This window comes from Helicobacter sp. TUL (assembly GCF_002287135.1).
Classification (GTDB): domain Bacteria; phylum Campylobacterota; class Campylobacteria; order Campylobacterales; family Helicobacteraceae; genus Helicobacter_F.
In genome coordinates this window covers 1-109,793 of record NZ_NESU01000005.1, presented here as the reverse complement: position 1 = coordinate 109,793, position 109,793 = coordinate 1, and the positions used below count along the sequence as shown (strand labels likewise).

Sequence of the window (109,793 nt, the reverse complement as noted above, 5' to 3'; positions counted from 1 at the left end):
TAGGTATATAGTTTTTGTAGATTCTGATGATTATATAGAGCTTGATGGGTTGCAAACATGTGCTGATATTTTTAGACAACATGATGTTGAACTTGTATCATTTAGTAAGATTATGGCAGTAAATCCTAGCGGTGGAGAACGAAAAGAGTATGGGTATCGAGTGTTTGCAAAAGAGCTTGTAGGCGTATATACACCGCTAGAGATTATTCGTGCTAAAACTCATATACCCATAGCTACAACTTGGGCGTTTATTGCAAAAAATAGCCTTATTTTTGATAATGATATTAGCTTTATTCCATATATTTTTTATGAAGACATAGCATTTTGCACCACTCTTACCATGAAATGTAAGCATATTTATATTAGTGATAAACCATATTATAATTATGTCCTCTCGCCAGATTCTACAATACGTGGAAGATTCACAAGAGCTAAACGCATCAAACAAGTCTATAGCTATTTTATGACACTTTGTTATTTTAGTGCCTTGCATGATACAGAAGAAAATCCAGAATTTAAAGAGTTTTACAGACAAAATTGTGCTTTCTATGCTAAAGATATGATGAAAAGTTTAGGATTTATTGGCTATGCAAAGGATCTTGGATTTAGCAAACAAGATATTGCACCAATGCGCAAATATATGTCCTCTAAACATAGAATCTTATGCTATCACTTTCCTAGAATCTATGGATTTCCAAAGAAATTGCGATTGTGGTTTATGCGATACTTTAGTGCCAAACAATAATCCTAAGAGCACTTCTAAAATCCATCAGGATTTCTTTGCTACAATCCACGCAAAGCTAAACATTGCCTAAAGTGGTTTTTGTGTTGGATCTTTATAAGATTGTATCCCTAATATCACATGGAATTCACATACTTTAAGAAACAATATGATGAAATCCACACAAAGAGCAATGTATGCAAGGAGAATAGATGTATCCAAGTTTGGAAATGATAGAGCAAATTTCAAAGACTGAATATGCGTATGTGCCGGTTGCAAGAGAGATTTACGCGGATTTTATCACGCCTATAGAAGTAGTGCGGATTCTCAAAAAACAATCTAAACATGTCTTTTTACTCGAAAGCGTAGAAGATAGGAAGCAATGGGGACGCTATAGTTTTATAGGGTTTGATCCCAAACTAGAGATTGTGTGCAATGCAGGCAAAACACACATTCGCAATTTATGCGATCGCTCTAGTGTGAGTTATGAAAACCACCAAGATGCCATTAGAGAGATTCTAAAAAACTACAAAAGCCCAAAAGTGGAGAATCTTCCTCCATTTACCGGGGGACTTGTGGGTTACTTTTCGTATGAATACATTGGCTATGTCGAGCCAAAACTCTCTTATTTATTTGGCAAAAGTGATAGTAATGATGTGGATTTGATGCTTTTTGATACGATCATTGCTTTTGATAATTTACAACAAAAGCTATTTCTCATCACCAATATCACACTAGAGAATCTCGCACATTCCTATGCCAAAGCCAATGAATATCTCAAAGATTTAGAAGTGCTTTTGCGTAGCGGGATAAAGGCAGAAATTCCGCCTTTTTGCTTACTTACTCCGCCACAAGCAAAATTTTCCCAAGAGGAGTTTTGTGCTATGGTGCAAAAAGCAAAAGAATATATTTATGAGGGTGATATATTCCAAGTCGTGCTTTCAAATCCACTGCGTGCGCGTGCAAGTGGTAGCTTATTTGATGTGTATAGAGTTTTGCGCACAAGCAATCCCTCGCCATATATGTTTTATTTTGCAAGTGATGATATAGAAATAGCTGGAGCCTCGCCAGAAACACTTGTGAGATTACTAAACCAAGAGCTTTGCACATATCCATTGGCAGGAAGTCGTCCTAGAGGCAAAAATGTAGATGAGGATATGGCACTACAAGAAGAATTATTGCAAGATGAAAAGGAATTAAGCGAACATAATATGCTTGTAGATTTGGGTCGCAATGACATAGGCAAGGTTGCAAAGATAGGCAGTGTGGAAGTGCGATCGTATATGGATGTGGTCAAATACTCTCACATTATGCACATAAGCTCCATAGTAAGCGGAATCCTTGATGAACGCAAAGAAGCCCTTGATGCAATACGCGCTGTTTTGCCAGCAGGGACATTATCGGGTGCGCCAAAGATTCGTGCGTGTGAGATTATCTATGAGTTAGAAAAAAGTCCTCGCGGAATCTATGGTGGAGCCATTGGGTATTTGGATTTTTCAGGCAATATGGATACATGTATTGCGATACGCCTCATATACAAAAAAGATGATGAGGTATGTATACGATCTGGAGCGGGGATTGTCATTGATAGCGATCCAAAAAGTGAATTTTTAGAAACGCTCAACAAAGCCAAAGCGATTGTAGAAGCAGCCAATAAGGCACAAGGTGGTGTTTTATGATTATACTTATTGATAATTATGATAGTTTTTCTTACAACCTCTATCAACTCTTGGGAAGTCTCTATGATAATGTGCGTGTGGTGCGAAACGATGAGTTAAGTGCAAATGCAATTAAGGATCTAAACCCTAAACTCCTTGTTATTTCTCCGGGTCCTGGTAAGCCTCAAGATGCAGGTGTGTGCGTTGAGGCAATCAAACTTTGTGCAGGGACTATACCTATTTTTGGCGTGTGTTTGGGACACCAAGCAATCACTCTCGCTTTTGGAGGTGAAGTGAGTTATGCCAAAAGCATTATGCACGGAAAATCTTCACTCATCAGCATTCACAAAGAAGATACTTTGTTTAAAGGATTGCCCTCACAAATCCAAGTGGCGCGATACCATTCCTTAGCAAGTGTGCGAGATTCACTCCCTGCATATTTGGAAGTATTGGCAAGTAGCGATGATGGCGAGATTATGGCATTAGCCCATAAAACATATCCTATCTATGGCGTGCAATTCCACCCAGAATCTGTCTTGACACCTTATGGAAAAACAATACTTAGCAATCTTTTAGAATCTTGCTAAAATAAAGTGAGGCAGCAATGACATATTTTTCAAGAATTGGTTTTATTTTAGCAGCAGCAGGAAGCGCCATAGGATTAGGCGGTGTTTGGAAGTTTCCTTATGTGGTGGGCGAAAGTGGCGGTGGCGCATTTGTCTTGGTATTTATTGTAGCATTTTTGGTATTTGGTCTTAGCGTATTTATTATAGAAATGATTTTGGGTAGAGCAAGTAGGCAAGATAGTTTTAGCACCTTTGAATCTCTAGCACCAAAAGGAAAAAAATACTATAAATATGGCGGCTTAATGGTCTTTTCTGGTTTGGTAATTTTTTCTTTTTATGTCGTTGTGTTAGGGTGGCTTATGCATTATATGGCATTAAGTCTCATAGGCTTACCAACAACACTTAAATCGACAAAAAATCTTTGGGAGCATTTTACCAATGATCAAATAGGACTTCAGCTATGGTGGCATTTTGTGATTGTGGTATTGTGTGCATATGTGTTGCAGCAAGGTGTCAAAAAGGGCATAGAGCGCCTAAACCTTATCCTTATGCCTTTGTTGCTTATCATTTTTTTGGGGCTTTTGGTATATTCGATGTATCAAGACTCTTTTTTGGCTTCTTGTAAATTTTTATTTACTCCAAATTTTGGCAAACTCACGCCTCAAGTGATTGTCGATGCAATAGGACAGGCATTTTTTTCCCTATCTCTAGGGGTTGGGGTGATTTTGACATATTCAGGATCTATGCCAAAAGAGGGGAATTTTATCAAATCTGCGCTCATTGTTGCACTTCTTAACTTTGTATTTTGTCTTGTAGCTGGTCTTGTAATTTTTACCTTTATCTTTGGATATGGCGCAACACCAGATGGTGGTCCTGGGCTTGTATTTATTTCGCTACCACTCATTTTTGCCAATATGGGTGTAAGTGGTCAGATTATCGCTTTTTTGTTTTTTGTCGCCCTTATTTTTGCTGGCATTACTTCAGCTGTCTCTATGCTAGAACCACTCAATACATGGCTTATTGATCGTTTTTACTTTTCTCGCACCAAAGCAAATATTCTTACTATCAGCGTTGCGTATGGCTTGGGTGTGTTATTGTTGCTTAGTAATACAGCAAACTATCATGAAACATTAAGCTTTTTTGGCAAGACACTTTTTAAGTGGTTTGGGTATATCAGTGCGTCATATATGTTACCATTGGCTGGTGTATTTTTGTGTGTCTTTGTAGGGTGGATACTTCCAAAATCACAAGTATATGCAATGTGTGAGGGATATCTACGCACGATAGCCTTTGAAATATGGTATTTTGTGATAAGATTTATTGCACCTATAGGAATTTTAGCCGCTATGATACAATCAGCCATAAAGGACATGTAACTACTGCGGATAGAAGCACACTGCGGATTCTAAAATCCGCGATGTGATACTAGATAAGTTTTGTGCTTTTGAGAATTGCTTGGAAGCTTTGTGTATCATTCATTGCCATATCAGCCAAAACTTTTCTATCAAGCTCGATATTAGCAAGTTTGAGTGCATGCATAAATTTAGAATAGCTTACGCCATTGCTTCTGCAAGCTGCGTTGATACGAGTAATCCATAAACGCCTAAAGTCTCGCTTTTTACGCTTTCTATCACGGAAAGCATAATACATACTGCGTTCTAGTTGCTCTTTTGCCTTTCTGAAATGTTTGCGACGACCACTATAAAAGCCTCGCGCTAGTTTTAGAATCTTTTTATGTCGTCTTCTTCTAACGACACCTGTCTTTACTCTCATAGTATTCTCCTTTACCTTATTATTTTAGGTGTGAGCCTTTGGCTCGCCTTGCCCTATTGCATACATATGCTTAGGGGAGCTACAGATTCTGTGTTATGCCATACAAAGTAGGTTTTTTACAGAATCAACATTGGTCTTATGCACATAGTGTGGTGCGTTGAGATTCGCCTTTCGTTTTGGGCTTTTTTTTGTCAAGATATGACTTTTAAAAGCACTACCACGCTTGATAGCATTTTTTTTGAGCTTAAAACGCTTGGCGGCACCACGATTTGTTTTCATCTTTGGCATTACATTCTCCTTTCATAAGATTAATTACTATTTTTTAGGGACATACAAAACATTGAGATAGCGTCCCTCAAGTTTTGGTTCTTTTTCTGCTATGGCAACCTCTTCAAGCATTGGTGCGATTTTATTGAGAGTTTCTTTACCTGCATCTGGGATACTTAACTCTCGTTGTTTCAAGAACACTTTAAAACGCACATGCTTACCAGATTCTAAAAATTGTATAGCGTGTTTTACCTTATAATTAATGTCATTTTGTGCAATCTGTGTAGAAAGCTTAATTTCTTTAATCTCAATTTGTTTTTGCTTCTTTTTGGCTTCTTTTTGGCGTTTTTCCTGATGATAGCGGAATTTACCATAATCCATAATCTTGCATACAGGAGGATTAGCATTGGGTGATATAAGCACAAGATCCAAATCCTCTCTTACAGCTATCTCTAATGCTTCTCTTGAGCTCATCACACCATACACATGACCATCATCACCCACACAACGCACTTCTTTGAGGTTTATCTCCTCATTTAGTAATACTTCTTCTTTGCTCAAATACGAACCTCACTTATTTTGGTATATAGCATTGCGATAAATTCTTCCTCGCTCAATGTGTATTGTTCTCGCGTAGTTCTATCTCTAATGGCTAGGATTTTACTCTCCACTTCTTTTTCACCCAAAACCACAATCAAAGGTGTATGCTGTTTTTCAGCGATTCTAATCTTTTTGCCTAATGTCTCATTTTTGTCCAAAATCTCGGCATATGCTCCGCTTTGTTGGATAATTTTCTCACGCAAAGCCTGTGCATATGGTATTTGTGAATCTCCAATAGGTATGAGGCACACTTGCGTAGGTGCGACAAAAAGCGGAAATTCTCCGGCAAAATGCTCTGTCAAAATGGCAATAAATCGCTCAAAACTTCCCAAAATTGCTCTATGAATCATCACAGGCATTTGTGCGCTGTTATGCTCATCAGTATAGCTCAATTCAAAGCGACTTGGAAGATTCATATCAATTTGTATGGTGCCACATTGCCATTTGCGTTTGAGTGCATCGGTGATTTTAATATCAATTTTTGGTCCATAAAATGCCCCACCACCTTCATCAATGCGATAATTTATGTGGTTTTGATCCAAAGATTGTTTCAGTGAATCTGTCGCGCTCTCCCAAACCTCATCGCTTCCGATAGATTTTTTAGGGCGTGTGGATAATTCCATTTCGTAGCTAAAACCAAAAAGCTCCATAATATTTTTTGTAAAGGCAATGATATTATGCACTTCATCTTTTATCTGTGCTGGTGTGCAAAATATATGCGCATCATCTTGTGTGAATTCCCGCACACGCAAAAGCCCGTGTAACACACCACTTTTTTCATGTCTATGCACGACACCATATTCATAAAATCGTAATGGCAACTCACGATAGCTTCTTGGGCTACTTTGATACACTTTGATATGCCCCACACAATTCATAGGTTTTATGCCATATTCTTGATCATCAATGGTCGTAAAATACATATTTTCTTTGTAGTTTTCATAATGACCGCTTTTTTTCCACACATCACTTTTGAGAATCTCTGGACCACGCACAGGCTCATATTCGCGCTCTATAAGGGCTTTGGTAAGTAGATTCTCGATATTGCGACGCAAACGCGCCCCCTTTGGCAACCACAAAGGCAAACCAGCACCTATTTCCTCATCAAAGCTAAAAAGACCCATTTCTTGACCTATTTTTCTATGGTCGCGTTTTTTTGCTTCTTGGATTTGGAAAAGATACTCTTTTAGGGCTTCTTTGGTGCTAAAGGCTATGCCATAGATTCTAGTAAGCATTTGAGCATTTTCATCTCCACCCAAATATGCCCCTGCAATTTTTGTCAGTTTAAAATGCTCCAAAAATTTAGTGTTTGGGAGATGTGGTCCTCGACATAAATCTTCAAAATCTCCCTGTGTATAGAAACTAAAGCTATCTCCCTCTATTTTACTCATCACTGCAAGCTTTAATTCATCATTGGCAAATTTTTCTTGTGCCAAAAGACGAGTAGTTGTGTATTTTTCTATAGGGTAGGCTTTTTGGGCTATTTCCCTCATTTTAGATTCTATAGCTGGGAGATCTTCCTCACCGATTTTATGCGCAACCTTAAAGTCATAATAAAACCCCTCTTCTACCACAGGACCGACAAAAAATTGTGCTTCTGGATAAATGGCTTTGATAGCTTGAGCCATAAGGTGTGCGCAAGAATGGCGTATAATCTCTAAAGAATCTTCGCTATTATCAAAATAAATAGGCTCTCCGCCACTAAGCGCATTTTGCTCGATTGTGCAAAGATCATAAATGTGATTATTGATTTTTTTACCTATTAGTGTTTTACTCATAAAGCCTATACCTTTAGGATTTCATGTTCTTTGTTTTTCAAAACTTCATCAATCTTTTTGACAAATTCATCGGTGAGTTTTTGGACATTATCTTGAGATTTTTTGCTCTCATCTTCTGTAATAGTTTTAGCTTTTTCAAGTTTTTTAAGATGATTGTTTGCGTCTTGTCGGATATTGCGTATTGCCACACGACTTTTTTCCGCCATAGCCTTCGCTTCTTTGGCAATTTCTAAGCGTTGCTCTTTTGTCATTGGAGGGAAATGCAAACGGATTGCTTCTCCGTCGTTATTTGGTGTAGCACCTACATTCGCTTCTTGCAACGCACGCTCAATGTCTTTTAAAAGTGTCTTATCCCAAGGAGTTACAAGAATTGTAGAAGCATCTTGCACCATAATTGATGCCATTTGGCTAATAGGCGTTGGTGTGCCATAATAATCTGCCTTGATAGAATCTATCATAGCGCTCGAAACTCTCCCACTGCGTAGCAAAGAAAAATCTTTCTTTAACACTTGCAGGGATTTTTCCATATTTTCTTGTGTATGTTGTAAAATCTTAGTAATCTCTTCGTTCATTACATTCCCTTAAAAATCTTATTTTGTTTGCGGTATGCTAGTTGGTGCATTTGGCGCACTAGGTGAAGCATTTTCAAAAGGATTATCTCCTTCTTGCACTTGCAATGTAGAGGCTTTAGAATCTGATGCATCTTGTGACTCATCAGTTGGTAATGGCGCGAGATTAGAAGTGCTTTTAGGGGAGATTCTATCAACAACACTTGTTTGACGATTATACATGTAACCAAGTGCGATTGTATTGATGAGAAACAAAAATCCCAAAAACATTGTCGCTTTTGCCAAAAACCCTGCAGGACCTTTCGCCCCAAACATACTTTCATTGCTTCCGCCGTATGCGCCAAGTCCGATACTTGAACTTTTTTGTAATAAAACTACGATAGTAATAAGTAATGTCAAAACAATTTGAATCACGAGTAAAGTAGTCGCCATTATCTCTCCAAAATGTGCAAATAAAGCGCGATTGTAGCAAAAAAAGCTTTAAATCTCATAAATTCTTACAACAAACATGCTCCCTCTTGAAGTCGTGCTCCGACAAGATAAGCATTAATAGGCATTTCTTTTTTGTTTGGTGGTTGCACACTAGCAATTTCTAAATACCCCTGCCTACACCCTATAAGTGCGCTATGTGCAAGGATTTTTATAATTTCTCCCTCTTTATAGAATCCCTGCGCTTCAAAGCCCACAATGTGTGTAAATTTCAAGCCAGATTCTACAAAAACACTAGGCCACCCATAATACGCAAGGTATTTATAATACACTTCTTGCGCATTTTTTAATGTGATTAATCCATCTTGGCGTGTGATTTTGGTGCAATAACTAGAATCTGCATTATTTTGCTCTAATGGCACAAGAGAATGTGTGCGCAAACGCTTTAATACCCCCCAAAGCACTTGTGCGCCTCTTTGGGCTAAGCGTGTGCTAAGAGTGTAGAGATTCTCTCCACAATTTTCTACATAGCCCACACCCAATATCGCACCACAATCTAACCCCAATTCCATTTGCATCACACTCACACCAAAAAATTTTGGTTGTGCAAGGATCATTTCTTGAATCGGACTTGCTCCGCGTAAATTTGGCAAAATAGATGCGTGGAGATTAAGACATGGCGCTATATCCAAAAATGCTTGTGGCAAGATTTGTCCAAAGGCAACGACAAGTATCATATCAGGCTGTAGGGCTTTGATAGATTCTATCGTGTGTGTGTCTATGCGTTGGGGTTGAAAAATAGGAATATCTGGAAACAATGAGCGCACAAATTCTTTAGTTTCAGGAGCTTTTAGCTCTTTTTTGCGCCCAAAGATTCGATCAGGTTGGGTAAGCAAACCAATAATTTCAAGTGTCAAAGACTCTGTATCTGTATGCGCACAATGCAAGAGATTTTCAAAAGCAATTTTGGCAAAGGCAGGTGTCCCAGCAAGTAAGATTCTCATAGTTCTTGTATGCTCCCTAATTATGTAAAGTCCATAACAATTATTTAGAATCTGTTATGCAAGGCAAAGTAGGCAATGTCCCAAAAAGCGTGCCGCTTGTTTGTTTGCCCTCTATCAAAAGTGCGCGAAGCACATCAAGCTTGTTGCCATTGGTAAGAAACATCGATTTTTGACGATCTAGCAAAAAATGCGCAGCCATAAGCTTAGTTACAATGCCACCGGTGGCAAATTTTGCATTTGGTGTGTGTGGTGCTTCTAGCTCTTGAGGTTGTATGTGCGTAACGCGTGGGAGGATTTTGGCATGAGGATCTAGCGTGGGATTTTTGTCAAAATACCCATCAATATCACTTAAAATTACTAAGAGTTGTGCATCAAAATAATGCGCTACATACGCACTCAAACGATCATTATCACCCACAAATTCTGTAAGCGCTGTTGAATCATTTTCGTTGATGATAGGCAGAATCTGATGTGCCAAAAGCGTATCTATGCAATCTTTAGCGCATTTAGTTTGTGTGCGTGAATCAAAGTTGTTTTTGGTAACCAAAATTTGTGCAACCTCTATGCCATAATGCTGAAATGTTGTGCGGTATGTTTGCATAAGCAGTGGCTGTCCGATACTTGCAAGAGCTTGTTTGTTTGATAAAAGCGATTTATCAATTTTTAGTCGCGTATAGCCACTTGCCACCGCACCAGAGCTTACAAGCAAAATATCATAATGTGTGCGTAATTCACAAATAAGTTTCGCAATAGCCTCAAGCTTATTTTCATCAATCATTTCGCCATTAGAAATGTTTGAACTTCCTACTTTTAGGACGATTCTTGGTTTCATTACTTAGCTCCATAGGTTTTGAGATAGTGCGCATAAACACTTGCTATGCCAGATTCTAAGTCAATTGTAGGTTGCCACCCTAATGTTTGTATCTTGCTTGAATCCATAAGTTTTTGGTATGTGCCATCAGGCTTAGAGGTATCAAATACAAGCTCCCCATTAAACCCTACGATATGTTGTATCATACGCGCAAGATCAGCGATACTTATATCGCTACCATAGCCTATGTTGATGTGTGTATTGCGCACCTCATCTTGATTGCCACGCACATCTTTAAAATCTATATGTTCCATCACATACACACACGCCTTTGCCATATCAATGGCATGTAAAAATTCTCTGCGTGGCTTTCCGCTACCCCAAATTTGCACACTTTGGGCGCTAATGCCAAAGCGTTTCAAAAACGCATCTAATTGCTCACCCGATAAATTAGTATCTTTTTGCACAGATTCTCTATCGCCTAGCCAAAGAAGCTTGGCAAGGTGAATCTTACGCAAAAGTGCGGGGAGGACATGGGAAGTGTGGAGATCAAAATTATCATTATTCCCATACAAATTAGTAGGCATTACGCTTAAAAAATTGCACCCATACTGCAGGGCAAAACTCTCACACATTTTTAACCCCGCAATTTTTGCGATAGCATAAGGCTCATTAGTATATTCTAATGCGCTTGTGAGAAGGGAAGATTCTGTAATGGGTTGTGGAGCATTTTTGGGATAAATACAAGAGCTTCCTAAAAAAAGTAGTTTTTTGGCATTGTGTTTGTATGCGTGAAAGATGACATTATTTTGTATAGCAAGATTCTCATAAATAAAATCCGCCCTGTATTCATTGTTGGCAGCTATGCCCCCAACTTTGGCAGCTGCCAAAATAATATACTCTGGCTTATGTATCTCAAAAAAATCCCCCACTGCTCTAAAATCACTCAAGTCTAATTCTTGGTGTGTGTGTGTGATGAGATTACTATAACCACGATCTTGCAAAACCTCCACAATACTAGAACCTACAAGCCCTCTATGCCCTGCGACAAAAATCTTAGAATCTTTTTGCATATACACCCTTTTGACATAATACATCATTGCAAAATGGGCGGTATTGTAGCTAAACTTTGAGTAAGGTTTGCTTATAGCTTTAGGGATTCTTAAAGCATTTTTGGGAAATATTCGCTTAGTTACTACGACAAGGGAATGTATGAAAATTTTAATCTGTATGCTTGGTATTGGCGGTGGTGGTGCAGAAAGAGTGCTAGTAGATTTTTTTCAAGCTTGGGAGGAGCATGCAAAAAATTGGCAAAAAAATTCAGCAACAGAGGGCTTTACGGAAGAATCAAGAATAATAAATCCTAAACAAGATATTGATTTATTTTTGATAGAGAAAAAACCACAAGATACATATCTTGGGTGGTGTGAGGAGCATTTGCACAAAGTCTTTAGTTTTCCTCATATTTTTGGCAAAATACGCTTTTTAAATAAGTTTTGGAAAAGGCGTGTGTTGCGAAATCCTCAATGGATTAACTATTTTATCAAAGAGCAATATGATGTCAATATTGGCTTTTTGGAGGGGATTAGCACCATATATATTTCTCAAAAACATGGGGGCAAAAAAATTGGCTATATCCATACTTCGCTTTCAGAAATACGCGATAATACGCGTGATGAAGCCGAACTTAAAGCCTATCTTGCACTAGATTCAATCATTTGTGTATCACATTATGTCAAAGATTCTCTTTTAAAACTTTATCCGGAATTGGCACATAAGCATATAGTTGTCATTCATAATCCTATCAATACACAAGCAATCACCCTAAAAGCACAAGAACACATACAGCAAATCGAGCAGATACAACGCAATCGCTTTAGCTTTTTGCAGGTAGAGAGACTCACATACCAAAAGGGCTTAGCAACGCTTTTAGAGGCTAATACAATCTTGCAACAAGAAGGCTTAGAATATGATTTATGGCTTGTTGGTGAGGGTGATCGCTACAAAAAAGAACTACTTGCATATATAGAATCTAGCGGCGTTAGAAATGTCAAATTTTTGGGCTTTAAGGAGAATCCTTACGCATACATTAAGGCTTGTGATGTTTTTGTGTTGGCGAGTTATTATGAGGGCTATGGACTTGTCTTGGCAGAATCTTGCGTGCTTGGCAAGGCGATTATAGCTAGTGATATTCCTACTAGCAGAGAAATGCTTATAGATTCCAAGCTTGGTGAGTGTGCAGAATTTTTTGTGTCCAAAGACGCAAGGAGTTTGGCAGATTCGATGCGTAGGCTTTATACAGATACGCGCTATAAGCAAGAATTAGAATCTAAGGCTTTGGCGATTGCCAAAAACTTTGATGTAACAAAAGCACGTAAAGCCTTTGAAGAGATTTTGTTTCAAAAATAAGCACCGATCGCAAGGAGCCAACTTATAGGAAGCGACAAGTTGCAAAAGGCGACAAAGTGCGCTCAAGGCTTTCTTATGGCTAAGCCCATTCTTGCTTTTATTTATTTTGCTCTAATTGCACCTTGCCATTTATCTTTCCCAATATCTCTATACATATTGCTATCATCAATATGTATAGCTTTACCAAAATGTATCACCTATGAAGTGGTCTATGTATCTTAAAATCGCATATTCTCACAATATTCACAAACACTAATGTAACCAATCACATTCAAAACCCATATCTGTAATCACTGCAACATAATATATAATCTTAAGGTTCTTTTTATTTTTGTTTAATTACAATAACCATTCTTATTTTTTATATTAAGGAGTAGAACATGAATCATTACACAAAAATCTCCATTATGCTAACAATGTGTCTTACAGCCCTGTATGCCCAAACAGATGATCAAAAAGTCAATCTTCGGTCTGTTGTTACAACTGCATCAGGAGAAGAAAAAAATCAAATTGCTGCACCCGCATCTGTAAGTGTCGTAAGCAAAGAAGAATTGGAGAAAAAGCCTTATCGCGATCTTGGAGAAGCGATAAAAGAAGTGCCAGGTGTTAGTCTTGATGAAACAAGTAATAAATTAGGGGCAAGTGCTATTTCTATTCGTGGCATGCCTGCAGGATATACATTATTTTTGGTAGATGGTTTGCGTCAAAATCCGAGCGGCGATGTTGCTACAGCCAATCTTGGTGTTGGTGTGTATAATACCTTTATACCACCATTATCAGCTATCGAAAGGATTGAAGTTATCAGAGGTCCTATGAGCACACTTTGGGGAAGTGATGCCATAGGTGGCGTGGTAAATGTCATCACAAAACCAGTCACAAAGACATGGACGGGTAGTTTCCAAACGCAAGTGATTATCCCAGAATCTAGTAAATTTGGCAACACATACCAAAATTCTCTCTATCTCACGGGTCCATTAACAGACAAATTAGGATTTACATTGCGTATGCGTCAAATTGATAGAGAAGCAAGCCAAAGACCAACAAACGATAGGGGTGATATTGTCAATAGTTTTTTTGGCACAAAATATCAGCTTTATAATATAGGTTCTAGGCTTACTTATATGCCAAACAAAAATAATCTCTATTACGCAGATATAGACTATACATATTCAAAATACGATAATAGAAACAATGAAGTAGGCACAGTCGGTGTAAACGATCAAGGAAGAGGCGGTTATGAAAAGTGGGTAGGTGTCAATAAACTTATCGTTTCTGCCGCACATCAAGGGACATATAATTTTGGGAATTGGAAAAACTCTATCCAATTCTTACGCACAGAAAACACAGGAAGGCTTGTTGCTGGTAAGACAGATTCTCCAAATCTTGGCAAAAATCGCGGCATTGCAAGTAATGATATTATTGTAGATTCTAGAGCACTTTTCTATCTAGGAGATCGCAATAATCTCAATATCGGTGCAGAATATAGAAACGAGCATTATCACGATCTAGCTGCCACTCCAGCTGACCACAATCGCAACACTCTTGCCTTGTTTGCTGAAGATGAGTGGAATATCCTTGATCCACTAACCTTTACTTTTGGAGCAAGATATAACTATAATGACAAGTTTGGATCAAATGTTAGCCCAAGAGCTTATCTTGTGTATATGCTTACCAACAATTGGTCGCTAAAAGGTGGGGTTTCTACAGGATACAAAGCCCCATACGCAAACCAACTTATCGATGCTGTGTATGGCTATGGATCACAGGGCACATTAGCCTTTTTGGGTAATCCAAACCTAAAGGCAGAAAGCTCCATAAACTATGAAATAGGCACGGTATTTGATAACCAATACCTTGATTTCTCGCTTACATTTTTTAGATCAAACTTCAAAGACAAGATAGATTCTAGAAGAGTGAGTCAAACTCCGAGTAATCCAAACTATAGCCAAACCTGTGCGCTTTATGGTGGAAGTAATAGGGATAATGTTTGCAACATCGCCTACAATGCCGATAGTGCCTACTCACAAGGGATTGAAGCAAACTTTGGAATTAAGCCAATCTATGGCGTAAGTTTTGATGTAAGCTACACTTTCATACAAACCAAAATCACTTCTGGTGAAGAAAAAGGAAATCCTTTATCTACCACACCAAAACATAATCTCTTTAGCAAAATTTCTTATCAATACAAACATTTTAGCACCTATGTACAAGGACAATATAAGGCAGGTATAGTCAATACAAATGCCTTAGGAAATAGCGCAAATGCACAGCTCATACGCGATAAGTTTGATGGGATTTATTATAAACCTTCGTTTGTGTTAAATTTGGGAGTTGGGTATAAGCTAACTGATAATCTACGCCTAAATGCTGGTGTGTATAACCTCCTTGATACAAACTTCGCAGACTTTAGGCATATCACAGGCACCACAAATATCAATTATTATGGTCCCGTAATCCAAGAAGGACGCAGATATTGGGCAACGCTCTCATACGACTTTTGATAAACCTTTGAGATTCTATGGAAATACATAGAATCTCAAAGTTCTTGTGTGTATAAACGCATTACAAAATTCCCCTTTATATTCTTTAAGGTTTCTATATCATCGCTATTGTTAGTGTGCAAAATTTTGCCAAGATACACAAGCCCATTAAATGGCGGTTGCTTGCCATAAAAAATCCCTATATTTCCCCAAGGAGAAAAATAAAATACATCACCAATTTGTGGATTATAATTTGGAGTATTTTTGACGCTTAGGGGTTTTGGTAAATGCGCTATCTTTTCTTTTTGTGCATAATCGCTAAATTCTAATTCCAAAGGCAATTGCGCGATTAATTCCCTTGAGGCAGGATTATCCTCTAATAGCACCGCAAACCTTGCTCCATTATATTTCATCTCTAATCTCATATTCTCTCCTGCAAACAAAAATTCTAGCAACATTGCAAATATCACTAATGCGCTTGCTACTTTCATAAATACCACCTTTTGTCATATCATATATTGCATTTTGCACTGTATACCCTCATCTTTAGAATCTATGAAGTCTTGGTTATTTCATCTAAGGCAAAAAGGGCATTAAGGCTTTTAGGGTAGCCAATATACGGCACAAGCGCCATAATCACACCTAGCAAGCTCTCTCTGGTTTGTCCCATATTTAGATTTCCTTGTATATGTGCTTTGACTTGAGAATCCACGCCACCAAGTGCAATAAGATACACAAGTGTTATAAGCTCTCTAGTTTTTATATCTACACCATTTCTTGTGTAATAATCACCAAAGCAATTTGCACTTAAAAAGTCATTGATAAAAGCTTTGTCTGTCGGTGTAGATTCTATCATTTTGGTGATATTTGCTTCCCCAAAAATCATATTTTGCACAGCCCTGCCTTTGTGTTGGCGATTTTCTTGTGTCGTTGTGCCTTGTGGTTGAAGGGGCATTGACACACCAAGTTTGCCAAAAGTCTCATTTGCAATTACCAAAAAATCATATACCTTCGCAAATCCGACATACGCAGTCGCTTGATAGATAATTTCTTTAATCTCAATGGCATTCACGCCATTATTTAACGCCCCCTTGATATATATCCTAAACTCTTCTCTGCCGCCAGCAGCAATCAATGAAGCCAACACGATCAAAAAATATTCTCGCTCGCCTATTTTTGAACGCACAAAGCTTTCACCAAAAGCAAAATTAATATAATTTGCAAAATACTCGCTATCACTTTGTGCAAGTGGTAATGTCTCTGGCTTTGTAAAAAACCTCTCAAAAATTTCTCTTGCTTTATGCGTTAGATTCATCATTGTATCCTTTATGCTTTGTGTATGTGCTACAAGAGCAGTAAAACTCACGCCAAAGAGCGCAATACCCTTGAGTAAAAAATGTATAAAATCCCTTCTATGTAGCATTTTAGCCCTTTTATAGATTGCCTTTGATACTTCCATAACTACGACCACTTCATATAAGCGCCCAATCACTCCCTAGCTTCTTTTAGTGCCTCTTTGTATTCTGTATCACTTACTTTTTGATGCCATTCTACATTTTTGCCATCAATCTCGCCTGTAAGTGCAATATGACTGCCGTGCATAGAATCTGTAGCACCATGGAAATGCTCCACGCCCACAGGGCAACTAATCACATCGCCCTTTTTGGCTATACTCGCCTTTTGCCCAGGCATTTTTGTGATGATTTCACCTTCTGTAACGATGAGAGTTTGCCCTTTTGGATGGGTATGCCAAGCACTTCTAGCACCTTTGGAAAACTCCACCAAAGCACCGCTAAAATCTCTAAAATCATTTGCCTTAAACATCATATGCACTTGCACATCGCCACTAAAAATCTTAGAATCTCCCTTAAAGCTTCCTAAACTTCCTACTTTCTCTATTACTTGCATTGTTTCTCCTTGATTTGCAAAACCCAAAACACTACTAACTAACACCACAAATATACACTTTTTCATAACATTCCCTTATCGCAAATTCGTTGTAAAAAATTCCGCGATTTTTGTAAAAGGAATCTTCTCCAAATTGTCATACAAATCCACATGATTAGCGCCTTGTATAATCAATAATTTCTTATTATCGCCCTCTAGTTTCTTATACGCATCTTCACTAAAATACCGACTATGCGCCTTTTCTCCATGGATCATAAGCACGGGAGCCTTAATCTCGTTGCTAAAGCTAAGCAATGGCGCATTGATAAAGCCAAGTGAAGAAGTAGCATTCCAAGCCCCATTTGAATTGATAGAGCGTTTATGGAATCCTCTTTTGGTTTTGTAATATTCCCAATACTCTTTGATAAATTGAGGTTCATTACCGCTTAGTGTTTGGGGCAATCCAGCAGCCTTGCTAAAGGTTTTGTTTGCAAAATCCTTTGTGCGCGTGGCATTTAATTCTTCTTTGAGTTTATATCTCGCCTCTTTGTCCATACTATCATTATATCCATAGGCATTAACCCTACTCATATCATACATTGTAGAGGTTACAATCGCTTTTATACGCGTATCCATAGAGCCTGCATTGAGAGCAAACCCACCAAAACCACAGATTCCCAAAATACCGATTTTTGTAGAATCCACTTGTGCAAAATTACTCAAAAAATCAACCGCTGCACTAAAATCCTCGGTATTCAAATCCGGACTCGCGACATTTCTAGGTTCTCCACCACTCTCTCCGGTAAATGATGGATCAAAAGCCAATGTAATAAAACCAGATTCTACCAAAGTCTGCGCATACAACCCTGAAGCCTGTTCTTTTACCGCGCCAAAAGGACCGCTAATTGCGATAGCAGGAAGTTTTTTAGAATCTGCGCCCTTAGGGATATACAAATCCCCAACTAGCGTAATCCCATAGCGATTTGTAAAATGCACCTTTTGTGTTTGCACCTTTTGGCTTTTTGCAAAAGTCTTATCCCAAGAATCCACACTCTGTGCCATAATCACACCTCCAAAAATACAAATATATGCTACAAATGCCTTTATAACATTCATACGATCTCCTTATATAAACAGCATAAAACCTTATTGCAGATTTTAAAAAGTGGATTCTAAAAGATGAGAGTTACTCTAAGTCAAGAGTAAAAAGACAAAAAGTGATAAAAAAGAAGCCTTTAACAAGTCTATCAACATTTTTGCTATACAATAACAAGAAACTAAAAGGGCAGTATTTGACTTACGCAAAGAGCTTATTTGAAACAAATGACAATTTTATTCGCTCTCCGCTTTTTTATGTAGGAGATAAACACAAGCTCATCTCACAACTCAAAAGTTATTTCCCAAATAATATAAAGACCTACATTGAGCCATTTTGTGGTGGTGGGAGTTCGTTTTTAAATATCAGTGCCAAAAAGTATCTACTTAATGATTTAGATTCCCATTTAATCAATCTGCATAGATTTTTGTGTTCACAAAGCAAGGATACAAAAACTTTTTTTACAACATTGTTTGAAATAATAGAATCTTACAATTTGTCCTGTTCTTTTTTACAAAAGATTCCACCAAAAGTATTAAGAGAAACATATAAAAAGACATATTTTGCTAAGTTTAATAAAGAAAATTATCACAAATTAAGATCGGATTTCAATAAGAACAAAGATGATATGAACAAGCTTTATGTGCTTTTAATTTATGGATTTAATCGCACCTTGCGCTTTAACTCTAAAGGAGAGTTTAATTTGCCTGTTGGCAATGTGGATTTTAATAGTAATGTTTTTAATGCTTTAAATAATTATTTTAATTTTATGCAAAAGCATACAAATATAGAGTTTTATAATTGTGATTTTGCCGTGTTTTTAAACACGCTAGAGCTAGGGCAAAATGACTTTATCTATCTTGATCCACCATATCTTATAAGTAGCAGTGAGTATAATAAGCTATGGAGCGAGAAAGAAGAGAGAAAGCTCTATAAGATTCTGAAAGAGCTAGATGTAAATGGTGTAAAATGGGGACTTAGCAATTTACTAACTCACAAAGGAAAGGAAAATAAAATTCTATCTGAATTTATGAAAAATTATAGAATCTATGAAATAAAGAGCAATTATATAAGCTTTAATGATAATTCTATCAAAAGAGATTCTAGAGAGGTGTACATAAGTAATGTCAAAAATTAAAGAAGTGGAATATAAAATCTTATCTTTTAGCACAACAATGAGAAATCCACAAAGGATAGTAGAATTTTTAAAAGTTTTGTTACCTTATGAAAATCATACTTTAAGTAATGAAGTTATTATGCAAATTATAGCTGGTGTGATAAAAAATAAGCTGTATATTACCAATTATGAGAGGGAAAATTTTAAAGAAATTTTATTGGATTCTGATAGGATTTTAAATTCAATGGAAGTGCAGAGTATTATAGAAAATTCGCCACAAAACCATAAAGAAGCAGGATTTGATAAAGGTTGGGAATCTCGCTTTGATACACTTTATAAACTTTCTATGGAATTTGGATTTTGTTTTTATGAGAAAGATAAACCACTTTTAATATCAAATACGGGTCATTTACTTATTGATGCTTTTAATGAAATACCAACCAATGATGCAAAAATCAATAATGTGTTTTTAAATGCTTTGATGAAATATCAAAGAAATAACCCATTTAGAAAAGTCAAAAACGATAATGTTCCACTTGTTTTGTTGCTTCAAACAATGAGTGAATTAAAAGAAAAAGTAGGACATTCTAAAATCTCTCGCAATGAAATCCCATTTTTATTGTGCTGGAGAGATTCTGATTATAAGAGCTTAGCAGCTTTTATAATTAATTTTAGAGCAATGTATAGCAATCCTAGCAATGAGATTGTTTATGAAAAGTGCCTAGAACTTTTGGAATCTACAAATACAACGCGTTTTAAAATTTCTCAAATTTGTGTCGAAAGCGTTGATGAATATATACGAAAGATGAGAATAACAGGTATTATTTCACTGCGTGGGGCTGGTAGATACATAGATTTTAACACATTTGAGAAAGACAAAATTGACTATATTTTAAAAAATTATTCAAAGCAAGCAAAGATTGCTAATAAAGAAGAATATTTTAAGTCAATGGGGCAAATTGATACTCATATTTTGGACTTAAAAGAAAATATCCCCATAGAAGATAAGATAGATTTAAAACTAAGTGCTCTACAAAAATTTGCCAACTCCTATACTAAAGAACAAATTTATAATGAACTAGAAAAATTAAAAGACAAAAATTCAAAAAGTAATGATTTGGTATTTAAATTTATCCCAGAACCTACAAGATTTGAATTTCTAACAGCCATTGCACTAAAGCAAAACTTAGATAATGTGGAGGTTTTGCCAAATTATAGTATTGATGATGAGGGGTTACCTAAAAATCATGCTAGTGGGAATATGACAGATATTATTTGTAAAGATAGCAAAAATAATGCTATTTTTGAAGTTAGCCTTATTGTAGGTAGAAAACAACTAGAATTAGAGCTTATACCCATTACAAGACACTTAAGGGAATCTATGTTGGATAATGTCAATAATTTTGCCGTATTTATTGCACCAAAAATTTTTGAAGACTCTAAGCTATATGTCGAATTTTTGGAAGACAAAAAACATTTGAATATTTATAATTTTGATATTCCAGAATTTATTCAAAAACTTAAAAATACAGATTCTCTAAGCGAAATTGCCAATGCTTAATCTCTCATCTCGCCGTTATACAGGCGCTAAAAGTAAACTTTTAGATTCTATAGATTTTGCACTAAAACAAGATTTTGATTACACAAAACATAATGAGTTAAGCCTTTTTGATGTGTTTGGTGGCACTGGAGTTGTGAGTGAATTTTTTACAAAAAAAAGAAATTTCACGAATATTGTTATCAATGATTTTTTACATTCTAATTATGCGATTTATCAAGGATTCTTCAATCAAGAATCTTTTAGTAAAGATAGGTTAGAGAATTTAGCATACGAGTTCAATGCGATAGATTGTGAAGAACAAAATTATTACTCGCTGAATTTTGGAGAAAAGTTTTTTAGTCTAAAAGATTCTATAAAAATAGGCACAATAAGAGAGAACATAGAGAATTTACAAAAGACAAAAGCAATAACTACTAAAGAATATTACATTTTGCTCTCTAGTCTTTTGTATAGCCTTGATAGAGTGGCAAATACTTGTGGTCATTATGATGCTTATCGTAAAAATGTAATCTTAAAAGATAAATTTGTTTTTAAGCTCATAAATCCAATTTTTACAGAATCTAAGATAGAGATTTTTAGAGAGGATTCGAATATCCTTGTAAAAGATTTTATAGAGCAAAAAAGAAGCATAGATGTAGCCTTTATCGACCCACCCTACAACTCAAGACAATATAGTAGATTCTACCACTTGCTAGAGACTATAACTCTCAATGACAAACCAAAACTTCATGGGATAGCGCTAAAAAGAGAGCCTGAGAATATGAGTGAGTATTGCAAAGTAGGAGCAGAATCTGTATTTACAGAGCTATGCAAGGATTTAAGTAAGATTGCTAAATTTTTGGTGGTTACCTATAATAATACATATACTTCAAAATCAAATTCAAGTGAAAACAAAATAAGCCTTGAAACCCTTAGAAAGATTTTAGAATCTTTTGGCAAAACTACTTTGCATAAAATTCCATACAAAGCTTTTAGTGCAGGAAAAACAGATTTCAAAAACCATGCAGAATATATCTTTGTGTGCAAAATAGACTAGCTCCTTAAGACACCTAAGCGCTTCAATATAAAGAACAAAATGAGAGTTACTCTAAGTCAAGAGCTATATGAATGATTTTGCAAATATTTATGGAATATATACCTAAAGCAATTTATAAAAGCTACAATAAAGGGTGAAAAATATGGGGCATTGCAAATAGGAGTAAGTGTGAATTTTTAGAATATGAAACTACAGAATCTTCTATATGGGAGATTCTGTAGCTGGGCTAGATTCTCACAAAGTTTATGATATGTCTTTAAGAAGAATCTTTTGTGTATCCATAATCCCAACGCCTCTATTTAGCACATTTGTAGCAATATCTTGAGCTTCTTTGAGAGAATGCATTGCATATGTGCCGCATTGATATTTGTTGGCTTCAGGGATTGTATCAACCTTGAGAATATCTCTCATACTTGCTTCCCACGCATCTTTGACGCTTTCATCACTAGGCGCACCTATGACGCTCATATAAAACCCTGTGCGACAACCCATAGGCGATATATCGATAATCTCTGTATTGGCGTCATTGAGGTGATCACGCATAAATCCTGCAAAAAGATGCTCAAGCGTATGAATCCCTTTTTCGCTCAAAATCTCTTCATTTGGCACACAAAAACGCAAATCAAAAACACTCACCTTATCGCCCTTTGGTGTTTGCATTGTCTTTGCCAAACGCACCGCTGGAGCCGGCATAATGGTATGATCAACTTTAAAACTATCTAATAATGGCATGGTATCTCCTTAAGAATTCTGTATATAAAATCGTATTGTAGCATTTTTTATAGTATTCTCTTTAGCTTTAAGCTAGAAAAGTTTATAATGCAAAACTTTAAGGGAGGCAAGTGTGCTGGTGTGCGCCTTGGGCTTCAAACCCAAAGAAGGGCTAGGTGTCTAGCTCTTGGGGAGTTCGATTCTCTCGCCTTCTCGCCAAAGATTTGCATACAATATTCTCTAGCAAGGAAGCCTATGGAATCTCAACTTATGAGTTTAGCAATACAAACATATAAAATCACACTTATTCTTTCATTGCCTATGCTTTTGGCTGGACTTATCGTAGGGCTTTTGGTAAGTATTTTTCAAGCCACTACCCAAATTAATGAGATGACTCTAAGCTTTGTCCCAAAAATCTTGGTAGTTGTGGCAGTCATTATCTTTACTATGCCGTGGATGATTGGCATGATTACGGATTATACGACTATGCTTTTTAATATGATTGCAGATATTAAGTTTTAATGCATACGCGCATTATTGATTTTTCTAAATATTCAAGTTTGCGTGTGGGCGCACCCATAGAGGTGCAAGTTTTAGAATCTCCGCACGAATGCTCGCAAGTATGTGGGCATATCATCGGCAAAGCAAATAATCTCCTTGTTTCTCCACACGCCTCAAATCTTTATATGCTAGATAAGCATTTTTCTTTTATCCATATAGAATCTACATGTGTGCATATCGGTGCTGCGATGAGTTCTGGGCAAATTTGTAGCTTTTTTAAAAAACACGACCTTGGTGGTATGGAATTTTTGCAAGGCTTGCCCGGATCGCTTGGTGGGATTATCAAGATGAATGCCGGATTAAAGGATAAGCGCGGTGGTATGCACGAAATAGATAAAAGACTTTTGGAAGTCAATATAAATGGCATATGGATACCAAGCGATACATTAGGCTTTGGGTATCGTAAAAGCGCCATTGAAGGTGTGATTTGTGCAGCAAAGATTCACAAAATCGAGGGCTTTAGGCATGAGCTCACACAGGATTTTTTGTCATTGCGTGCTCATCACCCCAAGAAACCAAGTTGCGGAAGCTGCTTTAAAAATCCCCTAGGAGATTATGCTGGGAGACTTTTAGAATCTGTAGGGCTTAGAGGCTTTAGGGTTGGTAATATGGGTTTTGCACAAGAACACGCAAATTTTTTAGTGAATCTAGGAAATGGGACATTTGAAGAAGCCATCAAACTTATTGGCATAGCTAAAAAACGCGTTTTTGAATCTAGTGGCATAGAATTAGAATGTGAGGTGCAAATTATCACATAAGTAAAGCTATAATGATTACTCTAGTTTAGGGTTATCTAAACTAGAGAGTATATTTTTAGAGGACTAACTCTTCTACGCGTTTGCCATATTGTGCATCGGCTTTTTTGAAGTGTTCGATTTGACGCTTTTTAATTTCTACAGGAACGCCATCCATTGCCTCTTTGATATTTTGACACAACACTTCTTTTTGTTCATCACTCATCAAACGATAGAGATCCCCAGCTTGACTAAAATGATCTTCCTCATATTTTCTATGATCGTATCTAGCCATAATCTCGCTTTCTGCAATATGCAAAGGTGGCTCATTTGCTTCAGCAGATTCTGTATAATCATTATAATAACTTGGATTATAGTTGCGATCCCCTCCAAAACTTCCCATTTGCATAAAACCATCACGATGTGTATTATTTACGGGATTTATTGGAGCATTAACTGGAAGTTGGGTGTGATTAATCCCCAAGCGATAGCGTTGCGTATCACCATAGCTAAAGAGTCGCCCTTGAAGCATTTTATCAGGACTATATCCAACACCTGGCACGATATTTGCGGGATTAAAAGCAGCTTGCTCTACTTCTGCAAAATAATTTTGTGGATTTTTGTTAAGTTCTAAAATTCCTACTTCAATAAGCGGATAATCTTTGTGACTCCATGTTTTTGTAAGGTCAAAAGGATTCACCTTGTAGTTTATGGCTTCAGCTTCTGGCATAATTTGCACACAGAAACGCCATTTAGGGAAATTCCCTTTTTCAATATTTTCAAACAAATCTCTTTGATGAGATTCTCTATCATTGGCTATGATGTTTGCGGCTTCTTTATTGGTTAAATTGGCAATTCCCTGCAATGATTTAAAGTGAAATTTCACCCAAAATCGCTCTCCTTTAGCATTAATAAAGCTATATGTGTGGCTACCAAATCCATGCATTTCACGATAGCTACGAGGGATACCCCTATCACTCATAAGGATTGTTACTTGGTGTAAAGATTCTGGATGCAAACTCCAAAAATCCCACGCTGCTACATTACTTCTAAGATTTGTTTTGGGATCTCGTTTTTGTGAATGAATAAAATCTGGAAACTTCATCGCATCTTTGATGAAAAACACTGGAGTATTATTGCCAACAATATCCCAATTCCCTTCTTGTGTATAAAGCTTAAGTGCAAAACCACGAACATCACGCTCTGCATCAGCTGCGCCTCGCTCTCCTGCCACAGTGGAAAAACGCAAAAACACTTTTGTTTTCTTGCCTACTTGTGAAAACAAATCTGCTTTAGAATATTGCGTAATATCATTTGTGATTGTTAATTCTCCATAAGCCGCACTGCCCTTAGCATGCACGACACGCTCTGGAATTCTCTCTCGATCAAAGTGTGCAAGTTTTTCTAAAAGCCAAGTATCTTGCAAGAGTGTAGGACCTCTTTTACCCGCTGTCATGGAATTTTGATTATCACCTATAGGTGTGCCCGTAGCAGTTGTTAAAGTTTTCATAATGTCTCCTTTAATAAATGTAAGTAGACATTAATAGTAGTATAAATTTGTAAATAATAATTTTTATTAAATAGTATTTTTTGATATTTTTGGAAATTTTCCTAGCAATTTCAAACCAATTTTTTGCCACAATGAAAGTTTTTTGCGAGAATGTGCCAACAAAAGTGTAAGAATCTCTTTACGACGAAACATTATGGCACAATTAATAGGCGTCAAGCCCAATCCATTATCTTCATCAGGGTTTGCACCATATGCGAGCAACAACTCTGCCATTTCTTTGTAACCCTTAAAACACACTCCAGCTAAAGGTGTTTGGGCTTTGTCATTTTTTTTATCGACTTCTGCCCCTCTTTGCAACAACATTTCTGCAACTTCAAAACTATTATTGTATGCGGCTAACATAAGCAAGGTATTTCCTTTATGGTTTGCTAGATTTACATTTAAGCCGGCATTTAACATTATTTCGAGTGAATGTTTGTCATTGTTGCGAGCAAAGTCAAAACTTTGAGCGATAAATTTTTCTAATTCTTCTTCTTGATGTATCAATTCTAAACTCCTTGTATTTTGTGCTGATTTTTAAATATCAAAAATTAGCACAAAATCACAAACCCTTGTTTAGAATCTCAACTACAATGACTTCATTGAGATTTAAGAGCATTTTCATAAGAAGCACATCACTTCACAAGCGCACTAATAGCTTTGAAATGTGGATCTTTAGAATCTAGCATACTACCAAAAAGCACAGATTCTGTATTGGTGATTTTTGCACCTTGAGTTGCCATTAGCGAGATTGCATTATGATGATTGGCATCACTGCGAGAGCTTAAGGCATCTTGGACAACCCACACATTAAAATTAAGCATACGCGCGTGCAAGACACTTTGCAAAATGCATACGTGACTCTCAATCCCAAAAATCACAAGATTTTTGCATGCAGTTTGTGCAATACACGAAGTGATTGCCTCATCACCAAAAATACTAAATGTGCTTTTTTCTTTTAGCACACATTGAGGAGTTTGGGATTGCATATCGCGCGAGTCAAAAGATTCTATGCGTGTAAAGACAATACTAGAATCCGTCGCACCCAATCCCTTTGGATACTGCTCGGTAACAAGAATCTTACTCCCTAGAATCTGCGCACCCTGCAAAAGAGTATTAGTATTTTTTACCACTTCAGACTTTCGTGCCATGACAGGCAAAAGTCGCTCCTGTATGTCAATGCATACAAAAAGCGAATCTACAGGATCTAAAAGCGCTTGTGTGAAAGGTTTCATCACACAATCCTAAAGCTGTGAGACAATAGCTTGTGTATCACGCGCAATTACAAGCTCCTCGTTAGTTGGTATCACGCATACTTTGACTTTAGAATCTGATGTAGAGATAATCGCCTCTTTTCCGCATACTTTGTTTGCTTCTGTATCAAGTTTCACACCCAAAAACTCCAAATGATCTACAATCATACCGCGTATGAAGTTGGCGTTTTCACCCACACCTGCGCAAAAACTAATAGCATCAACACCAATAAGCACCGCGCAATACGATCCGATGTATTTCACTACGCGATACGCAAAGGCTGCACGCGCAAGTTTTGCACGCTCATCGCCTTTGAGATCTGCATCAAGCAAATCCCTAAAATCACTTGAAAGTCCAGAGATTCCAAGCACACCGGATTTTTTGTTAAGAATATTCACAATAGCTTTGGTATTAAGCCCCTCTCTATCAGCGATATAATCCAAAATGGCAGGATCTAAGTCCCCACTTCTTGTCCCCATGATAAGTCCCTCAAGCGGTGTAAGTCCCATACTTGTATCGATACATTTACCATTTTTGATTGCAGCAATTGATGAGCCATTGCCAAGGTGACAAGTAATAATCTTTGAATCATGATAATCAAGCCCCAAAAACTCCGCGGTGCGTTGTGAAACAAACTTATGGCTAGTCCCATGAAACCCATATCGGCGAACTTTGTGCTTTTCATACCATTCATATGGCACACCATACATAAAGGCTTTGGCAGGCATAGTTTGGTGGAATGCTGTATCAAAAACTGCCACCATAGGCGTATTTGGCATAAGTTTTTGACATGCTCTAATACCTGTGATATTTGCTGGATTATGCAATGGTGCTAGTGCCGAGCAATCTTCAACATGCTTAATCACATTTTCATCAATCAGCACAGATTCTTTAAAATATTCTCCACCATGCACGGCTCTATGCCCAACAGCTGCTATTTCTTGAAGGGAGCTAATGACACCATGTTTTTTATCCGTGAGTGCTTCAAGCACCATAGATACTGCTTTTTGATGATTTGGTATCACCTCTTTTTTCTCTATTTTTTCACCATTTTTCTTGTAATTTAGCACACTACCATCAAGTCCGATTCTATCGCACATACCAGAAACAATCGTTTTTTCTGTCTGCATATCAATAAGCTGAAACTTGAGTGAAGAACTTCCGCAATTAATAACTAAAACCTTCATATTTTCTCCTTTATGTGTATTGTCGTATGTATCTAAGCTTGTGCTTGTAATGCCGTAAGTGCCACAACACCCACGATATCATCGCTACTGCAACCGCGTGACAAATCATTAACCGGCGCTGCCATTCCCTGTGAAATAGGACCATATGCCTCTGCTTTTGCAAGTCTTTGCACAAGCTTGTAGCCGATATTGCCTGAATCCAAATCCGGAAACACAAGCACATTTGCTTTTCCTGCCACTTTTGAACCCTTTGCTTTAGAGGCACCAATGCTTGGCACAATGGCTGCATCAAGTTGCAATTCTCCATCAATAGCAAGATCTGGTGCAAGGTTTTGAGCAATTTTAGTCGCTTCCCTTACTTTATCGATATGTGGGTGATTCGCACTACCATAGGTAGAATGGCTTAGCATTCCCACAAAAGGTTCGTTTTTTGTAAGCGCTCTAAATGTGCGTGCAGATGCTACGGCAATATTTGCAAGCTCCTCTGGTGTTGGATCTTGACAAAGTGCGCAATCCGCAAACACAAATGTCCCATCTAGTCCATATGCGCAATCTGGCACAATCATCACAAAACACGATGAAACAATCTTAGAATCTTTTGCAGTCCCAATAATTTGCAATGATGGACGCAAAACATCAGATGTAGCGTGCAAAGCTCCTGCTACCATACCATCAGCTTTTTTTGCTTTTACCAATGCCACACCAAAATATAGCCAATCTTTGGTGAGTAATTCTCTAGCTTTTTGTGCGTCCATACCTTTATGTCCACGAAGTTCGACAAAAAGCTCAACAAATTCCTCAAGTAGTGATGTGTTATTTGGATTGATGAATTGTGCCTTTTGCAGGTTAAGAGTAGAATCCACAGCCTTTATCTGCTCTTCATCACCAAGCAAAATAATATCAGCAAAGCCTTCTTCTAAAATCTTATGCGCTGCCTGTAAGGTGCGAATATCACTTGTCTCTGGTAAGACAATTGTTTTTTTATCAGCTTTTGCTTTTTGTTTAATGCCTTCAATAAAACTCATATCTAACCTCCCTTTATGTAGTTCTCATTTACATACTAAGACAGCTAAATTAATAACTTTCTTATTTACAAAAATAGAATCTATCAAAATGGAAATTTTTACTCATTTTGCAAAAGATATATTTTTTTAACATATGCAGAATCTACACAAGTAACGATCTTGTAAAGAAAAATAGAAAAAAAGTAACATAGAGAAAAATAATGTTTATAAAAAAGAATCGTATGAGATGTAATGGAAGATTACATTACCCTAATAAGTCCCAAGAGACTTATTAGGCATATAGTTATTGTGCACTTGCTTCTAACTCGATAGTAATAATTACTTTATCGCTTACAGAGCTATCAGCAGTATCTTCACCAACATTGAAATCTTTACGATTAATTTCACCTTTAAGTGATACAGAAATTATATCTTTGCCTGTTTTTGGGTGTTTAATCGGTCCACCTATTTCTGTATCAAATACGACATTTTTTACCACATCACGAATTTTTAGATCAGCATACACTTTACCTTTTTCAAACTTTGTCATACTCAAGGTTGCATCTGGAAACTTTTTAGAATCAAAAAAATCTGGTGCGTTGAGGTGTTTATCCCGCGTATTGTTATCGGTATTGATATCTGCAATCGCTACCTTACCATTGAGTTTAGTAAGGGCTTTGCCATCAAATTCAATCTCACCACTAAATTTTTTAAAATTCCCTTTAACCTTGCTCACCATCAAATGCTTTACTTCAAATCCCACTGATGAATGTGTAGAATCTATCATATAAGGTGCTGCACTCATACTCCCAAAAGCCACTGCCAAAGCTATCACAAAAGCCTTCATTGAAATCTCCTTCAAGTTTAATGAGAATCTATCTTAAGATTCACGCCTACATTATAACGCATTATTCCAAAAATCGCATAACGCCATACCACACCCACACACAAACCCAAAATGTGAGTGCCAAAAACTGCACAGCGCTACCCATATCTTTGGCTTTTTTGGCAAGTGGGTGAATCTCTATCCCAGTATAATCCACCGCATTTTCGATCGCAGAATTGATAAGTTCAGCCATAAGCGCAAAAAAACAAGGCAATAAAAGTAATACGCCCTCTTGCCAATCTCGCGCTATCCACAAAGCTAATGGGATAAAAATTACACACAATCCCACGATTTGACGAAATGCTGCCTCATCACTCCAAGCGGCTCTAAAGCCATCTAGTGAATACAAAAATGCATTCCAAATACGCTTTAGCCCCTTTTTGCCTTTTTTGGCATTGCGAGTATTTTGGGTACATGTATCATGCAAATAAGTCTCACGATGACTCTTTGATGTTTCATTATTTGTGTAGTGTTCTTGCATTAGCGCTTCCCAAAATCTAAACTAAAATGTGTCTGCATATCAACAGGGCTCATTTGAAGAATATCTTTCCATTTAAAAGATACTTGTGGGGTTTTGGTATGCATGTCATACCAAATTTCTTGAATTTTATCATCTATACACACATCACTAAGAATTCTTGCCATATTGGCTATAGCATTATCTAATTCTTTTGTTTGGGAGTTTTGTGTTTGTTGATAGCTAGATTCTATAATAGCAAACATCACACTATAAAACTGCATATCTTCTTCAGAAGCTCCATAAAAGGCGCGTAGAGATTCTTTGAGGCTTGGAGATTTGAGAGAAATATGATCTGAAATAGGCATTACTTCAAGATCTTGTAGCACTACATTACGCTGTTGTGTGTCTTTAAACATTTTGATAATTTCATGAAGGGTGCTTGATTTAAAACTAGGGTGAATAAAAGCAAGGTGCGTATCTGCTACAGATTGCATATCACCTGCTTGGGCATTGCATGTTATATTTGTATCAAGCATAGAATCTACAAAATTGATTGTATTCATACATTTTGCATGAAATTGCTTCCCAAGCACAGCTATGTCGGATTCTATCTCAATATTTGCTTGTGTTTTGCTACCGCCAAAACTCACTACAAGATCACTAAAATGTAGAATTTTAGGAGCGAATTGTTTATCCAAAGATTCTGTGCCTAGTATTTCAAGATTTTTATTTATAGTAAGTTGTGTTGTTTTACACACGATTGTCGTGCTTCCTTCACATACAAAAGGATCATATTCAAGTTGTATATCCTGTGTATTTTGGGATTGCAAAAATGCGTTAAGCTCGTGCTCCATCACACGACTCATTTGTGAGCTCAAAATTTTGGTAGCGACAAAAAGTCCCACGATAATAATCACGCTCACACCGATAATAATAAAAATTGTCTTTTTTTTCATTCCTTTCTCCTTGTGTGCTAACACATTAGCCATTTTATATTTATTTGGATTTGACTAAACGACGCAGTTTGACATAAAATTTCATCCACTCATCAAGCTCCATAAGTGGGTGACCACCCCATTTTGTATTTGGTGGGAGATTTTTACCCACTGCACCGCGTCCTGCGACTTGCACAAAATCACCAATGTGAATATGCCCCCCAGTGCCAGCCTGACCTCCCATTACGACATTGCGTCCTGTGGTGGTAGAACCAGCCAAACCTACTTGAGAGACAAGCAAAGTATACTCTCCCACCTCGCAATTATGACCAATTTGGACAAGGTTATCAATTTTGCTCCCTTTTTTGATGATAGTCTCGCCAAAAACCGCACGATCGATAGTGTTGTTTGCGCCAATCTCTACATCATCTTCTAGCACCACGCACCCATTATGCTCAATCTTGATATGTTCACCATTTTTGGTATGTGCATAACCAAAGCCATCACTTCCTATGACGCTTCCGGCGTGGATTCTCACACGATTTCCAATCTTGGTATCACGATAAATGACAACATTAGGAAACACAACGCAATCTTCACCAATCTCCACATTATCGCTAATCACCACACCAGCCAAAATCTCACTACGTGCACCAATGTGCACATTTGCTCCGATGAAGGCATTGGGCGCGATTTTTATACTAGATTCATAAGTGGAGGCATAATTTTGCATAGGATTTGCAAATTCGGGCTTTGCAAAGCACGCAGAGAGATATGCAAAAGCTAAATGTGGATTTTCTACTTCTAAAATCTGCATAGAAGGTGGGACATTGCCCTCCAAATCCTGCATAAAGCTCGTGCGCACTAGCACCGCACCTGCCTTAGAAGTAGCAAGTTTAGGAATGTATTTATCCTGATCAATGTAGCTTATGTGCGTTGAAGACGCAGATTCTAAAGGAGCAATACCGCTTATGATAAAATCCTCTCCCTTGTAATGATGTGTAGCGTGAATCTGTTTAGATTCTAAAAATTGTATGGCTTGATAGAGATGCATAAGGTAATCCTTGGGGTTTTGTTAAAGATAGGCATTATACCTTAAAATTCTCATTACGCTAATTTTGTTTTGAAACAATCTGAAATGGCGCTTCCCGCAACATCTGTCCAAAGGAAAATACAAGTCCTGTCATAATATTGCTTCCGCTACGATCAAAATATTTGCCTTGCAACATATAGAGTTTGAAAAATGGCGCTATGGTAATTTTTTTGTAAAGATTAAGATCATAGCGCACTTCAAGCTCTAGGTAATATTTAGGATCATAGTCATTAGAAGTGGCGGAATACAGATAATCGCGCGCATGCATTTCATAATAGAGTTTGCCACCATTTTTAAATTGTTTTTCTAATGCAAAACCCAATTCCAAGCCAAAGCTTTGTGCATTCGTGCCAGTATTAAAATCTTTTTCTCCAAACATCGTAAGCGCAAAATCCTTAAGCACCATACCACTAAAAATTTTCACTCCCGCATTGGCACGCACAATCTGTCGCCTACCAAATTCATTAGAAGCCACAAATTCTGTCTGATAAGAAACCTTGCTGTGAGGACCAAGCTCAAAATACAAACTTGGTATGCCCAAAAATTCTTCAAACTCCCAAATCCTTTGTGTATAATCCGAACTCAATAAAATACGATCAAGGTTTTTATTGCTAACGCTTGGGGAATTTGCTGGAAAGATGATTGTTTGTCCATATTCTGCCAAAAGTGTATTAAAGATGACAAAATTTGGCGTGTAATAATCCATACCAAGATTCAAATATCCCTGTGCAATCATTTGTGAATCGCCCTGCAAACGCGTGTCCGCAGATACGCTATAAAGCTCTTGATTACGCAAAGAAGTCGAGGAGAAATTAAGCGAAATACGCCGCAAATCAACTTGCCAACCGATTTTTTGCTCTTTGTAAATTGCTTCTTCCTCCTCACCAAAAAGCAAAGCCTGATACGCTATTAAAGCGATAAGAAAAAGTGCAATAAATCGTATCATTTGCTGTGTGAATCTTTGGCAGTGTGTATAGCGTGAATCTTATCAAGCCATTCATTGAGTGTTTTTTCAAATCCCTTATCCGCGCGCTCAACAAAATGTTGTGGTGTCGCAAGATATGTTTGTGTAACATAACCACCAAAATCATGCGGATATAAATATTCCTTGCTATCAGGGAGGATATTAGGCACAATCGGTAAAAGATTGCCTTTTGCAATAGAATCTAGCGCAGCATTTATTGCCTTATATGCGGTATTAGATTTGGGCGAAGAAGCGAGGTAAATCACACATTGCGCAAGAATAATGCGAGATTCTGGGTAGCCAATCTTGCTTACTGCCTGCATAGTGGAAGTTGCGAGGTTTAACGCATTTGGATTGGCATTGCCTATATCTTCACTTGCTAAAATCACGAGACGACGCGCAATAAATTCAGGGTTTTCGCCACCAGCTATAAGACGCGCAAGATAATAGATACTCGCATGCACATCACTGCCACGTATGGATTTAATCATTGCGGATATAAGATTGTAATGTGTGCTATCCTCGCTACTTCCGTCATTGAGGCTAAAAGGACGCATAGCTTTTAGGGTGTCTATAGTGATAGGCTTTACATCAAGCACGGCATCAAGTAGATTTAGCATTGCGCGCCCATCGCCCCCACTAGATTCTATAAGATACTCATAACTTTGTGAATCTAGCGCACACGGATAAAGACTAAGCGCTCTATCAAGAAGTTTTTTTAAATCCAAACGCGAAAGAGGCATAAATTCAAACAAAAAACACCGCGATCGTATAGCATTTGTGAGAGTATAAAAAGGATTAGTCGTGCTAGCCCCAAGCACCAACACCTGACCTTCTTCCATAATGGGTAGCAAAAATTCTTGCTGTGCTTTATTGAGGCGGTGAATCTCATCAATAAACACCGCGCATTTATACAAAGAATTTTGATACTGAAGCACAAAGGCTTTGAGATTCTCTAGCTTAAAAGCGGTGGCATTAAAATAGCCTATCTCATATTCAAGCATTTCGCAAATAAGGCGTGCTAATGTCGTTTTGCCACAACCAGGGGGTCCATAAAAAATACAATGAGGTGGGGTTTGAGAAAGAATGTTTTTATACAAAGGTGTATCTTTGCCAATGATATGTGCCTGTCCTATAAATTCATCAAGATTCTTAGGGCGCAAGGCATTGGCAATATTTTTCATACACGCTACTTTTTAAATAAAATCACTTCATAAGAACTCTCTTTGATTTTGAGTTCTTTTTGGGAAGGGGTTTTGCTACTTTCGCGTAATTCTTCAATGATACTATCAAGCTCATCAAGTCGCTCTTTTAAACGCAAGATAATATCCACACCCGCAAGATTCACACCAAGATCTCGCGTAAGTCGTAAAATCGTTTTAATTTTGTCAATATCGCGTTGGGAGTATAGACGCATTTTCCCATCGGTGCGTCCTGGCGCAATCAATCCTTCTTTTTCATATTGGCGCAAGGTTTGTGGATGAATCTCTAAAATCTTTGCCACAACGCTAATAAGATACACAGGTTCATCATAGCTATACATTGATATCTCCTAGTCTGTAAGTTGAGTTTGGAGCATTTCTTTAAGTTCTGGACTTAAATCCTCCACTTTAGGCAATACCACCTTGATACGCAAATACAAATTCCCCACATGCTGTGTTTTTCTGTTTTTTAACCCAAGCTCTTTGATACGGAGTTTTTGTCCATTTTTGGTATTTTGTGGAATAGTGATAGTGATGTCTTTTTGTAAGGTGCTTACTTTCATCTTGCCACCAAATAACGCAAGCTTGAGTGGGACTTCTATGTCTTTTAGCAAATCATCGCCATCTATGCTGTATTCTGGGTTTGGTGCGACACGCACTTTAAGAAGCAAATCTCCTGTGCCATAGCGCGTTTTTGCACCTTTGCCCTTTAGCCTAATAGTCTCATTATCTCGAATACCAGATGGAATCTTAATGGTAAATTCCCCACCTTTACCGCTATAATGATAGCTACCACCAAGCAAAGCACTCTTAAAAGGGATTGTGATAGAATCTAAAATATCATTATCCACTCCGCCACCAAAGCCGCCAAAATCACCAAAACCGCCAAAACCTCCACCAAATGAGCTATGGAAATTTTGACTTGTCCCAGCCCCAAAGCCCCCTTGCCCAAAGATATGCGACAAAATATCATTAATGTCCATATTGCCCTGTGCGCTTCTAAAATCGTGAAAGCTTTGCCCCCCAAACATAGAATCTCCGAATCTATCATATTGGGCTTTTTTATTCTCATCACTCAATACTTCATATGCTGCATTGATTTCTTTAAACTTATCCTCTGCACCGGGTTCTTTATTAATATCGGGGTGATATTTTCTTGCAAGTTTTCTATATGCTTTTTTAATCTCATCAGCACTTGCATTCTCTGATATTTCTAATGTTTGATATAAACTTTTTGCCATAAAAACTCCTTAATAATGAATCTACATAAAAAGATAAACTATAAAATTTAGTGAAAGTATATCATAAAACTTTAGTATTATGCAATCAAGTTTAATACGCTTATTGACTTTTAAGAGTGAAAAAAAATATAATGCAAACGCTTAGAATCCATTACATATGGGAGTGATGATGAAATTTAGCAAAATCAAAGATTATGCGATGGTTGGTGGCATAGGTGTGGCAGTAGCGTTTGCAATGTATGGGTGCGAAGATTCTAATACTAAGGATTCTTCAATACTCCAAAATGCACAAAAAAATGGTGCATTTGTCATCATAGAAGAACAACAAGATGGAAGTTACAAGATCCTTGAAGAATATCCAAGCGATACTACACGGGTGCTTCTAAAAACATTAGATGGTCAAGAGCGTATGCTAAGTGATGAGGAAATATCCCAACTCATCGCCCAAGAGGAGCGCAAGATTGATGCTGGAACAAGCGAACTTACTAACCCAAATTCCGGAGGACTTGGACTTGGTGGGGCAATTCTCGCATCAGCAGCTGGAGCGATCTTGGGAAGTTATATCGGCAACAAACTTTTTAATAATCCAAACTTCCAAGCCAATGCACAACGCAATTATAAATCCCCACAAGCTTATGAGAGAAGCAAAAATAGCTTTTCTAACAAAAGCACTTCAAGCAGTGGGTTAAAAAGCACTAGCGGTCGCAGTGGGTTTTTTGGTAATAATTCTAGTAGCAGTGGGCGCGCGGGTGGCTCTAGCGTAATGGGTGGATAAATATATGTTACAAGGCATACTTTTAGAAATAGACACAGAAAATAAACAGGGCAAAATCGAACAAGCAGTCAATAGGCGACAATATCTTTTTAATCTTGATTTATGGGAGGGCAAAGCAAATGAGCTTTGCAAAAATGCTGAAATAGAGTTTGATGTAGAAAAAGCACGTGTTATCAAAATACGCCCCAAACCAAAACCCATAGATCCCAATGAAATCCCTGTAACCAAATCTGCACAAGAATGTATCACCGAATTTTTTGAGCGAGAAAATACTATTTTGCAAAACTATAAAGATTTTATGGAAAATCATCCACGCCTTGATTTTTTGCGATCACAACGCTTTATTCTCACAGCATACAATGATTTATGTGAAATGGATGGCACACTCGCCAATCCTGCCCTAAAAAAACTGCGTCAAGAAATCTTAGCGCTTTATAAAGAATTTGAAAACTATGTCAAAAAAACAGAGTATTCGCTTGAATATTCGTTTGAAAAGATTTTTTTAAATCGCCAAAGTGCCTATCTCAAAGCACAAAACCTTATAGAAGCAACCAAAGCTTCTCTCAATAACGCACAAGCCCAAGTCCGCCCTTTGAGTAAAGAACTCGAAGAATCTGAATTTGCACTCAAAAACTCTAGCAACAAACATTCTAAGGATTTTCAAGAGTTAGAAAAAGATGTCAAAGCTATGCGAAAACGCTATGTGGATTTGGTGAATTTTATTGCGGTGCAAAAAGATCTCTTGGTAAAAACTACAGATCGTCTAAAAAACTTTAGACAACAACATCTCCAAGAATTTTCTGAAGTTTTTACTCCAATGAAACAAGACATAAAAGATCATTTTATAATGCTTCTTGATACCAAAGCCTATGATTTAGATTCTGTGTTGTGGCAGAGAGCAAAACGCAGCGAGGTGATTAAGCGATTTTTCCGTGACGCAGGGATTGAGGGTGGCTATAGCTCAAAAACTTTCTTGCATTATTTTTTACGCGGACTTGACAAAAGCAAACTCTCGCCGCGTAGCAAAGAGCTTTTTAATCTTTTGCGCTATTTAGAAGAAGTTAGCAAAAGAAATATTCTTATTATTAGAGAATCTAGCGCGGACTTGCACCGAGATAAACAGATTATCGAAAAAGTGGATTCTTGTCTCTCCATAGCTACCGAACAAAAGATGATCCCCGCATTTAATGAATTATGCGCAAACAAATATGACATTGTTGTGATGGATTGGCGCAATGAAAATGTGAGTGCACTAGATTTTATTCGTAAATTCAAAATAACCAAAAAAGATGCGAAAATAGAATTTATTATCCTTATGCCAGAATCTAAAGATTCTGATTTTATGCTAAAGGCGCGAGATTTGGGTGTGCAGTTTTTTGTGCCTGCGCACGATGGAGGCTTACTTGCAGAATCTGTGCGAATGGCAATCTAGCATTCACCACAGATTTGATAATGTCGCAAAAACGCAAGATCCACGCCCTCTAACAAGCCTTTGTCTTGCAAACCTTGTATGACTTCCTTGTTGCAATCAGTTTCTTTTGGCCAATCCCTATGATACCCATCTAGCGCATTTTTGTCGGTAGCATCGATAAATACCACGCCTTCTTGCACCCAAATATCGCGTTTTGCATCGATATTGTTTGTGATTCTCCACACGAGCATATAAGGATTTGAGAGGTTATTTTTGCGGCAATCTACCAAAAAGACTATACGCACATTTTGTGCAAGTGTTCCCAAAGCAGTAGCGCTAATAAGTGTCTTGAAGCTACTAGATTGTTTTTGCACACTCCATATACAAAGCGGATTATATGTGTGTGGAAAATACTGCTTAATCCCCTCTACAAATGGGAAAAGATCTTGAATCTTATGGCACAAAGGCACATCTTGCATAAACACAATCTTAGAATCTATTTCTTCTCCCATAGCCTGCACGCCGAGCTTGCCACCTCTAGCAAAATTTGGGCTTGAGTGATCAAGTGCATCACAAACCCCCTCACTAATAAGCATACAATCTGTGCTAAAACGATTTAACACATACTCTCCAAATGCCTCATAATCTTGCAAATCTGGGGCATTTTCATCAACAAAAATAGCATGTTTAACAAAACTCATTTGTCCCACACCCCAAAAAGCGTGCATAAGCTGCATAGCGTGAGCTGGATACTGCGGTGCAAGTTTGGCAAATATGAGATTATGAAACACGCCATTTTCAGGCATATGATAATCCTCTAAGCCATGCGTAGTCATCTGCAACAATGGCAAGAAAATGCGCTCTGTAAGATACCCCATATATTTATCTTCAAGTGGCGGTTTGCCAACAACCGTGGCTGGGAAAATAGGATTTTTTTTCATCGTAATAGCACTTACTTCAAGCACAGGATAAGATTCTATAGGTGTATAAAAACCCGTATGATCACCAAATGGTCCCTCATCACGCATAATATTAGTATCCACCCAACCCTCAATCACAATATCTACATCACAAGGCACATATAAATCATTTGTTAGACATTTACCCACCTTTGGTTTTTTGCCTCGTATAAATCCATAAAGCATAAGCTCATACATACCCATAGGTAGCGGTGCTTGACCACACCAAATATATAGCGGATCACCACCCAATGCAATGCTAACAGGCATTTTTTGTCCAGCCTTTTTGTATTCGTGAAAAAAATGATGCGAATCTTTATGAATCTGCCAATGCAATCCAAGATGATTTTTGTCATAAATTTGCAAGCGATACATACCGAGGTTTTTTTTCTTGCCATCAAGGCTTTGGGTATAAACCTGCCCCATAGTAATAAATGGTCCGCCATCGTGTTCCCAAGTCGTGAGGATTGGCAACTCATAGAGATTAATCTCTTGTTGGATTCTCTCTTGAAATGGCGGTGTGCGTGATGTTTTTTTGGGAAAGACATGACGCAATGCAAAAAGTTCTTTGGCTTTTTGCAAAATTTGCATAGCACCCTTTGGCGGAGTAAATTTCAATAACGCAGCGATATTTTTGGCTATGGCATTTGGATCTTTTTGGATAAGAAGAGTAAGCAATCTATGAGATCCAAAAACATTCATTAGCACAGGAATATCAAACGTCTTATTTGCTTTTTTATCGACTGGATGTGTAAAAAGGAGGGCTTTAGAATCTGATTTTTTAACTTCTAAATACGCAAGATGTGGAATTTCTAAATAAATATCCAAGGGTGTATCGATGATACGCAATGCATCGTGTGCCTGTAGATATTTGATAAGTTCGTGTGTGTCGTGAAAATTTTGCATACATGCCCCCAAAATTTTTGGAGGCATTGTAACAAAGCGACCTTAAAAATGCAAACCTAACAAAACTTGCACATTATGCATTGCAAAACTTGTGTTTGTGCCAACAATATCTGGATTTTGGTATGTGTATTGAAGGCTCACTGCAAGAGGGATAAGTGCTGGTTTTAGTTTGATACCCACATTATATGATGTCGTATCGCTAAAGATTTTGCTAAATGTTGATTGATTTATCCCAATATAAGGCGTAAGACGTAATACAACTAAACCAAAATTATGACCAAGTGAAGCCCCTATCTGTGTATTGGTGTAAGCACTATTCCCATTTGCTTTCTCATAGGAATCCCATTTCACTTGAGGAGCCACTACCCAACCAAATGCACCAAGCCATACACGCGCGTATGCACCATAATTCATTGGTGTGTAATTATCCCATTTGCTAGACACAACTTTTCCAGCACTAACACCAATTTCTGGGCTTATCTCAAAACTTGCAATTTCCACTGCAGAAGCCAAACTAGCACTTAAACCTAATGCTAAAAATAACTTTTTCATAACATAAACTCCTCTAAACCTAAGATCTTCACCGATGAAATTTGTGGTGAAAGTTCGCAATAATAGCACAAAAGTAATAAAAAGCAACATATCCCTTAAGAATACCTAGTAATTGAGTGAGATTGTATAGAAATTTGGCTACAATAAAGACAAAAGCAAGGAGGGTAAGATGACAATTCAAGATAGCAAAATGTATTTTAACCGCGAATTATCGTGGCTTCGCTTTAATACGCGTGTGCTCAATGAAGCAACAAATCCGCGTATGCCACTTTTGGAGCAACTCAAATTTGTAGCAATTTATGGCACAAATCTTGATGAATTTTATATGATACGCGTGGCTGGATTAAAGCGCCTATATGCAAGTGGCATTACCGAAACAGCGGCTGATAAACTCACTCCCTTACAACAACTAACAAGCATACGAGAATACCTCCATGCAGAGCAAGACACGCTAGAGAAAATATTTCATACCATAAAAGATGCGCTAAGCAAAGAAAATCTTCACATTAAACAAGTCAAAGATTTAAGCGCGCAAGAGAAAAAACTCCTAAAAGAATATTTTCTCACCCAACTTTATCCAGTTATTGTCCCTGTGCTTGTGGATTCTACGCATCCATTCCCACACCTTAATAACCTCTCATTTGCTATAGCGCTCAAATTTAAATCCCAAGATGATGCGTTGCGTTATGGCATTATCCGAATTCCTCGCATTTTGCCACGATTTTTTGAAATCCAAAGCGGCGTATTTGTGCCTGTGGAGGATATAGTCGGTGAATTTGCACAAGAATTTTTTAATGATTACAAGATTCTTAGCTATACACCTTTTAGGATAACACGAAATGCGGATATGGAAATCGAGGAGGAGGAAGCTGATGACTTTTTCCAAATTATGAGTGAGGGGATTAAAACGCGCCGAAAGGGTGAAATCGTGCGTTTAGAGATTGGCGATAATGATGCGGATTTGATAACATTTGTTAATGCCAATATTAAGGTGGATTCACAAGATATTTATGTGTATAAAACAACATATTTACTCAATCTTAGTGGTTTGTGGCAAATCGTGGTAAGTAAGGATTTTGCCCACCTCACACTACCACCAATAAATCCAAAGATTTTACCACCACTAGAAAGCAGCACCGATATTTTTACCACGCTAAACAATAACGACACACTCTTATTTCACCCGTATGAGAGTTTTGATTCTGTGGTGAATTTTATTCAAAGCGCAGCAAAAGATCCTGATGTTGTGAGTATTCGTATGACACTCTATCGCGTGGGCAAAAATTCACCCATTGTGCAGGCTCTCATCGAGGCAGCCGAAAACAACAAGCAAGTCACTGCGCTTGTCGAACTTAAAGCACGTTTTGATGAAGAAAACAATCTCCATTGGGCTAAAAGTCTAGAATCTGCGGGGGCGCATGTGATTTATGGGATTCCAGGATTAAAAGTCCATGCAAAAATCGCGCTTGTCATAAAGCGTGTCAATAACGCCCTTAAAGAATATGTCCATCTTAGCACAGGTAACTACAATCCAGGGACTGCCAAAATCTATACCGACCTTTCTTTGCTCACAAGTAATACAGACATCGCCAACGATGCTCTAAAGCTTTTCCATGCACTCTCCACAGGCAATGCTTACAAAACCGAGCTTAGCAAACTAAAAATAGCTCCTACACAAATAAAAACCGAATTGCTTCGTCTCATTGATAATGAACGCCAAAATGGCGAACAAGGGCGAATCATAATGAAAGCTAATGCCTTTGTTGATGTGGATATTATCCGAGAACTTTATAGAGCCTCACAAGCAGGGGTAAAAATTGATCTTATCGTGCGTGGGATATGTTGCCTAAGACCTAAGGTAAAAGGCGTGAGCGAGAATATCCGTGTCATTTCTATTGTGGGTAAATACCTAGAACACGCTAGAATCTATTATTTCAAAAATGCGCCAACGCCTATTTATTTTGCTTCAGCAGACATTATGCCGCGTAACCTTGAACGCAGGATAGAGATTCTCACGCCTGCTATTAATGAAAAAATTGCGCATAAATTGCTTGAGATCATCACTATCCAACTAAAAGATAATCTCCAAGCCCACGAGCTTCAAAGCAATGGTGAATATACAAAACTCACCCCAACGCAAGATCCTATTAATGCGCAGGAAGTTTTTGAAGAAATGACAAATATGCTATACAAAAATGAAAGAAGTGTCAAAGCCCTAAAGCTTATTAAGCGTATGATGGGCGAGAGTTAGCAAAAGAGTTAAGAATAAACAAAAGATAAAAAGCTAAGAATTAAAATTCTAAAAACAAACAAAAGAGAGCAAGGCAGAATCTACAAATACACAACGCCTTGTCTCTAAAATTTAGGATTTCTATCAATAAGCTTTATGTAGCGAGGTTGTATTCAAGCACTACAACAAATTTTTGATTGTGTTGTAATCGTGGGAAATTCTTTGAGGCATCTTTGATAGCTTTAATTGAATTTTCATTAAATGCTTCATATTGTGAGGGTTGCACCACATTGATGTTATCCACTTTACCATCTGTATAAACATCAAATTCCACCGTTACTTTGCCCTCAATACCGCGTTTGCGTAGCATAAATGGGTGTTCTTGTTTTTGGGTGATCGCACTTTGAATCTTGTCATACAACTCATTATATTCTCCGTTATTTTTAGCAGTGCGCTGCACAACGTCGCCGGAATTTTGCTCATTGGCTTGTTTAGCATTTATAGATTCTGAAGTCTGCTCCACAACTTCTTGGGGCACTGGATTATGGGCTTTTTGTGCCAAAGGTTTTGGTTGTTGCTTTTTTTGAATCTTGCTTGGTTTTGGGGTAGGCTTTGGTTGGGTATCTTGTTGGCTAGGAGTTTGTATCGTAGCAAGCGCGAGTGTGATAGTATCGATACCATTTTGGGCAACTTGTGTAGGCTGGAATTTTTCAAGGATTAGATACACAAACAGTACATGCAACAACAAGGACGCAAAAAAGCCTATCTTACTTGGAGTGAGAATCTTATCGTTGTTGTGATGTGGCAATACTAACATTTTCATGTCCTTTCTCCTTTAGTATATCTGCAACTTGCACAAATATATCAAACTTAGAATCCTTATCAATTTCAAGCTTTAATAAGACCTTGGAATCTAGCGCAAAAATCTTATCCCTAAGCGTGGGTATATCCACGGGCATATTTTCAAAAAAGATATTCCCTTCTTTATCGATACTAAGCAAACTTGTGGGCGCATCGCTTGGCATTGATTGTTGATTGGAGTTTGGCAATTCCACTTTGATTTGCCCTTGTGCGATAAAAGTCGAAACGCTTAGCACAATTGCGAGCAATACAAGCATCACATCAATAAGCGGAATCACATTTAAGCCATCTTTTTTAGGAAGCCTCATTGCGCATTATCTCCATTATGCGTATGCTTGGTTTTTGTGCAAAAAACTTGGAATCTATTGAGATACACATCAACCTTACGCAAAAAAACATTATAAATAATAAGCGTAGGAATAGCAACCAAAAGCCCTAATGCAGTCGCTTTAAGCGCAGTAGAAAGCCCTATCATAATACTTTTGGCATCAAGCCCACCACTCACACCCATATCATAAAAGGTAATCATAATCCCCACAACCGTGCCCAAAAGTCCGATATAAGGGGCATTGGAATAGATAATATAGAGCGCTGTAAGATTTTTACTCAATGCTTCTTCTAGCTCTTCTTTTGTCGCGTAATGCTCGATTTTGAGTTTGGCATAAAATAGAGTGCGCTCAATACTCAACCACACAACTAAAAAGCTCATAAGCCCCAAAATAGCAAAGATAATATGATCGATGTATTCCTTGAGTAGCTCCATAGCCTTACACACTCCTTATGATAATGACTTCCATAATCCCTACGAATTAGGCGGAATTTTATAAGAATAATTCTTAAAATAAGTTTAGTAATCCCTAATCCGTGTGCAAGGGCTGTGGGAGCTTTGTTATTAAATCTCAAGGTGCTTTAGCTATGGGCAAGATTTTCGTGCAATATCTCTAACAATCTATTGTATCTCTATATATCACTCATTGCCAAGAGGCACAAATTTTATACTTTTTTGATTTTTGCACTATAATTACGCTTTTTATTATAGGAATTTATATGCAAGAATTCATCGCAAACCTTGATATATACATGCTTTTGTTACTATTTTTTGCGGCTTTTGTGGCGGGTTTTGTCGACTCGATTGCAGGAGGTGGTGGCATGATTACAATCCCAGCACTTTTACTTGCTGGAATATCACCCTTGCAAGCCTTAGCAACAAACAAACTTCAAAGCTCTTTTGGGAGTTTTTCGGCAACTTTGCAGTTTTACAAAAAGGGATATATTAATATAAAATCTAAAATTCCTTTTGCAGCTACTGCTTTCTGTTTTGCAGCAATAGGCACAACGGCTGTGCAATTTCTTCAGGCAGATTTTCTCTCAAAAATCCTACCTTTTTTGATTCTCATCTTTGGATTATATTTTTTATTTTCGCCAAGCATTAAAGAAGCAAAACAAACAAAAAAATTTAATCCTGTATATTTAAGTCTCACAATCGCTGCTGTTGGTTTTTATGATGGATTTTTCGGACCTGGGACAGGATCATTTTTTATGCTTGCATTGATTGTGATTGGTGGTTTTGGAATTACGCAAAGCTTGGGTGAAGCAAAACTTTATAATTTCTCTACAAATCTCGCGTCGTTGATCTTTTTTGCAATTGGTGGGCATATGCTTTGGGGCGTTGGACTTCTCATGGCTTTGGGACAATTCATTGGAGCAAATCTTGGATCTAAAATGGCAATCCGCTATGGGATTTATATCATAAAACCCCTTGTTGTCGTAGTTTCTTTTTTAATGGCAGCAAAACTTTTGTATGATCAGCTTTATGGAATATTATAACAATCTATCTACAAGCAAAAGCTCATAACATTCTCTTTGTTTGCAGCCAATCTGTGTCATAACACAAGTACAATTCCTATTCATATTTGGCATTACATATGCACTATGAGATTTGTCATATAAGAGTTATAATTGTGTTGCGACAAACCTTCTAATCCTATTTTGTATTAAAAGATCCAACACAAAAACCACTTTAGACAATGTTTGGCTTTGTGTGGATTGTAGCAAAGAAATCCTTATGGATTTTAGAAGTGCTCTTAGGATTATTGTTTGGCACTAAAGTATCGCATAAACCACAATCGCACTTTCTTTGGAAATCCATAGATTCTAGGAAAGTGGTAGCAGAATCTATATTTTTTATCCATAAATGGGTAAAATGTTTTTAAGTCGGATTTATTAAATCGTAATTCTTTTGTGTAGCCATATTTTTGTAATCCTCGTAGTGTTTCTTTGAGAAAAAAGGAAGCCCAATACCATAGGTAATCCCTCTGTATTTCATGTTGTGCGTCATGACTAAGCTCATAAAATCGTTTTGTGAGTATAAAATAACTATATACTCCATCACAGAATCTAACTTTTGTTTTTGTATTCATAATGGAACCTTGCCTTGACACACGATAATGATATATCGGAGTGTCTGCAATATATGCACGTTGTGTAAGTGTTAGGAGGTAGCTAATAAACAAATTATCCTCGTGATAGATGTATGGCTCAAACATATGTGTTGTATGAAATAAAAAATCACATTGATACACAAAAAGCCAGACCGAATATACGCAAATATGTGGATATTGCTGCAAGATATCTGCGTAATTGAATGTTTTATTTTCATCGCTTGTTGGGAAAAAGATTGCATCGCGCAATGTTGTATCATGATATGCTCTATTGCAAATAATTGTATCAAGAGATGGGTTACTAGAAATAATTGTGGCAAGACATTGCAATCCATCAAGCTCTATATAATCATCAGAATCTACAAAAACTATATACCTATTATCCCCCCCCCTTATTGATAATAAGTCATTTTTGATATATGCTAATCCAGCATTTCTTGCCATTGATAATCCTGCATTTTGTTGTGTGATAAGCACAAAGCGTGAATCTTTATCACAATACTCTTGTGCGATTTGCCCACTTAAGTCTGTGCTACCATCATTAATTAAAATTGCTTTAAAGTGTGTGTATGTTTGATTGATAAGAGAATCTAAGCATTGGTGTAAATATGCTTGGACATTATAGATTGGCACGATGATATAAAAGAAGGGATTCATTATATGCTCCTTAAGCCATTTTGGCAGTATTTTGCTTGTGTTTGGATTGTATCAAGATAGATTTGATGATTAGATTCTAGCATATCCCGCGCGTTTTCTTCATGATAGAGATGATATGCTATCCCTGCAAATTTTAAACGCCTCAAAACTCCGCCATTAAATAAAAATCGTGCCACAAACTCGCTATCCTCGCGTCCCCACCCAATAAAATCTTGATTAAATCCGTTGATAGCCTCACAATCGCGTTTATAAAAGCTCATATTACACCCACGAATACCCTTGATAAAGTCCTTTTTGGCAAAAAATTTAGAATCTACTTTTGAGTTTTGATACACACATTGTGCTAGGATTTTGCAAGATTTTGCTTTGAATCCTCCATGCCCAAAGGCATATGCGTATGCGTCGTTTTGATTCTGTTGTTTGTTTTGGAGGATTGTTTGTGAGGTATGAGAATCCAAAATCACACGCGAGCCTTGCAAAAAAACTTTTGGTTTGGCAAAGGCTATGTGATCGCGCACAAACGATGGATGCACAATCATATCTCCATCGATGATAATGATGTATTCACCTTGTGCTGCATTGATTGCGCGATTGCGGATTTGACTTAAACGAAAGCCCCTATCTTCCTGCCAAATATGCCTAAGCACACAAGGAAAGGTGTGCGCATAAGATTGTATCAGTTCTCTTGTATCCTCTTTGCTTCCGTCATCTGCGACAAGCACTTCAGTAGGCAATGTGTGTAGATGCTTTATAGAATCTAGCACTAAAGCTAGGCGTTCTTTTTGGTTATAGGTAGTAACAATAAGCGAAACGCTACGCGGTGGGGTTATTTGGTTTTCATAAAGTTTCATGTATTTAAAAAACACGCCAAGCGCGTTACACACAGAAATAATAAAGCCTCTATATCCATACAAAAATCCTTTTTTTAGCACATAGTTTCTTACAAAACTCCAACTTCCGCGCATGATAGCCTTAAGCGGACTTGCACTTTTGTGTGTGTGTTGCTCTGCCCACAGGCTAGAGTAGCGTTGCAGCTTTTCAAGCAAATGCGTGATATCTCTAAACGCATAATGTGTAAGTCCAGAATCTAGCTTGATAAGTCGCGCGTCTTTTGGCACGATGATACTTTCATGCACGACATTATCATTAAAACGCGTATATTCTTTGTGAAAGATTCGTGTTACAAAATCAGGATACCACCCACAAGCCTTTATCCATTTGCCATTATAGAGATTTTTGCGTGGTAGCGCAAAGAGTGTATTTGGTGTGGGCAGATTGTCTTTGGAAAAAAGCTGCCTAAGAAGTGCCAATGTGCTAGATTCTAAGACTTCATCAGAATCTATGCTAAAAATCCACGCATTGCTTGTGTGGCTTAGGGCAAGATTTTTTAATGCGCCAAATCCGATAAATTCGCTTGTGTAGATTTTTAGATTCTGATATGAGGCTTGAAAATCTTGCGCTATTTGTAGTGTAGTATCACTGCTACCATTATCAAGAAGAATAATCTCATCAAAGCTTTGCAAAGAATCTAAACATTCTTTTAGTGTGGCTTGGGCATTTTTGACAAGAATCGTAACACTAATAGGAAGTTTTGGTTGTGTCATAGAAGTGCCTTTATATATGGTGCTTTTTAAAGATTTTATCATAAGTTTTCTTAGTATTACTAAGCAGAGTCTTCTTGGTGGTGTCGTATAACTTTGTGTAAAAATGAAAATACACACCGCTAAGTTTAAGGCATTTATGGTTTTTTATAGAGCTTTTTTGGTTAGAATGAGAAGTTATATTCTAGTTTGAAGGAGCGAGATATGAAAAAGATATTAGCCTTATTGATGAGCGTTGGTATCGTAGGGTTTTTTGTAGCGTGTGGAGATTCTAAAACAGAATCTAATAATGGCGAGAAAGTATATACGATTAAGTTTGCACATGTGGTAAGTGCAGGCAGCCCAAAGGGTAAAGCAGCAGATTTGTTTGCTAAGAGAGCAGAGGAGCTAAGTAATGGCAAGATTAAAGTTGAAGTATTCCCTTCTGCACAGCTTGTTGATGATGACAAAGTATTTCAAGAGCTTAAGCGTAACAATATCCAAATGGCAGCACCAAGCTTTTCGAAATTTACCCCTATTGTGAAAGAATTTAATCTTTGGGATGTGCCATTTATTTTCCGCGACAATGAGCATTTGCATAATGTGATGGATGGTGAAGTAGGGCAGATTCTCAAAGACAAAATAGCTCAAAAAGGGTTTATTGCACTAGATTATTGGGATGCTGGGTTTAAGCAATTTAGCACAAACAAAAATCCTATTATTTTGCCAAGCGATGCCAAGGGGCAAAAAATCCGCATTATGAGCTCTAAAGTGCTTGAAGAGCAAATGAAAGCTATTGGTGCAAATCCACAAAATATCAATTTTGGTGAGGTGTATTCGGCATTGCAAACAGGTGTGGTTGATGGTGCAGAAAATCCACTTTCAAATCTCTATAATTCTAGATTCTATGAGGTGCAAAAATCGGTTACTATAACTAACCACGGATATTTGGGGTATCTTGTGGTTGCGAGTGAAAAATTTTGGAATGAGTTGCCAGATGATCTTAAGTCTGTCGTAAAACAAGCGCTTGATGAAGCTACAAAATTTGAGCGTGAAGAAAGTGCGCGTGATGAGGCAGTGCTTTTGGCAAATCTACAAAAATACGCACAAGATAATGCAGATAAACTCACGATTTACACGCTTGATGATGATCAGAAAAAGCAATGGCAAGAAGTGATGGTGGCTATTTATCCGAAGTTTTATGATCTTGTCGGGGAAGATTTGATCAAAAAGACACTTGAGACAAAATAAGGTTTTTGTTTGAAATCGTTTTTACTTTTATTGCAAAAGCCCTTTAAATGGGCACATTTAAGTCCGAGTGTCAATAGAGTTTTTAGGATTTTGGATAGTGTTATTGCAGGTATCAATAAGAATATTGCAGTTTTTGGGCTAGTAGCTGGTGTGCTGATAGTGGCGATTAATGTCTTTACGCGTTTTTTAGCCACTTTTTTCTCTGATATTCATTCGCTAACATGGGGCGAGGAAGTTTCGACATATTGCTTTATTTGGAGTGCACTTTTTGGAGCAGCATATGGATTCCGTAAGGGGGTGCATATATCAGTGATGATTCTTGTTGAGCGTTTTCCGCCTACGTTGGCAAAGACTTGTGTGATTGTTTCATATATTCTTAGCGCGTGTTTTTTGGCGTTTATGGCGTATGCTGGGTATCTTGTGTGTGAGCTTAACTATGAGCTTGGGCGTTATTCAGAGGCATTGCATAATGTGCCTTTGTGGATATTTCTTGTGTGTTTGCCCGCGGCATTTTTGGGTGCGACATATCGCGTGATAGAAAAAATCTATGAGGTGTCGTGGATGGAAGCCAAAGATGTAGTAAAAATCACACAAGAAGAAATTATCCACGATAGTGCGATTAAGGAGTAATATGAGTATTGTAGTTTTGTTTATCGTCCTTTTTGCATTGATCCTTTTTGGTGTGCCTATCGCCGTGTCTTTAGGGATAAGTGCTATGGTAGCGATGATAGCATTCACCTCGCACGATATTACAGGGATTCCAGAAATTTTTATTTCGGCATTTAAGCCTACGCTTATGGCGATTCCGATGTTTATCTTGGCAGGTTCGCTTTTGAGTAAGGGCAGTGCGGCTCAAAGGATTATAGATTTTGCTAAATCAATGGTGGGACATTTGCCCGGTGGTCTGCCAATGAGTGCTATTTTGGCTTGTATTATTTTTGCTGCTGTGAGTGGTAGCTCACCTGCCACGGTGGTAGCGATTGGTTCGGTGATGTTTTTGGCAATCCAACAAGCAGGATACCCCAAATCTTATGCCGTGGGAGCTATCACAAGTGCAGGGAGTTTGGGGATTTTGATCCCACCTTCTGTGGTGATGATTGTCTATGGAGTAACGGCAAGCGGACTTAGCGGACTTGATGGCAAAGAAATTGTTGTGTCTATCGAAGCTTTATTTAAGGCTGGGATTGTGCCTGGTATTTTGATTGGCGTTATGATGATGATTTGGACTTACATAGGAGCAAAACGCTTAGGACACAAAGCCACAAAACCCGAGCCCCTAAGTGTGCGCATAAAGCACTTTATGAGAGCTTTTTGGGCATTGCTTATTATTGTTGTTGTGATTGGTGGGATTTATGGAGGAATCTTTACAGCCACAGAAGCTGCCGCAATAGCAGCGGTGTATGCGTTTATTATTTCTGTCTTTGTGTATAGGGATTTGAAGCTAAAAGATTTATATAGCGTGTGCTTAGATGCGGCGATTACTACTGCTATGATTTTTGCTATCATTGGATCAGCAGTTGTATTTGCGCATTTTCTCACAAGTGAGCGCATACCACATCATATCGCCGAATATCTTATCTCTCAAAATATGAGTTGGTGGGTGTTTCTTATCGTGGTTAATATCTTGCTTTTTATTATGGGGCAGTTTATGGAGCCTAGTTCGGTTGTGATGATTATGACTCCGCTTTTGTTACCTATTGCTGTGTCTTTGGGGATTGATCCTGTGCATTTTGGAATCATTATGGTGATTAATATGGAAATAGGTATGATAACCCCACCTGTGGGGCTTAATCTCTTTGTTGCAAGTTCGCTTACAGGCATGGACCTTAAGAATGTTGTTGTTTCTATCCTGCCTTGGCTTGGGGTTATGGTCTTTGGACTTGCGCTTGTCGCCTATGTCCCACAAATTTCCTTGTGTCTAGTGGATTAAAAAATCGTATAGATAAATGGTGCTATCGCACTTCCTTGTGATAGCACTATAAGCACCCCTAGAAATACCATCACTAAAATCACAGGAAAAAGCCAAAATTTCTTTCTTGTTTTTAAAAATTGCCAAAGTTCTTTAATAATATTCATTATATCACTCCTAAAATTGATTTTTCATACTTTGTGGTTGTTGTGTGCGTTGTATAAAATAACTCTGTATTGCCTTGTTTGGCTTTTGGTGTAAAACATCACGCTTAATGAGTCTAAAAAATAATGCTATGGGGGTAAAAATCCCAAAAAATAAAATTGCTAAAATGGTTCGTGAAATCACAAACCCTATCGCTTCGCCTAAAAGAATCCAAAGTCTATAAAAGGGCACAATAACACGCGGTATGCACATAAGCACAATACTTACAATACAAGCAATAATTGCCCATAATCTAGGGGTTGTTTGAGGATCTCTAAAAAGCGGAAATATGGCTAGGAGTATAAAGATTCCTGCCCATATTGCAAGAAATATGCGTAGATCCTTTGTGCTTATTGTATGAGAGTTTGTGGCTTCACAATGCTTCAAGGTTTGTGTATTCGATTGTTGTGGATTTTGTATCATATTGTTAGTATCCCATATTTGTATATGCGGATAATTTCAAAGGTATTACAATCGTAGAATTAGACCAACCTAGCGTTAAGCTTGGTAAAGCAGATAAGGAAAGCGGAGAATCCTATATCAATGCCATAAAAGAAACTTGCAATGCTGAAATTGTGCAATATTTTCACAAAGCAAATATTATCAAATTTTTCAAGCAAGCCAAAGAGTATAGCCATATTCCAGTGGCTCAATATTGCACTTATCCTTGTGTTATCACAGGTAAAGTCAAGCTAGATTCTATAACCTATGATTTTGAACTCAATGAGGGAGGTTATGCTGTGTTAAAAGGGAAAAAATGAGGAGCGATATTTTGGTGATGAAAGGCTATATGGAGAGTGTGGAATCTAAGAAGCAAACATTTTATATACATATTCTTGAAGAATCTGTGTCCAAAAAGCTATATCATCACGAAATATTGCACCTTGCATTATAACTCCTTGTGTATATCTATTTTTGTTGGGATAAAAGTCTCATTATAAACAAAGTTACTAAGTATGGTTTCATTCACAGAATCTTTAGTCCTTATCTCCTTTATAGAATCACTATTTATCACTCTCTCCCCCTTATATACTCTATAGCTATATTCTGCTACTCTTTTGAGTTGGATTATAAAATCTCTTTGGCTATTAGTTGTTTCTCCCACCTGTTGATATGCTATATTGTTTTGTGGATTTTGGTATTTCAGCTTTGTTTGTGTAAGTTTCTTGTTGATAAGGTTTTGGAAATTTGTTTGTGTTTGTTGTGTTGTATGTGTGTTTTGAGATTGTATATTGTCTATATATGAATGAACTTTGATATGAGCTTCTTTATAGATTTGTGTAGATTCGTTTTCTTGTGCATGAGCAAAATAAGATAAGTTATAGGTATAAAGATTATTTCTTATCATATCCTTAAAATGCTTTTGTGCTACATCCTCATTCTTTGTATATGCTCCTATGTTCTTGTAAGATAATGTTTGGTTATGAATATACAATAACGCATCACTATGTTGCAATGATTGTATAATAGAATCTAGCTTAGATTCTAGATTGTTGGATATATATTTTTGATTGATGTATTCTAAATTAGCTTTTATATTTTGTAATGTTTCTAGTAATGGAGTATGCAAAGAATCTAGTAATATGATAAAAGATGTATTTAACTTAAGTAATGTAAAAAGATATGATGGGTTGTATATCAAAGATGAACTCAGTAGTAATGTAGTGTATGGATATGCTATAAAATATGGCACAGATTCTGCATGTATAGAATGCTTTATTGCTTCATTATTTGCAAGACTAGATTCTATCACACTAGAATCTTTATGATTATTCCATACATATGATAAACCTAAGCTTCCTGCTATACTCACCAAACCCAAATTCATAAATGTTTTGAGAGCCTCTCTTCGCTCTATATTGTGTATGTGTAAGTTATATGTTGTTTGTTTCATTCTTCATCCTCTGCTATAAGTTTATTCAGTGATTCTTCATCCATTTCTTTTCCATATCCATCTAAACCCTTAGTAAAATCAATCTTTAAGTCAAGCACTTCTTTAGGAAAGATATAAGGACGAGCAGATGGCAGTCCATAGGTGAGGTTGGAGTAGATTTTTTGAGCAAGAATCTGTCTAGCACTAATATTTTTAAATATCATCAAGTCATTACCCACGGACACCAACATTTCCCACATTCTTAGATAATACTCTTTAATACTCTCTGGTGTAGAATCTCTATCTCTTGGATCTTTAATGGTGATTCTATAATAATTCCACCCTTTCACAAGACGAGAAAGACCAGGTTGCATAATCGATCCTCCATAGGCTGCTGCTACAGTATATCCTCCTAAATCAATGATAAGCTCAGGGCTAAATTTCTCATCAAAGTAGGGATCTAGCCCATTGATTAGGTCTTTAGATCTGTTTGTCATATATGTTTCTAGGAGTTTTAGTGTGAGTGGAGATTTTCTCATCATTCTTATGCCATACTTATAATTATCCATTAGCGTCATAAGAGCATCAAGATTTCCTAAAGCAATTGAGCAACGCAAACATGCATTATAGGGAATAAGAGCATATTTTAAAGATTCATTTGTGGTCCCACTAGGTGCATAATTAAGTGCTGCAAGATAGAATGCTAATGGACTTTGGTATTTAATAGCTGCTGCAAGATAGAGTTCGGCTGCAAAGCAACTTTTTTGTAGACTTTCCCTTTGTGCCTCCTCATCTATAGCCTCCCATACAACACACTCTAGTGCATGGTTATAACACTCTCTTGCTTCTTCTCTTACTAGTCCTAAACTATAAGGTGTTAGTTCTGTGTGAAATAATCTCTCATTATCACTACTCCACTTATAGAGTTGATAATACATATAGCTCATCTCTGGTATCTTTTTATTTAGCAAATCTTTTGTAATTTTTACACATTCAAGTATTTCTTTTTTGCTTTCATCTCCTCCTTTGAGAGAAGCTTTTTTAAAAAGTAATGTAGAGAGTTTTACTCCTGCTTTGATGTATTGTTCTTTATAGGCTATCCTTAGATTCTGTAATATTTCTTGTTGAATCTTAGAATCTAGTAAATTAAAATCTGTATTGCTATGTTTCTCTAAAAGCTTATTAGCTTTAGTATAAGTCTTTTTAGCCATATCACTTATTCTCTCACTATATGTATAGGGTTCATAATCTACATTAACATAAGGAAAGAGGGTTGATTGTAATTCAGATTTTCTTACTATCATTTTTCTTTGTTCTTTAAGGCTTAGCTTTATAAAAGCCTCTTTTTCTTCTTTGCTCCATTTGATACCATTACCATTTGGAGATGGGCGATAGGATTTGAGGATGTGGAGGGTTGAATCCCAAAAATATTGTTGAAGACTCTCTTTGCTAGAAATATTTATTCGCATTTCTTCTAATTCTTTTAAAATCTCTTCCCATAAGTTCACTTCTTCTAGCTCAAATATCACACCTTGCATTATAACTCCTTGTGTATATCTATTTTTGTTGGGATAAAAGTCTCATTATAAACAAAGTTACTAAGTATGGTTTCATTCACAGAATCTTTAGTCCTTATCTCCTTTATAGAATCACTATTTATCACTCTCTCCCCCTTATATACTCTATAGCTATATTCTGCTACTCTTTTGAGTTGGATTATAAAATCTCTTCTGAGACGTTTTGTAACTTGACTTTGATAATCTCATAGATATTTGCCTGTGGCATTGAAGTATTCTTATTATATGGTGAAAATTTATGACATCAAGGTATTATACAATAATGTAGCATTGTAGTAAAACATTTGGTCAAAACAAGCAGTTTTATATTTATGTTGGCAGGTTGGAAAGAGAATGTAAGGTTTCAAAAGCAGAAATCTTTCAGAGTTTGTGTGGATCACTCATGTAAAAAAATTGCTACTTTGAAACTTATATCATTTTTTCTATGCAAAAACCTTAATAAAAATTTAAAAAATAAACCCAAAGTGACACTCATAAAATGTCGATTGTAGCGATATATAATGACATTTTCTTTTAATAAAATTTTGAGTTCCAGAAAGCCCCCAACTCAAAACTCTCAATCATAACTCTATCCTTTCATATACTGTATGAAACTTATGATTTTTCCACCACAAAAACTGTCAAGAATAACCCACTTGGTGCGAATATGCTAAATATGATTGTTTTGTCTCTATGCAAAATTTGTGAAGTTTTATTTGTTTGGTGGAGTGTAGGGGGTTCGAACCCCTGACCTCAACGCTGCCAGCGTTGCGCTCTCCCAACTGAGCTAACACCCCAAACAAAAGGTGATTATAACCATAAAGACTTTAAAGACATATTAAGGGTTTGGATTGCATTGTGCATAGTGTTTGGCATATGTTTCTTGCATGAGAGATTCTAGTTTTTCATACCATTGCGGATCGTTAAAATCTGGCGTAAAAGCTTCAAGTATAACCATACGCGCCTTATTTGTGTGTGAGGAAATGGGTGATGTGTCATACATTTTGCGTGTGTTGATAAGCAAGATAGGCTGAATCTTTAAGTTAAGTTTTTGGGCGAGAATCTTTGCTCCGGGCTTGAATGGGAGTAGTTTTTCATTGCCTCTGCCTCTCGTGCCTTCTGGGAATATAACAATAGGGCGATTTTGGGCTAGTTTTTCTTTGGCTTGTTTGAGGAGAAAAATAATGCCATTTTTATCTTCTCTATCTATCAAGATCATTTCAGGTAGGGTAAGTGCAAGTCCATAGAGTGGAATCTCGCCTAATTGTTTTTTTGCCACCCAACAAATATTGCTTGGGTGGAAGCCCTCCAAAAACATAATATCATTGACGCTTTGGTGATTTAATACAATAAGTTGCGCGCTTGTGTCAAATTCTCCTATGCAATCCATATGAAAGCCATTGAGAGTGTAAAAATAACGGCATTGTAATCGGGCTTTTCTCCCATTTTGATGATGGCGTGTCCAATAGATTTGTAAAATGATTATTGGAAGATAGAGGGCAATAAGCGCTGTGGCGAAAAGACCTTTAATTTTTGCTAACATATTCACTCCTTACCCAACCAATTTGAGAATCTCCTATAAGCACTTTATATAATAATACGCTTTGCCCTTGGAGATCCATTTTTCGCTCTCCTACAATTTGTATGGGTATATCAGATTCTACTACGCGCACAATTGTTGAGCCTTTCATTGGTAATATGCTCACCGATGCCCCAGCTTTAAGTGTGCCATAGCTATTGCTAAATGCAAGGCTATAGATTAAAATCCCACACAACAATGCCACAATAAACAAAAAGATCTTATAGCGTTTCCAAAGAAATAGCCCCAAAAAGAGGATAATCAATATACCAATAATCACAAGCTTAAAAAATGCGTAACTTGCCTTGGGATTGAGATCGCTTTGTGTGCTTACAAGCTCGGAATTTACCACAACAATAGGGATATTCACATTTTCAAAGCGACGCACATCGGGATTAAAATATTCAAATGAAAGCTCACGCAAACTTTTTGGGACTATCACATAATACACCCCATACATACCGCCGTTGCGTTGGCTTAGCTCTTCAAAGCCTTGCGTTTCAAAGCCTTTGATATTCATATCTTTTAGGTTTTGGGATTGCATTTCAAATTCAAAGACTATGATGTTGTGCAATTCATCATAGCTTTGGCTTTTGTTTCGTAAGAGTTTGAAGTCTTTGCCCAAAACTCCTGCGTATTGGGCATTGCTTCCCAAATCAATCACATTAAGCGCGATAGAATCTACGCGCACTTGCTCTTCATAGCTTCCATCTGCGGATAGGGCTACTACATTGAGTGCAGGTATTGTTGCAGATGAGGCTTTTAGCTTGAAAACATAGGTAGTTTGTAGATGTTGAGAATCTACATTTTTCCAAGTCGCATTTTTGTTTTTGAGCTCAACTTTGTCTTTGGGGCTTTTTTCAAAATTGCTTCCCTTGAGACTTGCACCGGCAAAAAGTGAAGCCTCATATACTATGGAGACTTCTTGTCCAACATAAAATGTCTGATCTTGGAGGGTTTGAGTGGTGCTAAGGGCTTTTGCATAAACAATTTTTGGAGATGTCGTGAGTTCTTGGTCTGCTTGTGTGTCTGTGGCTACAATAATGCCTGTGACAAAACAAAAGCTTAGTAAGGCTTTAGAAAATAATCGCGTCATTTACCTTCCTAATGTTTTTAATGTTGCAATGCTGTGTGATAAAGACTTGCAAGCATCTCCAAGCCATCAACTCCACCCAAGAGATTCTCTATCGCGCGCTCTGGGTGGGGCATAAGCCCAAAGACATTTTTTTGTTCATTGCAGATTCCTGCTATATCTGCCACAGAGCCATTTGGATTATCAACATATGTAAGCAGAATCTGATCGTTTTTTTGTAATGCACGCAAAGACTGCTCATCAATGAAATAGCAACCATCGGCATGTGCGATTGGTAGAGAAATGACACTTTCTTTTTTGTAATGAGATAAAAATGCGTTGTTGGTATTTTTTACACAAAGTTTTTGGTTTTGGCTAATAAAATGTAGTGAATTATTGCGTTTGAGCACTCCGGGTAGAAGTCTTGCTTCGCATAGAATCTGAAAGCCATTACAGATTCCAAGCACATAGCCACCTTGCATAGCAAACTCACGCACTGCCTGCATGATAGGAGAAAATCTTGCTATAGCCCCACTCCGCAAATAATCTCCATAGCTAAAGCCACCAGGCACAATGACTAGTTTTGTATCTTTGGGTAATACCTGCTCTTGATGCCATACGATTGTATAGGGTGCTCCTATACATTTGTAGGCATACGCCATATCCATTTCACAATTTGTCCCAGGAAATTGAAGTATTGCGACGCTCATTTATTTTCTCATCACTTCAAAGTCTTCTATAACCGTGTTTGCCAAGAGTTCTTGACACATTTTTTCTACTTGTGCAATCGCATACGATTCATCTTGAGAATCTATGTCTAGCACGATTTCTTTAGCCATTTTGACACTTTTTACATCACTAAAATTATGAGCCAAAAGCGCGTGATGAATGGCTTTAGCCTGTGGATCTAAGACACCATTTTTTAAAGTAATGAGGGCTTTTATTTCCATATATAATCCTTACTTTTGCAAAATTCGTTTTAAAACTTCCTCATACGCTACTTTTACGCTACCGAGATTTTGACGGAATCTATCTTTATCAAGTTTGTCATTTGTATCTTTATCCCAGAATCTACAACTATCAGGGCTAATCTCATCGGCAAGTAAAATATTACCCTCGCTGTCTTTGCCAAATTCAAGCTTGAAGTCAATAAGGCGGAGGTTGCGTGTGATGAAAAATTCACTTAGTATTTGATTAATCTTGCGTGCTTGTGTGCGCAAAAAATCTAGCTCTGTTGTGTCTTGTGTGATACCTAAAATCTTGCAATGCTCATCATTGATGATAGGATCACCAAGCGCATCGTCTTTGTAATAAAACTCTACAAGGGCAAAAGGCAAGATTTTTCCATCTTCTATGCCTAGACGCTTTGTTAGCGAACCTGTGGCGACATTGCGCACTACAACTTCTATAGGAATAATTTGCACTTTTTTGCAAAGCATATGTGTAGAATCTAGCTTTTTGATGAAATGTGTTTGTATGCCATTTTGGATTAAAAGTTCAAAAATCGCGGTGCTAATCTCACAATTAAGCGCACCCTTGCCTTGTTCAGAACCTTTTTTTTCAGCGTTAAATGCGGTTAAATCATCTTTAAATTCTACAAGCACCTCTTGAGGATTGTTTGTAAGAAAAAGTTTCTTGCCCTTACCCTCATAAAGCATTTGTTGTGTGTCCATAATGTGCTCCTTTTGGTTATGTTATTGTTTTGGTTTAAAGATATTCCAAGCTTTGAGAATATCTATTGCGGTTTTAAGCTGAATATCTTTGTATATGTCTTCTTGTGTGAAGTTTGCATTTTTTGTTGTATTTTTAGAATCTAGTGGTGCTTTTTCTTGGATTTTTTCTAATTCACCTTTTAAATGTCGCTTGAGATCGGCTTCTTTGAGCGAGAAATTATTGTCATTTTCTGGCACATTGCCCGGATATACGACGACATCTGGTTGGATTCCAACAGCTTGAATCGTTCTGCCACTTGGGAGATAATATTTTGCGATTGTGAGTTTTATACCCTCATCATTATCAAGTTTGATAACCATTTGCACACTACCTTTGCCAAATGTTTGCTCACCTACAAGCACCGCTCTTTTGTGATCTTGCAATGCTCCTGCGACAATCTCACTAGCACTTGCACTTCCACCATTGACAAGCACAACAAGTGGCACATCAGCATAAGGCGCACTACCATTGGCTTTAAACTCTATGTTTTCACCTTTATTGCGCCCTTTTTGTGAGACAATAACGCCATTTTTGATAAAGAGTTTTGAGAGATCTACGGCTTGATCGAGCAAACCTCCGGGATTAGAGCGTAAATCTAGCACAATGCCATCAACTTTGCCTAGTGATTTTAAGCCATTTTTCACTTCAAGGGTTACATTTTTATCAAATGAATTGACGCGCACATAGGCAAAATTTGTATCATCAATACCGCGCACCTTGACAGATTCTACGCGAATAATATCTCTTGTAAGCTGGACGACTATAGGTTTTGGCTCACCACTTCTTACAAGCGTAAGTTCAAGTTTTGTTTTTGGCTTACCACGCATAAGATTCACTGCATCATCAATACTCATATTTAGTGTGGTTTCATTATTGATTTTTAGGATTACATCACCGCTTTTTATACCTGCTTTGAATGCTGGAGTATCATCAATAGGGGCGATGACGGTTAGGGCTCCATCTTTCATACCAAGTGTGATACCTATCCCGCCAAATTCTCCCTCAGTTTGTGATCGTAAATCATCAAATTTTTTCTTATCGAGGTAGGCAGAATGTGCATCAAGGTTGCTTAAAAGCCCATCTATGGCTTTATTAATAATTTCATCGATTTGCACTTCATCAACATAGTTTTCTTCTATGACATTGATAACTTTGCGTAGTTTTTTATGTGCATCAAGTCTATTTTGCTCTTTATTATCCGCGCCAAATACAATCCCAAATCCAAGCACACAGCACACACAAAGCAATAGTATTTTTTGGTATTTCATCTAATCCCCACCTCTATGTTTGTTTTGTAACCTAAAGATTTTAAAAATTTAGACTTCGGATTCTACCAAAAATTCTCTATTTTTCAGTAAATACTCATTTTTTTGCTATAATCCAAAAACATAGCACATTTCAAATAAGGAATAATATGAAAGATAGAATAAAGAGTTTGGGTGCGGATAAACAGCGCTATATCACAGGTGCCTTGCTTGTTGTGGCACTTGCATTGATTTTGTTGCTTAATAGCACATTGCTTATTTGGTTTGTATTGGGTGCGCTTTTTGTGATTGCGCTTAGAGAATCTCTAGCTTTTTATTCTTTAGAATCTGCGTGGCATTTTTATGCGTGGAGCGTGTTATTGTGGATTAGCGTGTATTTTACCAAAACCCCTTTGTATAATGGCTTGTGTGTGCTTATCGTGTATGCTTCTTATATTGCATATAACAAAAAACTTCCTTTAAAAGTGTTGCTACCCTTTTTGTATCCTACCTTACCATTTTTGTGTATTTGGTCTGTGTATGAGTCATTTGGTAGATTGGGGCTTATTTGTCTTATCGTGGTAGTAGCTTGCACCGATATAGGGGCATATTTTGGTGGGAGACTTTTTGGCAAAACCCCATTTTCACCCACATCACCAAAGAAAACTATCGAGGGTGTCATCATAGGGGTTGCTTGTGGCACTGCTTTAGGCTCTGTATTGTGTCTTGGTATCACACATAGCTTTTTTGTAGCGGTGTTGGTAGCATTTTGTATCGCGCTTAGTTCTGTTTTTGGGGATTTGTTTGAGAGCTATCTCAAGCGTGAAGTAAATCTCAAGGATAGTGGCTCGATTTTTCCCGGTCATGGTGGTGTGCTAGATAGAGTTGATGCATTATTGTTTGGTGCTGTTATAATGCTTTTTGCACTTTCTGCTTTACCGCTTTATAGCGAAATATATTTTTCATAAACATTGCTTTTAGTCTATGATTCTTTTAGGTAGCACTGGTTCTATTGGGACAAATACCCTTAAGGTCGCAAATGCCTTTGGGCTTCCTATAGAATCTCTTAGCGCAGGTAAGAATATTGCACTTTTTAATACACAAATTCATCAATATCGCCCAAAAAATATCTGCATAGCGGATATAAATGACGCAACAAAGCTTGATATGGCATATATCAAGGCGCAGAATATACGCGTTTTCTTTGGTGAAGAGGGGCTTTTGGATATGATCAAAGCTTCTCAAAGCACACTTGCGGTTAATGCCTTGGTGGGTTATGCTGGGCTTGCTCCAAGTCTTGTGATTAAGCAATGTGGCAAAAAACTTGCCCTTGCAAACAAAGAAAGTCTTGTGAATGCTGGGTGGCTTTTTGCTGATTATCCAATTACGCCTATTGATAGTGAGCATTTTGGATTGTGGTATCTGCATACTGCGCGAGCAATATATAGGCTTTGTATTACTGCTAGTGGTGGGGCATTGCGTGATATGCCATTAGACAAACTGCCTTTTGCCACACCCGCTGAAGCACTTAAGCACCCAAATTGGTCTATGGGGCAAAAAATTACAATAGATAGCGCAACAATGGTAAATAAGCTTTTTGAGGTTTTGGAAGCATATTGGCTGTTTGGCATACAACATATTGACGCATATATCGAGGAGTGCTCCGCAATACACGCACTTGTGGAGTTTGTAGATGGATCTATCACCGCACATATTTCTCACGCTGATATGCAACTTCCCATAGCCTATGCGCTTGATGAGCAAAAGGCAAAGTCTATGCGCCTTATCCCACGCTTTGATATGAGTGCGCTTACAAATATACATCTTAAACCCATAGATTCTAAACGCTATCCTGTATGGGATCTCAAATCAACACTTTTAGCGTATCCAAAGCTTGGTATTGTGCTAAATGCTAGTAATGAAATCGCGGTGGGTGCATTTTTGGATTCACGCATTGATTTTGGGAGTATTAGCGCGTGTATTTTGGAAAGTATGCGATATTTTGATAGTATCAAGACACACGCACTTACAGATATTCAAGACATTCGGGCTTTAGATTCTGAAGTGCGCGCCTTTAGTGCATCGTGGCTTCATACCACGCACTCATAAGACATTACACTAAAAAAGAGCATTATCCATTTCTTGTGGTTTTGGTAGATTCATAAGTTTAAGGATTGTTGGAGCGATATTATTTAGCCCACCCTCTTTTGCCACTTCTTTGACATTTTCATCAAGCACAAAAGCCCATACATCACCTACGGTATGGTTTGTTAGTGTGTTGCCTTGTGAATCTTTCATTTCCTCGCAATTACCATGATCACTTGTAATCACAACCGCATAACCCAATTTTTTTGCAGATTCAATAATCCTGCCTAATTGTGTATCAACTGCTTCTACAGCCTTGATAGCGGCTTGAAAATTCCCAGTGTGTCCTACCATATCCCCATTTGCAAAATTAACCACAACAAAATCATAACCTTCTTGCATAGCTTCAAGCACGGCATCACCCACCGCTTCTGCGCTCATTTGTGGTTGTAAATCATATGTCGTAACCTTTGGTGAAGGGATAAGCACACGCTTTTCGCTCTCAAACTCTTCCTCACGCCCACCATTTAAAAAGAATGTAACATGCGCATATTTTTCTGTCTCTGCGGTGTGAAATTGCCTTAGCGATGCGTTTGAGATTACTTCGGCTAGAGTGTTTTGGACCTTGTCTTTGGGGAACATAATAGGAAACTCAAAACTACTATCGTATTCACACATTGTTGCAATATGGAGTTTTGGCACGCGTTTTCGCACAAATCCATCAAATGATGTATTGCCAATCGCATCAACAATTTGCCTTGCTCTATCTGATCGGAAATTGACAAAGATAAATCCATCATTATCGTGCATACCCTGATATGGAGCAAAACTCACAGGCGGAATAAATTCATCAAAAATTTCTTGTTTGTATTGGGATTGGATATATTCTTGTGGTGTTTTGGTCGTTGTATTATCCGCACACACAATGGCATTATATGCAGATTCTATACGATCCCAGCGTTTATCTCTATCCATTGCATAGAATCTCCCACTAAGTGTGGCAATGTGAATATTTGGATACGCATTAATGGCATGTTGCACTTTATTAAGATATTCTAAGGCACTTTGAGGCAAAACATCTCGCCCATCGGTAATAAGATGAAGCCATACGCGTTTATTTTTTGTCGCACAGATAGTAGCAAGACCTAGTAAGTGCGAGAGATGAGAATGCACACCGCCATCGCTCATAAGCCCACATAGATGTATATCTTCACATGAATCTGCGACATGCAAAAACGCTTTGTTGTGTTGTATCTCACCATTTTCTAAGGCAAGTGATATTTTGACAAGATCTTGATAAAGCACACGCCCAGATCCTATGCACATATGCCCCACTTCAGAATTACCCATTTGTTCTTCTGGCAATCCTACACTTAGTCCATATGTATGAATCATTGCATAAGGGACATTTTCAAAGAGATAATCATAAGTAGGTTTTTTGGCGTGATAAAAGGCATTATATGTAGTATGTTGGCTATAGCCAATACCATCTGTGATAACTAAAACAGCTTTTTTATGCATACTTGCTCCTTAAGAGAGGTAAAGTTTGTTGGTAAGGATTTTAGTCTAAAAACATTAAAATTTAGCCTAGTTTTACAAAATTAGAGATACAATCCCTGCTTTATTTTGTGTAAGTTTATGGGGGTGGATATGCTATATTGGCTGTGGAGCACGACACATATTAATTTGTTTCAATATATCACATTTCGTGCAGGTGTAAGTTTTTTTCTCGCTTTTATTCTAAGTATCGCAATATTTCCCTATTTTATCCGTTGGGCAAAAGCCAAAAAAGCCAATCAGCCTATCTCGCATTTTGTCCCCCACGAGGAGAAAAAAAATACCCCAACTATGGGTGGCGTAGTATTTGTATTTTGCACCCTTGTTGCGACATTTTTGTGTGCAGATATGACAAACTCATATATTATATTGGGCATTGTTGGGCTTGTGGGCTTTAGTCTCATTGGTGCAAGAGATGATTTTATGAAAATCTCGGCTAACTCCAATGCCGGTATGAGTGCCAAAGTCAAAATGCTTTTGCTTGTTGTGCTATCGTGTTGCATTGCCTTATGTCTTGCAAATCTTGGACATACTGGGAATTTTTATCTCCCTTTTATGAAAGAGCCACTTTTTGATATGAATGCTTTTGCAAATATCCGCATAGATTCTATACATATCCCTATTGTGAGTATTGTGTTTTGGATGCTTGTATTTGTGGCAAGTGCAAATGCTGTCAATATTACCGATGGACTTGATGGTTTGGCGACTGCACCAAGTATATTTGCGCTCTTTAGTCTTTCTGTATTTGTGTATATTGGCGGACACATTGGGTTATCATCATATTTGTATTGGCCTAAAGTCATTCATAGCGGAGAGCTTATTGTGATGAGTTGTGCGCTTATAGGTGCGCTTTTTGGCTTTTTGTGGTATAACTGCCACCCCGCACAAGTGTTTATGGGAGATAGTGGCAGTCTAGCGCTTGGCGGATTTATCGCATATATGGCAATTATTTCACATAATGAAATTTTGCTTATACTCATTGGCATTGTGTTTGTGTTTGAAACACTTTCTGTAATGCTCCAAATTGGGAGTTATAAATACAGACAAAAGCGGATTTTTCTTATGGCGCCTATACATCATCACTTTGAGAAAAAGGGTTGGGCGGAGAATAAAATTATTGTGCGTTTTTGGATTGTTGCCTTGCTAGCAAATCTCATTGCGCTTCTTACACTTAAACTTAGGTAGATTCTATGATACGTATTTTTGGTTATGGCGTTACAACAAAGCCTCTTGTGCGATTTTTGAATTCTCTTGGGATACGCGTTGCAATTTATGATGATACATTTGAGGGCACACGCAGTGATGAATTTGGCAATACTTTGTTAGATTCTGCACTTTTTAGCGATGATGGCGCACCTACGCCTATTGTGAATCTTACACAAGATTCATTACAAACATGTGATATATCTATCATCTCACCAGGTATTCCACCTACGCATATGCTTGTGCATAAGGCTCGTAATCTTATTGGTGAATATGATTTTTTTTATTTTTTATTGCAGCATTGGCAGATTCCACCAAAAAGCGTGTGGATTAGTGGCACTAATGGCAAGACAACCACTACACAGATGACAACCACACTCTTAGAATCTTTTGGCGCAAAAAGTGGCGGCAACATAGGCACTCCGCTAAGTGAGCTGTATGTCAGTCATACACCACTTTGGATTTTAGAAACAAGTTCTTTTAGTCTGCATTATGCTACGCACGCCACGCCAGATGTGTATGCACTTTTACCAGTGCGAGAGGATCATATCACTTGGCATGGAAGTTTTGAGGCATATGTGGCAGATAAACTTAGTGTGCTAGGGCGTATGCGTGAGGATACAAGCGCTATTTTGCCTTTTGAGCTTGCAGAGCACCCTGTATCTAGGGCATTTAAGGGTAGGGCGTATTTTTATAAAGATTCACAAGATTTGGCATCGCAGCTTGGGATAGAGATTACATCTGTGCATATCAAAGAACCATTTTTGCTTGATGGTCTCATTGCGCTTGGGATTGCCAAGATTTTGTATGGTGTGTGTGATATAGAGGCGCTTAATGCCTTTAAGATTGGTGCGCACAGGATAGAAGAGTTTAGAGATTCACAAAATTATTTATGGGTTGATGATAGCAAGGGCACTAATGTCGATGCTACTATTGAAGCAGTGCGTCGGTATCAGGATAAGCATATATGGCTTATTTTGGGAGGCGATGATAAGGGTGCGGATTTACGCCCACTTTTTAGATTCATGCAAGGTAAATCTATTAGTATTTTTGCCATTGGTAGCAATGCCTCTAGGCTTTTAGAATTAAGTATGGAATATGGCATATCTTGTGAAGTTTGCAATACGCTTGATGTAGCGGTGGAGGCAATCAAAAAAGCACGATATGCTAAAGATTCTTATAAAGAATGTGACGTTGCCTTGCTTTCCCCAGCTGCTGCGAGCCTTGATCAATTTAGCTCTTACAAGGAGCGCGGAGATGTATTTAAACAATATGCTCTAACTTTAAGATAAGGAGTTTTCATGAAGCATAAAAAACAAACAACCTTAACAACTATCAATAAATTGCGCTCTTTGCTTACAAGGCGTGATAAAATAATTTTACTTGGATTGTTTTTTGCCACGATTGCGTATTCTGTGATTGAAACCTTTAGTGTTAGTATTATTATGCCTTTTATTAGCTTTGCGAGTAACCCTAATCTCATTACCAGTCACTCTATTTCTCATGGGATTTATACATTTTTTGGATTTAAGGATACTTTTGAGTTTATGATTGCCTTTAGCGTGGCACTTATTGTTTTTTATATTTTTAGAATGCTCTATAGCATTGCATTTACATACGCACAAAATCGCTTTGCATATAAAAAATTTCATTTTTTTGCATATCGATTATTTAGTAAGGCAGTAGAGATTAATTATGATGATTTTGTTAAACGCAAGCTTGATAGAGTCCGTGCTAATATTGCTCAAGAATCCTCAAGAGCTTCTATGTATGTGCAAAGTCTTTTGCAAATGTTTGGGGAGTTTTTTACCATTGGTATTTTGTATGTTTTGCTACTTATCACAAGTTGGAAAATGACCTTAGCACTCACCATTATTGTGGGATTGCAAGTGTTTTTAGTGATAAAGATCTTAGGTAAAAAGATTGAAATAATGGGACAGGTACGTAGCGCCATGAATACAAGGTTTAATGAGATTATTTCTAAAACCTTTGGAAATTTTAAGATTATTAAATTAAAAGGCAACCAAAAACAAGTTTTTGAAGAATTTGAAGAAGCAAGTATGAAGCGCACAAATGCAGAGATCCTCACTCAAACTATACTCACCACTCCACGCTTTTTACTTGAATCTCTAGGGTTTAGCATACTTATTGGCTGTGTGGCATATATCCTTGTAGCCTATAGAGATGTTGATGCAGTGTTGCCTATTATCTCGATGTATGCTCTTGCCTTATATAGAATCTTACCTGCTGTAAGTAGAATATTGTCGACATATAATCTCATGGGGTATTGTGCACATTCTGTAGCACTTGTGTATGAAGATTTGTTATATCATACAGATTATGAGGATAACGAGCCTTGTGCATTTGAAAAAAGCATTGAGCTTAAGGGCGTTACCTTTGGTTATGAGCCAAACAAAGCAATTTTGCGCGATTTTAGTCTTACAATACACAAAGGCGATAAGATTGCCTTTTGTGGCGAAAGCGGTGCTGGTAAAAGCACATTGGTAGATCTTATCATTGGGATTTATAAACCACAACAAGGTATGATTTATATCGATGGTAAGGAGCTAAACAACCATAATCTCCGATCTTGGCGTAAGAAAATTGGCTATATTCCCCAAACTATTTATCTATTTGATGGTAGTGTGGCAGAAAATGTGGCATTTGGAAGTGAGATGAATGAAGATCGCGTGATAGAGGCATGTAAAAAGGCAAATATTTATGAATTTTTACAAGAACATGGTGGGATTTATACGCGTGTAGGTGAAGGTGGTTTGTTACTAAGTGGTGGGCAAAAGCAACGCATAGGCATTGCGCGTGCTATTTATGATAATCCTGAAATTTTGGTGCTTGATGAAGCTACAAGTGCGCTAGATACGGCAACAGAAGAAAAGATTATGGATGAGATTTATGATGTGGCGCAAAATAAAACATTGCTTGTTATTGCGCATAGGCTTAATACTATCGAGCGGTGTGAACGCAGAGTTGAGATTATTAAACAAAAATAATTACTTATATAATACGCATATCACTAGCGGAAAACTTCCGCTAGGTTTTTAGAGGTTATGGTAAATCGATTTTACTTACCTTTTTATCTACCATTCTTGGTATCCAAAGGCTCACTCCATCGCTATACATATCCGCAGGTCCGCCCATAGATTCTATTTTAATAGTGCTTACTTGCCCTTTAGAATCTATGCGATAAATAACGCCTTGGAGATCTGTGCCCCAATCACTCACAAGCAAATCACCATTTTTAGCTACTGCGACGCCATCAAGCGCACCTAGTGGTTTTGTGATTGCACGCACTTTTTTGCTTTTAAGATCAATGCTTACAACACTTCCTTGTTGTTTGCCTGCTGGATCATACCCTACTACAATAAGCGCTTTTTTCTTAGGATCAAGCAAAAGCCCATTTGGTCCGGCATATTGAGAATCTAGCTTAGCAAAAGTTTGGTATTGTTTTTTGGCAAGATTAAATTGATGAATGATGCCTGTGCCAGTGTCGCTTACTAGAAGTGTATTGTTATCAAGCACTACGATATCATTCAAAAATACCGCGCCATCTACAGGAATATTTAGCACTTCTTTTTTGCTTTTAAGATCAAAGCCTTTGAGTGTATCAATATCCACGACATACAATGTGTCATTAATCACATTCATACCTTTTGGGGCATTAAGATTTGTGATCCATTTGAGTTCTACAACATTACCATTCTTATCAAGCTTAGAGATAAAGCCATCATTGTCTTTTGCCATTGGCTCAAGTTTTTCACCGATGTTGCTTACATATACTTCATCTTTATTGACAAAGACACTTTCTGGATGTGAGAATCCATCGATATGTTGAGGTTGTGCAGCATTTGCACTCATAGTAAGCCCACTTGAAACAATCCCTGCAAGCACGAAGCTTTTAAGTGATTTTGTTATCATATATTATCCTTTGTGTATAGATTCTCAATTCATAGAGATTTTAGAGATTCTCTATGATTTGAGTTGGGCATAATTATAAATAAAAAGCGTGTTATTAAGGTAATACTTTTCTTACAAAAAATACAAGTTTTTTGATTTTTTAAAATTTAGAATCTTATAAGGTTAACTTATGTTTTATTTATTGTTTTCATATTATAATCCCACAAATGTTTACAAAGGTAAAACACGCGTTAATGGCTTATTGTAAAACCAAAAACCCTCCAAAGAACACATACAAGGATTACTATGAAAGTTATAAAATTGTCTTTTGTGCTATTTTTGTTGATTATTGTTAGTGCTTGTTCTGATTCAAACAATACAAGTATCAAAGTAGGTAGTGAAGGTGCGTATAAACCATTTTCCTATGTAGGCAAAGATGGAGAAATGATGGGTTATGATGTCGATGTCCTTAGAATCTTGCAAGAGATCGATTCAAATTTGGATTTTGAGTTTAAAAATGCACCTTGGAATGCTCTGTTTTTGGGGTTAGATTCTGGGAGATTTGATTTGTTAGCCAATCAAATTATAAAAACACAAGAGAGAGAAGAGAAATATCTTTTTACAACACAAAGTTATTTTGTGAGCACTTCGCAATTTGTAGCAAGGTCTGATGATGAGACTATCAAAAGTGTAGCAGATTTATCAGGTAAGGTGGCTGGTTGTGTTGTAGGTTCAGCACATACAAAAATACTGGAAGATTGGAATGCTAAAAATGGCAATATCCTAGAGATACGCTATTACAAGGATTTAATCCCACTATTGCAAGATTTGGTCAATAAAAGAATTGATGTGCATCTAAATGATCCTGCCTCCATTGCTGATATTATCAAAGAACAGAATCTAAGCTTAAAAGTGCTTGATGAACGTATTTCACAAAGCCCTGTATATTTGGTTTTTAGAAAAGAAGATTCTGCAAAGGCATTGATTACAAAGATAGATTCAGCAATCCTTCAAGCCAAAGAATCAGGCAAATTAAGCGAACTTTCTATGAAATACTTTGGGGTAGATCAAAGCAAATAATGCAACTTTTTGATTTTAGCTATGCCTTTAGTGCTCTTCCTACTTTGCTTAAAGGTGTCCCAATCTCTCTAGTCATTGCCGTTGTTGGGTTTTGTGTTGGTGCCTTATTGGGATTAGTTTTAAGCTTAGTAAGGATTTATAAAATCCCTATTATTTTCCAACTTGCTACGATATATATTTCTTTTTTTAGGGGCATTCCTGTTTTGGTGCAGATTTTTTTGGCATATTATGGGATACCATTAGTGTTTAGATATTTGAATTATGCATATGGCTTTAATATTGATATTTCAGGCATTGATGCCATATATTTTATGTATCTTGTGTATTCTTTATATTGTTCGGCTTATTTGAGTGAGATTTTTAGAAGTGCAATTCTAAGCATTGACAAAGGACAGCTAGAGGCTGCTTATAGTGTTGGCATGAATACCACACAAGCTTTACTCATTATCATTTTGCCACAAAGTATGCTTGTCGCCCTGCCAAATATTTTAAATTTTTTCATCATACTCATCAAAGAAACCTCGCTTGTTTTTGCTGCTTCTGTTCCAGAAATAATGGGAATAGCGACATTAGAAGCCGATAGAAGTTCTAAATTTTTAGAAGTCTATATTATGGCGGCACTCATTTATTGGGTTATTAGTATTGCGTTAGAAAAAGGGTTTGCAATGTTTGAGAAAAAACTTCATTCTTATAAAAAGATTGTGGGCAAAGCATGATAACAATACAACACCTATCTAAAAGTTTTCATAATCACATGGTTTTAAAAGATATTGCATTACATATACAAAAAAATAAAACCTATGTTATCTTGGGTCCAAGTGGATCTGGTAAAAGCACACTTTTACGATGTATGAATCTCCTTGAATATGCCGATAGTGGGATTATGAATGTAGATGGCGTAGAAATTGATTTTTCTTCCAAGCTAAAAAGGCGAGAATTAATGCAGATTCGCAAAAGCACGGGAATGGTTTTTCAAAATTATAATCTTTTTGCCAACAAAACCGCACTACAAAATATCACCCAATCCCTTATCACGGTGTATAAATATAACAAAAAAGAAGCTCAAGATATTGCTTATACATATTTAGAAATGGTTGGACTAAAAGACAAGGCAAATCATTATCCAAGTATGCTAAGTGGAGGACAACAGCAACGCATAGGTATAGCTAGGGCTTTGGCGTTTAATCCCAAGGTTATGCTTTTTGATGAGCCAACTTCTGCGCTTGATCCAGAGCTTGTCAATGAAGTGTTGCATGTCATAAAAATGATCAAAGATAAAACAATGATTTTGGTAACCCATGAATTAAACTTTGCAAGAAAAATAGCAGATAGAATCTTATTTATGGCTGATGGAGAAATTTTGGAAAACACAACACCCCAAGAGTTTTTTACCAAGCCCCAAACACAAAGAGCCAAGCAGTTTTTAGAGAAATTTACAAAAATGGATTGTGAGTATGTCATCTAAAGTATTGTATGAGAATCTTATAGCCAATAAGTATGACAAACAAGATTCTAAAGAGCATACAGAAAGTTATATAGCAATTGGTTGCCAAACTCGCTTAGTATAGATTCTGGGTGGAATTGCACGCCAAAGACATTGTATGTATTATGCTCAATTCCCATTATAACTCCATCTTCACTCACAGCATTAACGCGCAATGGCGCAATAACATCATCGACTATGAGTGAATGGTATCTAGTCGCCAAAAAATCTTGCTTCATATGTGCATAGATTTTGCTATGAGGATCGAATCTAATGCGGCTAACCTTTCCGTGCATAGGCATTTTGGCTTCTCGCACATTAGCGCCAAAGTAATGCCCAATACATTGATGTCCCAAGCAGATTCCAAGAATATTTTTTGTTTTGTAAAAAGATTTTATAACTTGCAAGGATATTCCGGCATTCTTTGGATTGCTAGGTCCAGGAGAAAGTATGATGTGATGAAAATTCATCTTTGATAGTGAGCATATATCTATCTCATCATTTTTAAACACAAGCGGTGTGCAACCAAGATCCCTTAAGTAATGGACTATATTGTATGTAAATGAATCATAATTATCTATGAGAATAGGAGAATTGTTATTGTCTTTCAAGCTCCACCTCTACCATACCGCGAACAGAATTGATACAAAAAATCTTATCCGCCTCCAAGAGATCTTGCACATAAAGTGTTTGTTCAATGCATTGTTTGTTTGCAACCAATACACTGCGCAAGATTCCATTTAGCACTCCACTATGCAATGGTGGCGTGTATAATATCCCATTTTTTTCAATCACTACATTACTTCGAGATCCCTCTGTGATTTCATTGCGTTCATTGAGAAATATTTCATCATAAAGTTCATTGCGCTCAATTTTTGTTTTTGTGGCGTCATACCAAGGGCGAATAGTTGTTTTGTGGTATAAGAATCTTTCTTGAGAATGCACCGCGTGTTGCGCGATACAAACTTTGTTGTTTTGATGTTCTCTAAAATCATGTATAGCAATCTTATAACTACCATCTTTATACAAAAGCACTCTTATAATGCCATTTTCTATTTTGGGAAAAGCAATTTCTTTGTATGCAAAACCCAAGTGTGATGCAGAATTTCGCAATCTCTCTAAATGCTCTTGTAGATACAAAATCTTACCATTTAGCACGCGCATTGTCTCTATGAGTTGATACTCTAGTGTCAAAAACTTTGCCTTTAGCAAAACTTCCTGCCACTCATCAAAAGGATTAGAATCCCAAGTTATCCCACCACCACTTTTATAACACCATTGATTATTTTTGTGATCTTTTTGCAAGATTCTAATAGGGACACTAAACACCATTTCACTTGGAGACATATATCCGATAGCACCACAATACACGCCTCTATCATGTGTTTCTATGTCATCTATGATGTTCATTGTGCTAAGTTTTGGTGCTCCAGTTACCGAACCACAGGGAAACAAAGCACAAAATATATCAAACAAAGTAATATGTGGCATGAGATGAGCCTGAATCTCTGAAGTCATTTGATGAAGTGTTTTGTGTGTTTCTACGCAAAAGAGTTTTGTTGTCTCTACTTTGTGTGCGATTTTACTCAAATCATTTCTCAAAAGATCGACTATCATCACATTTTCAGCCATATTTTTTGGATCATGTTGTAAAAATTGAATCTTGTGCAAATCATCTTGTGGATTCACGCCTCTAGCAATTGTCCCTTTCATAGGTTTTGCAATAATGACATTATCTTTTTTTTCAAAAAATAATTCTGGTGAAAAGGACGCGATACTTTCATATTTATTTGTGATAAAAGCACTATATGGCGTGGCTTGCATCTGCAACAAATACTCAAACAACCCAAGATCTGTGCCATTGTATCGGACATCAAAATGCATCGTGTAATTCACTTGATAGGTATTGCCTTTGGCTATCTCATTTTTAATATACGAGATTGCAGCACAATATTCCTCATACGAAAGACTAGGCGTAACTTCTATATCCTGTATTAGTGGATTTTTGGGAGGGTTATACATCGAATATGCGTCATAGACTTCAAAATAGAGCAGCGGTTTATGAGAAGAGATATCTTTGCCCAATACAACATCTTTGAGATTGTATCTAAGATACCCAAGGAGATAATATTGTTTTGCATAAGATTCAATCTTTAGCAAGGCTTCTTTAAGATTGCTTGTGTCAAAGATACATATAGTGTCAATAGGATTGCTAAAAGCTTTGTCTTTAAAGATATTCAAAATACACCTTAGTAAAAAAGTAAGAAGCAAGTATCATATGAGAGTGGTACGCCCAAGAGGATTCGAACCTCTGACCTACGGCTTAGAAGGCCGTTGCTCTATCCAGCTGAGCTATGAGCGCATAATCTAATAGTGGTTACCAAAGAAGCATACCAAAATACAAAGGTGGGATTATACTATAAAAACCTTAAAAGAATAGTATAAACTCATCTAGTCGGCGAAAGTTTTGTTTGACAACATATAAGAGTGTTGTAAATATTTTCTATTTATGTAATCGAGATTCCGTGTTATTTGGCTTTGTGTTTCCCAACGCGCACAAGATACAACCCAACCATAGCTAATTCAGCATTGTCTCTTAGTTTTTTAATCTGTTCTTTATTACTCATTATTTGCTCCTTTTGATGTCATATTATTTGTTATTACCTTTCTACACCATAACTCTTCCTCACTCCAATAAAACCCACTCCCCTCATTACCATCTGGAAAATAGCGTCTTGTTTGCCAAGTAGCAAGTATACCCATAGCATTGATATTATGCCTATTTATTTTTGGTTCATTGCTTAAAAGAGCTCCCTCTATTCCCAAACGAGAATTTATTTCTTTGCTTTTTAATGTAGTTCTATATTCAAATACTCCTTTTTTTATAGTTTCCATTATCTTCTGGAATTTTCCAAGTTTTCTTATTCAACTCATCCCAATCTAGCGTATCTAAACTCAAATCAAAATACCTTAGAATCTTATTATACTTCTCTTCGGTATTAGGTAATTCATTAAGCTTACACATATTTCTAAACTGCCAATAACTAGGCTCTAAATAAAATGAATAAGGTGTGTAATAAAAGATAAAGAGAAAAAATAGTATTACTAAAACACTGCCTATGTTATATTAAAGCGAATAAACAAAACCAAAGGAATAATAATAAAAACTACATATAAAGGGATTCCTATAAGATAGATAATCCCAATAAGAAATAAGATTGTAAATTTTTTTAGAATCTTTTTTGTCTTAATAAGATTCTTTTTTCTTTGAAGCCGTTTTTCTATTGCTATCATTATTTATTCCTACGTAGTAATCATTTATTATATCTTTGATTTGCTTTAGTTTGGATTCTGTGCCACGAATGGCTAAAATATAATTCATATAGCCATATTCACTTGTATATTGTATTGCTTTAGATTCTGCATTCTTTTGTTTTCTTTTTTCTCCAAATAAAGTAGCAGAGAATGCACTTTCAGTATTTGGCTGATGAATGAATAAATCATAACGAGAAAAGAATCTTTGTGTTTGGAGTGGGGAGAAGTCGCCTGTAAGCTTTTTGGGATCAATAAGTGTAGTGTGGTTAGAAGTTACATAATCTTTGTAGGTAGAATCTGATATGTCGTGGAGAGTGATTTTTTGTATTTTTTCTATTCCTTTTTGTATGCAAACTTCTTACCTATCAAATCAAAATACCCATAACTTGCCATTGCTAACTCTGCATTGTCTCTTAGTTTTTTAACCTGTTCTTTATTGTTCATCATTTTTCTCTTTTTACATCAGTACACTGCAATATTTCTTGATTCCAATAAAACCCACTCCCTTCATTACCATCTATATAATAGCGGTTAGATTTCCACGACATTGATAAAAACATACTCTTTATATTATAAGAATCTAACCTATATTTTTCTTTGGGAGTTTCACTTGCCATTTTATGTAATGCAATTTTTCCTTCCAATGAATTTTCTTCTTGCTCTTTAAAATATTGATGATAATAAACAACTAGAGTGATATAGTCTATCCCACCCGAATACTTCTTGGTATGTGGAAAGTCATCTATGTCACCTAACTTTTTATCAAAATACCTTAGAATCTTATTATACTTCTCTTCATTATTTGGAAGTTCATTAAGCTTACACATATTTCTAAACTGCCAATAACTAGGCTCTAAATAAAAAGAATATGGTGTGTAATAAAACATAATTAAACCTATGCTTCCAAGAAAGACTAAAAACTTTGAAACACTTTTTGTAGATTTAAAGATGATTGCATATACACACTTAAGAATTAGATAAGAAAGAATAGTAGAAATTGTAATAAGAAGTAATATGTATGCCATAGGTTATCTCCTTAAAATTTTCTATCTTAGGATAGACGATACAAGCTTTGAATCTGCTTGTTATGTTTGTGTATTTGACATCGTATCCAATTTGTATCAAAATGCCCTAACGCTTTATGATACTATGTTTTGTCTAATTTGTATATTTCTCTAGGTTTATAAAACTAGGCTTAAGTCCCGTGTAGAGTATGCACGATACAAAAGGGATTTTGGTTTGAAGTTATAAAAATGCTTGTGTTATTTGATAGAAGATATGGTGTTGATTTTGTATAGGAGTGTGATATCATCGGATTATGCTTTCTAAGGGTGGTACGCTCGGAGGGAGTCGAACCCCCAACCCTCAGATCCGAAGTCTGATGCTCTATCCAATTGAGCTACGAACGCAAATACATATGATTGATGTTTGGAGAGAATGGGGTGGGTGATGGGGCTCGAACCCACGACCCTCAGTGCCACAAACTGATGCTCTAACCAACTGAGCTACGCCCACCATAAGCACAAAAAATGGTCGGGGCGAAAGGATTCGAACCTTCGACCCCTTGGTCCCAAACCAAGTGCGCTAACCAGACTGCGCTACGCCCCGACTAAAAAATAAAACGCGTATTATAGTTTGAGAGACTTTAAAAAAGGCTGAAATCAAGAATACGCGTATAAGCACCCACTTAGTAACAATCGCTAGAATCTAGATTACTTGTGGTGTGCTAGTAAGGTTAGATAGCTGCTATACATTCAATCTCTACAAGAGCATTTTTTGGTAGAGTTTTTACCGCTATTGTGCTTCGTGCAGGTTTGTGATCGCCAAAGTATGTGGCATATACGGCATTCATTGCGCCAAAGTTTTCCATATCTGATAAAAACACACTTGTTTTTATGACTTTTTGGAGTGAGCTTCCTGCTTGTTCTAAAATGGCTTTTAGATTCTCAAATACCTGTGTAGTTTGCGCTTGTATATCACCCTCATTCATTATGCCTTGAGGATTGAGTGCGATTTGACCTGACGTGTAGACAAGTCCATTATGCACGATAGCTTGTGAATATGGTCCTATGGCTTCAGGGGCGTTTGGTGTAAAGATAGCTTGCATAATTTTCCTTTCATGTGAATTGAGTGTGCATTATAGCATAGCGGCACTTGCTTTTTATCTGAAAATCGTTATAATTCAAGGTAACGATAATTATGGAGTGTGGCGTGAAGAAGATATGGTGTTGTATATATGTGATGTGCGGAGTGTTGTGGAGCGATAATTTTATTATAGATTCATATTCTCTCAAAGATTTTGAATTGCTTCTTAAGCCTAATCAAACTTTGATTATAAATCATCAAACAAAAGCATTACTTGGGATTTTAGAAACTCTTGATGATGGCACGATGAAGCGGTTGCCTATTCCAAAAAAATGGCTTAGCAAAAATGAAGATCATGCCTCAAGGCTTAAGACATATTCTGATTATACAGAGACAAAGACTACCATAGGTTCTAGCACTACGACAATTTACCAAAAAAATCAAGACTTTGAATCTAGTGATGTGAGCAATAACCCTACCTCGCAGCCTTCGTATGTCGCGCCAAAAAATTCACCCACACCACAACAATCTCAATCAATAAAACAGCAAAGCCCTTCTCCTACAGCTAAACCTCAATCTACAAATAACAAAATGCAAAATGCTAGAGAATGGGATAAGAAAAAGATTATTTATGAACAAAAAACCGAAGTTATAGACTTGGCGCGTTAGCTAATTCTATGCTTCTTGCATTGCTTGTTTGATACTTTTGGCGTATGCTCCTATGTGCCTTGGAGCGTCCTTGCCATATTGTGCGCAGAGCTTGACAATCGCGCTACCTATGACTACGCCATCGGCATAGCGGCTAATGGTTTTGGCTTGTTCTGGTGTAGAAATACCAAACCCTACAGCTACTGGTATATCACAAATGCTTTTTATAGAATCTACCATAGCTTTAACATCATTGCTGATATTCTCACGCACACCTGTAACGCCATATGAGGACACGCAATATACAAATCCTTTGGCTTCTTGTATGATTTGTGTGAGTCTTTTGGCTGATGTGGGTGCAACAAAAGAGATAAGGTTAATGCCAAACTCATCGCACACCCCCTCAAATTCTTGCTTTTCTTCAAATGGCACATCAGGCAACAAAAGAGCTTGTATGCCTAGAGCGTTGGCTTTTTGCATAAACTTTTTACTTCCATAGGAAAATACTACATTAGCGTATGTCATAAAGGCTAAAGGCACATTGCATTTGCGACGCACACGTGCTACCATATCAAATATTGCATCTGTGCTTACACCATTTTTAAGCGCTTCTTCACTTGCTTTTTGTATGACTGCTCCCTCCGCCACTGGATCTGAAAAAGGGATACCAAGCTCGATAAGATCTGCGCCATTTTCTGCAAGGGCATAGATGATTTCTTCGCTTATGTCTAGGTTTGGATAACCACAAGTAATAAAAGGAATAAATGCTTTATGCGTAAAAATATCATTCATAGATTTTTGCTCCTCTATATCGTGCTATAGCCGCACAATCCTTATCGCCTCTACCAGAGAGATTCACGACTATGATATGGTTTTTGGACATGGTGGGGGCAATTTGTATTGCGTAGGCTAATGCGTGTGCGCTTTCAATAGCTGGGATTATGCCCTCAACTTTTGCAAGATATTCAAATGCCTCTACGGCTTGTATATCTGTGATAGGGACATATGTAGCGCGACCACTATCTCGCAAAAATGCGTGCTCTGGTCCAATGCCTGGATAATCAAGCCCCGCAGATATGCACTCTACGGGTGCGATTTGTCCGTATTGGTCCTGACAAAAATATGATTTCATGCCATGAAAAATGCCTACTTTTCCCACACTAAGTGTTGCAGCACTTTTTGGCGTTGTTATGCCTTCACCCGCGCCCTCACACCCTACAAGCTTTATGTGTGAATCTTCTAGAAAATGATAAAAGGCTCCAATGGCATTAGAACCACCACCCACACAAGCAATAACCATATCTGGCAAGCGTCCCTCAAGATGTAGGATTTGTTCTTTAATCTCTTGTGAAATGATTGCCTGAAAATCACGCACAATGGTAGGAAAAGGGTGGGGACCCATGACAGAACCAAGCACATAATGCGTGTTTGCTATGTTGCGTGTCCATTCTTTGAGCGTTTCAGACACTGCGTCTTTGAGTGTAGCGGTGCCACTTTCTACCGCATTGACTTTAGCGCCTAAGAGATTCATACGATAGACATTGAGTGCTTGGCGTATGGTGTCTTCTTTGCCCATAAAGATTTCACACTCCATACCCAAAAGAGCTGCGGCAGTTGCAGTTGCTACGCCATGTTGTCCTGCGCCTGTTTCGGCGATAAGGCGTGTTTTTCCCATTTGTTTTGCCAATAGGGCTTGTCCTAGTGCATTATTTATTTTATGTGAGCCTGTGTGGTTTAAATCCTCGCGTTTGAGATAGATTTTTGCACCACCTAGATTCTCACTCATTGCCTTAGCAAAATATAATGGCGATGGGCGATTAACATAATCTTGCAATAAAGTTTTTAGTTGCCTCTGGAATGTAGTATCGTGTTTGTAGTGCGTATAGGCTTCTTGTAGCTCAAAGAGCGCTTGCATAAGTATCTCTGGCACAAATGTGCCTCCAAATTCTCCAAAATATGCTTTATTCATGGGCATTTCCTCGTATGGTGTGTATAATGTGTGCCATTTTTTCAAAGTCTTTTATCCCTTGCGATTCTATGCCACTTGAAACATCAATCGCATAAGGCTTGTGTGATATGGCTTGTGCAAGGTTATTTGCATTAATGCCACCTGCCAAAAAATATGGTTTTGTGTTGTGTATTTCATCTAAGAATCTCCAATCAAAACATAAGCCACTACCGCCACTGCTACTATCATAGAGTATATAGTCTGCAAGGGTTGTGGTGTGTATATCGTGTATGTTTTGCACGCGCACTGCTTTGATAATAGGTGCATTGCACAATGCTTTAAGCTCCGCTATGTATTCCTCGCTCTCATTTCCGTGAAGCTGTATGATGTCAATCAATCCTGCTTGGATAATCTCAAGGATTCTCTCTTTTGGGCTATCAACAAAAACCCCCACTACTTGGATAGAATCTACAAGATGTTTTTTGTATTCATAGGCTTGAGAAATGTGTATTTCTCTCTTGCTTGGAGCAAAAACAAAACCTATAAAATCAGGTTGTAGTATGTTGACAAAAGTAATATCTTCTTGCCTAAAAAGCCCACAAGTTTTTATTTTCACTGATGTGTATCCTTGGTGCGTAATTTTGTGAGTGTAGCACCTTTGTCTTGTGTGCTCATAAGTGTTTGTCCTATCAGCACCGCATCAAAACCACAAGATTCTAAGAGACAAATATCATCGGCAGTTTTTATCCCACTCTCACTGACAAGTATGACATCATTTGGCACAAGCTTTGCAAGTTTTGTGCTAGTATGAATATCAACGCTAAAATCTCGCAAATCACGATTATTAATCCCAATAATGCGCGCTTTAGAATCTAATGCAATGCGTAGCTGCTCCTCATCATGCACTTCTGTAAGCACACAAAGCCCTAGAGTATGGGCTATTTCTAAATATTCTTGGATTTGTTGTGGTTGGAGCATTGCTACTATCAAAAGGATAGCACTTGCACCAAGCACTTTGGCTTCATAAATCATATATGAATCTAGTATGAAATCTTTTCGTAATATAGGGATATTTACACATTTTGCTATGTCTTGTAGGTATTTATCATCACCCAAAAAGTGCTTTGGTTCAGTTAAGCACGAGATACAATCCGCTCCAGATTCTTGATAGGTCATAGCAATTTGCACAGGATCAAAGTCTTTAGCGATGATACCTTGCGAAGGCGAGGCTTTTTTGACTTCACAAATAAAGCTCATGCCTTTGTGGGAGAGGGCTTGTTCGAATCTCCCATAGCATGTATCTAGTGCTAAGGCTTGTGCGCGTATATGTTCTAGTGATAGTTGTGCTTTTTTGTGTGCTATGCGATCTTTTGTGTCTTGTGCTATGGTATCAAGGATAGTCATTTGTTACTCTCTGCAATAAAGCGTTCTAATTGTTTGCTTGCCATACCCTCATCAATGAGATTCTCTGCCATTCTTACGCCTTCTTTTATGCTTTGTGCTTTGTTTGCTATATATAATGCAGCTCCAGCATTAAAACACACAGCTTGGCGTTTTGCACCTTTTTGTATGCCATAGAGAATGTCTTTGGTGATTTGTGCATTTTCTTGGGCATCTCCACCTTTTAAATCCTCTTTGTCGCAATATGTATAACCCACATCACTTGGATTTATCTCATACATACTAAATTTGCCATTATCCACTTCACATATTTTTGTGGGCGCACTCATTGAGATTTCATCAAGCTTGTCTTTGCCATACACAACCATACCACGCTTAACTCCCAAATTACACATAACTTTGGCTAATGGCTCTACAAGGCTTTCATCATATACGCCCATAAGCTCCATATTTGCTCCAGCAGGATTACACAATGGTCCCAAAACATTAAAAATTGTCTTTATGCCTAATTCTTTGCGAATTGGCGCTACATATTTCATTGAGATATGATAGTTTTGTGCAAACAAAAAACATATATGAATCTTATGCAAAAGGGCTTGAGATTGTTCAGGCGAAAGAGAAATATTCACGCCCAAAGCCTCTAGCATATCCGCCGCACCACTTTTAGATGAGGCTGCGCGATTGCCATGCTTGGCGACTGATACACCTGCGCTAGAAACTACAAGTGCAGCAGTTGTGGAGATATTAAAGGAATTTGATCCATCGCCACCTGTGCCTACGATTTCTAGCACATCCATATCATGGAGTAATTTTATGCAATGCGCACGCATACTTTTTGCCGAAGCAGTGATTTCCTCGATACTTTCACCTTTGAGTGCTAGGGCAGTGAGATATGCAGACATTTGCACCGCACTTGCTTCACCACGCATAATCTCGTGCATGACTTCTTGGGCTTGTTCAAAGCTAAGATCTTTTCTGTGTGAGAGTTGTATAATGGCTTCTTGTATCATTGCTTACGCTCTTGTTGTATTTTCATCATAGGATTGCTTTTGAATCTCCTCAAACTCTAGCTTGGCAGATTCTAGCATTTCTTGAGCTTTTTGGAGAGTTGCCATACCATTTTTATATAACTCTACGCCTTCTTTGAGATTCACATCGCTTTGTCCCAAACGCGCAATGATGTTTTTGGCATTTTCTATGAGTTCTTCAAAGCTTTGGTTTTCTACATCTTGCATTATGTCTCCTTGCATTTACAGAAAGTCTTGTAGTGCGGTGGCTTGATTAATATCTGTATCCACCATTGCTTCAAGAGCCAAGATTGCCATATTTGCTGCGCTAAGCGTTGTAAAATATGGGATATTGTCTTTTAGAATCTGCGCACGAATAAGGATTGTATCCCCTTTGTGTGATTGCATATCGCTTGTATTTATTGCCATAGCAATATCATTGTTTGTCATTAGATCCGTGATATTTGGGCGTCCTTCAGAGATTTTTAGCACCAATTCAGATTCTATGCCTTCAGCTGCAAATGCTTTATGTGTGCCGCCTGTCGCACAGAGTTGGAATCCTAGCGCAAGAAGTTTTTTAGCAAGCACACATCCAGCTTGTTTGTCTCGTTGGCTTAGTGAAATAAAGACTTTGCCCTTTGTTGGAATGGCGTTTTTACACGCAATCTGTGATTTGGCAAAACTCACACCTACATTTTTAGAGATTCCCATTACTTCGCCAGTGCTTTTCATTTCAGGACCTAGCGACATATCCGCGCCACTTAGTTTGTTAAATGGGAATATAGATTCTTTGATAGCTACAGATTTTAGGGTTTTGTGTTTGAGAATCTCACCTGTGTAATCGACATTATCAAAGCTATCATAATATGCCAACGCTTCTCGTAGATCGCCCTGCCACATTACTCTTGTAGCAACTTTGGCTAATGGAATTCCTGTAGCTTTAGAGACAAAAGGCACGGTGCGTGAGGCTCTAGGATTCACTTCAATGAGATATAGTTCATCTTTATAGATAGCATACTGCACATTCATAAGTCCTATGACACCGAGATTTAGCGCAATTTGGGCTGTGGTAGATTCTATGTTTTGTAGCATACTAGCGCTAAGCCCAAATGGTGGTAGGCAACTTGCGCTATCTCCACTATGAATCCCTGCTTCTTCGATATGCTGCATAATGCCACCAATATACACACTAGTTCCATCGCTAATGCAATCCACATCAAGTTCTAGCGCAGAATCTAAGAATTTATCAATAAGCACTGGTGAATCTTCACTAACTTTGACGGCTTCTTCCATATATGTGCGTAACTCTTCTACGCTATCCACAATCCGCATTGCACGCCCACCAAGCACATAGCTTGGGCGGACAAGCACAGGGAATCCAAGCGCATTGGCAATGCTATATGCTTCATCTTTGGTGCGTGCTATGCCATTTTTTGGTTGCAAGAGATTATGCTTTTCCACAAATGCAGCAAACTTTTCTCTATCTTCGGCTGTATCAATAACTTTGGCACTTGTGCCAATGATATGCGCACCGATGAGGTTTAGAGATTTGGCGAGTTTGAGTGGTGTTTGTCCGCCAAAATGCACAATCACGCCATCGGGTTTTTCTCTCTCAATCACACTGCGCACACATTCAAAGGTAATGGGTTCAAAATACAAGACATCACTTGTGTCATAGTCCGTGCTTACCGTCTCTGGATTGCAGTTATACATAATGCTTTGTATGCCCATATCTTTGAGGGCAAAACTTGCATGCACACAACAATAATCAAACTCAATGCCTTGACCGATTCGGTTTGGTCCACCACCGATGATTAAAACTTTTTTTTGTGCGTTTTGGTCTGGATTGTCTTGTGGGTTAGAATCTACAAAGGATTGTGCGTTAAAAGGCGTTGTGCCATACAAATACGCTGTTTGGGTGCTAAATTCTGCCGCACAAGTATCTACTTCATTGTATTGTAGCTGCACATGTAGTTTTTGTCGCAATGCATATATGTCTTCTTCTCGTAATTCTAAGCCCTCGTTTTTATTGGTGAGGAATGCCAACATTTTATCGCTAAAGCCATATTGCTTAGCAAGTCTTAAAAACTTTGAATCTTGCAAGGATTCAAAAGAGATTTGCTTCTCTAATGCAATAATTTCTGCAATTTGGTGTAAGAAATATGGATCGATTTTGCACCATTCATGAATTTCTTCCACGCTTATATCATTGCGCAATGCCTCTGCAATATACAAAAGTCTATGAGCATTTGGGCGACGCACTTCCCTTTGAATCTCGCTTAGATCATTACTGATTGGATTAAATCCAAAGATTCCTGTCTCTAAGCTACAGAGGGCTTTTTGCAAGGATTCTTTGAAACTCACGCCAATTGCCATAACTTCCCCAATGGATTTCATAGAGGTGGTGAGTGTTGAATCTGCTTGTGGGAATTTTTCAAAGGTAAAGCGTGGAATTTTTGTTACAATATAATCAATGCTAGGTTCAAAACTCGCAGGTGTGCCTGTGATGTCGTTTTTGATTTCATCAAGCGTATAGCCTACCGCAAGCAATGTCGCAACTTTGGCAATTGGATAGCCTGTGGCTTTGGAGGCTAGAGCAGAGCTTCTAGAAACGCGTGGATTCATCTCAATAACCGTCATTCTACCGGTTTTTGGATTGATAGCAAATTGCACATTGCTTCCGCCTGTATCTACTCCAATTTCTCGCAAGATTTTAAAACTTGCATCGCGCATTCGTTGGTATTCTTTGTCTGTGAGTGTAAGAGCAGGGGCGATCGTGATAGAATCTCCCGTATGCACACCCATAGGATCTAAATTTTCTATGCTACACACGATAATGCAATTATCGCTTTTATCGCGTATTACTTCCATTTCAAACTCTTTCCAACCAAGTAGCGATTCTTCAATCAAAATTTCACTAATTGGACTTGTATCTAAGCCATTTTGCGCGAGTGTTTTAAATTCATCAATATTATATGCCACACCACTACCACCACCAGCAAGGGTAAAACTTGCACGAATAATAAGTGGGAATCCTATTTCTTTGGCTGCTTCAAGTGCTTCTTCTATAGTGTAGGCATAGCGAGATTTTGGTAAATCCATACCGATTTTTAGCATTGCTTCTTTGAAAGCTTGTCTATCTTCGCCTTTTTTAATCGCACTAGGATTTGCACCCAAAAATTTTACACCCTCTAGCATACCTTTTTCATACATACTCATCGCGACATTTAGTGCGGTTTGCCCACCCATAGTAGGTAAAATAGCATCAACTTTTTCTTGTTTGATAATATTGGCAATCACTTCTTCGGTAATAGGTTCGATATAGGTGCGATCAGCAAGATTTGGATCAGTCATAATGGTTGCAGGATTAGAGTTTATAAGCACCACGCGATAGCCAAGCTTTTTGAGTGTTTTGGCTGCTTGTGTGCCAGAATAATCAAACTCACACGCTTGTCCAATGACAATGGGTCCTGAACCGATGAGTAAAATAGTATGAATATCTGTGCGTTTTGGCATTGCCTGTCCTTTAAAATCTTTGAGATACGGAAAAATTTGCAAATGTCATATTGTATCTAAAACGCGCTTAAAATGTGATTTACCTAAATCAGGTTATAATGGATTTGCATAAATGACGGGAGCTTGTAAGACAGGCTGAGAGTAAGCTAGAGAGCTTAGACCGAACCGGACCTAGATAATGCTAGCGGCGGGAATGTTTATCTACCTAATTTCTACTTTCTATACTTATGATACTTATTGTAGTATCTCTTGCACCCCGTGTTTATCATTATCTACTTTTAAGGAATGGAATATGAAAACACAAATGGCGTATGCAAAAGAGGGCGTTTTTACTACACAAATGCAAGCTGTAGCACAAAAAGAAGGTGTGAGCGAGGCATTTTTGTTAGAATCTATAGCACAAGGCACGATTATTATTCCTGCCAATTGCAATCATACAAATCTTGATCCACACGGCATAGGTGCAGGGTTACGCACAAAAGTTAATGTGAATCTTGGCGTATCGAATGACTGCGTGGATTACACTGAAGAAATGCAAAAAGTTACACTCTCTCATGATTTTGGCATAGAATCTATAATGGATCTTAGCAATTATGGCAAAACTAGCCATTTTCGCGATGAGCTAATCAAGGTATCTAAGGCAATGATAGGCACAGTCCCTGTGTATGATGCAGTTGGGTTTTTGGAAAAGGATTTAAAAGATATTAATGCTAGAGATTTTATTGATGTCGTATATCATCATGCCAAAAGCGGCGTGGATTTTATGACAATCCATGCGGGGATAAACTCACGCGCTGCATTTATGTTTGAGCAATCCCATAGACTCACAAATATTGTGTCTCGCGGTGGGAGCGTGCTGTATGCGTGGATGAAAATGAAAGAAGCTGAAAATCCGTTTTATGAATATTTTGATGATTTATTAGAGATTTGTGCGCGATTTGATGTAACACTTTCTTTGGGTGATGCATTGCGTCCAGGATCTACGCATGATGCAAGCGATAGTGCGCAACTCGCCGAACTTTTGGAGCTTTCACTCCTTACACAAAGAGCGTGGCAAGCCAATGTGCAAGTGATGATTGAGGGTCCTGGGCATATGTGTATTGATGAAATAGAATCTAATGTCAAGCTACAAAAGCGTGTGTGTAAGGGCGCGCCATTTTATGTATTAGGACCACTTGTGGTAGATATTGGTGCGGGTTATGACCACATTAGCGGTGCGATAGGGGGTGCAGTAGCAGCTGCAGCCGGAGCAGATATGCTTTGTTATGTAACACCCGCAGAACATTTGCGACTTCCTAATCTTGCTGATGTGCGTGATGGGATTGTAGCGACCAAAATTGCTGCGCACGCCGGAGATATTGCCAAATTACCAAAAGAGCGAGATATAGATGATAAGATGAGTATGGCACGCCAAGCAATAGATTGGGGTAAGATGTTTGGGTATGCTATAGATGGCAAAAAAGCCCGCGCAATGTTTAATGAACGCAAACCTGAAGAGTTACATTCTTGTTCGATGTGTGGCAAAATGTGTGCGATGAATACAATGAATACTATCTTAAAAGGTGAGGAGGTAAGCTTAAGCTAAGCTTTGGATTAGCTTGATTATAATGCAGAATCTAAGCTACATAAAGGAGGCATATATGAAGGTTATAAAAAAGATTTTGTTGTGTGTTGGTATGTTGTCGTGTTTGGGTGCTAATGCTGCTGATATAGAAGTGGCAGACGCGTTTGTGCAGGTTGTGCCACACAATAACAAGGCAGCCGCAGCATTTATGCGGATTGAGAACCATACAGACAAAGACATCGCACTTGTTGGTGGAAAAAGTCCAATCTCTGAAAACACAGAGCTTCATACGCATATACATAAAAATGGTATGAAAACAATGGTGCAAGTGCCAGAGATTCTTGTAAAAGCTTATAGTGAGGTAGATTTGGAACCAGGCGGGTATCATGTAATGTTTATTAACCTCATAGAGCCTTTGAAAGAAGGACAGAAGGTTTCTTTTTCTTTGCAATTTAGCAATGGCAATACTATCGAGCTTAAAGATATTGATGTGATAGAAGCAAAAGGACACACAAAGCACGCACATCATTAAGATGTGTTTGCTTTGTGATTAAGGATTGTAAGATAAGAGATTCTCATTGTATGAGAATCTCTGTGAAGCTATGTTAGAGAGAGAGGCGTAAGAAAGCAATAGCGTTGTTTCGTCGTTTGTCAAAATCAAGTGAATTGTTTGCATCCCAATTTCGACCTTTTGTACTTACAAATCCTGCACCGATTTTAAGGTTTGTTTTATCAGCTTTTCCAAGTAGGCGATATTGAGCAACCGCAGAAAGCTCGGAATAGGAACCACCAGCAAAGAGTAGATCAAGTTCTAGGCGAGAATCTGGTTTTAGTCCAGCAAACACATAATATGTGCCAGAGTTTCCACCATAATACAACGGATTACCTGAGCTATATATACCACCACTACTCATACCAATAGATCTATACCCATAGAATCTACTTTTATCATGACCATAGAGTAATGCACCATAATCATTTGTCTTAATGTATCCAGCTCCGATTTTAAAGATTTCATTAAAGACTAATTCTTCATCAACCCAAAGCACAAGTGGGCTTACATCACGATTTCCTACTTGGTATTGTTGCCATAATCCTCGGAGTGTTGTGATAGATTCTACACCATTGCCTTTTACATCAAGCACGATTTTAGCACCTGCACTTAAGACACTTCGCGATCCTGGAGTATTGCTGTGTTGATAATTAGTATCATACATCACAAATGGACTAAATTTAAATACATCATAATCAAAGTCAATACCTCCCATAAACACTTCACCAGCGTGAATATGTTTAAACGCAGAGAATGTGCCAAATGATGCCATATCATAAGCCATTCTGTTGTAATTGCCATTGACACCAAGTTTTGAATTCATCCATAATGCCCAAAAACCAACATTCTTGGATTTTGTGTTGAGAGCTGCACCTTGGATATTACCCCACAACCAATCCATACCAGTGTATTCCTTGCCATCTTGACCATGATAAAAACTACCAACATCAAAACGACCACCAACAATAGAAGTTGATTTGTTGTCAAACTTTAGATACGCATCAGATACATCCCAATTTTGTGGATAGAATTTATCACCCACTGGGACATTACCATAATAGGTCTCATAGAGTGGTAATCCGCCCCAAAAACCTAAACCAAAGCTTACATTAGAAGTAAGTCCTATATCAAGCCCAAGATGTGCAGCTACAGAAGCATAAGATTCTCCTACTTCTTTGCCATTTGGAGTGCTATTTTGGGTGGGCATATTACTAAACCCTTGGGAATAATATCCACCGATAAATCCAAATGGATTGACTTCCGCTGCCATTGCACTTGAACCTAAACTTGCCACCAAAGCAAGTGAAACAGAAAGTTTTTTCATCACTACTCCTTGTTTGTTAGTGTTTAAAATAAATTAATGCAAAAGTATTATCGACTTTTGTATAATAATATTTACTTTAGGTAGAAACTTACATATCAAGGACACACGATGGAAATTTTACATGTTAATCCCTTGGATTCACAAACACTAGAGGAAATTGGGTTAGAGTGGCATACGGATTTGGATAATTCGGCATATATTGCTGATGAAGTCGTATGTATTTCGCAAGATGAGGCAGAGGCATTTTATAATGCAGGCAATGAATTATATGATATGTATGTGGAGGCTGGAGAATATGTTTTGGAGAATAATTTACTCTTTGAGCTTGATATACCGCCAAGTTTGCATGATATGATTAGACAGAGTTGGGAAGAGGACATACATTGGCATTTATACGGGCGATTTGATCTTGCTGGTGGGCTTGATGGCAAACCTATAAAACTTTTGGAATTCAACGCTGATACACCAACAATGCTTTATGAAAGTGCACTCATTCAATGGGCGTTACTAAAGGCAAATGGCTTTGATGAAAATTTACAATTTAATGACATTTCCCAAGCTTTGCGTCAAAACTTTAAGCGTCTTGTTACTTTGAGTTCAGATACAAGCTTTTTTGATGATCTGTATGAGGGTTGGAAAATTCTTTTTTCTAGTATTAGGGGCAATATTGAAGAAGAAATTACTACGCGATTTTTGTGCCAATTAGCCAAAGAAGCAGGATTTGAAAGTGCATATGCACCTATAGATGAAGTGAGCTTTAGTCCGCAAGATGGCGTGATATATGATAATATGCAATATGAATTTTTGTTTAAGCTAATACCTTGGGAATTTATTGCTATTGATGAGCCTGAAATGTTGGCATTAATGCGTGAGATGATGAGCAATAAAAACACAATTTTTCTTAATCCCGCATATACATTGATGTTTCAAAGTAAAAGAATGCTAAAGATTTTGTGGGATCTTTTTCCACGACATCCATTGCTCTTAGAATCTAGCTTTGAGCCACTTGGACGCAAACAAGTAAGTAAGCCATCATTTGGTAGAGAAGGTGAGAATGTAGAGATTTGCGATGCACAAGGCAAGGCAATACATGTAAAAGATGGGATATATGGTGTGCAAAAGCGCGTGTATCAGGAATTTTATGAGCTAAATAGTCATAATGCTTCATATTATCAAGCAAATGTCTTTTTTGCGTATGAATCTTGTGGTTTGGGATTCCGCAAGGGTGGCGATATTTTGGATAATTATGCAAAATTTGTTTCGCATATGATTAACTAAGGCGCGTTATGTCTGGGTCTTTGTCTCATGGAGAGAATCTAGATTCTATGAATCTTGCACCTTTGGAGTATGGAGTAGCGCTTACAGGTTGTATTGGCAGTGGCAAAAGTAGTGTGTCAGCGATACTTAGGGATAAAGGCTATGTTGTTTTGTGTGCTGATGAAATTGCGCATATGATATTGCAAGCAAGTGCTAATGAGGTGATACTCACTTTTGGAGCGGAATTTGTGCGAGAGGGTATCGTGGATAGAAAAGCATTGGGTGCACTTGTTTTTGGCGACAAAAACGCACGCAAGAAGTTAGAATCTCTTTTGCACCCCAAGATTCACCAAGCGATTTTACATACTGCACGAGAACTAGAATCTCAACAAAAATGCTATTTTTTGGATATTCCGTTGTTTTTTGAATCTGGAGGGCGAGAAAAATATCCTGTATGCAAGATTCTTTTGGTATATGCACCAAAAGATCAATGTTTGGAGCGAATTATCGCACGTGATTCTCTAAGCAAAGAATCTGCACAGGCACGCATTGATGCCCAAATGGACATAGAGCAAAAATGCGCAATGAGTGATTATGTGATTAAAAATGTAGGCGACAAAATGGCTTTAAAAGCCCTTGTAGAAGAGGCTTTGGAAAAATTAGAAGATTCTATGCAAATAGGGAAGTAATGATGAGACTTGTAAAATATTGTGCTAATGGGAATGATTTTTTGCTCTATAATGCGTTTGCTGATACGCCAAAGGCAGACTATAGACAATATGCGCAAAAATGGTGCGCAAGACATAGCGGTATAGGAGCTGATGGCTTTGTGGTGCTAACACCAAGCCAAAAAGAGCATATTGCTTATGAATGGATTTTTTTGAATGCTGATGGTAGCATAGCAGAAATGTGTGGTAACGCGAGTCGGTGTGTGGGGAGCTTTGCTTATGTTGAAGGCATAGCACCAAAAGAACATACATTTTTGAGTTTGGCAGGTGAGATTGGGATTGTTGTGGATTCTCAAAATCCACTTTTGGTCGAGAGTATGTTGGGGGAATATACCTTTATACAACAAGTGCAAGAACCTAGCTTGTGGGGTGAGAAATGGTATCTTTTGGATACTGGAGTGCCACATTTGGTATGTCTAACAGATACACAATCTCATATACCAGAATCTAATAGCCCGCACAACACATTTTTACGAGGATTGCGTCAGAAATATAATGCAAATGTGAATATTGCCTATATCCAAGATAGGAAACATATCGTATATGCAACCTATGAGCGTGGTGTGGAAGATATCACTTTAGCGTGTGGCACAGGTGCTGCAGCAGTGATGGCATTGGCATATAGATTTGGATTAGTAGATTCACAAACCACTATCACACCACCGAGCAAAGAGCTTTTGGAAGTGCGTATAGATTCTCGCAATGTCGTATATCTCAAAGGCGCAGTGCAACGCATAGCAGTGTGTGAAGTAGAGGCTTAGGCTGTTTAGTTATAATAACTTTGCGCACTCCCATGCATCAAGTGGAGTGTCTTTATGTAATGCCAATACATCATAATAGTAGATGTGTTTGTTGCTTTTGCGTGTATAATCTAGAATTAAAGAAAGATTTTGGATGTCATCTGAATGCAAGATAACAAGGAGATTTCCAAAGTTATCAAAGATGAGTAATTGTGTATAACCTAAAGAGTTGAGATATGTAAAAATACTTGTGGGATTTTCGTTTTGAGCTTGAAGAAAGAAAAGATCCCATTCAAAAAAGAGTGTGCTTTTGTAAGTTTTTAGGGTATTTTCGGCACTGCGAATGACTTTAAAATCAAAACCATCTGTATCAACTTTGATAAAGTTTGGTTTAAAATTATGTTTGTCAACAAGAAAGTCTAATGTGTGAAAAACAATGCTGTTTTGAGTATCCTCAGAATCTTGGGTTTGCTGGAGTCTAGCACTTCCATCATAACGTGTAATTGTATAGGTACTTTGTTTGTCGGTAATGAAAGTATTTTCTATGATAAGCTTATCCCCCCCCCCTAGTAGCCTGACCATAATGTCTATAAAAATTTTCCTCAATGAGGTCATTGTAGCGTGTTTCACCTTCTACAAGTAGAAATTGTGCTTTGGGCATATCCATAAAAACAGCAGTATCACCAATGTTTGCACCTACATCTATAATGTGTATAAAGTCCATTTTTTGAGTTATATAATTAGCTATTTTGTGGAGTTGCATATCATATGTTGGATAAATTTTTTGATTGAGAAATATTGTATGAGAAAATGGCATACTCAATGTATAACCACGAAAACTTAAGGTAATGAGAGGATCAGTAAATCTTAAAATCAAGGAACGAAGCTTCACATAAAACTTGAAACTTATCTTTTGATTTGAGGCGAGAATTTGTTGATAAATAAAGGTGGCAATTTTTGCAAACATTGGGATATTCCTTTGAGTTGGAGTTTTTTAAAATTCCGTAATCTTACACTAAATATAAAGTTTATACAAGATATTTTTTGAGGATTGTGTATAAAATCGCATTATTCTAGAATAAATGTGATTACGCTATGGAAATATTGTCCTTATAAAAAGGAAATAAATTTTTCTTTCTTTGCGAAAAATAGGGAAAAGTCTTGCAAAAAAAGTTTTTTTTGACTACAATTCACGCTTTTAAATTGCATTACATTTGTGTTTTTGAATGGATTTTGAGCCAAATGTGATGAGTTCTTTCATAAAAAAGGATAGCAAATGGAAAAAATTAGATTAAAGTTGAAAGCCTATGATTATAGGGTTTTGGATCGTTCGGTAGCTGCAATCGTTGAGGCTGTGAAACGCACTGGATCAGAGATTAGGGGACCTATCCCACTTCCTACTAAAAAGCGTCGCTATACAGTGCTTAAATCCCCACATATCAACAAAGATTCACGCGAACAATTTGAGATCAGAGTGCATCATCGTATCATTGACATTATGTCTGCGACGCCTGATACTGTGGATAGCCTTATGAAACTTGATTTAGCTCCAGAAGTAGATGTAGAAGTTACTTCCATGAGTAAGTAGGGAATTTTAGAAATTACACAAGGAAAGAGTTATGGAATTTATCGTTGAAAAGATTGGTATGAGCCGAACCATTGGCACCAAGAGTGAAGCAGTGACGCTACTTCGTGTGCTTAATATGAAAGTGTGTGAAGTATATGACAATGGAAAGGCGTTGGTAGCTTATTCAAAAGGTAAGGCTATGAATAAGGCTATTGCAGGGATTCAGAAAAAATATAGCTTAAGCAAAGAATTTAATAGATTTGCTACACTCAAAGTTGCCAACACAGAGCAAGGGGATCTTAATACAGAGATTCTAGAAAGCGCAAAGAGTGTGAAAAGCATTTTTAACTCTAAAGGTCGAGGTTTTAGTGGTGCGATGAAGCGATGGAATTTTCAAGGTGGTCCTGCTGCGCATGGTAGTAGATTTCACAGACGACTTGGATCTATCGGAAATCGTGAATGGCCAGGAAGGGTGCAGCCAGGTAAAAAAATGGCAGGGCATTATGGTGATGAGCGTGTGAATACAAGAAATACCGTGCTTTCTTTTGATAAGGAAAGCAATATTTTGGTATTGAAAGGTTCTGTAGCAGGCTACAATGGAGCTTATGGCAGAATCCAAATTACACAATAAGGTGCGGTGTATGAGTAAGGCAATTGTATTAGATAATAATCTTAAAAAAAGTAGCGAGATTGAATTACCAAAGGAATATGAGCAAGTTAATGAACATAACTTGTATTTGTATGTAAAGTCCTATTTGGCATCTTTGCGTGCAAATAATGCATATGCCAAAAATCGTGGTGAAGTCAGCGGTGGTGGTAAAAAACCATGGAGACAAAAGAAAAATGGTCGCGCGCGTGCAGGGAGTATTACTTCTCCTATTTTTGTGGGTGGTGGTGTTTCTCATGGGCCTACAAAACGCAATTATGACTTGAAAATCAATAAAAAACAAAAACGCTTAGCACTTGAGTATGCGTTGGCACAAAAAGCACAGATGAATAAGCTTTTTGTTGTAGATTCTGTAGCAATACAAAGTGGTAAGACAAAAGATGCGTATGCAAAATTTTGCGCACTTGGTGATAAAAATGCACTTTTTGTGGGGCAATTTAGTGATGAAAAAACATTTTTAGCATACAGAAATTTGCGAGAATGTTATGTTGTGGATTCTAATGAGTTAAATGCCTACTTAGTTGCTACATTCCGTTGTGTGGTGATTGAAAAAGCGGTATTTGATGAGATTATAGCGACTAAAAAAGTTAGCAAATAAGTGGAGGAGAGACAATGGCAGATATAACAGATATTAAATCAATCCTTTACACAGAAAAGTCTTTGGCTTTGCAAGAAAAAGGAATGCTTGTAGTGCAAACCGCAAGTGGTGTCACTAAAAATCAATTAAAAGCAGTGTTTCAAGAGTATTTTGGCTTCACTCCTCTTAAGATTAACTCTCTTAAGCAAGAGGGCAAGGTAAAGCGTTTCAGAGGCAGAGAAGGTAAAAGAGCATCTTTCAAAAAATTTTATGTAAAAGTTCCTGAAGGCGCCAAGATTGACGCTCTTTCGGTGTAATGATAAAGGAGAATAGAAATGGCAATTAAAACATATAAGCCCTACACTCCTAGCAGGAGATTTATGAGTGGGTTGAGCTCCAAAGATATTACCGCAAAGCCAAGCGTGAGAAGTTTGCTTGTAAAGCTTCCTGTGTCTGCTGGACGTAATAATAATGGACGAATTACAAGTCGTCATAAAGAGGGAGGAGCAAAAAAACTCTATCGCATTATTGATTTTAAGCGCAACAAATTTGGTCTTGAAGGTAAGGTAAGTGCTATTGAATACGATCCATACAGAAATTGTCGCATTGCACTTATTACATATCCTGATGGAGAAAAGCGCTATATCATTCAACCATCCGGTTTGAAAGTAGGCGATAGTGTTATGTCTGCAGAATCAGGATTAGATATCAAAGTAGGTTTTGCAATGAAACTTAAAGCAATTCCTATAGGAACTATCGTGCATAATATTGAGATGCATCCTGGTGCTGGCGGTCAGCTTGCTAGAAGTGCGGGAGCTAGTGCGCAAATCATGGGGCGTGAGGGAAAATATATCATTTTGAGAATGCCAAGTGGTGAGATGCGCTACATTTTAGAAGAATGTATGGCAACTATTGGTGTTGTAGGGAATGAAGATTTTATCAATATTTCTATTGGTAAAGCTGGACGAAACCGCCATAGAGGTATTCGACCACAGACTAGAGGTAGTGCGATGAACCCTGTAGATCACCCACATGGTGGTGGTGAAGGTAAGACTGGATCAAGTGGGCATCCTGTATCTCCTTGGGGAACGCCTGCGAAGGGCTTTAAAACTCGTAAGAAAAAAGCGAGTGATAAGCTCATTATTTCAAGAAAGAAAAAATAAGGAAGTAATATGTCACGATCAATTAAAAAGGGTCCATTCATCGATAACTCTTTGTTAAAAAAAGTTTTGAAAGCAAGAGATTCTAAAGATAATAAACCAATCAAAACATGGTCAAGACGTAGCACGATCTTACCTGATATGATAGGTTTAACTTTTAATGTGCATAATGGCAGAGCATTTGTTCCTGTATATATCACAGAGAATCATGTTGGATATAAATTGGGTGAATTTGCTCCCACTAGAACTTTTAAAGGACACAAAGGTAGTGTCCAAAAGAAAATTGGTAAATAAGGAGGAAGTATGAGCAAGGCATTATTACGATATATTAGACTTTCTCCTACAAAAGCTCGTCTAATTGCTAGGGAGATTCAAGGCATGAATGCTGAACTTGCAATTGCAAGCTTGGAATTCACACCAAACAAAGCGGCAAGGATTATTTCCAAAGTGCTTGCTTCTGCAGTAGCAAATGGTGGCTATGACGCACAAGAAGTTGTAGTGTTATCTTGTAGAGTTGATGCTGGTCCTGTTTTGCGACGCTTTATGCCAAGAGCCAAGGGTCGTGCTACACCTATTAGAAAACCTACATCTCATGTGTTTGTAGAGGTAGGCACTCCAAAAGATTCTGTGAAAAAGACTGAAAGTGCTAAAAAAGCTGCTAGTGCCCAAAAAACATCTAAGGCGACAAGCACAAAATCTGAAACTTCAGAATCTAAACCTAAGCAAGAAAAAGCTAAGGTAACAGAATCTAAGCCAGCAAAAAAAGCAGCTACGAAATCAACTGCGGCAAAAACAAGCAAAACAACAGAAGGTGAGGGCAAGTAAGTATGGGTCAAAAAGTCAATCCAATAGGTTTAAGATTAGGAATTAATAGGAATTGGTCTTCTCGTTGGTTTCCTGCTACACAGGCGACTCCTTCAAATATCTTAGAAGATCATATGATACGCAAGTTCTTAAAGAGCGAGATGTATTACGCTGGTGTGAGTGAGATTATTATTGAGCGTGCTGCACACAAAGTGCGTGTAACTGTGGTGGCTTCCAAACCCGGACTTATTATAGGTAAAAAAGGTGTTGATATTGACAAACATAAAGAAGCTTTAAAAAAGCTCCTTAAAAAAGAGGTTAGTATCAATATCAAAGAAGCTAAGCGCCCACAAACAAACGCACAATTAGCTGCAGAAAATATTGCTACACAACTTGAAAAACGCGTAGCATTTAGACGCGCGATGAAGAAAGTTATGCAATCAGCGCTTAAGTCTGGGGCTAAAGGTATTAAAGTTAAAGTTTCTGGTCGTCTAGCTGGTGCTGAAATGGCGCGAACTGAATGGTATATGGAAGGTAGAGTGCCTCTACATACACTACGCGCAAAGATTGATTATGGCTTTGCAGAAGCAATGACAACATATGGAATCATTGGCGTAAAGGTGTGGATTTTTAAAGGTGAAGTGCTACATAAAGGGATTCAGCAAGAAAGAAGCGAGAGAGAATCTACGAGAGAACCACATGCTGAAAGAGGCGAGAAAGAGCCAAGAACTAGAACAAGAAGAGGGAGGCAATAATTATGTTGATGCCAAAAAAGACAAAATATAGAAAGCAGATGAAAGGTCGCAATCGTGGCAAGTCATTTCGCGGTTGCTCTCTTGCATTTGGCAATATAGGTATTAAAGCATTAGAACACGGACGCATAGATTCTAGACAAATAGAATCTGCACGTATTGCGATGACACGTCACATCAAGAGAGCTGGTAAGGTGTGGATACGAGTTTTTCCAGATAAGCCATTGACAGCAAAACCTCTTGAAGTGAGAATGGGTAAAGGTAAAGGCGGTGTCGAAAAATGGGTTATGAACATTAAACCTGGTCGTATTATTTATGAAATGATAGGTATTGATGAAGGATTGGCACGTGAAGCTTTGGCATTGGCACAAAGCAAACTCCCATTTAAAACAAAAATCATAACAAGCGAGAGCGAAAATGAAATTTACTGAATTGAAAGACAAAGATATTGTCGAATTACAAAAGTTGCTTAAAGAAAAGAAGTCATTGTTGTTTGAAACTAGGCTTAAATTAAAGACTATGCAATCAACAAATCCTAGTGAGCTTAAATTTGTGCGTAAAGACATAGCACGGATTAATACAGCGATTAATGCCAAAAAGGATGTCAAATGAGTGAAAAACAAGCACACAAAAGAGTGATACAAGGAAGAATTGTAAGTAAAGCAGGCGATAAAAGTGTGGTGGTGCTTTTAGAGAGAAAAGTTCTCCACCCAAAGTATAGAAAAATCGTTAAGAGATTTAAGAAATATACAATCCACGATGAAAACAATCAAGCCAAGGTTGGCGATGTGGTGAGTGCAATTGAGTGTAGACCAATTTCTAAGAGCAAATCTTTTAGATTAAAAGATATTGTGGTGAAAGGAGTAGAGCTATGATACAAAGTTTTACAAGATTGAATGTCGCTGATAATAGTGGCGCTAAAGAGATTATGTGTATCAAGGTTCTTGGTGGTAGTCATAGACGCTACGCACGTGTTGGTGATGTGATTGTTGCATCTGTAAAAAAAGCAATTCCAAATGGAAAAGTTAAAAAAGGGCAAGTAGTTAAAGCAGTGATTGTGAGAACAAAAAAGGAGATTCATAGAGAAAATGGATCCTTGGTTCGATTTGATGAAAACGCTGCTGTAATCCTTGATGCAAAAAGGGAACCTATTGGCACAAGGATTTTTGGACCAGTTAGTAGAGAAGTGCGATATGCAAATTTTATGAAAATAGTATCGTTAGCTCCGGAGGTGTTATAGTGAAATGCAAAATTAAAAAGGGCGATGTAGTTGTAGCTATCGCTGGTGATGATAAAGGTAAAAGTGGTAAGGTGATTAAGGTATTACCAAAAAAGGGACAAGTTATAGTTGAGGGTTTGAGAGTAGCTAAAAAATCAATCAAACCTAGCGACAAAGATCCCAAAGGTGGCTTTGCAAACAAAGAGATGCCAATAGATATCTCTAATGTGAAAAAAGCGGAGGGAGATAAATAATGTTTGAGTTACGTAGAAAGTATAAAGAAGAGCTTGTCTCAAAGCTTAAAGAAGAATTGCAAATTACAAATGCAATGCTTGTCCCAAGACTAGAAAAAATTGTGATTAGCGTTGGTGCGGGAGATTATGCAAAAGATAGCAAAATTATGCAAAATATTGCCGATACAATCTCGCTTATTGCTGGACAAAAGGCGATTGTTACGAAAGCTAAAAAATCTGTAGCAGGATTTAAGATGCGTGAAGGTATGCCAATGGGTGTGAAAGTTACACTTAGAGGCAATATGATGTATAACTTCTTGGAAAAACTTATTGTTATTGCATTACCTAGAGTGAAAGACTTTAGGGGTATTAAACGCAATGGTTTTGATGGGAGAGGAAATTATAGTTTTGGTCTTAATGAGCAGCTTATGTTCCCAGAAGTAGTGTATGATGATATTATGGTGACACATGGTATGAATATCACGATCGTAACATCAACTAATAGCGATAAAGAGGCTTTCAAACTACTTGAAATGTTTGGTATGCCTTTTGCAAAAGGACGATAAAATGGCAAAAAAATCTATGATAGCAAAAGCTAAGAGAAAAGCAAAATTTAGTGCAAGAGCCTATACAAGATGTCAAGTATGTGGTAGACCACATTCTGTATATAGAGATTTTGGGTTATGTCGTGTATGCCTACGTAAAATGGGCAATGAGGGATTGATCCCAGGACTTAGAAAAGCAAGCTGGTAAGGAGTGAGTGATGGTAAATGATATTATTGCAGATTCTTTGACACGCATTCGCAATGCTTCCATGAGAAGACTAGAAGTTACAAATTTGTATTATGCAAAAATTGTTGTTTCTATTTTGGAAGTTTTTAAAACAAAAGGCTTTATCAAAGACTATAAGGTGATTGATAAAGATGGTAAACAATCTATTAGTGTGCAGCTTGAATATGATGAACAAGGTAAAAGTGCCATTAATGAAATTAAAAGAATTAGTAAGCCTGGTAGACGCGTATATAAGGGACATAACGAATTAAAACGATTCAAAAATGGTTATGGAACTATCGTGGTAAGCACAAGTAAAGGTGTGATCGCAAATGATGAGGCATATAAGGCTAATGTCGGTGGCGAAGCACTTTGCAGTATATGGTAAGGGGAGGAATAGCGATGTCAAGAGTTGGAAAAAGACCAATTAGTATTCCAAATGGTGTAGAAGTAGTATTGGAAGGGAGTAAATTACTCTTTAAAGGTGCTAAATCTCAACAAGAACTAGAAACTTTTGGACGTGTCAATATTGAAATAAAAGATGGCAATATTTGGTTTGCTAAAAGTGATGACACTCCACAATCTCGAGCATATTGGGGAACATATCGCGCATTAGCCAATAATATAGTGATAGGCTTGAGCAGTGGTTTTACAAAAGTTTTGGAAATTAATGGTGTGGGATACAAGGCAAATGTTAATGGCAAGAATCTAGAACTTGCACTTGGTTTTTCTCACCCTGTAGTGTATCCAATACCTCAAGGTGTTGAGATGAGTGTAGAAAAAAATACCATTACTATTAAGGGTAGCGATAAACAACAGATAGGGCAGATTGCCGCTGAAATTAGAAAATTTAGACCACCAGAGCCTTATAAGGGTAAAGGCATTAAATATTCTGATGAAGTGATTATCCGCAAAGCTGGTAAAACTTCTAAAAAATAAGGTGTGAGCAATGAGAGAAAATATATTGGAAAGAAAAAAAGTATTGCGCACTAAGCGCAAGCTTAGAACAAGGGGCAAGGTTTTTGGTGTTGCAGATATGCCTAGAGTAACGATTTTTCGATCGAATAAGTATTTCTATGCACAGGCGATTAATGACACAGAATCTAGAACATTAGTGGCAGTTGATGGCAAAAAAATGGGGCTTGGCAATAATAAAGAAAATGTTGCCAAAATTGCTCAAAGCTTTGCACAAGAACTTGCTAAGAAAGGTATTTCTAAGATAGTGTTTGATAGAAATGGCTATTTGTATCATGGCGTGGTTGCAGTGTTTGCGGATACTTTGCGAAAAAATGGTATCGCATTTTAGTGTAAAGTGAAAGGAAGCTTATGGAAATTAATAGAGAAGAATTTAGTGAAGTAGTGGTAAACATTGGTAGGGTTACAAAGGTTGTAAAAGGTGGTCGTCGCTTTAGATTCAATGCATTAGTTGTGGTTGGCAACAAAAATGGTCTTATAGGCTTTGGATTAGGAAAAGCTAAAGAAGTCCCTGATGCAATTAAAAAGGCAATTGATGATGCGTTTAAAAATATCATCAAAGTCAATGTTAAAGGCACCACTATAGCGCATGACATTGAGTGTAAATATAATGCAAGTCGTATTTTGTTAAAACCTGCAAGCGAGGGAACAGGTGTTATTGCTGGTGGATCAGCACGATCTGTGATTGAATTAGCAGGTATTAAAGACATTTTGACAAAATCTCTTGGCTCAAACAATCCTTATAATATTGTTCGTGCTACGGTTGATGCATTATCTAGGATTAAAGCTTAAGTATTATTAAGGAGTTTTCGTGGCATTAGAAAATATTAAACCTGCAAAGGGTAGTGTAAAAGATATAAAGAGAGTTGGTCGTGGTCAAGGCAGTGGTATGGGAAAAACTTCTACAAGAGGTGGAAAAGGACAAACTGCTAGAACGGGTTATAAAGCAAAGAGAGGTTTTGAGGGTGGTCAGCAACCACTACAAAGACGATTGCCTAAAGTTGGGTTTACTTCTAGGGTATCAAAACCTTATGTTGTGAATGCGGATAAGGTGAGCGTGTTAGATTCTCTTACAGAAATTACTATGGTAAGCTTGAGAGAAAAAATTACTATACCTTCGTATGTAACGTGTGTCAAGATTATTGGGACAAAGGCAAAAACACTTGTTGCTAAAATTAAGGATGAGTCTATTACAACTAGCGGAAATAAATAATGAATAGAGCGATTTTTAATAAAATTCTTATTACTTTAGCATTTTTATTTGTTTATAGAGTTCTTGCGTATGTCACTGTTCCAGGTGTTGATGTAGGAGTAATTCAGAGCATTATTAGTGATTATTCGGATGGCGTTTTGGGCTTATTCAATATGTTTAGCGGAAATGCCATTGAGCGTTTTAGTATTATTTCTTTAGGTATTATGCCTTATATTACTGCATCCATTATCATGGAACTTCTTTCAGCTACATTTCCAGGTTTAGCAAAAATGAAAAAAGAGCGCGATGGTATGCAAAAATATATGCAAATCATCCGTTATGTCACTATTGTTATTACCATTGTGCAAGCTATAAGCGTAAGTATAGGTCTTGGTAGCATTCAAGAAGGTGCGCGTTCTGCTGTAACAATTGACTTACCGGTTTTTGTAACTATAGCGGTTTTTTCTATGCTTACAGGCACTATGTTGCTTATGTGGATTGGTGAGCAAATCACGCAAAGAGGCGTTGGTAATGGTATTAGTCTTATTATCTTTGCTGGTATTGTGTCAGGCATTCCACAAGCAATTGCCACAGTCTTTGATTTGGTAAATACAGATCAAATTAGCATTATTGCGTTTATAGGGCTCTTACTTGTAGTGATTTTTACTATTTTGGCTATTATCATAGTGGAGCTTTCAGAACGCAGAGTCCAAGTTTCTTATGCACGCAAGGTTATTATGCAAAACCAAAATAAGCGCATTATGAATTACATACCTATCAAAATTAACCTTAGTGGTGTGATTCCTCCTATTTTTGCATCAGCGATTTTAGTCTTTCCTTCGACACTTTTACAAGCTTCTTCGAATGAAGTAGTGCGTAAGATTGCTGATATTTTAAGCCCAACTGGATATACCTATAATCTTCTTATGTTTTTATTGGTTATTTTCTTTGCATATTTTTATTCTTCAATAGTTTTTAATGCCAAGGATATAGCGGATAATCTCAAACGACAGGGTGGATTTATACCAGGTATGCGTCCTGGAGAGGGCACGTCAACATTTTTAAATAATGTTGCGAGCAATTTAACATTGTGGGGTTCTTTATATTTGGCACTTGTTTCTACACTTCCTTGGCTTATTGTCAAAGCTACAGGCATTCAGTTTTATTTCGGTGGGACAGCAGTGCTTATTGTAGTGCAGGTGGCTATAGATACTATGCGAAAAATTGAAGCACAGATTTATATGAACAAGTATAAAACTCTTAGTGCGGTTGGATTGTAATGGCGATAAGCATTAAGAATCCTAAAGAAATTTCAGCATTACAGATTCCAAATCGCGTTGTTGCGCAATCTTTGGATCTAGCACGAAAGAGCGCAAAAGAGGGCATGAGTCTAAAAGAATTAGATTCTATCATAGAGGATTTTATTCTTTCTTGTGGTGCGAAGCCTTCTTTTAAGGGTTTGTATGGCTTTCCTTGTGCTGTTTGTATTTCTGTAAATGAAGTCATTATTCATGGTATTCCGACTGATTATAGACTAAAGAGTGGTGATATCGTAGGTGTAGATATAGGAGCAGAATATAATGGATGGTTTGGTGATGGAGCTATTACTTTTGGTATAGGTGAGATTACCAAAACAGATGAGCAGCTTATACAATGCTCCAAAGATGTTTTATATGATGCTATAGATTCTATACGTGTCAATATGCATTTTAAGGAATTGAGTAAGTTTTTGCAAGATCGTATTGTAGCAAGTGGATTTGTGCCACTGCAGGGCTTTTGTGGGCATGGAATTGGTCGTGCACCCCATGAGGAACCAGAGATTCCAAATTTTTTGGAAACACCAAATCCTAAGCAAGGACCTAAGATTCGTGAGGGAATGGTGTTTTGCATAGAGCCTATGATTTGTCAAAAAAGTGGCGAACCTAAAGTGTTAAGTGATAATTGGTCGGTGGTTTCTGCTGATGGACTTAATGGAAGCCATTATGAACATACGGTTGCAATTATTGGTGGTAAGGCGCAGATATTAACGGAGGTATAAATGGCAAAAGATGATATGATAGAGGTTGATGGCAAAGTTATAGAGGCATTGCCTAATGCTACCTTTAAAGTTGAAATTGCAAATGGTAAGGTTGTGCTATGTAGAATAGCAGGCAAGATGCGTATGAATTACATTAGGATTTTACCCGGTGATAAGGTGCGTATCGAGCTAACACCTTATAGTGTAGATAAAGGACGGATTGTCTATCGAAATAAATAATATAGGCTTTCAGAATCTAGCTCTTAGATTTTGTATGAGAAGTTTAAGAACTAGATTTTGCAATTTAGTGAGATCTAAGTGGCTTTTAATGATTTTTTGCATACAATCCCAAGTTTTATTAAAATCGAGTTTCTGTTTTAATAGAGCCTAGATTTTGCAAATTTCAAGCAAGGAGTAGGTATGAAAGTAAGACCTTCGGTCAAGAAAATGTGCGATAAATGTAAGATTATCAAACGTAAGGGTGTGGTTAGAGTGATTTGCTCAACCCCAAAACACAAACAAAGACAAGGATAAACAATGGCGAGAATTGCTGGTGTAGATTTGCCAAAGAAAAAAAGAGTAGAGTATGCATTGACTTATATCTATGGAATAGGCTTGAAAAGTTCCAGAGATATACTCACATCTGTTAATATTTCTTTTGATAAGCGAGTTCATGATCTCAGCGAGGACGAAGTTTCTACTATAGCTAAAAAGATTCAAGAAAGCTATATGGTCGAGGGTGATTTGCGTAAGAAAGTTACGATGGATATCAAGGCACTTATGGATTTAGGAAGTTATCGCGGTTTGCGTCATAGAAGAGGATTGCCTGTCCGCGGTCAAACAACAAAAAATAATGCCCGAACACGCAAGGGCAAGAAAAAAACCGTTGGAAGCAAATAAGGAGTAGAGAATGGCAAAACGCAATGTAACAAAAAAGAGAGTGGTGAAAAAAAATATCGCTCGTGGGATTGTGTGTATTTCTGCAACCTTTAACAATACAAATGTAACCGTCACAGATGAGATGGGTAATGTTATTTGTTGGGCTACTGCGGGTGGCTTAGGCTTTAAGGGGAGCAAGAAATCTACTCCTTATGCGGCACAACAAGCAGTCGAGTCTGCATTAACCAAAGCAAAAGAACATGGCATCAAAGAAGTTGGTATTAAGGTTCAAGGACCAGGAAGTGGGCGTGAAACTGCTGTAAAAAGTGTAGGTGCAACAGAGGGTATTAAGGTATTGTGGCTCAAAGATGTAACGCCATTGCCACATAATGGTTGTAGACCACCAAAAAGAAGAAGAGTGTAAGGAGAAAAGATGGCAAGATATAGAGGTCCGGTAGAAAAACTAGAAAGACGTTTTGGTGTGTCTCTCGCACTAAAGGGTGAGCGTCGTTTAGCTGGTAAAAGCGCACTTGAAAAGCGCCCATATGGTCCTGGTCAGCATGGGCAAAAACGAGGTAAAATCTCAGAGTATGGATTGCAACTTGCAGAAAAACAAAAAGCAAAAATTATGTATGGCACAAGTGAAAAGCAATTCCGAGCGCTTTTTAGAGAAGCTAATAGACAAGAAGGGAATACAGGAGAGAATCTTATTCGTCTTATTGAATGCAGGCTTGATAATGTTGTATATCGTATGGGTTTTGCTACCACAAGAAGATTTGCTCGTCAATTGGTAACACACGGACATATTTTGGTAGATGGTAAAAGAGTAGATATACCTTCATATTCTGTGCGTGTTGGACAAAAAATCGAGCTTAAAGAAAAAAGCAAAAAAAATCCTCAAGTCATTCGTGCTATTGAGCTTACTGCACAGACAGGAATTGTGCCTTGGGTTGATGTCGATAAAGACAAAGCTTTTGGAATCTTTACGCGCTTCCCTGTGAGAGAAGAAGTAGTAATTCCTATCGAAGAGAGACTTATCGTTGAGTTGTATTCTAAATAATATATAAAGGTGGTAATTAGGATGAAAACAATTAAAACACAGCCCTATATTCCTGAAGATATAAAAATAGAGGAATTGGGGGAAAACCGCATTACGATAAGTGTTTCACCTTTTGAATCTGGCTATGCTATTACTTTTGCTCATCCATTACGACGCTTGTTGCTTTCGAGTTCGGTAGGATATGCAGCAATAGCTTTAAAAATTGATGGCGTAACACATGAATTTGATTCTATTCGGGGAATTGTTGAGGATGTATCGCAATTTATAGCAAACCTCAAGAATATTCGTTTTAGTATCAAAGATAAAGAAAATGATTCTTCTGTGGAGCTTAGCTATAACTTTAAGGGTCCTATGGTATTAAATGGCAAGGATCTTATCAATGATTTAACAGATGTAGTGAATCCAGATGTATATCTAGCGACTATTAATGAAAATTTTGAATTAAGTTTTTCTCTCACGATTAAAAAAGGCATAGGATATGTGCCTAGTGAAGAGATTAGAGCTGATATACCAGAAGGATATATACCTCTTGATGCGTATTTTACTCCAGTAAAGCGTGTTGTGTATGATATTAGCAATATCTTGGTTGAGGATAATCCAAACTTTGAAAAGCTTGTATTTGATATTCAAACAGATGGACAGATTAAGCCATTGGAAGCTTTTAAAGATGCGATTGCCATAATGTATAAACAAATGGCTGTTTTTGGTGTGGAGCTTCAAGAAACTAATACGCCAAGCAGAAATACAGAGGATAGTGGAGAGCTCAAGACGCTTTTAATGACTTTGAGTTCTTTGGATTTGAGCGCACGTTGTTTTAATTGTCTTGATAGATCAGGACTTAAGTATGTTGGCGAGCTCACATGTATGGAAGAAAATGATATAAAAAATATCAAGAATATGGGCAAGAAATCTTTTGATGAAATTGCTGAAAAACTTCAGGAGTTGGGTTATCCTATAGGTGTAGACCTCTCAGAAGATCTAAAAGCAACATTCTCTCGCAAACTTGCCAAACTAAAAGCTTAAGGGGAGCACAATGAGACACAATCATGGATACAGAAAACTTGGTAGGACTTCAGCACATAGAAAGGCGTTGCTTAAGAATCTTGCTATTGCACTTATAAAATATGAAAAAATTGAGACAAGCGTGTTTAAGGCAAAGGAGCTTCAGTCTTATATTGAAAAACTTGTGAGTGCTGCTCGAGTTGAAGATTTTAATACACATCGTTTTGTATTTGCGTCTTTGCAAGATAAGGAAACCACCAAAAAACTTATCGCACAAATAGCACCAAAATACAAAGATCGCAATGGTGGTTACACAAGGATTCAAAGAACGCGTCTTCGCAGAGGTGATGCGTCACAAATGGCTATCATTGAGTTTGTATAATTTAAAGCATAATGAAAGGACTACGCGTAATAGTATTTATGTGTAGTCTATTATCGCTTGGTTGTTCTAGTTATCACATTACTGCACTCCCACAGGATTCTTTACAGAGAGAATTTGATAGTGGGGTAGAGATTTTTACCTCCCAAACATCACAATCTTTAGTTCATTTTGAAGTTGCTCAACACCTCATAGGAGGAAATAACAATATACCTTTAGCTATATTTATTGTAGCCCAAATGAAAAAAGGCGATGAAGTTATGTTCGATGTGGATTGTATATGGGCACTACAAAATGGCAAACAAGTAGAGATTCTAGATTATGAAGCGGCTAAACAATCAAATCTCAATTTTGGTAAAGCTATAGAATCTTTTGGTATCTTTACGCCCAAAGAGCAAACTTCTTTACAATCTGTTTTGATTCCTTCACCTATCCTTATCTATCGTGGTCACCCTGGATTTTTTCTGTATACACCTTGGGTATATAGTGCGCGGGATCGCCTTGAACAATCTGAACGCCTTGAAGAAAAAAGAAGAGAAAGATCAGTTATTCTTTCTAGCTATTTGCGTAAAAATACACTTAAGGTTGGCAATCCACCAAGGGGAGGTTTTATCGTGATTGATCCTAGCGAATTACAAAGTGGTGTTTTAGAGCTTTATGTAAGAGTTGGCACACAAATACATACCCTAAAACTTATGTTAGAAAAATAGAGGATGTCATATGGATATTGCGCAGTTTGTCAAAGAGGCTTTGTCTGAAGATCTAGGGAGAGGAGATTTATTTGCATATGTGGTGCAAGATAGAGATGCTTGTGCGCATATCGTAGCCAAAGAGGTGGGAATTTTTTCTGGTCAAATATATATCGAGGCTTTATGTAGTGCGCATAATGTTGCACTAGAATTATTTGTGCAAGATTCACAAGCCTTTGAATCTCATAAGATTTTAGGAATTTTGCGCGGGAGCTATGTCGCAATTCTTCAAATTGAGCGCACTTTGCTTAATATTATTGCCCACAGCAGTGGAATAGCGACACATACCCACGCTTTTGTGCAATGTGCCAAAACACATATCAAGATTCTTGATACGCGCAAAACACGCCCACTATTGCGTGTATTTGAAAAATATTCTGTGCGGAATGGTGGCGCAGATAATCATAGATTCGGGCTAGATGACGCACTTATGCTAAAAGATACGCATTTAGCGCTTATCCAAGATTTAGAATCTACGATTGCACACGCACGCAAGCAGATTCCTTGGACATGTAAGATTGAGATTGAAGTCAATGATTATGCGATGGCACAAAAAGCGTTTGAGGCTGGTGCTGATATTGTGATGTGCGATAATATGGTGATTGATGAGATTAAAAAGGTTGTGGCGTTACGCAATGAGAGCTATCCACATATTGCATTAGAAGCTAGTGGTAATATCACATTGCACAATATTAGTGAATATGCTAGAAGTGGCGTTGATGCCTTAAGTATAGGAGCGCTTATACATCAGGCAAAATGGCTTGATGTAAGCTTAAAAATGCAAAAGTAGTTATGCAAAGTATAGAAGAATTTTTTATAAAAGGATTACAAAAGAGCGGAGTGTGTGCTAAGCTTGATGATGATGTGCATACATTTGGCTTTGATGCTTTTGGAGATTCTAGGCGTTGGATAGTTGCTCTTGATGGGTTTTGTGAGGATATTCACTTTAAGCGTTCATGGTTTAGTGTTTATGAAGCGACCCAAAAGGCATTTTTGGTAAATATTTCAGATATTATTGCCAAAAATGCCTTGCCAAAATATGCGCTATTAAGCCTTGTGATACCAAGAGATTTCACATCAGAGAATATCCAAGAGATTATTAATGCCACAAAAACAATGTGTCAAAAATTTGCCATACAAATTGTGGGTGGCGATACTATGTGTGGAAATAGATTGGAATTTCATATATGTATTTTTGGTCAAGCAAAACGTGTGATTCCGCGTGTGGTAAAGCAAAAAGGATTATCAATCTTTTGCACACAAGATAGAATCCATGGACTTGGAGAATCTTTTCGAACTCTCAAATATTTGCTCGCCAACAAGGATTTTTCAAACACAAATTTTAAGCGACACACTTTGTATAGAGATAATCTAGATTCTATGAGAGTGCATATTAATCGTTTTTTGTATCCAACATTACGCGTGGCATTTATGAAGCGTTTTGGCAAAAATATAAAGGCGAGTATGGATCTTTCTGATGGACTTTTGCAAGATGTGATAAAGCTTTTGGGTGGATATGGTATGAGATATAGCAGTTTTTTGCGATCCATGTCTATGGGCAAACAAAAGTGGCGTTTGCAAAGTGGTGAAGAATATGAAATTCTTTTTGCGATTTCTCCAAAGCAAAAAATCGCCTTACACAGAATCCTTAAAATATGTCGAATTGGTGTGCTAGAAGTAGGTAAAGTAACGCGAGGTAAGATAAAGACACACACAAAAAAATGGCATTAGGTGTTTTAATTTATGATTTTTTTGATTTTTTATAATATTTCAAATATCCAAAAGCAAACTTTAAGCTTTGTATGTGTAGTATTTCGTTTCCCAATTTTGAGATACTAAAGCATCTAGCTTATGTAATTACTACCAAATGTAACACAACATATTCTAATGTCTTTTAGCAATCAATTTGTGGTGTTCTTTTTACTTAAAATACTTTATCTATAATATAAATACTTTAAAATCTCTATATCGTTTAAGATACATAGGGTCTTTAGAATTATTTAGAAATATGGAAACAAGATTTTGGTAATGATCTTTGACATCTAAGCAAGAAATAAAAGATAAGCAT

At 37.5% G+C, this 109,793-nt stretch carries 124 protein-coding genes, 6 tRNA genes and 4 pseudogenes; 67 read left to right on the top strand and 67 right to left on the bottom strand.

The window, feature by feature from the left end:
• The 4 genes from B9T66_RS08840 to B9T66_RS03855 all read left to right on the top strand — a co-directional run.
• Positions 1-745, top strand: a 745-nt coding sequence (locus tag B9T66_RS08840; RefSeq protein ID WP_095627671.1) for a hypothetical protein, incomplete at its 5' end; no start/stop codon positions are given.
• Between the two features lie 188 nt (positions 746-933).
• Positions 934-2,400, top strand: coding sequence for an anthranilate synthase component I (gene trpE / locus B9T66_RS03865; protein WP_095627670.1), 1,467 nt, complete (start codon positions 934-936; stop codon positions 2,398-2,400).
• Positions 2,397-2,966 (top strand): anthranilate synthase component II, encoded by a 570-nt coding sequence (locus tag B9T66_RS03860; RefSeq protein WP_095627669.1) that lies wholly within the window; start codon positions 2,397-2,399, stop codon positions 2,964-2,966. The genes trpE and B9T66_RS03860 overlap by 4 nt, the downstream gene beginning before the upstream one ends.
• A 17-nt stretch (positions 2,967-2,983) precedes the next feature.
• A complete protein-coding gene (locus B9T66_RS03855) occupies positions 2,984-4,321 on the top strand; it encodes a sodium-dependent transporter (RefSeq protein ID WP_095627668.1) in 1,338 nt (445 codons plus the stop codon).
• Between the two features lie 49 nt (positions 4,322-4,370).
• Here the strand turns inward: B9T66_RS03855 and rplT are convergent, their stop codons facing one another.
• The 9 genes from rplT to B9T66_RS03810 form a co-directional block, all read right to left on the bottom strand.
• Positions 4,371-4,718: a 50S ribosomal protein L20 gene (gene rplT / locus B9T66_RS03850; protein ID WP_095627667.1), complete on the bottom strand. Its 348-nt coding sequence runs from the start codon at positions 4,716-4,718 to the stop codon at positions 4,371-4,373.
• 93 nt (positions 4,719-4,811) lie between these two features.
• A complete protein-coding gene (gene rpmI, locus B9T66_RS03845; RefSeq protein ID WP_095627666.1) occupies positions 4,812-5,006 on the bottom strand; it encodes a 50S ribosomal protein L35 in 195 nt (64 codons plus the stop codon).
• Positions 5,007-5,033: 27 nt separating this feature from the next.
• Positions 5,034-5,546 carry a translation initiation factor IF-3 gene (infC, locus tag B9T66_RS03840; protein WP_095627665.1) on the bottom strand — a complete coding sequence of 171 codons (513 nt, stop codon included), beginning with the start codon at positions 5,544-5,546 and terminating at the stop codon, positions 5,034-5,036.
• A complete protein-coding gene (gene thrS, locus B9T66_RS03835; RefSeq protein WP_095627664.1) occupies positions 5,543-7,363 on the bottom strand; it encodes a threonine--tRNA ligase in 1,821 nt (606 codons plus the stop codon). The genes infC and thrS overlap by 4 nt, the downstream gene beginning before the upstream one ends.
• A gap of 5 nt (positions 7,364-7,368) precedes the next feature.
• On the bottom strand, positions 7,369-7,935 hold the full coding sequence (gene frr, locus B9T66_RS03830) for a ribosome recycling factor (protein ID WP_095627663.1): 567 nt from the start codon (positions 7,933-7,935) through the stop codon (positions 7,369-7,371).
• Between the two features lie 18 nt (positions 7,936-7,953).
• Positions 7,954-8,364, bottom strand: coding sequence for a preprotein translocase subunit SecG (secG, locus tag B9T66_RS03825; RefSeq protein ID WP_095627662.1), 411 nt, complete (start codon positions 8,362-8,364; stop codon positions 7,954-7,956).
• Positions 8,365-8,429: 65 nt separating this feature from the next.
• Positions 8,430-9,365, bottom strand: coding sequence for a methionyl-tRNA formyltransferase (locus B9T66_RS03820; RefSeq protein ID WP_095627661.1), 936 nt, complete (start codon positions 9,363-9,365; stop codon positions 8,430-8,432).
• A 40-nt stretch (positions 9,366-9,405) separates the two neighbouring features.
• The gene (gene proB / locus B9T66_RS03815; RefSeq protein ID WP_095627660.1) at positions 9,406-10,197 is read right to left on the bottom strand and encodes a glutamate 5-kinase; all 792 of its coding nucleotides are present in this window, start codon (positions 10,195-10,197) and stop codon (positions 9,406-9,408) included.
• Entirely contained in the window at positions 10,197-11,249 is a 1,053-nt protein-coding gene (locus B9T66_RS03810; protein ID WP_095627659.1) for a GDP-L-fucose synthase family protein, read from the bottom strand. Before B9T66_RS03810 ends, proB begins: the two co-directional genes overlap by 1 nt.
• Positions 11,250-11,388: 139 nt before the next feature.
• Here B9T66_RS03810 and B9T66_RS03805 point away from each other — a divergent pair, with 139 nt between their 5' ends.
• The gene (locus B9T66_RS03805; protein ID WP_257874582.1) at positions 11,389-12,585 is read left to right on the top strand and encodes a glycosyltransferase; all 1,197 of its coding nucleotides are present in this window, start codon (positions 11,389-11,391) and stop codon (positions 12,583-12,585) included.
• A 380-nt stretch (positions 12,586-12,965) separates the two neighbouring features.
• Entirely contained in the window at positions 12,966-15,086 is a 2,121-nt protein-coding gene (locus B9T66_RS03800) for a TonB-dependent receptor domain-containing protein (protein ID WP_095627658.1), read from the top strand.
• Between the two features lie 35 nt (positions 15,087-15,121).
• On the opposite strand, the gene B9T66_RS03795 is transcribed toward B9T66_RS03800, so the two are convergent.
• The 4 genes from B9T66_RS03795 to B9T66_RS03780 form a co-directional block, all read right to left on the bottom strand.
• Positions 15,122-15,556, bottom strand: a complete 435-nt coding sequence (locus B9T66_RS03795; protein WP_180763327.1) for a cyclophilin-like fold protein — start codon at positions 15,554-15,556, stop codon at positions 15,122-15,124.
• A gap of 62 nt (positions 15,557-15,618) precedes the next feature.
• On the bottom strand, positions 15,619-16,380 hold the full coding sequence (locus B9T66_RS03790; protein WP_095627679.1) for a carboxymuconolactone decarboxylase family protein: 762 nt from the start codon (positions 16,378-16,380) through the stop codon (positions 15,619-15,621).
• Positions 16,381-16,553: 173 nt separating this feature from the next.
• Positions 16,554-16,973, bottom strand: coding sequence for a cupin domain-containing protein (locus tag B9T66_RS03785; RefSeq protein ID WP_095627678.1), 420 nt, complete (start codon positions 16,971-16,973; stop codon positions 16,554-16,556).
• A gap of 75 nt (positions 16,974-17,048) precedes the next feature.
• On the bottom strand, positions 17,049-18,014 hold the full coding sequence (locus B9T66_RS03780; RefSeq protein WP_257874586.1) for an alpha/beta hydrolase: 966 nt from the start codon (positions 18,012-18,014) through the stop codon (positions 17,049-17,051).
• 272 nt (positions 18,015-18,286) lie between these two features.
• Between B9T66_RS03780 and B9T66_RS03775 the strand changes: the two genes are divergently transcribed.
• From B9T66_RS03775 to B9T66_RS03765, 3 genes are read left to right on the top strand one after another with little or no spacing between them, the layout of a single operon-like run.
• Positions 18,287-19,186, top strand: coding sequence for a DNA adenine methylase (locus tag B9T66_RS03775; RefSeq protein WP_180763329.1), 900 nt, complete (start codon positions 18,287-18,289; stop codon positions 19,184-19,186).
• Entirely contained in the window at positions 19,173-20,726 is a 1,554-nt protein-coding gene (locus B9T66_RS03770) for an AlwI family type II restriction endonuclease (protein WP_095627656.1), read from the top strand. The genes B9T66_RS03775 and B9T66_RS03770 overlap by 14 nt, the downstream gene beginning before the upstream one ends.
• Complete coding sequence (locus B9T66_RS03765) at positions 20,719-21,762, top strand: DNA adenine methylase (RefSeq protein WP_095627655.1); 1,044 nt, start codon at positions 20,719-20,721, stop codon at positions 21,760-21,762. Before B9T66_RS03770 ends, B9T66_RS03765 begins: the two co-directional genes overlap by 8 nt.
• 243 nt (positions 21,763-22,005) lie before the next feature.
• Here B9T66_RS03765 and luxS read toward each other — a convergent pair whose 3' ends face one another.
• On the bottom strand, positions 22,006-22,494 hold the full coding sequence (luxS, locus tag B9T66_RS03760) for an S-ribosylhomocysteine lyase (protein WP_095627654.1): 489 nt from the start codon (positions 22,492-22,494) through the stop codon (positions 22,006-22,008).
• Between the two features lie 101 nt (positions 22,495-22,595).
• Between luxS and B9T66_RS08835 the strand changes: the two genes are divergently transcribed.
• The 3 genes from B9T66_RS08835 (at position 22,596) to B9T66_RS03750 (ending at position 23,792) form a co-directional block, all read left to right on the top strand.
• Positions 22,596-22,692: transfer RNA gene (locus tag B9T66_RS08835), tRNA-Sec, on the top strand.
• 36 nt (positions 22,693-22,728) lie between these two features.
• Positions 22,729-22,995: a flagellar biosynthesis protein FliQ gene (gene fliQ, locus B9T66_RS03755; protein ID WP_095627676.1), complete on the top strand. Its 267-nt coding sequence runs from the start codon at positions 22,729-22,731 to the stop codon at positions 22,993-22,995.
• Positions 22,995-23,792, top strand: coding sequence for a UDP-N-acetylmuramate dehydrogenase (locus tag B9T66_RS03750; protein ID WP_095627653.1), 798 nt, complete (start codon positions 22,995-22,997; stop codon positions 23,790-23,792). Before fliQ ends, B9T66_RS03750 begins: the two co-directional genes overlap by 1 nt.
• 55 nt (positions 23,793-23,847) lie before the next feature.
• Here the strand turns inward: B9T66_RS03750 and B9T66_RS03745 are convergent, their stop codons facing one another.
• From B9T66_RS03745 to B9T66_RS03685, 13 genes are all read right to left on the bottom strand, one after another.
• Positions 23,848-25,278: a catalase gene (locus B9T66_RS03745; RefSeq protein WP_180763326.1), complete on the bottom strand. Its 1,431-nt coding sequence runs from the start codon at positions 25,276-25,278 to the stop codon at positions 23,848-23,850.
• Between the two features lie 66 nt (positions 25,279-25,344).
• Positions 25,345-25,824: an ankyrin repeat domain-containing protein gene (locus B9T66_RS03740; protein WP_257874581.1), complete on the bottom strand. Its 480-nt coding sequence runs from the start codon at positions 25,822-25,824 to the stop codon at positions 25,345-25,347.
• A gap of 128 nt (positions 25,825-25,952) precedes the next feature.
• The gene (locus B9T66_RS03735) at positions 25,953-26,552 is read right to left on the bottom strand and encodes an isochorismatase family protein (protein ID WP_095627651.1); all 600 of its coding nucleotides are present in this window, start codon (positions 26,550-26,552) and stop codon (positions 25,953-25,955) included.
• A 9-nt stretch (positions 26,553-26,561) separates the two neighbouring features.
• Positions 26,562-27,758 carry an acetate kinase gene (locus B9T66_RS03730; RefSeq protein ID WP_095627650.1) on the bottom strand — a complete coding sequence of 399 codons (1,197 nt, stop codon included), beginning with the start codon at positions 27,756-27,758 and terminating at the stop codon, positions 26,562-26,564.
• A 32-nt stretch (positions 27,759-27,790) separates the two neighbouring features.
• On the bottom strand, positions 27,791-28,783 hold the full coding sequence (gene pta, locus B9T66_RS03725; protein ID WP_095627649.1) for a phosphate acetyltransferase: 993 nt from the start codon (positions 28,781-28,783) through the stop codon (positions 27,791-27,793).
• 283 nt (positions 28,784-29,066) lie between these two features.
• Complete coding sequence (locus B9T66_RS03720; RefSeq protein ID WP_095627648.1) at positions 29,067-29,609, bottom strand: YceI family protein; 543 nt, start codon at positions 29,607-29,609, stop codon at positions 29,067-29,069.
• A gap of 61 nt (positions 29,610-29,670) precedes the next feature.
• On the bottom strand, positions 29,671-30,075 hold the full coding sequence (locus B9T66_RS03715) for a diacylglycerol kinase (RefSeq protein ID WP_257874584.1): 405 nt from the start codon (positions 30,073-30,075) through the stop codon (positions 29,671-29,673).
• A 53-nt stretch (positions 30,076-30,128) separates the two neighbouring features.
• The gene (locus tag B9T66_RS03710; RefSeq protein WP_095627646.1) at positions 30,129-31,064 is read right to left on the bottom strand and encodes a hypothetical protein; all 936 of its coding nucleotides are present in this window, start codon (positions 31,062-31,064) and stop codon (positions 30,129-30,131) included.
• A gap of 40 nt (positions 31,065-31,104) precedes the next feature.
• Positions 31,105-32,097, bottom strand: a complete 993-nt coding sequence (lpxD, locus tag B9T66_RS03705; RefSeq protein ID WP_095627645.1) for a UDP-3-O-(3-hydroxymyristoyl)glucosamine N-acyltransferase — start codon at positions 32,095-32,097, stop codon at positions 31,105-31,107.
• A 58-nt stretch (positions 32,098-32,155) separates the two neighbouring features.
• Positions 32,156-33,082 (bottom strand): hypothetical protein, encoded by a 927-nt coding sequence (locus tag B9T66_RS03700; RefSeq protein ID WP_095627644.1) that lies wholly within the window; start codon positions 33,080-33,082, stop codon positions 32,156-32,158.
• On the bottom strand, positions 33,079-34,284 hold the full coding sequence (locus tag B9T66_RS03695) for a replication-associated recombination protein A (RefSeq protein WP_095627643.1): 1,206 nt from the start codon (positions 34,282-34,284) through the stop codon (positions 33,079-33,081). The genes B9T66_RS03700 and B9T66_RS03695 overlap by 4 nt, the downstream gene beginning before the upstream one ends.
• A 5-nt stretch (positions 34,285-34,289) precedes the next feature.
• On the bottom strand, positions 34,290-34,643 hold the full coding sequence (locus tag B9T66_RS03690) for a heat shock protein transcriptional repressor HspR (protein ID WP_095627642.1): 354 nt from the start codon (positions 34,641-34,643) through the stop codon (positions 34,290-34,292).
• A gap of 9 nt (positions 34,644-34,652) precedes the next feature.
• Entirely contained in the window at positions 34,653-35,543 is an 891-nt protein-coding gene (locus B9T66_RS03685) for a DnaJ C-terminal domain-containing protein (protein WP_095627641.1), read from the bottom strand.
• A gap of 163 nt (positions 35,544-35,706) precedes the next feature.
• Between B9T66_RS03685 and B9T66_RS03680 the strand changes: the two genes are divergently transcribed.
• Entirely contained in the window at positions 35,707-36,318 is a 612-nt protein-coding gene (locus tag B9T66_RS03680; RefSeq protein WP_180763328.1) for a UPF0323 family lipoprotein, read from the top strand.
• 4 nt (positions 36,319-36,322) lie between these two features.
• On the top strand, positions 36,323-37,750 hold the full coding sequence (locus B9T66_RS03675) for a hypothetical protein (protein WP_095627639.1): 1,428 nt from the start codon (positions 36,323-36,325) through the stop codon (positions 37,748-37,750).
• Here B9T66_RS03675 and B9T66_RS03670 read toward each other — a convergent pair.
• Positions 37,747-39,594, bottom strand: a complete 1,848-nt coding sequence (locus B9T66_RS03670) for a menaquinone biosynthesis decarboxylase (RefSeq protein ID WP_095627674.1) — start codon at positions 39,592-39,594, stop codon at positions 37,747-37,749. The genes B9T66_RS03675 and B9T66_RS03670 overlap by 4 nt on opposite strands.
• A gap of 42 nt (positions 39,595-39,636) precedes the next feature.
• Entirely contained in the window at positions 39,637-40,146 is a 510-nt protein-coding gene (locus tag B9T66_RS03665; RefSeq protein ID WP_095627673.1) for a hypothetical protein, read from the bottom strand.
• Between the two features lie 151 nt (positions 40,147-40,297).
• Between B9T66_RS03665 and B9T66_RS03660 the strand changes: the two are divergent.
• Positions 40,298-42,397: pseudogene (locus tag B9T66_RS03660) on the top strand (RNA degradosome polyphosphate kinase); the annotation flags it as partial.
• A gap of 133 nt (positions 42,398-42,530) precedes the next feature.
• Here B9T66_RS03660 and B9T66_RS03655 read toward each other — a convergent pair.
• The 3 genes from B9T66_RS03655 to exbB are packed head-to-tail and all read right to left on the bottom strand — an operon-like array spanning position 42,531 to position 44,000.
• A complete protein-coding gene (locus B9T66_RS03655) occupies positions 42,531-43,199 on the bottom strand; it encodes a TonB family protein (protein ID WP_095627637.1) in 669 nt (222 codons plus the stop codon).
• Positions 43,162-43,545: a TonB system transport protein ExbD gene (exbD, locus tag B9T66_RS03650; RefSeq protein WP_095627636.1), complete on the bottom strand. Its 384-nt coding sequence runs from the start codon at positions 43,543-43,545 to the stop codon at positions 43,162-43,164. Before exbD ends, B9T66_RS03655 begins: the two co-directional genes overlap by 38 nt.
• The gene (gene exbB / locus B9T66_RS03645; protein WP_095627635.1) at positions 43,542-44,000 is read right to left on the bottom strand and encodes a TonB-system energizer ExbB; all 459 of its coding nucleotides are present in this window, start codon (positions 43,998-44,000) and stop codon (positions 43,542-43,544) included. Before exbB ends, exbD begins: the two co-directional genes overlap by 4 nt.
• 284 nt (positions 44,001-44,284) lie before the next feature.
• On the opposite strand from exbB, the gene B9T66_RS03640 reads away from it, so the two are divergent.
• On the top strand, positions 44,285-45,064 hold the full coding sequence (locus B9T66_RS03640) for a TSUP family transporter (protein WP_095627634.1): 780 nt from the start codon (positions 44,285-44,287) through the stop codon (positions 45,062-45,064).
• 263 nt (positions 45,065-45,327) lie between these two features.
• Here the strand turns inward: B9T66_RS03640 and B9T66_RS03635 are convergent, their stop codons facing one another.
• Complete coding sequence (locus tag B9T66_RS03635) at positions 45,328-46,335, bottom strand: glycosyltransferase (RefSeq protein WP_095627633.1); 1,008 nt, start codon at positions 46,333-46,335, stop codon at positions 45,328-45,330.
• A complete protein-coding gene (locus B9T66_RS03630; protein ID WP_095627632.1) occupies positions 46,335-47,939 on the bottom strand; it encodes a glycosyltransferase family 2 protein in 1,605 nt (534 codons plus the stop codon). The genes B9T66_RS03635 and B9T66_RS03630 overlap by 1 nt, the downstream gene beginning before the upstream one ends.
• A gap of 201 nt (positions 47,940-48,140) precedes the next feature.
• On the opposite strand from B9T66_RS03630, the gene B9T66_RS03625 reads away from it, so the two are divergent.
• From B9T66_RS03625 to B9T66_RS03615, 3 genes are read left to right on the top strand one after another with little or no spacing between them, the layout of a single operon-like run.
• A complete protein-coding gene (locus B9T66_RS03625) occupies positions 48,141-49,166 on the top strand; it encodes a DctP family TRAP transporter solute-binding subunit (protein WP_095627631.1) in 1,026 nt (341 codons plus the stop codon).
• 9 nt (positions 49,167-49,175) lie between these two features.
• Positions 49,176-49,796: a TRAP transporter small permease gene (locus B9T66_RS03620; RefSeq protein WP_095627630.1), complete on the top strand. Its 621-nt coding sequence runs from the start codon at positions 49,176-49,178 to the stop codon at positions 49,794-49,796.
• Between the two features lies 1 nt (position 49,797).
• The gene (locus B9T66_RS03615) at positions 49,798-51,096 is read left to right on the top strand and encodes a TRAP transporter large permease (RefSeq protein WP_095627629.1); all 1,299 of its coding nucleotides are present in this window, start codon (positions 49,798-49,800) and stop codon (positions 51,094-51,096) included.
• Here B9T66_RS03615 and B9T66_RS08830 read toward each other — a convergent pair.
• Both B9T66_RS08830 and B9T66_RS03610 read right to left on the bottom strand, forming a co-directional pair.
• Positions 51,093-51,242: a DUF5989 family protein gene (locus B9T66_RS08830; RefSeq protein WP_180763325.1), complete on the bottom strand. Its 150-nt coding sequence runs from the start codon at positions 51,240-51,242 to the stop codon at positions 51,093-51,095. The two genes, B9T66_RS03615 and B9T66_RS08830, sit on opposite strands and share 4 nt — an antisense overlap.
• Before the next feature lie 10 nt (positions 51,243-51,252).
• Positions 51,253-51,702: an SxtJ family membrane protein gene (locus tag B9T66_RS03610; protein WP_095627628.1), complete on the bottom strand. Its 450-nt coding sequence runs from the start codon at positions 51,700-51,702 to the stop codon at positions 51,253-51,255.
• Between the two features lie 152 nt (positions 51,703-51,854).
• On the opposite strand from B9T66_RS03610, the gene B9T66_RS09120 reads away from it, so the two are divergent.
• On the top strand, positions 51,855-52,040 hold the full coding sequence (locus B9T66_RS09120) for a hypothetical protein (RefSeq protein WP_257874580.1): 186 nt from the start codon (positions 51,855-51,857) through the stop codon (positions 52,038-52,040).
• Complete coding sequence (locus B9T66_RS08825; protein WP_180763324.1) at positions 52,037-52,174, top strand: hypothetical protein; 138 nt, start codon at positions 52,037-52,039, stop codon at positions 52,172-52,174. The genes B9T66_RS09120 and B9T66_RS08825 overlap by 4 nt, the downstream gene beginning before the upstream one ends.
• Here B9T66_RS08825 and B9T66_RS03600 read toward each other — a convergent pair.
• From B9T66_RS03600 to B9T66_RS03560, 9 genes and pseudogenes are all read right to left on the bottom strand, one after another.
• On the bottom strand, positions 52,169-53,173 hold the full coding sequence (locus B9T66_RS03600; RefSeq protein WP_095627627.1) for a hypothetical protein: 1,005 nt from the start codon (positions 53,171-53,173) through the stop codon (positions 52,169-52,171). The two genes, B9T66_RS08825 and B9T66_RS03600, sit on opposite strands and share 6 nt — an antisense overlap.
• A complete protein-coding gene (locus B9T66_RS03595; protein ID WP_095627626.1) occupies positions 53,170-54,690 on the bottom strand; it encodes a hypothetical protein in 1,521 nt (506 codons plus the stop codon). The genes B9T66_RS03600 and B9T66_RS03595 overlap by 4 nt, the downstream gene beginning before the upstream one ends.
• A gap of 739 nt (positions 54,691-55,429) precedes the next feature.
• Positions 55,430-55,505, bottom strand: a tRNA-Ala gene (locus tag B9T66_RS03590).
• Positions 55,506-55,546: 41 nt separating this feature from the next.
• Positions 55,547-56,251 (bottom strand): lysophospholipid acyltransferase family protein, encoded by a 705-nt coding sequence (locus tag B9T66_RS03585; RefSeq protein ID WP_095627625.1) that lies wholly within the window; start codon positions 56,249-56,251, stop codon positions 55,547-55,549.
• On the bottom strand, positions 56,235-57,383 hold the full coding sequence (locus B9T66_RS03580; protein ID WP_095627624.1) for a hypothetical protein: 1,149 nt from the start codon (positions 57,381-57,383) through the stop codon (positions 56,235-56,237). Before B9T66_RS03580 ends, B9T66_RS03585 begins: the two co-directional genes overlap by 17 nt.
• 17 nt (positions 57,384-57,400) lie before the next feature.
• Complete coding sequence (purQ, locus tag B9T66_RS03575) at positions 57,401-58,069, bottom strand: phosphoribosylformylglycinamidine synthase subunit PurQ (RefSeq protein WP_095627623.1); 669 nt, start codon at positions 58,067-58,069, stop codon at positions 57,401-57,403.
• Entirely contained in the window at positions 58,070-58,309 is a 240-nt protein-coding gene (gene purS / locus B9T66_RS03570) for a phosphoribosylformylglycinamidine synthase subunit PurS (protein WP_095627622.1), read from the bottom strand.
• Between the two features lie 9 nt (positions 58,310-58,318).
• Entirely contained in the window at positions 58,319-59,032 is a 714-nt protein-coding gene (gene purC / locus B9T66_RS03565) for a phosphoribosylaminoimidazolesuccinocarboxamide synthase (RefSeq protein ID WP_095627621.1), read from the bottom strand.
• A gap of 21 nt (positions 59,033-59,053) precedes the next feature.
• Positions 59,054-60,262: pseudogene (locus B9T66_RS03560) on the bottom strand (S41 family peptidase); the annotation flags it as partial.
• A gap of 224 nt (positions 60,263-60,486) precedes the next feature.
• On the opposite strand from B9T66_RS03560, the gene B9T66_RS03555 reads away from it, so the two are divergent.
• Together B9T66_RS03555 and dxr are read left to right on the top strand one after the other, a co-directional pair.
• Entirely contained in the window at positions 60,487-61,284 is a 798-nt protein-coding gene (locus B9T66_RS03555; protein ID WP_095627619.1) for a phosphatidate cytidylyltransferase, read from the top strand.
• A gap of 16 nt (positions 61,285-61,300) precedes the next feature.
• Positions 61,301-62,425 carry a 1-deoxy-D-xylulose-5-phosphate reductoisomerase gene (gene dxr, locus B9T66_RS03550; RefSeq protein WP_095627618.1) on the top strand — a complete coding sequence of 375 codons (1,125 nt, stop codon included), beginning with the start codon at positions 61,301-61,303 and terminating at the stop codon, positions 62,423-62,425.
• Positions 62,426-62,434: 9 nt separating this feature from the next.
• On the opposite strand, the gene gpmI is transcribed toward dxr, so the two are convergent.
• Positions 62,435-63,922 carry a 2,3-bisphosphoglycerate-independent phosphoglycerate mutase gene (gpmI, locus tag B9T66_RS03545; protein WP_095627617.1) on the bottom strand — a complete coding sequence of 496 codons (1,488 nt, stop codon included), beginning with the start codon at positions 63,920-63,922 and terminating at the stop codon, positions 62,435-62,437.
• Positions 63,923-64,051: 129 nt separating this feature from the next.
• On the opposite strand from gpmI, the gene mraY reads away from it, so the two are divergent.
• The 3 genes from mraY to B9T66_RS03530 are packed head-to-tail and all read left to right on the top strand — an operon-like array spanning position 64,052 to position 68,169.
• Positions 64,052-65,143, top strand: a complete 1,092-nt coding sequence (gene mraY / locus B9T66_RS03540; RefSeq protein ID WP_095627616.1) for a phospho-N-acetylmuramoyl-pentapeptide-transferase — start codon at positions 64,052-64,054, stop codon at positions 65,141-65,143.
• A 5-nt stretch (positions 65,144-65,148) separates the two neighbouring features.
• Positions 65,149-66,453: a UDP-N-acetylmuramoyl-L-alanine--D-glutamate ligase gene (gene murD / locus B9T66_RS03535; RefSeq protein WP_095627615.1), complete on the top strand. Its 1,305-nt coding sequence runs from the start codon at positions 65,149-65,151 to the stop codon at positions 66,451-66,453.
• Between the two features lie 9 nt (positions 66,454-66,462).
• Entirely contained in the window at positions 66,463-68,169 is a 1,707-nt protein-coding gene (locus B9T66_RS03530) for an ABC transporter ATP-binding protein (protein WP_095627614.1), read from the top strand.
• Between the two features lie 55 nt (positions 68,170-68,224).
• Here the strand turns inward: B9T66_RS03530 and B9T66_RS03525 are convergent, their stop codons facing one another.
• Positions 68,225-69,094 (bottom strand): ATP-binding protein, encoded by an 870-nt coding sequence (locus B9T66_RS03525; protein WP_095627613.1) that lies wholly within the window; start codon positions 69,092-69,094, stop codon positions 68,225-68,227.
• A gap of 285 nt (positions 69,095-69,379) precedes the next feature.
• On the opposite strand from B9T66_RS03525, the gene B9T66_RS03520 reads away from it, so the two are divergent.
• From B9T66_RS03520 to B9T66_RS03510, 3 genes are read left to right on the top strand one after another with little or no spacing between them, the layout of a single operon-like run.
• Entirely contained in the window at positions 69,380-70,153 is a 774-nt protein-coding gene (locus B9T66_RS03520; protein WP_095627612.1) for a transporter substrate-binding domain-containing protein, read from the top strand.
• A complete protein-coding gene (locus tag B9T66_RS03515) occupies positions 70,153-70,869 on the top strand; it encodes an amino acid ABC transporter permease (protein WP_095627611.1) in 717 nt (238 codons plus the stop codon). The genes B9T66_RS03520 and B9T66_RS03515 overlap by 1 nt, the downstream gene beginning before the upstream one ends.
• Positions 70,866-71,618, top strand: coding sequence for an amino acid ABC transporter ATP-binding protein (locus tag B9T66_RS03510; RefSeq protein ID WP_095627610.1), 753 nt, complete (start codon positions 70,866-70,868; stop codon positions 71,616-71,618). Before B9T66_RS03515 ends, B9T66_RS03510 begins: the two co-directional genes overlap by 4 nt.
• 47 nt (positions 71,619-71,665) lie before the next feature.
• Here B9T66_RS03510 and B9T66_RS03505 read toward each other — a convergent pair whose 3' ends face one another.
• From B9T66_RS03505 to B9T66_RS03455, 10 genes and pseudogenes are all read right to left on the bottom strand, one after another.
• Positions 71,666-72,247, bottom strand: coding sequence for an anthranilate synthase component II (locus B9T66_RS03505; RefSeq protein WP_257874579.1), 582 nt, complete (start codon positions 72,245-72,247; stop codon positions 71,666-71,668).
• Positions 72,234-73,877, bottom strand: a complete 1,644-nt coding sequence (locus tag B9T66_RS03500) for a chorismate-binding protein (protein ID WP_095627609.1) — start codon at positions 73,875-73,877, stop codon at positions 72,234-72,236. Before B9T66_RS03500 ends, B9T66_RS03505 begins: the two co-directional genes overlap by 14 nt.
• A 44-nt stretch (positions 73,878-73,921) precedes the next feature.
• Positions 73,922-73,998: transfer RNA gene (locus B9T66_RS03495), tRNA-Arg, on the bottom strand.
• A 257-nt stretch (positions 73,999-74,255) separates the two neighbouring features.
• Positions 74,256-74,531 (bottom strand): hypothetical protein, encoded by a 276-nt coding sequence (locus B9T66_RS09325; RefSeq protein ID WP_095627608.1) that lies wholly within the window; start codon positions 74,529-74,531, stop codon positions 74,256-74,258.
• 538 nt (positions 74,532-75,069) lie between these two features.
• Positions 75,070-75,395 (bottom strand): annotated as a pseudogene (locus tag B9T66_RS09365) (alpha/beta fold hydrolase); the annotation flags it as partial.
• Entirely contained in the window at positions 75,395-75,976 is a 582-nt protein-coding gene (locus B9T66_RS03475) for a hypothetical protein (protein WP_095627607.1), read from the bottom strand. The gene B9T66_RS03475 and the pseudogene B9T66_RS09365, both read right to left, overlap by 1 nt.
• A gap of 307 nt (positions 75,977-76,283) precedes the next feature.
• Positions 76,284-76,360: transfer RNA gene (locus B9T66_RS03470), tRNA-Arg, on the bottom strand.
• 29 nt (positions 76,361-76,389) lie between these two features.
• Positions 76,390-76,466, bottom strand: a tRNA-His gene (locus B9T66_RS03465).
• A gap of 15 nt (positions 76,467-76,481) precedes the next feature.
• Positions 76,482-76,559 (bottom strand) — tRNA-Pro (locus B9T66_RS03460).
• A gap of 127 nt (positions 76,560-76,686) precedes the next feature.
• A complete protein-coding gene (locus tag B9T66_RS03455; protein ID WP_095627606.1) occupies positions 76,687-77,058 on the bottom strand; it encodes a RidA family protein in 372 nt (123 codons plus the stop codon).
• A gap of 104 nt (positions 77,059-77,162) precedes the next feature.
• On the opposite strand from B9T66_RS03455, the gene B9T66_RS03450 reads away from it, so the two are divergent.
• Positions 77,163-77,705: a hypothetical protein gene (locus tag B9T66_RS03450; RefSeq protein WP_143429090.1), complete on the top strand. Its 543-nt coding sequence runs from the start codon at positions 77,163-77,165 to the stop codon at positions 77,703-77,705.
• 6 nt (positions 77,706-77,711) lie between these two features.
• Here the strand turns inward: B9T66_RS03450 and trpA are convergent, their stop codons facing one another.
• From trpA to carB, 7 genes are read right to left on the bottom strand one after another with little or no spacing between them, the layout of a single operon-like run.
• Positions 77,712-78,476, bottom strand: coding sequence for a tryptophan synthase subunit alpha (trpA, locus tag B9T66_RS03445; protein WP_095627604.1), 765 nt, complete (start codon positions 78,474-78,476; stop codon positions 77,712-77,714).
• Entirely contained in the window at positions 78,469-79,653 is a 1,185-nt protein-coding gene (gene trpB / locus B9T66_RS03440) for a tryptophan synthase subunit beta (RefSeq protein WP_095627603.1), read from the bottom strand. The genes trpA and trpB overlap by 8 nt, the downstream gene beginning before the upstream one ends.
• On the bottom strand, positions 79,646-80,248 hold the full coding sequence (locus tag B9T66_RS03435; protein WP_095627602.1) for a phosphoribosylanthranilate isomerase: 603 nt from the start codon (positions 80,246-80,248) through the stop codon (positions 79,646-79,648). Before B9T66_RS03435 ends, trpB begins: the two co-directional genes overlap by 8 nt.
• Positions 80,245-81,036, bottom strand: coding sequence for an indole-3-glycerol phosphate synthase TrpC (gene trpC / locus B9T66_RS03430; RefSeq protein ID WP_095627601.1), 792 nt, complete (start codon positions 81,034-81,036; stop codon positions 80,245-80,247). Before trpC ends, B9T66_RS03435 begins: the two co-directional genes overlap by 4 nt.
• Positions 81,033-82,043: an anthranilate phosphoribosyltransferase gene (gene trpD / locus B9T66_RS03425; protein WP_095627600.1), complete on the bottom strand. Its 1,011-nt coding sequence runs from the start codon at positions 82,041-82,043 to the stop codon at positions 81,033-81,035. Before trpD ends, trpC begins: the two co-directional genes overlap by 4 nt.
• Positions 82,044-82,046: 3 nt before the next feature.
• A complete protein-coding gene (gene xseB, locus B9T66_RS03420) occupies positions 82,047-82,268 on the bottom strand; it encodes an exodeoxyribonuclease VII small subunit (RefSeq protein ID WP_095627599.1) in 222 nt (73 codons plus the stop codon).
• A 15-nt stretch (positions 82,269-82,283) separates the two neighbouring features.
• The gene (carB, locus tag B9T66_RS03415; protein WP_095627598.1) at positions 82,284-85,556 is read right to left on the bottom strand and encodes a carbamoyl-phosphate synthase large subunit; all 3,273 of its coding nucleotides are present in this window, start codon (positions 85,554-85,556) and stop codon (positions 82,284-82,286) included.
• 292 nt (positions 85,557-85,848) lie between these two features.
• Here carB and thiC point away from each other — a divergent pair, with 292 nt between their 5' ends.
• Positions 85,849-87,141, top strand: a complete 1,293-nt coding sequence (gene thiC / locus B9T66_RS03410) for a phosphomethylpyrimidine synthase ThiC (protein ID WP_095627597.1) — start codon at positions 85,849-85,851, stop codon at positions 87,139-87,141.
• Positions 87,142-87,196: 55 nt separating this feature from the next.
• Positions 87,197-87,652: a copper chaperone PCu(A)C gene (locus tag B9T66_RS03405; RefSeq protein WP_095627596.1), complete on the top strand. Its 456-nt coding sequence runs from the start codon at positions 87,197-87,199 to the stop codon at positions 87,650-87,652.
• Positions 87,653-87,725: 73 nt separating this feature from the next.
• Here the strand turns inward: B9T66_RS03405 and B9T66_RS03400 are convergent, their stop codons facing one another.
• Positions 87,726-88,997, bottom strand: coding sequence for a hypothetical protein (locus tag B9T66_RS03400; RefSeq protein WP_095627595.1), 1,272 nt, complete (start codon positions 88,995-88,997; stop codon positions 87,726-87,728).
• 108 nt (positions 88,998-89,105) lie between these two features.
• On the opposite strand from B9T66_RS03400, the gene B9T66_RS03395 reads away from it, so the two are divergent.
• Genes B9T66_RS03395 through dapF form a run of 3 tightly spaced genes read left to right on the top strand, consistent with a single transcriptional unit; the run spans position 89,106 to position 91,743 of the window.
• A complete protein-coding gene (locus tag B9T66_RS03395; RefSeq protein WP_095627594.1) occupies positions 89,106-90,275 on the top strand; it encodes a glutathionylspermidine synthase family protein in 1,170 nt (389 codons plus the stop codon).
• An 8-nt stretch (positions 90,276-90,283) separates the two neighbouring features.
• Positions 90,284-90,943: a dephospho-CoA kinase gene (coaE, locus tag B9T66_RS03390; protein ID WP_095627593.1), complete on the top strand. Its 660-nt coding sequence runs from the start codon at positions 90,284-90,286 to the stop codon at positions 90,941-90,943.
• Positions 90,944-90,945: 2 nt separating this feature from the next.
• On the top strand, positions 90,946-91,743 hold the full coding sequence (gene dapF / locus B9T66_RS03385) for a diaminopimelate epimerase (protein ID WP_095627592.1): 798 nt from the start codon (positions 90,946-90,948) through the stop codon (positions 91,741-91,743).
• A 9-nt stretch (positions 91,744-91,752) separates the two neighbouring features.
• Here the strand turns inward: dapF and B9T66_RS03380 are convergent, their stop codons facing one another.
• Both B9T66_RS03380 and B9T66_RS03375 read right to left on the bottom strand, forming a co-directional pair.
• Entirely contained in the window at positions 91,753-92,304 is a 552-nt protein-coding gene (locus tag B9T66_RS03380) for an FkbM family methyltransferase (RefSeq protein ID WP_095627591.1), read from the bottom strand.
• Positions 92,276-92,689 carry a hypothetical protein gene (locus tag B9T66_RS03375; RefSeq protein ID WP_095627590.1) on the bottom strand — a complete coding sequence of 138 codons (414 nt, stop codon included), beginning with the start codon at positions 92,687-92,689 and terminating at the stop codon, positions 92,276-92,278. The genes B9T66_RS03380 and B9T66_RS03375 overlap by 29 nt, the downstream gene beginning before the upstream one ends.
• Positions 92,690-92,998: 309 nt before the next feature.
• On the opposite strand from B9T66_RS03375, the gene rpsJ reads away from it, so the two are divergent.
• The 32 genes and pseudogenes from rpsJ to B9T66_RS03215 all read left to right on the top strand — a co-directional run bounded on the left by rpsJ (position 92,999) and on the right by B9T66_RS03215 (position 109,456).
• The gene (rpsJ, locus tag B9T66_RS03370; RefSeq protein WP_095627589.1) at positions 92,999-93,310 is read left to right on the top strand and encodes a 30S ribosomal protein S10; all 312 of its coding nucleotides are present in this window, start codon (positions 92,999-93,001) and stop codon (positions 93,308-93,310) included.
• Positions 93,311-93,341: 31 nt separating this feature from the next.
• Positions 93,342-93,920, top strand: coding sequence for a 50S ribosomal protein L3 (gene rplC, locus B9T66_RS03365; protein WP_095627588.1), 579 nt, complete (start codon positions 93,342-93,344; stop codon positions 93,918-93,920).
• A gap of 10 nt (positions 93,921-93,930) precedes the next feature.
• Positions 93,931-94,554, top strand: a complete 624-nt coding sequence (gene rplD / locus B9T66_RS03360; protein ID WP_095627587.1) for a 50S ribosomal protein L4 — start codon at positions 93,931-93,933, stop codon at positions 94,552-94,554.
• Positions 94,555-94,568: 14 nt separating this feature from the next.
• On the top strand, positions 94,569-94,850 hold the full coding sequence (locus tag B9T66_RS03355; RefSeq protein WP_095627586.1) for a 50S ribosomal protein L23: 282 nt from the start codon (positions 94,569-94,571) through the stop codon (positions 94,848-94,850).
• Positions 94,851-94,868: 18 nt separating this feature from the next.
• Positions 94,869-95,696 carry a 50S ribosomal protein L2 gene (gene rplB, locus B9T66_RS03350; protein WP_095627585.1) on the top strand — a complete coding sequence of 276 codons (828 nt, stop codon included), beginning with the start codon at positions 94,869-94,871 and terminating at the stop codon, positions 95,694-95,696.
• Positions 95,697-95,705: 9 nt separating this feature from the next.
• Positions 95,706-95,987, top strand: coding sequence for a 30S ribosomal protein S19 (rpsS, locus tag B9T66_RS03345; protein ID WP_095627584.1), 282 nt, complete (start codon positions 95,706-95,708; stop codon positions 95,985-95,987).
• A gap of 9 nt (positions 95,988-95,996) precedes the next feature.
• A pseudogene (gene rplV / locus B9T66_RS03340) lies at positions 95,997-96,347 on the top strand (50S ribosomal protein L22); the annotation flags it as partial.
• Positions 96,348-96,520: 173 nt separating this feature from the next.
• Entirely contained in the window at positions 96,521-97,252 is a 732-nt protein-coding gene (rpsC, locus tag B9T66_RS03335; RefSeq protein WP_095627582.1) for a 30S ribosomal protein S3, read from the top strand.
• 2 nt (positions 97,253-97,254) lie between these two features.
• Complete coding sequence (rplP, locus tag B9T66_RS03330; protein WP_095627581.1) at positions 97,255-97,680, top strand: 50S ribosomal protein L16; 426 nt, start codon at positions 97,255-97,257, stop codon at positions 97,678-97,680.
• The gene (gene rpmC / locus B9T66_RS03325) at positions 97,667-97,861 is read left to right on the top strand and encodes a 50S ribosomal protein L29 (protein ID WP_095627580.1); all 195 of its coding nucleotides are present in this window, start codon (positions 97,667-97,669) and stop codon (positions 97,859-97,861) included. Before rplP ends, rpmC begins: the two co-directional genes overlap by 14 nt.
• Entirely contained in the window at positions 97,858-98,124 is a 267-nt protein-coding gene (gene rpsQ, locus B9T66_RS03320; RefSeq protein WP_095627579.1) for a 30S ribosomal protein S17, read from the top strand. The genes rpmC and rpsQ overlap by 4 nt, the downstream gene beginning before the upstream one ends.
• The gene (rplN, locus tag B9T66_RS03315; protein ID WP_095627578.1) at positions 98,121-98,489 is read left to right on the top strand and encodes a 50S ribosomal protein L14; all 369 of its coding nucleotides are present in this window, start codon (positions 98,121-98,123) and stop codon (positions 98,487-98,489) included. Before rpsQ ends, rplN begins: the two co-directional genes overlap by 4 nt.
• On the top strand, positions 98,486-98,722 hold the full coding sequence (gene rplX, locus B9T66_RS03310; RefSeq protein WP_095627577.1) for a 50S ribosomal protein L24: 237 nt from the start codon (positions 98,486-98,488) through the stop codon (positions 98,720-98,722). Before rplN ends, rplX begins: the two co-directional genes overlap by 4 nt.
• Positions 98,722-99,267 carry a 50S ribosomal protein L5 gene (gene rplE, locus B9T66_RS03305; RefSeq protein ID WP_095627576.1) on the top strand — a complete coding sequence of 182 codons (546 nt, stop codon included), beginning with the start codon at positions 98,722-98,724 and terminating at the stop codon, positions 99,265-99,267. The genes rplX and rplE overlap by 1 nt, the downstream gene beginning before the upstream one ends.
• Position 99,268: 1 nt before the next feature.
• On the top strand, positions 99,269-99,454 hold the full coding sequence (locus tag B9T66_RS03300) for a type Z 30S ribosomal protein S14 (RefSeq protein ID WP_066387869.1): 186 nt from the start codon (positions 99,269-99,271) through the stop codon (positions 99,452-99,454).
• 10 nt (positions 99,455-99,464) lie between these two features.
• A complete protein-coding gene (rpsH, locus tag B9T66_RS03295) occupies positions 99,465-99,860 on the top strand; it encodes a 30S ribosomal protein S8 (protein ID WP_095627575.1) in 396 nt (131 codons plus the stop codon).
• Between the two features lie 14 nt (positions 99,861-99,874).
• The gene (gene rplF / locus B9T66_RS03290; RefSeq protein WP_095627574.1) at positions 99,875-100,411 is read left to right on the top strand and encodes a 50S ribosomal protein L6; all 537 of its coding nucleotides are present in this window, start codon (positions 99,875-99,877) and stop codon (positions 100,409-100,411) included.
• 10 nt (positions 100,412-100,421) lie between these two features.
• Positions 100,422-100,778, top strand: a complete 357-nt coding sequence (rplR, locus tag B9T66_RS03285; protein WP_095627573.1) for a 50S ribosomal protein L18 — start codon at positions 100,422-100,424, stop codon at positions 100,776-100,778.
• Between the two features lie 20 nt (positions 100,779-100,798).
• Positions 100,799-101,239: a 30S ribosomal protein S5 gene (gene rpsE / locus B9T66_RS03280; protein WP_095627572.1), complete on the top strand. Its 441-nt coding sequence runs from the start codon at positions 100,799-100,801 to the stop codon at positions 101,237-101,239.
• 19 nt (positions 101,240-101,258) lie between these two features.
• The gene (rplO, locus tag B9T66_RS03275) at positions 101,259-101,660 is read left to right on the top strand and encodes a 50S ribosomal protein L15 (protein WP_095627571.1); all 402 of its coding nucleotides are present in this window, start codon (positions 101,259-101,261) and stop codon (positions 101,658-101,660) included.
• Positions 101,660-102,919: a preprotein translocase subunit SecY gene (secY, locus tag B9T66_RS03270; RefSeq protein WP_095627570.1), complete on the top strand. Its 1,260-nt coding sequence runs from the start codon at positions 101,660-101,662 to the stop codon at positions 102,917-102,919. Before rplO ends, secY begins: the two co-directional genes overlap by 1 nt.
• Positions 102,919-103,677, top strand: coding sequence for a type I methionyl aminopeptidase (map, locus tag B9T66_RS03265; RefSeq protein ID WP_095627569.1), 759 nt, complete (start codon positions 102,919-102,921; stop codon positions 103,675-103,677). The genes secY and map overlap by 1 nt, the downstream gene beginning before the upstream one ends.
• Positions 103,678-103,896, top strand: coding sequence for a translation initiation factor IF-1 (gene infA / locus B9T66_RS03260; protein WP_095627568.1), 219 nt, complete (start codon positions 103,678-103,680; stop codon positions 103,894-103,896). It abuts the gene before it with no gap.
• A gap of 180 nt (positions 103,897-104,076) precedes the next feature.
• Positions 104,077-104,190, top strand: coding sequence for a 50S ribosomal protein L36 (gene rpmJ / locus B9T66_RS03255; RefSeq protein WP_023927895.1), 114 nt, complete (start codon positions 104,077-104,079; stop codon positions 104,188-104,190).
• A gap of 3 nt (positions 104,191-104,193) precedes the next feature.
• A complete protein-coding gene (gene rpsM, locus B9T66_RS03250; protein WP_095627567.1) occupies positions 104,194-104,556 on the top strand; it encodes a 30S ribosomal protein S13 in 363 nt (120 codons plus the stop codon).
• 10 nt (positions 104,557-104,566) lie between these two features.
• Entirely contained in the window at positions 104,567-104,959 is a 393-nt protein-coding gene (rpsK, locus tag B9T66_RS03245) for a 30S ribosomal protein S11 (RefSeq protein ID WP_095627566.1), read from the top strand.
• 9 nt (positions 104,960-104,968) lie between these two features.
• Entirely contained in the window at positions 104,969-105,595 is a 627-nt protein-coding gene (gene rpsD / locus B9T66_RS03240) for a 30S ribosomal protein S4 (RefSeq protein ID WP_095627565.1), read from the top strand.
• Between the two features lie 21 nt (positions 105,596-105,616).
• Positions 105,617-106,618 carry a DNA-directed RNA polymerase subunit alpha gene (locus tag B9T66_RS03235; RefSeq protein WP_095627564.1) on the top strand — a complete coding sequence of 334 codons (1,002 nt, stop codon included), beginning with the start codon at positions 105,617-105,619 and terminating at the stop codon, positions 106,616-106,618.
• A 10-nt stretch (positions 106,619-106,628) separates the two neighbouring features.
• Positions 106,629-106,979 (top strand): 50S ribosomal protein L17, encoded by a 351-nt coding sequence (gene rplQ, locus B9T66_RS03230; RefSeq protein ID WP_095627563.1) that lies wholly within the window; start codon positions 106,629-106,631, stop codon positions 106,977-106,979.
• A gap of 11 nt (positions 106,980-106,990) precedes the next feature.
• Positions 106,991-107,686, top strand: a complete 696-nt coding sequence (locus B9T66_RS03225) for a hypothetical protein (RefSeq protein ID WP_143429089.1) — start codon at positions 106,991-106,993, stop codon at positions 107,684-107,686.
• Between the two features lie 10 nt (positions 107,687-107,696).
• The gene (gene nadC, locus B9T66_RS03220) at positions 107,697-108,515 is read left to right on the top strand and encodes a carboxylating nicotinate-nucleotide diphosphorylase (RefSeq protein ID WP_095627561.1); all 819 of its coding nucleotides are present in this window, start codon (positions 107,697-107,699) and stop codon (positions 108,513-108,515) included.
• Positions 108,516-108,517: 2 nt separating this feature from the next.
• Positions 108,518-109,456 (top strand): thiamine-phosphate kinase, encoded by a 939-nt coding sequence (locus tag B9T66_RS03215; RefSeq protein WP_095627560.1) that lies wholly within the window; start codon positions 108,518-108,520, stop codon positions 109,454-109,456.
• Positions 109,457-109,793 lie beyond the last annotated feature (337 nt).

Bases quoted from the DNA above. Each gene is read 5' to 3' on its own strand.
- trpE (WP_095627670.1), top strand. From the start codon at position 934: ATGTATCCAAGTTTGGAAATGATAGAGCAAATTTCAAAGACTGAATAT.
- B9T66_RS03860 (WP_095627669.1), top strand. From the start codon at position 2,397: ATGATTATACTTATTGATAATTATGATAGTTTTTCTTACAACCTCTAT.
- B9T66_RS03855 (WP_095627668.1), top strand. From the start codon at position 2,984: ATGACATATTTTTCAAGAATTGGTTTTATTTTAGCAGCAGCAGGAAGC.
- rplT (WP_095627667.1), bottom strand. From the start codon at position 4,718: ATGAGAGTAAAGACAGGTGTCGTTAGAAGAAGACGACATAAAAAGATT.
- rpmI (WP_095627666.1), bottom strand. From the start codon at position 5,006: ATGCCAAAGATGAAAACAAATCGTGGTGCCGCCAAGCGTTTTAAGCTC.
- thrS (WP_095627664.1), bottom strand. From the start codon at position 7,363: ATGAGTAAAACACTAATAGGTAAAAAAATCAATAATCACATTTATGAT.
- frr (WP_095627663.1), bottom strand. From the start codon at position 7,935: ATGAACGAAGAGATTACTAAGATTTTACAACATACACAAGAAAATATG.
- secG (WP_095627662.1), bottom strand. From the start codon at position 8,364: ATGGCGACTACTTTACTCGTGATTCAAATTGTTTTGACATTACTTATT.
- B9T66_RS03820 (WP_095627661.1), bottom strand. From the start codon at position 9,365: ATGAGAATCTTACTTGCTGGGACACCTGCCTTTGCCAAAATTGCTTTT.
- proB (WP_095627660.1), bottom strand. From the start codon at position 10,197: ATGAAACCAAGAATCGTCCTAAAAGTAGGAAGTTCAAACATTTCTAAT.
- B9T66_RS03810 (WP_095627659.1), bottom strand. From the start codon at position 11,249: ATGCAAAAAGATTCTAAGATTTTTGTCGCAGGGCATAGAGGGCTTGTA.
- B9T66_RS03805 (WP_257874582.1), top strand. From the start codon at position 11,389: ATGAAAATTTTAATCTGTATGCTTGGTATTGGCGGTGGTGGTGCAGAA.
- B9T66_RS03800 (WP_095627658.1), top strand. From the start codon at position 12,966: ATGAATCATTACACAAAAATCTCCATTATGCTAACAATGTGTCTTACA.
- B9T66_RS03795 (WP_180763327.1), bottom strand. From the start codon at position 15,556: ATGAAAGTAGCAAGCGCATTAGTGATATTTGCAATGTTGCTAGAATTT.
- B9T66_RS03790 (WP_095627679.1), bottom strand. From the start codon at position 16,380: ATGAATCTAACGCATAAAGCAAGAGAAATTTTTGAGAGGTTTTTTACA.
- B9T66_RS03785 (WP_095627678.1), bottom strand. From the start codon at position 16,973: ATGCAAGTAATAGAGAAAGTAGGAAGTTTAGGAAGCTTTAAGGGAGAT.
- B9T66_RS03780 (WP_257874586.1), bottom strand. From the start codon at position 18,014: ATGGCACAGAGTGTGGATTCTTGGGATAAGACTTTTGCAAAAAGCCAA.
- B9T66_RS03770 (WP_095627656.1), top strand. From the start codon at position 19,173: ATGTCAAAAATTAAAGAAGTGGAATATAAAATCTTATCTTTTAGCACA.
- B9T66_RS03765 (WP_095627655.1), top strand. From the start codon at position 20,719: ATGCTTAATCTCTCATCTCGCCGTTATACAGGCGCTAAAAGTAAACTT.
- luxS (WP_095627654.1), bottom strand. From the start codon at position 22,494: ATGCCATTATTAGATAGTTTTAAAGTTGATCATACCATTATGCCGGCT.
- fliQ (WP_095627676.1), top strand. From the start codon at position 22,729: ATGGAATCTCAACTTATGAGTTTAGCAATACAAACATATAAAATCACA.
- B9T66_RS03750 (WP_095627653.1), top strand. From the start codon at position 22,995: ATGCATACGCGCATTATTGATTTTTCTAAATATTCAAGTTTGCGTGTG.
- B9T66_RS03745 (WP_180763326.1), bottom strand. From the start codon at position 25,278: ATGAAAACTTTAACAACTGCTACGGGCACACCTATAGGTGATAATCAA.
- B9T66_RS03735 (WP_095627651.1), bottom strand. From the start codon at position 26,552: ATGAAACCTTTCACACAAGCGCTTTTAGATCCTGTAGATTCGCTTTTT.
- B9T66_RS03730 (WP_095627650.1), bottom strand. From the start codon at position 27,758: ATGAAGGTTTTAGTTATTAATTGCGGAAGTTCTTCACTCAAGTTTCAG.
- pta (WP_095627649.1), bottom strand. From the start codon at position 28,783: ATGAGTTTTATTGAAGGCATTAAACAAAAAGCAAAAGCTGATAAAAAA.
- B9T66_RS03720 (WP_095627648.1), bottom strand. From the start codon at position 29,609: ATGAAGGCTTTTGTGATAGCTTTGGCAGTGGCTTTTGGGAGTATGAGT.
- B9T66_RS03710 (WP_095627646.1), bottom strand. From the start codon at position 31,064: ATGAAAAAAAAGACAATTTTTATTATTATCGGTGTGAGCGTGATTATT.
- lpxD (WP_095627645.1), bottom strand. From the start codon at position 32,097: ATGCATCTCTATCAAGCCATACAATTTTTAGAATCTAAACAGATTCAC.
- B9T66_RS03700 (WP_095627644.1), bottom strand. From the start codon at position 33,082: ATGATACGATTTATTGCACTTTTTCTTATCGCTTTAATAGCGTATCAG.
- B9T66_RS03695 (WP_095627643.1), bottom strand. From the start codon at position 34,284: ATGAAAAATATTGCCAATGCCTTGCGCCCTAAGAATCTTGATGAATTT.
- B9T66_RS03690 (WP_095627642.1), bottom strand. From the start codon at position 34,643: ATGTATAGCTATGATGAACCTGTGTATCTTATTAGCGTTGTGGCAAAG.
- B9T66_RS03685 (WP_095627641.1), bottom strand. From the start codon at position 35,543: ATGGCAAAAAGTTTATATCAAACATTAGAAATATCAGAGAATGCAAGT.
- B9T66_RS03675 (WP_095627639.1), top strand. From the start codon at position 36,323: ATGTTACAAGGCATACTTTTAGAAATAGACACAGAAAATAAACAGGGC.
- B9T66_RS03670 (WP_095627674.1), bottom strand. From the start codon at position 39,594: ATGCAAAATTTTCACGACACACACGAACTTATCAAATATCTACAGGCA.
- B9T66_RS03665 (WP_095627673.1), bottom strand. From the start codon at position 40,146: ATGAAAAAGTTATTTTTAGCATTAGGTTTAAGTGCTAGTTTGGCTTCT.
- B9T66_RS03655 (WP_095627637.1), bottom strand. From the start codon at position 43,199: ATGAAAATGTTAGTATTGCCACATCACAACAACGATAAGATTCTCACT.
- exbD (WP_095627636.1), bottom strand. From the start codon at position 43,545: ATGAGGCTTCCTAAAAAAGATGGCTTAAATGTGATTCCGCTTATTGAT.
- exbB (WP_095627635.1), bottom strand. From the start codon at position 44,000: ATGGAGCTACTCAAGGAATACATCGATCATATTATCTTTGCTATTTTG.
- B9T66_RS03640 (WP_095627634.1), top strand. From the start codon at position 44,285: ATGCAAGAATTCATCGCAAACCTTGATATATACATGCTTTTGTTACTA.
- B9T66_RS03635 (WP_095627633.1), bottom strand. From the start codon at position 46,335: ATGAATCCCTTCTTTTATATCATCGTGCCAATCTATAATGTCCAAGCA.
- B9T66_RS03630 (WP_095627632.1), bottom strand. From the start codon at position 47,939: ATGACACAACCAAAACTTCCTATTAGTGTTACGATTCTTGTCAAAAAT.
- B9T66_RS03625 (WP_095627631.1), top strand. From the start codon at position 48,141: ATGAAAAAGATATTAGCCTTATTGATGAGCGTTGGTATCGTAGGGTTT.
- B9T66_RS03615 (WP_095627629.1), top strand. From the start codon at position 49,798: ATGAGTATTGTAGTTTTGTTTATCGTCCTTTTTGCATTGATCCTTTTT.
- B9T66_RS08830 (WP_180763325.1), bottom strand. From the start codon at position 51,242: ATGAATATTATTAAAGAACTTTGGCAATTTTTAAAAACAAGAAAGAAA.
- B9T66_RS03610 (WP_095627628.1), bottom strand. From the start codon at position 51,702: ATGATACAAAATCCACAACAATCGAATACACAAACCTTGAAGCATTGT.
- B9T66_RS08825 (WP_180763324.1), top strand. From the start codon at position 52,037: ATGAGGAGCGATATTTTGGTGATGAAAGGCTATATGGAGAGTGTGGAA.
- B9T66_RS03600 (WP_095627627.1), bottom strand. From the start codon at position 53,173: ATGAAACAAACAACATATAACTTACACATACACAATATAGAGCGAAGA.
- B9T66_RS03595 (WP_095627626.1), bottom strand. From the start codon at position 54,690: ATGCAAGGTGTGATATTTGAGCTAGAAGAAGTGAACTTATGGGAAGAG.
- B9T66_RS03585 (WP_095627625.1), bottom strand. From the start codon at position 56,251: ATGTTAGCAAAAATTAAAGGTCTTTTCGCCACAGCGCTTATTGCCCTC.
- B9T66_RS03580 (WP_095627624.1), bottom strand. From the start codon at position 57,383: ATGACGCGATTATTTTCTAAAGCCTTACTAAGCTTTTGTTTTGTCACA.
- purQ (WP_095627623.1), bottom strand. From the start codon at position 58,069: ATGAGCGTCGCAATACTTCAATTTCCTGGGACAAATTGTGAAATGGAT.
- purS (WP_095627622.1), bottom strand. From the start codon at position 58,309: ATGGAAATAAAAGCCCTCATTACTTTAAAAAATGGTGTCTTAGATCCA.
- purC (WP_095627621.1), bottom strand. From the start codon at position 59,032: ATGGACACACAACAAATGCTTTATGAGGGTAAGGGCAAGAAACTTTTT.
- B9T66_RS03555 (WP_095627619.1), top strand. From the start codon at position 60,487: ATGAAAGATAGAATAAAGAGTTTGGGTGCGGATAAACAGCGCTATATC.
- dxr (WP_095627618.1), top strand. From the start codon at position 61,301: ATGATTCTTTTAGGTAGCACTGGTTCTATTGGGACAAATACCCTTAAG.
- gpmI (WP_095627617.1), bottom strand. From the start codon at position 63,922: ATGCATAAAAAAGCTGTTTTAGTTATCACAGATGGTATTGGCTATAGC.
- mraY (WP_095627616.1), top strand. From the start codon at position 64,052: ATGCTATATTGGCTGTGGAGCACGACACATATTAATTTGTTTCAATAT.
- murD (WP_095627615.1), top strand. From the start codon at position 65,149: ATGATACGTATTTTTGGTTATGGCGTTACAACAAAGCCTCTTGTGCGA.
- B9T66_RS03530 (WP_095627614.1), top strand. From the start codon at position 66,463: ATGAAGCATAAAAAACAAACAACCTTAACAACTATCAATAAATTGCGC.
- B9T66_RS03525 (WP_095627613.1), bottom strand. From the start codon at position 69,094: ATGATAACAAAATCACTTAAAAGCTTCGTGCTTGCAGGGATTGTTTCA.
- B9T66_RS03520 (WP_095627612.1), top strand. From the start codon at position 69,380: ATGAAAGTTATAAAATTGTCTTTTGTGCTATTTTTGTTGATTATTGTT.
- B9T66_RS03515 (WP_095627611.1), top strand. From the start codon at position 70,153: ATGCAACTTTTTGATTTTAGCTATGCCTTTAGTGCTCTTCCTACTTTG.
- B9T66_RS03510 (WP_095627610.1), top strand. From the start codon at position 70,866: ATGATAACAATACAACACCTATCTAAAAGTTTTCATAATCACATGGTT.
- B9T66_RS09325 (WP_095627608.1), bottom strand. From the start codon at position 74,531: ATGGAAACTATAAAAAAAGGAGTATTTGAATATAGAACTACATTAAAA.
- B9T66_RS03475 (WP_095627607.1), bottom strand. From the start codon at position 75,976: ATGGCATACATATTACTTCTTATTACAATTTCTACTATTCTTTCTTAT.
- B9T66_RS03455 (WP_095627606.1), bottom strand. From the start codon at position 77,058: ATGCAAGCTATCTTTACACCAAACGCCCCTGAAGCCATAGGACCATAT.
- trpA (WP_095627604.1), bottom strand. From the start codon at position 78,476: ATGAATGATATTTTTACGCATAAAGCATTTATTCCTTTTATTACTTGT.
- trpB (WP_095627603.1), bottom strand. From the start codon at position 79,653: ATGAATAAAGCATATTTTGGAGAATTTGGAGGCACATTTGTGCCAGAG.
- trpC (WP_095627601.1), bottom strand. From the start codon at position 81,036: ATGACTATCCTTGATACCATAGCACAAGACACAAAAGATCGCATAGCA.
- trpD (WP_095627600.1), bottom strand. From the start codon at position 82,043: ATGATACAAGAAGCCATTATACAACTCTCACACAGAAAAGATCTTAGC.
- xseB (WP_095627599.1), bottom strand. From the start codon at position 82,268: ATGCAAGATGTAGAAAACCAAAGCTTTGAAGAACTCATAGAAAATGCC.
- carB (WP_095627598.1), bottom strand. From the start codon at position 85,556: ATGCCAAAACGCACAGATATTCATACTATTTTACTCATCGGTTCAGGA.
- thiC (WP_095627597.1), top strand. From the start codon at position 85,849: ATGAAAACACAAATGGCGTATGCAAAAGAGGGCGTTTTTACTACACAA.
- B9T66_RS03405 (WP_095627596.1), top strand. From the start codon at position 87,197: ATGAAGGTTATAAAAAAGATTTTGTTGTGTGTTGGTATGTTGTCGTGT.
- B9T66_RS03400 (WP_095627595.1), bottom strand. From the start codon at position 88,997: ATGAAAAAACTTTCTGTTTCACTTGCTTTGGTGGCAAGTTTAGGTTCA.
- B9T66_RS03395 (WP_095627594.1), top strand. From the start codon at position 89,106: ATGGAAATTTTACATGTTAATCCCTTGGATTCACAAACACTAGAGGAA.
- coaE (WP_095627593.1), top strand. From the start codon at position 90,284: ATGTCTGGGTCTTTGTCTCATGGAGAGAATCTAGATTCTATGAATCTT.
- dapF (WP_095627592.1), top strand. From the start codon at position 90,946: ATGAGACTTGTAAAATATTGTGCTAATGGGAATGATTTTTTGCTCTAT.
- B9T66_RS03380 (WP_095627591.1), bottom strand. From the start codon at position 92,304: ATGGTCAGGCTACTAGGGGGGGGGGATAAGCTTATCATAGAAAATACT.
- B9T66_RS03375 (WP_095627590.1), bottom strand. From the start codon at position 92,689: ATGTTTGCAAAAATTGCCACCTTTATTTATCAACAAATTCTCGCCTCA.
- rpsJ (WP_095627589.1), top strand. From the start codon at position 92,999: ATGGAAAAAATTAGATTAAAGTTGAAAGCCTATGATTATAGGGTTTTG.
- rplC (WP_095627588.1), top strand. From the start codon at position 93,342: ATGGAATTTATCGTTGAAAAGATTGGTATGAGCCGAACCATTGGCACC.
- rplD (WP_095627587.1), top strand. From the start codon at position 93,931: ATGAGTAAGGCAATTGTATTAGATAATAATCTTAAAAAAAGTAGCGAG.
- B9T66_RS03355 (WP_095627586.1), top strand. From the start codon at position 94,569: ATGGCAGATATAACAGATATTAAATCAATCCTTTACACAGAAAAGTCT.
- rplB (WP_095627585.1), top strand. From the start codon at position 94,869: ATGGCAATTAAAACATATAAGCCCTACACTCCTAGCAGGAGATTTATG.
- rpsS (WP_095627584.1), top strand. From the start codon at position 95,706: ATGTCACGATCAATTAAAAAGGGTCCATTCATCGATAACTCTTTGTTA.
- rpsC (WP_095627582.1), top strand. From the start codon at position 96,521: ATGGGTCAAAAAGTCAATCCAATAGGTTTAAGATTAGGAATTAATAGG.
- rplP (WP_095627581.1), top strand. From the start codon at position 97,255: ATGTTGATGCCAAAAAAGACAAAATATAGAAAGCAGATGAAAGGTCGC.
- rpmC (WP_095627580.1), top strand. From the start codon at position 97,667: ATGAAATTTACTGAATTGAAAGACAAAGATATTGTCGAATTACAAAAG.
- rpsQ (WP_095627579.1), top strand. From the start codon at position 97,858: ATGAGTGAAAAACAAGCACACAAAAGAGTGATACAAGGAAGAATTGTA.
- rplN (WP_095627578.1), top strand. From the start codon at position 98,121: ATGATACAAAGTTTTACAAGATTGAATGTCGCTGATAATAGTGGCGCT.
- rplE (WP_095627576.1), top strand. From the start codon at position 98,722: ATGTTTGAGTTACGTAGAAAGTATAAAGAAGAGCTTGTCTCAAAGCTT.
- B9T66_RS03300 (WP_066387869.1), top strand. From the start codon at position 99,269: ATGGCAAAAAAATCTATGATAGCAAAAGCTAAGAGAAAAGCAAAATTT.
- rpsH (WP_095627575.1), top strand. From the start codon at position 99,465: ATGGTAAATGATATTATTGCAGATTCTTTGACACGCATTCGCAATGCT.
- rplF (WP_095627574.1), top strand. From the start codon at position 99,875: ATGTCAAGAGTTGGAAAAAGACCAATTAGTATTCCAAATGGTGTAGAA.
- rplR (WP_095627573.1), top strand. From the start codon at position 100,422: ATGAGAGAAAATATATTGGAAAGAAAAAAAGTATTGCGCACTAAGCGC.
- rpsE (WP_095627572.1), top strand. From the start codon at position 100,799: ATGGAAATTAATAGAGAAGAATTTAGTGAAGTAGTGGTAAACATTGGT.
- secY (WP_095627570.1), top strand. From the start codon at position 101,660: ATGAATAGAGCGATTTTTAATAAAATTCTTATTACTTTAGCATTTTTA.
- map (WP_095627569.1), top strand. From the start codon at position 102,919: ATGGCGATAAGCATTAAGAATCCTAAAGAAATTTCAGCATTACAGATT.
- infA (WP_095627568.1), top strand. From the start codon at position 103,678: ATGGCAAAAGATGATATGATAGAGGTTGATGGCAAAGTTATAGAGGCA.
- rpmJ (WP_023927895.1), top strand. From the start codon at position 104,077: ATGAAAGTAAGACCTTCGGTCAAGAAAATGTGCGATAAATGTAAGATT.
- rpsM (WP_095627567.1), top strand. From the start codon at position 104,194: ATGGCGAGAATTGCTGGTGTAGATTTGCCAAAGAAAAAAAGAGTAGAG.
- rpsK (WP_095627566.1), top strand. From the start codon at position 104,567: ATGGCAAAACGCAATGTAACAAAAAAGAGAGTGGTGAAAAAAAATATC.
- rpsD (WP_095627565.1), top strand. From the start codon at position 104,969: ATGGCAAGATATAGAGGTCCGGTAGAAAAACTAGAAAGACGTTTTGGT.
- B9T66_RS03235 (WP_095627564.1), top strand. From the start codon at position 105,617: ATGAAAACAATTAAAACACAGCCCTATATTCCTGAAGATATAAAAATA.
- rplQ (WP_095627563.1), top strand. From the start codon at position 106,629: ATGAGACACAATCATGGATACAGAAAACTTGGTAGGACTTCAGCACAT.
- B9T66_RS03225 (WP_143429089.1), top strand. From the start codon at position 106,991: ATGAAAGGACTACGCGTAATAGTATTTATGTGTAGTCTATTATCGCTT.
- nadC (WP_095627561.1), top strand. From the start codon at position 107,697: ATGGATATTGCGCAGTTTGTCAAAGAGGCTTTGTCTGAAGATCTAGGG.
- B9T66_RS03215 (WP_095627560.1), top strand. From the start codon at position 108,518: ATGCAAAGTATAGAAGAATTTTTTATAAAAGGATTACAAAAGAGCGGA.